General features: G+C 46.7%; 116 protein-coding genes, 1 rRNA gene, 2 pseudogenes and 2 riboswitches (1 of these 121 running past the window's edge). Of the genes and pseudogenes, 47 read left to right on the forward strand and 72 right to left on the reverse strand.

Features of this window, described 5'->3' with window-relative positions:
• Nucleotides 1-64 (reverse strand): 16S ribosomal RNA (locus EVJ20_RS12540); the annotation flags it as partial.
• Between the two features lie 332 nt (nt 65-396).
• Here EVJ20_RS12540 and EVJ20_RS12545 point away from each other — a divergent pair.
• On the forward strand, nt 397-1,230 hold the full coding sequence (locus EVJ20_RS12545) for a VanW family protein (RefSeq protein WP_131466588.1): 834 nt from the start codon (nt 397-399) through the stop codon (nt 1,228-1,230).
• A gap of 20 nt (nt 1,231-1,250) precedes the next feature.
• Here EVJ20_RS12545 and EVJ20_RS12550 read toward each other — a convergent pair whose 3' ends face one another.
• The 6 genes from EVJ20_RS12550 to EVJ20_RS12575 form a co-directional block, all read right to left on the reverse strand.
• Nucleotides 1,251-2,612 (reverse strand): NCS2 family permease, encoded by a 1,362-nt coding sequence (locus tag EVJ20_RS12550; RefSeq protein WP_131505318.1) that lies wholly within the window; start codon nt 2,610-2,612, stop codon nt 1,251-1,253.
• Nucleotides 2,613-2,700: 88 nt separating this feature from the next.
• Nucleotides 2,701-2,802, reverse strand: a riboswitch (purine riboswitch).
• Between the two features lie 133 nt (nt 2,803-2,935).
• A complete protein-coding gene (gene guaA, locus EVJ20_RS12555; RefSeq protein WP_070329119.1) occupies nt 2,936-4,459 on the reverse strand; it encodes a glutamine-hydrolyzing GMP synthase in 1,524 nt (507 codons plus the stop codon).
• A 111-nt stretch (nt 4,460-4,570) separates the two neighbouring features.
• Nucleotides 4,571-4,671, reverse strand: a riboswitch (purine riboswitch).
• Nucleotides 4,672-4,712: 41 nt separating this feature from the next.
• Complete coding sequence (locus tag EVJ20_RS12560; protein ID WP_131505317.1) at nt 4,713-6,809, reverse strand: transglutaminase domain-containing protein; 2,097 nt, start codon at nt 6,807-6,809, stop codon at nt 4,713-4,715.
• Nucleotides 6,806-7,873, reverse strand: coding sequence for a DUF58 domain-containing protein (locus EVJ20_RS12565; protein ID WP_131490742.1), 1,068 nt, complete (start codon nt 7,871-7,873; stop codon nt 6,806-6,808). Before EVJ20_RS12565 ends, EVJ20_RS12560 begins: the two co-directional genes overlap by 4 nt.
• Nucleotides 7,870-8,823 carry an AAA family ATPase gene (locus EVJ20_RS12570; RefSeq protein WP_070329107.1) on the reverse strand — a complete coding sequence of 318 codons (954 nt, stop codon included), beginning with the start codon at nt 8,821-8,823 and terminating at the stop codon, nt 7,870-7,872. Before EVJ20_RS12570 ends, EVJ20_RS12565 begins: the two co-directional genes overlap by 4 nt.
• A 172-nt stretch (nt 8,824-8,995) precedes the next feature.
• Entirely contained in the window at nt 8,996-9,601 is a 606-nt protein-coding gene (locus tag EVJ20_RS12575; protein WP_131466580.1) for a flavin reductase family protein, read from the reverse strand.
• Between the two features lie 264 nt (nt 9,602-9,865).
• Between EVJ20_RS12575 and EVJ20_RS12580 the strand changes: the two genes are divergently transcribed.
• Together EVJ20_RS12580 and EVJ20_RS12585 are read left to right on the forward strand one after the other, a co-directional pair.
• Nucleotides 9,866-11,704 carry an ATP-binding protein gene (locus EVJ20_RS12580; protein ID WP_236633572.1) on the forward strand — a complete coding sequence of 613 codons (1,839 nt, stop codon included), beginning with the start codon at nt 9,866-9,868 and terminating at the stop codon, nt 11,702-11,704.
• Nucleotides 11,705-11,909: 205 nt separating this feature from the next.
• Nucleotides 11,910-12,230 carry a hypothetical protein gene (locus EVJ20_RS12585; RefSeq protein WP_131466578.1) on the forward strand — a complete coding sequence of 107 codons (321 nt, stop codon included), beginning with the start codon at nt 11,910-11,912 and terminating at the stop codon, nt 12,228-12,230.
• Between the two features lie 59 nt (nt 12,231-12,289).
• Here the strand turns inward: EVJ20_RS12585 and EVJ20_RS12590 are convergent, their stop codons facing one another.
• The gene (locus EVJ20_RS12590; protein ID WP_131508365.1) at nt 12,290-13,549 is read right to left on the reverse strand and encodes a tetratricopeptide repeat protein; all 1,260 of its coding nucleotides are present in this window, start codon (nt 13,547-13,549) and stop codon (nt 12,290-12,292) included.
• A gap of 265 nt (nt 13,550-13,814) precedes the next feature.
• On the opposite strand from EVJ20_RS12590, the gene EVJ20_RS12595 reads away from it, so the two are divergent.
• From EVJ20_RS12595 to EVJ20_RS12605, 3 genes are all read left to right on the forward strand, one after another.
• Nucleotides 13,815-14,492, forward strand: a complete 678-nt coding sequence (locus tag EVJ20_RS12595; RefSeq protein ID WP_131508367.1) for a hypothetical protein — start codon at nt 13,815-13,817, stop codon at nt 14,490-14,492.
• 64 nt (nt 14,493-14,556) lie between these two features.
• A complete protein-coding gene (locus tag EVJ20_RS12600) occupies nt 14,557-14,808 on the forward strand; it encodes a hypothetical protein (protein WP_131508369.1) in 252 nt (83 codons plus the stop codon).
• Nucleotides 14,809-15,002: 194 nt separating this feature from the next.
• Nucleotides 15,003-16,331, forward strand: a complete 1,329-nt coding sequence (locus EVJ20_RS12605; protein ID WP_236636423.1) for an N-acetylmuramoyl-L-alanine amidase — start codon at nt 15,003-15,005, stop codon at nt 16,329-16,331.
• 35 nt (nt 16,332-16,366) lie between these two features.
• Here EVJ20_RS12605 and EVJ20_RS12610 read toward each other — a convergent pair whose 3' ends face one another.
• The gene (locus EVJ20_RS12610) at nt 16,367-16,888 is read right to left on the reverse strand and encodes a GNAT family N-acetyltransferase (RefSeq protein ID WP_131508373.1); all 522 of its coding nucleotides are present in this window, start codon (nt 16,886-16,888) and stop codon (nt 16,367-16,369) included.
• A 25-nt stretch (nt 16,889-16,913) separates the two neighbouring features.
• Nucleotides 16,914-17,765 (reverse strand): CPBP family intramembrane glutamic endopeptidase, encoded by an 852-nt coding sequence (locus tag EVJ20_RS12615; RefSeq protein ID WP_131508375.1) that lies wholly within the window; start codon nt 17,763-17,765, stop codon nt 16,914-16,916.
• 162 nt (nt 17,766-17,927) lie between these two features.
• Between EVJ20_RS12615 and EVJ20_RS12620 the strand changes: the two genes are divergently transcribed.
• On the forward strand, nt 17,928-20,282 hold the full coding sequence (locus EVJ20_RS12620; protein WP_236636426.1) for a bifunctional diguanylate cyclase/phosphodiesterase: 2,355 nt from the start codon (nt 17,928-17,930) through the stop codon (nt 20,280-20,282).
• Nucleotides 20,283-20,530: 248 nt separating this feature from the next.
• Here EVJ20_RS12620 and EVJ20_RS12625 read toward each other — a convergent pair whose 3' ends face one another.
• Complete coding sequence (locus EVJ20_RS12625) at nt 20,531-21,022, reverse strand: hypothetical protein (protein ID WP_070329097.1); 492 nt, start codon at nt 21,020-21,022, stop codon at nt 20,531-20,533.
• Between the two features lie 354 nt (nt 21,023-21,376).
• Here EVJ20_RS12625 and EVJ20_RS12630 point away from each other — a divergent pair, with 354 nt between their 5' ends.
• The gene (locus tag EVJ20_RS12630) at nt 21,377-21,712 is read left to right on the forward strand and encodes a hypothetical protein (protein ID WP_131508377.1); all 336 of its coding nucleotides are present in this window, start codon (nt 21,377-21,379) and stop codon (nt 21,710-21,712) included.
• A 36-nt stretch (nt 21,713-21,748) separates the two neighbouring features.
• Here the strand turns inward: EVJ20_RS12630 and EVJ20_RS12635 are convergent, their stop codons facing one another.
• From EVJ20_RS12635 to EVJ20_RS12665, 7 genes are read right to left on the reverse strand one after another with little or no spacing between them, the layout of a single operon-like run.
• Nucleotides 21,749-22,507, reverse strand: a complete 759-nt coding sequence (locus EVJ20_RS12635; protein WP_131508379.1) for an endonuclease/exonuclease/phosphatase family protein — start codon at nt 22,505-22,507, stop codon at nt 21,749-21,751.
• Complete coding sequence (locus EVJ20_RS12640; protein ID WP_161568114.1) at nt 22,504-23,049, reverse strand: AAA family ATPase; 546 nt, start codon at nt 23,047-23,049, stop codon at nt 22,504-22,506. The genes EVJ20_RS12635 and EVJ20_RS12640 overlap by 4 nt, the downstream gene beginning before the upstream one ends.
• Before the next feature lie 35 nt (nt 23,050-23,084).
• Nucleotides 23,085-23,555, reverse strand: a complete 471-nt coding sequence (locus tag EVJ20_RS12645; RefSeq protein ID WP_131490735.1) for a hypothetical protein — start codon at nt 23,553-23,555, stop codon at nt 23,085-23,087.
• Nucleotides 23,548-24,057: a hypothetical protein gene (locus EVJ20_RS12650; protein WP_131508383.1), complete on the reverse strand. Its 510-nt coding sequence runs from the start codon at nt 24,055-24,057 to the stop codon at nt 23,548-23,550. Before EVJ20_RS12650 ends, EVJ20_RS12645 begins: the two co-directional genes overlap by 8 nt.
• Nucleotides 24,057-24,503 carry a hypothetical protein gene (locus EVJ20_RS12655; RefSeq protein WP_131508385.1) on the reverse strand — a complete coding sequence of 149 codons (447 nt, stop codon included), beginning with the start codon at nt 24,501-24,503 and terminating at the stop codon, nt 24,057-24,059. Before EVJ20_RS12655 ends, EVJ20_RS12650 begins: the two co-directional genes overlap by 1 nt.
• A gap of 4 nt (nt 24,504-24,507) precedes the next feature.
• Entirely contained in the window at nt 24,508-24,936 is a 429-nt protein-coding gene (locus EVJ20_RS12660; RefSeq protein ID WP_131508387.1) for a hypothetical protein, read from the reverse strand.
• On the reverse strand, nt 24,933-25,364 hold the full coding sequence (locus EVJ20_RS12665) for a hypothetical protein (RefSeq protein ID WP_131508389.1): 432 nt from the start codon (nt 25,362-25,364) through the stop codon (nt 24,933-24,935). Before EVJ20_RS12665 ends, EVJ20_RS12660 begins: the two co-directional genes overlap by 4 nt.
• Before the next feature lie 194 nt (nt 25,365-25,558).
• On the opposite strand from EVJ20_RS12665, the gene EVJ20_RS12670 reads away from it, so the two are divergent.
• From EVJ20_RS12670 to EVJ20_RS12705, 8 genes are all read left to right on the forward strand, one after another.
• Nucleotides 25,559-26,269: a GntR family transcriptional regulator gene (locus EVJ20_RS12670; protein ID WP_070329090.1), complete on the forward strand. Its 711-nt coding sequence runs from the start codon at nt 25,559-25,561 to the stop codon at nt 26,267-26,269.
• 152 nt (nt 26,270-26,421) lie between these two features.
• Nucleotides 26,422-26,769, forward strand: a complete 348-nt coding sequence (locus EVJ20_RS12675) for a PTS lactose/cellobiose transporter subunit IIA (RefSeq protein ID WP_016510548.1) — start codon at nt 26,422-26,424, stop codon at nt 26,767-26,769.
• Nucleotides 26,766-27,074, forward strand: a complete 309-nt coding sequence (locus EVJ20_RS12680) for a PTS sugar transporter subunit IIB (protein WP_070329088.1) — start codon at nt 26,766-26,768, stop codon at nt 27,072-27,074. The genes EVJ20_RS12675 and EVJ20_RS12680 overlap by 4 nt, the downstream gene beginning before the upstream one ends.
• A 15-nt stretch (nt 27,075-27,089) precedes the next feature.
• Complete coding sequence (locus EVJ20_RS12685; protein WP_131508391.1) at nt 27,090-28,496, forward strand: GH1 family beta-glucosidase; 1,407 nt, start codon at nt 27,090-27,092, stop codon at nt 28,494-28,496.
• Between the two features lie 11 nt (nt 28,497-28,507).
• Nucleotides 28,508-29,836 (forward strand): PTS sugar transporter subunit IIC, encoded by a 1,329-nt coding sequence (locus tag EVJ20_RS12690; protein WP_131505162.1) that lies wholly within the window; start codon nt 28,508-28,510, stop codon nt 29,834-29,836.
• Nucleotides 29,837-30,451: 615 nt separating this feature from the next.
• Nucleotides 30,452-31,090, forward strand: a complete 639-nt coding sequence (locus tag EVJ20_RS12695) for a hypothetical protein (RefSeq protein WP_131466242.1) — start codon at nt 30,452-30,454, stop codon at nt 31,088-31,090.
• A gap of 253 nt (nt 31,091-31,343) precedes the next feature.
• Nucleotides 31,344-31,664, forward strand: a complete 321-nt coding sequence (locus EVJ20_RS12700) for a hypothetical protein (RefSeq protein ID WP_071398938.1) — start codon at nt 31,344-31,346, stop codon at nt 31,662-31,664.
• The gene (locus EVJ20_RS12705) at nt 31,661-32,209 is read left to right on the forward strand and encodes a hypothetical protein (protein WP_071398939.1); all 549 of its coding nucleotides are present in this window, start codon (nt 31,661-31,663) and stop codon (nt 32,207-32,209) included. Before EVJ20_RS12700 ends, EVJ20_RS12705 begins: the two co-directional genes overlap by 4 nt.
• A gap of 107 nt (nt 32,210-32,316) precedes the next feature.
• Here EVJ20_RS12705 and EVJ20_RS12710 read toward each other — a convergent pair whose 3' ends face one another.
• The 8 genes from EVJ20_RS12710 to EVJ20_RS12745 all read right to left on the reverse strand — a co-directional run bounded on the left by EVJ20_RS12710 (nt 32,317) and on the right by EVJ20_RS12745 (nt 39,931).
• Complete coding sequence (locus EVJ20_RS12710; protein ID WP_071398940.1) at nt 32,317-32,772, reverse strand: WapI family immunity protein; 456 nt, start codon at nt 32,770-32,772, stop codon at nt 32,317-32,319.
• A gap of 2 nt (nt 32,773-32,774) precedes the next feature.
• On the reverse strand, nt 32,775-33,035 hold the full coding sequence (locus EVJ20_RS12715; RefSeq protein ID WP_071398941.1) for a hypothetical protein: 261 nt from the start codon (nt 33,033-33,035) through the stop codon (nt 32,775-32,777).
• 83 nt (nt 33,036-33,118) lie between these two features.
• Nucleotides 33,119-34,471 (reverse strand): GH1 family beta-glucosidase, encoded by a 1,353-nt coding sequence (locus EVJ20_RS12720; RefSeq protein WP_131466244.1) that lies wholly within the window; start codon nt 34,469-34,471, stop codon nt 33,119-33,121.
• Nucleotides 34,472-34,495: 24 nt separating this feature from the next.
• The gene (locus EVJ20_RS12725; RefSeq protein WP_201739241.1) at nt 34,496-35,422 is read right to left on the reverse strand and encodes a carbohydrate ABC transporter permease; all 927 of its coding nucleotides are present in this window, start codon (nt 35,420-35,422) and stop codon (nt 34,496-34,498) included.
• 3 nt (nt 35,423-35,425) lie between these two features.
• The gene (locus EVJ20_RS12730) at nt 35,426-36,325 is read right to left on the reverse strand and encodes a carbohydrate ABC transporter permease (RefSeq protein ID WP_016510553.1); all 900 of its coding nucleotides are present in this window, start codon (nt 36,323-36,325) and stop codon (nt 35,426-35,428) included.
• Nucleotides 36,326-36,387: 62 nt separating this feature from the next.
• Nucleotides 36,388-37,701: an ABC transporter substrate-binding protein gene (locus EVJ20_RS12735; protein ID WP_236633539.1), complete on the reverse strand. Its 1,314-nt coding sequence runs from the start codon at nt 37,699-37,701 to the stop codon at nt 36,388-36,390.
• A 197-nt stretch (nt 37,702-37,898) separates the two neighbouring features.
• Nucleotides 37,899-38,912, reverse strand: a complete 1,014-nt coding sequence (locus EVJ20_RS12740) for a LacI family DNA-binding transcriptional regulator (protein WP_131505163.1) — start codon at nt 38,910-38,912, stop codon at nt 37,899-37,901.
• A gap of 146 nt (nt 38,913-39,058) precedes the next feature.
• Nucleotides 39,059-39,931: a TetR/AcrR family transcriptional regulator gene (locus EVJ20_RS12745; protein WP_131466250.1), complete on the reverse strand. Its 873-nt coding sequence runs from the start codon at nt 39,929-39,931 to the stop codon at nt 39,059-39,061.
• Between the two features lie 154 nt (nt 39,932-40,085).
• Between EVJ20_RS12745 and EVJ20_RS12750 the strand changes: the two genes are divergently transcribed.
• Nucleotides 40,086-41,579 (forward strand): DHA2 family efflux MFS transporter permease subunit, encoded by a 1,494-nt coding sequence (locus tag EVJ20_RS12750; protein ID WP_131508393.1) that lies wholly within the window; start codon nt 40,086-40,088, stop codon nt 41,577-41,579.
• A 48-nt stretch (nt 41,580-41,627) separates the two neighbouring features.
• On the opposite strand, the gene EVJ20_RS12755 is transcribed toward EVJ20_RS12750, so the two are convergent.
• On the reverse strand, nt 41,628-42,272 hold the full coding sequence (locus EVJ20_RS12755; protein ID WP_070329070.1) for a plasmid pRiA4b ORF-3 family protein: 645 nt from the start codon (nt 42,270-42,272) through the stop codon (nt 41,628-41,630).
• A 14-nt stretch (nt 42,273-42,286) separates the two neighbouring features.
• On the reverse strand, nt 42,287-42,736 hold the full coding sequence (locus EVJ20_RS12760) for a hypothetical protein (RefSeq protein ID WP_131508395.1): 450 nt from the start codon (nt 42,734-42,736) through the stop codon (nt 42,287-42,289).
• A 133-nt stretch (nt 42,737-42,869) separates the two neighbouring features.
• Between EVJ20_RS12760 and EVJ20_RS12765 the strand changes: the two genes are divergently transcribed.
• Nucleotides 42,870-43,487: a glucosaminidase domain-containing protein gene (locus tag EVJ20_RS12765; RefSeq protein WP_131508397.1), complete on the forward strand. Its 618-nt coding sequence runs from the start codon at nt 42,870-42,872 to the stop codon at nt 43,485-43,487.
• 212 nt (nt 43,488-43,699) lie between these two features.
• Nucleotides 43,700-44,320 (forward strand): SAM-dependent methyltransferase, encoded by a 621-nt coding sequence (locus EVJ20_RS12770; protein WP_131466258.1) that lies wholly within the window; start codon nt 43,700-43,702, stop codon nt 44,318-44,320.
• Nucleotides 44,321-44,348: 28 nt separating this feature from the next.
• Here the strand turns inward: EVJ20_RS12770 and EVJ20_RS12775 are convergent, their stop codons facing one another.
• Both EVJ20_RS12775 and EVJ20_RS12780 read right to left on the reverse strand, forming a co-directional pair.
• Entirely contained in the window at nt 44,349-45,422 is a 1,074-nt protein-coding gene (locus tag EVJ20_RS12775; protein ID WP_161567034.1) for a HAMP domain-containing sensor histidine kinase, read from the reverse strand.
• Nucleotides 45,419-46,111 carry a response regulator transcription factor gene (locus EVJ20_RS12780; RefSeq protein WP_071398959.1) on the reverse strand — a complete coding sequence of 231 codons (693 nt, stop codon included), beginning with the start codon at nt 46,109-46,111 and terminating at the stop codon, nt 45,419-45,421. The genes EVJ20_RS12775 and EVJ20_RS12780 overlap by 4 nt, the downstream gene beginning before the upstream one ends.
• Before the next feature lie 269 nt (nt 46,112-46,380).
• Between EVJ20_RS12780 and EVJ20_RS12785 the strand changes: the two genes are divergently transcribed.
• Nucleotides 46,381-46,860, forward strand: coding sequence for a DedA family protein (locus tag EVJ20_RS12785; protein ID WP_131466262.1), 480 nt, complete (start codon nt 46,381-46,383; stop codon nt 46,858-46,860).
• Between the two features lie 210 nt (nt 46,861-47,070).
• The gene (locus EVJ20_RS12790; protein ID WP_131508399.1) at nt 47,071-48,570 is read left to right on the forward strand and encodes a phytoene desaturase family protein; all 1,500 of its coding nucleotides are present in this window, start codon (nt 47,071-47,073) and stop codon (nt 48,568-48,570) included.
• A gap of 37 nt (nt 48,571-48,607) precedes the next feature.
• Here EVJ20_RS12790 and EVJ20_RS12795 read toward each other — a convergent pair whose 3' ends face one another.
• Together EVJ20_RS12795 and EVJ20_RS12800 are read right to left on the reverse strand one after the other, a co-directional pair.
• On the reverse strand, nt 48,608-49,621 hold the full coding sequence (locus EVJ20_RS12795) for an ABC transporter permease (RefSeq protein WP_131508401.1): 1,014 nt from the start codon (nt 49,619-49,621) through the stop codon (nt 48,608-48,610).
• On the reverse strand, nt 49,614-50,342 hold the full coding sequence (locus EVJ20_RS12800; RefSeq protein WP_131490724.1) for an ABC transporter ATP-binding protein: 729 nt from the start codon (nt 50,340-50,342) through the stop codon (nt 49,614-49,616). The genes EVJ20_RS12795 and EVJ20_RS12800 overlap by 8 nt, the downstream gene beginning before the upstream one ends.
• 169 nt (nt 50,343-50,511) lie before the next feature.
• Here EVJ20_RS12800 and EVJ20_RS12805 point away from each other — a divergent pair, with 169 nt between their 5' ends.
• Nucleotides 50,512-51,129: a TetR/AcrR family transcriptional regulator gene (locus EVJ20_RS12805; protein WP_131468174.1), complete on the forward strand. Its 618-nt coding sequence runs from the start codon at nt 50,512-50,514 to the stop codon at nt 51,127-51,129.
• Between the two features lie 3 nt (nt 51,130-51,132).
• On the opposite strand, the gene EVJ20_RS12810 is transcribed toward EVJ20_RS12805, so the two are convergent.
• Genes EVJ20_RS12810 through EVJ20_RS12830 form a run of 5 tightly spaced genes read right to left on the reverse strand, consistent with a single transcriptional unit; the run spans nt 51,133 to nt 55,599 of the window.
• A complete protein-coding gene (locus EVJ20_RS12810; protein ID WP_131490722.1) occupies nt 51,133-52,440 on the reverse strand; it encodes a HAMP domain-containing sensor histidine kinase in 1,308 nt (435 codons plus the stop codon).
• A complete protein-coding gene (locus EVJ20_RS12815) occupies nt 52,437-53,111 on the reverse strand; it encodes a response regulator transcription factor (RefSeq protein ID WP_131490721.1) in 675 nt (224 codons plus the stop codon). Before EVJ20_RS12815 ends, EVJ20_RS12810 begins: the two co-directional genes overlap by 4 nt.
• An 18-nt stretch (nt 53,112-53,129) precedes the next feature.
• A complete protein-coding gene (locus tag EVJ20_RS12820; RefSeq protein ID WP_236636429.1) occupies nt 53,130-54,281 on the reverse strand; it encodes an ABC transporter permease in 1,152 nt (383 codons plus the stop codon).
• Nucleotides 54,278-54,961, reverse strand: a complete 684-nt coding sequence (locus EVJ20_RS12825) for an ABC transporter ATP-binding protein (protein ID WP_131458961.1) — start codon at nt 54,959-54,961, stop codon at nt 54,278-54,280. The genes EVJ20_RS12820 and EVJ20_RS12825 overlap by 4 nt, the downstream gene beginning before the upstream one ends.
• Complete coding sequence (locus EVJ20_RS12830) at nt 54,958-55,599, reverse strand: efflux RND transporter periplasmic adaptor subunit (protein WP_071398966.1); 642 nt, start codon at nt 55,597-55,599, stop codon at nt 54,958-54,960. Before EVJ20_RS12830 ends, EVJ20_RS12825 begins: the two co-directional genes overlap by 4 nt.
• 144 nt (nt 55,600-55,743) lie before the next feature.
• On the opposite strand from EVJ20_RS12830, the gene EVJ20_RS12835 reads away from it, so the two are divergent.
• Entirely contained in the window at nt 55,744-56,469 is a 726-nt protein-coding gene (locus EVJ20_RS12835) for a hypothetical protein (RefSeq protein ID WP_070329057.1), read from the forward strand.
• A gap of 9 nt (nt 56,470-56,478) precedes the next feature.
• Complete coding sequence (locus EVJ20_RS12840; protein WP_131490719.1) at nt 56,479-57,207, forward strand: AAA family ATPase; 729 nt, start codon at nt 56,479-56,481, stop codon at nt 57,205-57,207.
• Nucleotides 57,208-57,444: 237 nt separating this feature from the next.
• Here the strand turns inward: EVJ20_RS12840 and EVJ20_RS12845 are convergent, their stop codons facing one another.
• The 3 genes from EVJ20_RS12845 to EVJ20_RS12855 form a co-directional block, all read right to left on the reverse strand.
• Nucleotides 57,445-57,930 carry a hypothetical protein gene (locus EVJ20_RS12845; RefSeq protein WP_131508403.1) on the reverse strand — a complete coding sequence of 162 codons (486 nt, stop codon included), beginning with the start codon at nt 57,928-57,930 and terminating at the stop codon, nt 57,445-57,447.
• 26 nt (nt 57,931-57,956) lie between these two features.
• Nucleotides 57,957-58,424 (reverse strand): hypothetical protein, encoded by a 468-nt coding sequence (locus EVJ20_RS12850; RefSeq protein ID WP_131508405.1) that lies wholly within the window; start codon nt 58,422-58,424, stop codon nt 57,957-57,959.
• 82 nt (nt 58,425-58,506) lie between these two features.
• Nucleotides 58,507-59,004 carry a hypothetical protein gene (locus EVJ20_RS12855; RefSeq protein ID WP_131466283.1) on the reverse strand — a complete coding sequence of 166 codons (498 nt, stop codon included), beginning with the start codon at nt 59,002-59,004 and terminating at the stop codon, nt 58,507-58,509.
• 78 nt (nt 59,005-59,082) lie between these two features.
• On the opposite strand from EVJ20_RS12855, the gene EVJ20_RS12860 reads away from it, so the two are divergent.
• The gene (locus EVJ20_RS12860) at nt 59,083-59,286 is read left to right on the forward strand and encodes a hypothetical protein (RefSeq protein ID WP_131466285.1); all 204 of its coding nucleotides are present in this window, start codon (nt 59,083-59,085) and stop codon (nt 59,284-59,286) included.
• A 3-nt stretch (nt 59,287-59,289) separates the two neighbouring features.
• On the opposite strand, the gene EVJ20_RS12865 is transcribed toward EVJ20_RS12860, so the two are convergent.
• From EVJ20_RS12865 to EVJ20_RS12915, 11 genes are all read right to left on the reverse strand, one after another.
• On the reverse strand, nt 59,290-59,763 hold the full coding sequence (locus tag EVJ20_RS12865; RefSeq protein WP_070329049.1) for a DMT family transporter: 474 nt from the start codon (nt 59,761-59,763) through the stop codon (nt 59,290-59,292).
• 12 nt (nt 59,764-59,775) lie between these two features.
• Nucleotides 59,776-60,435 carry a Crp/Fnr family transcriptional regulator gene (locus EVJ20_RS12870; protein WP_131466287.1) on the reverse strand — a complete coding sequence of 220 codons (660 nt, stop codon included), beginning with the start codon at nt 60,433-60,435 and terminating at the stop codon, nt 59,776-59,778.
• A gap of 11 nt (nt 60,436-60,446) precedes the next feature.
• Entirely contained in the window at nt 60,447-60,872 is a 426-nt protein-coding gene (locus EVJ20_RS12875) for a DMT family transporter (RefSeq protein ID WP_131466289.1), read from the reverse strand.
• An 18-nt stretch (nt 60,873-60,890) separates the two neighbouring features.
• Nucleotides 60,891-61,829 carry a DMT family transporter gene (locus EVJ20_RS12880; RefSeq protein WP_131466291.1) on the reverse strand — a complete coding sequence of 313 codons (939 nt, stop codon included), beginning with the start codon at nt 61,827-61,829 and terminating at the stop codon, nt 60,891-60,893.
• Between the two features lie 115 nt (nt 61,830-61,944).
• Nucleotides 61,945-62,427 (reverse strand): hypothetical protein, encoded by a 483-nt coding sequence (locus tag EVJ20_RS12885; protein ID WP_131508407.1) that lies wholly within the window; start codon nt 62,425-62,427, stop codon nt 61,945-61,947.
• Nucleotides 62,402-62,890, reverse strand: a complete 489-nt coding sequence (locus tag EVJ20_RS12890; RefSeq protein ID WP_131508409.1) for a hypothetical protein — start codon at nt 62,888-62,890, stop codon at nt 62,402-62,404. Before EVJ20_RS12890 ends, EVJ20_RS12885 begins: the two co-directional genes overlap by 26 nt.
• 6 nt (nt 62,891-62,896) lie before the next feature.
• Complete coding sequence (locus tag EVJ20_RS12895; protein ID WP_131508411.1) at nt 62,897-63,391, reverse strand: hypothetical protein; 495 nt, start codon at nt 63,389-63,391, stop codon at nt 62,897-62,899.
• Nucleotides 63,392-63,402: 11 nt separating this feature from the next.
• A complete protein-coding gene (locus EVJ20_RS12900; protein WP_131508413.1) occupies nt 63,403-63,864 on the reverse strand; it encodes a hypothetical protein in 462 nt (153 codons plus the stop codon).
• 11 nt (nt 63,865-63,875) lie between these two features.
• Nucleotides 63,876-64,331 carry a hypothetical protein gene (locus EVJ20_RS12905; RefSeq protein ID WP_131508415.1) on the reverse strand — a complete coding sequence of 152 codons (456 nt, stop codon included), beginning with the start codon at nt 64,329-64,331 and terminating at the stop codon, nt 63,876-63,878.
• Between the two features lie 11 nt (nt 64,332-64,342).
• On the reverse strand, nt 64,343-64,780 hold the full coding sequence (locus tag EVJ20_RS12910; RefSeq protein ID WP_131508417.1) for a hypothetical protein: 438 nt from the start codon (nt 64,778-64,780) through the stop codon (nt 64,343-64,345).
• A gap of 40 nt (nt 64,781-64,820) precedes the next feature.
• On the reverse strand, nt 64,821-65,288 hold the full coding sequence (locus tag EVJ20_RS12915) for a hypothetical protein (RefSeq protein WP_131508419.1): 468 nt from the start codon (nt 65,286-65,288) through the stop codon (nt 64,821-64,823).
• A 150-nt stretch (nt 65,289-65,438) separates the two neighbouring features.
• Between EVJ20_RS12915 and EVJ20_RS12920 the strand changes: the two genes are divergently transcribed.
• Nucleotides 65,439-66,644: an MFS transporter gene (locus EVJ20_RS12920; protein ID WP_131508421.1), complete on the forward strand. Its 1,206-nt coding sequence runs from the start codon at nt 65,439-65,441 to the stop codon at nt 66,642-66,644.
• Nucleotides 66,645-66,665: 21 nt separating this feature from the next.
• Nucleotides 66,666-67,097, forward strand: coding sequence for a MarR family winged helix-turn-helix transcriptional regulator (locus EVJ20_RS12925; protein ID WP_236633783.1), 432 nt, complete (start codon nt 66,666-66,668; stop codon nt 67,095-67,097).
• 41 nt (nt 67,098-67,138) lie between these two features.
• Here the strand turns inward: EVJ20_RS12925 and EVJ20_RS12930 are convergent, their stop codons facing one another.
• Together EVJ20_RS12930 and EVJ20_RS12935 are read right to left on the reverse strand one after the other, a co-directional pair.
• Nucleotides 67,139-68,173 (reverse strand): flavin monoamine oxidase family protein, encoded by a 1,035-nt coding sequence (locus tag EVJ20_RS12930; RefSeq protein ID WP_131508423.1) that lies wholly within the window; start codon nt 68,171-68,173, stop codon nt 67,139-67,141.
• Complete coding sequence (locus EVJ20_RS12935; RefSeq protein WP_131508425.1) at nt 68,170-68,709, reverse strand: DUF3841 domain-containing protein; 540 nt, start codon at nt 68,707-68,709, stop codon at nt 68,170-68,172. The genes EVJ20_RS12930 and EVJ20_RS12935 overlap by 4 nt, the downstream gene beginning before the upstream one ends.
• A 133-nt stretch (nt 68,710-68,842) precedes the next feature.
• Here EVJ20_RS12935 and EVJ20_RS12940 point away from each other — a divergent pair, with 133 nt between their 5' ends.
• The 3 genes from EVJ20_RS12940 to EVJ20_RS12950 are packed head-to-tail and all read left to right on the forward strand — an operon-like array spanning nt 68,843 to nt 69,582.
• The gene (locus EVJ20_RS12940) at nt 68,843-69,070 is read left to right on the forward strand and encodes a hypothetical protein (protein ID WP_131508427.1); all 228 of its coding nucleotides are present in this window, start codon (nt 68,843-68,845) and stop codon (nt 69,068-69,070) included.
• The gene (locus EVJ20_RS12945) at nt 69,070-69,285 is read left to right on the forward strand and encodes a hypothetical protein (protein ID WP_131508429.1); all 216 of its coding nucleotides are present in this window, start codon (nt 69,070-69,072) and stop codon (nt 69,283-69,285) included. Before EVJ20_RS12940 ends, EVJ20_RS12945 begins: the two co-directional genes overlap by 1 nt.
• An 18-nt stretch (nt 69,286-69,303) precedes the next feature.
• Entirely contained in the window at nt 69,304-69,582 is a 279-nt protein-coding gene (locus EVJ20_RS12950; RefSeq protein ID WP_131508431.1) for a hypothetical protein, read from the forward strand.
• 36 nt (nt 69,583-69,618) lie between these two features.
• Here EVJ20_RS12950 and EVJ20_RS12955 read toward each other — a convergent pair whose 3' ends face one another.
• The 4 genes from EVJ20_RS12955 to EVJ20_RS12970 form a co-directional block, all read right to left on the reverse strand.
• The gene (locus EVJ20_RS12955) at nt 69,619-70,089 is read right to left on the reverse strand and encodes a hypothetical protein (protein WP_131508433.1); all 471 of its coding nucleotides are present in this window, start codon (nt 70,087-70,089) and stop codon (nt 69,619-69,621) included.
• A 19-nt stretch (nt 70,090-70,108) separates the two neighbouring features.
• Nucleotides 70,109-70,774: a DUF3841 domain-containing protein gene (locus EVJ20_RS12960; RefSeq protein WP_131508435.1), complete on the reverse strand. Its 666-nt coding sequence runs from the start codon at nt 70,772-70,774 to the stop codon at nt 70,109-70,111.
• Nucleotides 70,775-70,868: 94 nt separating this feature from the next.
• Nucleotides 70,869-71,177, reverse strand: a complete 309-nt coding sequence (locus tag EVJ20_RS12965; protein WP_131508437.1) for a nucleotide pyrophosphohydrolase — start codon at nt 71,175-71,177, stop codon at nt 70,869-70,871.
• Nucleotides 71,178-71,793: 616 nt separating this feature from the next.
• Nucleotides 71,794-72,219, reverse strand: coding sequence for a hypothetical protein (locus tag EVJ20_RS12970; RefSeq protein ID WP_131508439.1), 426 nt, complete (start codon nt 72,217-72,219; stop codon nt 71,794-71,796).
• A 425-nt stretch (nt 72,220-72,644) separates the two neighbouring features.
• Between EVJ20_RS12970 and EVJ20_RS12975 the strand changes: the two genes are divergently transcribed.
• The 3 genes from EVJ20_RS12975 (at nt 72,645) to EVJ20_RS12985 (ending at nt 75,315) form a co-directional block, all read left to right on the forward strand.
• Nucleotides 72,645-73,631, forward strand: coding sequence for a LytTR family transcriptional regulator DNA-binding domain-containing protein (locus EVJ20_RS12975; RefSeq protein WP_131508441.1), 987 nt, complete (start codon nt 72,645-72,647; stop codon nt 73,629-73,631).
• Between the two features lie 131 nt (nt 73,632-73,762).
• A complete protein-coding gene (locus tag EVJ20_RS12980) occupies nt 73,763-74,611 on the forward strand; it encodes an ABC transporter ATP-binding protein (protein WP_131508443.1) in 849 nt (282 codons plus the stop codon).
• A complete protein-coding gene (locus EVJ20_RS12985) occupies nt 74,608-75,315 on the forward strand; it encodes an ABC transporter permease (RefSeq protein ID WP_131490696.1) in 708 nt (235 codons plus the stop codon). The genes EVJ20_RS12980 and EVJ20_RS12985 overlap by 4 nt, the downstream gene beginning before the upstream one ends.
• Nucleotides 75,316-75,514: 199 nt before the next feature.
• Here the strand turns inward: EVJ20_RS12985 and EVJ20_RS12990 are convergent, their stop codons facing one another.
• The gene (locus EVJ20_RS12990) at nt 75,515-76,096 is read right to left on the reverse strand and encodes a YdeI/OmpD-associated family protein (protein ID WP_131508445.1); all 582 of its coding nucleotides are present in this window, start codon (nt 76,094-76,096) and stop codon (nt 75,515-75,517) included.
• A gap of 147 nt (nt 76,097-76,243) precedes the next feature.
• Between EVJ20_RS12990 and EVJ20_RS12995 the strand changes: the two genes are divergently transcribed.
• The gene (locus tag EVJ20_RS12995) at nt 76,244-78,265 is read left to right on the forward strand and encodes a phospholipase D family protein (protein WP_131508447.1); all 2,022 of its coding nucleotides are present in this window, start codon (nt 76,244-76,246) and stop codon (nt 78,263-78,265) included.
• A 357-nt stretch (nt 78,266-78,622) separates the two neighbouring features.
• Here the strand turns inward: EVJ20_RS12995 and EVJ20_RS13005 are convergent, their stop codons facing one another.
• Nucleotides 78,623-80,794, reverse strand: a complete 2,172-nt coding sequence (locus EVJ20_RS13005) for a 3'-5' exonuclease (protein WP_131508449.1) — start codon at nt 80,792-80,794, stop codon at nt 78,623-78,625.
• A gap of 255 nt (nt 80,795-81,049) precedes the next feature.
• Between EVJ20_RS13005 and EVJ20_RS13010 the strand changes: the two genes are divergently transcribed.
• From EVJ20_RS13010 to EVJ20_RS13025, 4 genes are all read left to right on the forward strand, one after another.
• Nucleotides 81,050-85,228, forward strand: a complete 4,179-nt coding sequence (locus tag EVJ20_RS13010; RefSeq protein WP_131508451.1) for an AAA domain-containing protein — start codon at nt 81,050-81,052, stop codon at nt 85,226-85,228.
• A gap of 84 nt (nt 85,229-85,312) precedes the next feature.
• Entirely contained in the window at nt 85,313-85,912 is a 600-nt protein-coding gene (locus EVJ20_RS13015; protein WP_131508453.1) for a hypothetical protein, read from the forward strand.
• 141 nt (nt 85,913-86,053) lie between these two features.
• Nucleotides 86,054-89,113: a hypothetical protein gene (locus EVJ20_RS13020; RefSeq protein WP_131508455.1), complete on the forward strand. Its 3,060-nt coding sequence runs from the start codon at nt 86,054-86,056 to the stop codon at nt 89,111-89,113.
• Nucleotides 89,110-93,774: a DEAD/DEAH box helicase gene (locus EVJ20_RS13025; RefSeq protein WP_161568115.1), complete on the forward strand. Its 4,665-nt coding sequence runs from the start codon at nt 89,110-89,112 to the stop codon at nt 93,772-93,774. Before EVJ20_RS13020 ends, EVJ20_RS13025 begins: the two co-directional genes overlap by 4 nt.
• Before the next feature lie 39 nt (nt 93,775-93,813).
• Here the strand turns inward: EVJ20_RS13025 and EVJ20_RS13030 are convergent, their stop codons facing one another.
• The 6 genes and pseudogenes from EVJ20_RS13030 to EVJ20_RS15400 form a co-directional block, all read right to left on the reverse strand.
• Entirely contained in the window at nt 93,814-96,804 is a 2,991-nt protein-coding gene (locus tag EVJ20_RS13030) for a type I restriction endonuclease subunit R (protein ID WP_131508460.1), read from the reverse strand.
• Nucleotides 96,805-97,003: 199 nt separating this feature from the next.
• Entirely contained in the window at nt 97,004-98,140 is a 1,137-nt protein-coding gene (locus EVJ20_RS13035) for a restriction endonuclease subunit S (protein WP_236636432.1), read from the reverse strand.
• Nucleotides 98,137-100,149, reverse strand: coding sequence for a type I restriction-modification system subunit M (locus EVJ20_RS13040; RefSeq protein ID WP_131508462.1), 2,013 nt, complete (start codon nt 100,147-100,149; stop codon nt 98,137-98,139). Before EVJ20_RS13040 ends, EVJ20_RS13035 begins: the two co-directional genes overlap by 4 nt.
• A 215-nt stretch (nt 100,150-100,364) precedes the next feature.
• Nucleotides 100,365-100,709, reverse strand: a complete 345-nt coding sequence (locus tag EVJ20_RS13045; protein WP_131508464.1) for a hypothetical protein — start codon at nt 100,707-100,709, stop codon at nt 100,365-100,367.
• A 23-nt stretch (nt 100,710-100,732) separates the two neighbouring features.
• Entirely contained in the window at nt 100,733-101,758 is a 1,026-nt protein-coding gene (locus EVJ20_RS13050) for a restriction endonuclease (protein WP_236636433.1), read from the reverse strand.
• Nucleotides 101,755-102,272 (reverse strand): annotated as a pseudogene (locus EVJ20_RS15400) (DUF2399 domain-containing protein). The gene EVJ20_RS13050 and the pseudogene EVJ20_RS15400 overlap by 4 nt, the downstream one beginning before the upstream one ends.
• A 277-nt stretch (nt 102,273-102,549) precedes the next feature.
• Between EVJ20_RS15400 and EVJ20_RS13065 the strand changes: the two are divergent.
• Both EVJ20_RS13065 and EVJ20_RS13070 read left to right on the forward strand, forming a co-directional pair.
• Nucleotides 102,550-102,864 (forward strand): hypothetical protein, encoded by a 315-nt coding sequence (locus tag EVJ20_RS13065; RefSeq protein ID WP_131508470.1) that lies wholly within the window; start codon nt 102,550-102,552, stop codon nt 102,862-102,864.
• Between the two features lies 1 nt (nt 102,865).
• Nucleotides 102,866-103,213, forward strand: a complete 348-nt coding sequence (locus EVJ20_RS13070; protein WP_131508472.1) for a type II toxin-antitoxin system RelE family toxin — start codon at nt 102,866-102,868, stop codon at nt 103,211-103,213.
• Nucleotides 103,214-103,252: 39 nt separating this feature from the next.
• Here EVJ20_RS13070 and EVJ20_RS13075 read toward each other — a convergent pair.
• Together EVJ20_RS13075 and EVJ20_RS13080 are read right to left on the reverse strand one after the other, a co-directional pair.
• Nucleotides 103,253-104,197 (reverse strand): annotated as a pseudogene (locus tag EVJ20_RS13075) (DUF5692 family protein).
• Nucleotides 104,198-104,263: 66 nt separating this feature from the next.
• Nucleotides 104,264-105,082, reverse strand: a complete 819-nt coding sequence (locus EVJ20_RS13080) for a hypothetical protein (RefSeq protein WP_131508474.1) — start codon at nt 105,080-105,082, stop codon at nt 104,264-104,266.
• Nucleotides 105,083-105,238: 156 nt separating this feature from the next.
• Here EVJ20_RS13080 and EVJ20_RS13085 point away from each other — a divergent pair, with 156 nt between their 5' ends.
• The 4 genes from EVJ20_RS13085 (at nt 105,239) to EVJ20_RS13100 (ending at nt 109,926) form a co-directional block, all read left to right on the forward strand.
• Entirely contained in the window at nt 105,239-105,835 is a 597-nt protein-coding gene (locus tag EVJ20_RS13085; RefSeq protein ID WP_131508480.1) for a TetR/AcrR family transcriptional regulator, read from the forward strand.
• Between the two features lie 487 nt (nt 105,836-106,322).
• Complete coding sequence (locus EVJ20_RS13090; protein ID WP_131508483.1) at nt 106,323-106,607, forward strand: hypothetical protein; 285 nt, start codon at nt 106,323-106,325, stop codon at nt 106,605-106,607.
• Nucleotides 106,608-106,845: 238 nt separating this feature from the next.
• Nucleotides 106,846-108,657 (forward strand): DNA/RNA helicase domain-containing protein, encoded by a 1,812-nt coding sequence (locus EVJ20_RS13095; protein WP_131508485.1) that lies wholly within the window; start codon nt 106,846-106,848, stop codon nt 108,655-108,657.
• A 225-nt stretch (nt 108,658-108,882) separates the two neighbouring features.
• A complete protein-coding gene (locus EVJ20_RS13100; protein ID WP_131508487.1) occupies nt 108,883-109,926 on the forward strand; it encodes an HNH endonuclease in 1,044 nt (347 codons plus the stop codon).
• Between the two features lie 521 nt (nt 109,927-110,447).
• Here the strand turns inward: EVJ20_RS13100 and groL are convergent.
• Both groL and groES read right to left on the reverse strand, forming a co-directional pair.
• Nucleotides 110,448-112,088, reverse strand: a complete 1,641-nt coding sequence (groL, locus tag EVJ20_RS13105) for a chaperonin GroEL (RefSeq protein WP_070329019.1) — start codon at nt 112,086-112,088, stop codon at nt 110,448-110,450.
• A 42-nt stretch (nt 112,089-112,130) separates the two neighbouring features.
• Nucleotides 112,131-112,415, reverse strand: a complete 285-nt coding sequence (gene groES / locus EVJ20_RS13110) for a co-chaperone GroES (RefSeq protein WP_016510840.1) — start codon at nt 112,413-112,415, stop codon at nt 112,131-112,133.
• A gap of 213 nt (nt 112,416-112,628) precedes the next feature.
• Here groES and EVJ20_RS13115 point away from each other — a divergent pair, with 213 nt between their 5' ends.
• On the forward strand, nt 112,629-113,324 hold the full coding sequence (locus tag EVJ20_RS13115; RefSeq protein WP_236635546.1) for a CPBP family intramembrane glutamic endopeptidase: 696 nt from the start codon (nt 112,629-112,631) through the stop codon (nt 113,322-113,324).
• A 16-nt stretch (nt 113,325-113,340) separates the two neighbouring features.
• Nucleotides 113,341-113,550 (forward strand): YdiK family protein, encoded by a 210-nt coding sequence (locus EVJ20_RS13120; RefSeq protein WP_070329018.1) that lies wholly within the window; start codon nt 113,341-113,343, stop codon nt 113,548-113,550.
• A gap of 13 nt (nt 113,551-113,563) precedes the next feature.
• Here EVJ20_RS13120 and EVJ20_RS13125 read toward each other — a convergent pair whose 3' ends face one another.
• Nucleotides 113,564-113,965, reverse strand: coding sequence for a hypothetical protein (locus EVJ20_RS13125; RefSeq protein ID WP_131490688.1), 402 nt, complete (start codon nt 113,963-113,965; stop codon nt 113,564-113,566).
• A gap of 176 nt (nt 113,966-114,141) precedes the next feature.
• On the reverse strand, nt 114,142-114,519 hold the full coding sequence (locus EVJ20_RS13130) for a hypothetical protein (RefSeq protein ID WP_131508489.1): 378 nt from the start codon (nt 114,517-114,519) through the stop codon (nt 114,142-114,144).
• A 121-nt stretch (nt 114,520-114,640) separates the two neighbouring features.
• Here EVJ20_RS13130 and EVJ20_RS13135 point away from each other — a divergent pair, with 121 nt between their 5' ends.
• Nucleotides 114,641-114,919: a hypothetical protein gene (locus tag EVJ20_RS13135; RefSeq protein WP_131443965.1), complete on the forward strand. Its 279-nt coding sequence runs from the start codon at nt 114,641-114,643 to the stop codon at nt 114,917-114,919.
• A gap of 34 nt (nt 114,920-114,953) precedes the next feature.
• Here EVJ20_RS13135 and bsh read toward each other — a convergent pair whose 3' ends face one another.
• Nucleotides 114,954-115,343, reverse strand: partial view of a choloylglycine hydrolase gene (gene bsh, locus EVJ20_RS13140; protein WP_131508490.1) — the end only. The gene runs 585 nt beyond the window's last position; only the last 390 of its 975 coding nucleotides appear in the window; its start codon lies off the right edge, out of view; the stop codon is at nt 114,954-114,956.

Consider the following 115,343-nt stretch of genomic DNA (forward strand, 5'->3'; position numbering starts at 1 on the left):
CGACTTGCATGTATTAGGCACGCCGCCAGCGTTCGTCCTGAGCCAGGATCAAACTCTCCAAAGAATTTGATATAGCTCTTGAAAATGACGAAGCTTGCGCTTCAATCAAAACTTGTAAAACTTTTTTGCCTCATCGTTCAGTTTTCAAAGTTCGTCTGCCGCCCTTAGCGACTAAATGATAATAACATTTCATTTTAAATCATGTCAACAACTTTTTTTCTCGTTTCCGAAAGCGTTGTTGGCAACAGAGATAACTATATCATCCTCCAAACTGCCTGGCAAGCATTATTCTAAAAAAACTTTAGAAAATTTCCTTTCTTATTTTCTCTAAAGAAGGAATCACTCTCCGCTAATCGAATACGTCCCCTATACTCATTCACAGAAGGTGGCCACGGCATGCAGCAACTCCAACCAAAACATAGGTCTGCCCTACGTATCTGGGCAGGGACACAAGTATATACGCTCAAGCGAAGTCTTGAATGGATGACAGACGAGAAGCACTATGCGTCCACTAAAAGTAAAGCGCCGTTGCCTCATTTGATCCACACCCATCGCACACCTTTATATAGAAGACTCCGTGATGTCGATATGGAAATGCAACGAAACAAAGTGATCAACCTGCACATCGCAATCAAGCAACTTAACAACTTGATCGTCCACCCTGGTGAAGTATTATCTTACTGGAAATCAATCGGGCGGCCGACGAAACGGAAAGGATATGTCGACGGCATGATCCTTCACTACGGCAAAGTCACTACCGGTGTCGGGGGCGGCCTATGTCAACTTTCGAATTTGATTTACTGGATCACACTGCACAGCCCACTCACCGTCACCGAACGTTATCGGCACAGTTACGATGTATTCCCGGACTCTAGACGCGACCAACCGTTCGGCAGCGGGGCGACATGTTCATACAATTATCTCGATCTGCAAATTACGAATCAGACAACCCAAACGTATCAATTGCTTCTATATATAGAAGGAGATGAACTTGTCGGCGAATGGCGGTCCGACATCCCGCCGGCCGTCAGTTATAGAATATACGAACAAAACCACCATTTCACAAAGGAATGGTGGGGCGGTACAATCCGGCACAATCAAATTTTCCAAGAAGTCATTTCACAGGACGGGACACTGCTGCGTAACGAGTTCATCACCGAAAACCACGCCTTGACGATGTATGACCCGTTCCTGCCAGAGAATACCGTATACAAAAAGGCCGACTCTTGATCGAGTCGGCCTTAGTCACGTTATGCGTGCGGTAAGAACATGAAGTAAGCAAGGAAGATGACGAGCATCCCGTACATGATTGGATGAATTTCTTTCGTCTTCCCTTTCGCGATCATCATGAGCGGATAAAGGATAAACCCAAGTCCAATCCCAGTAGCAATCGATGAAGTGAGCGGCATCATGATAATCGTCAAGAATGCCGGAACTGCGATTTCTATTTTTTTCCAATCGATATCGAGGAGAGCTGAGGCCATCAACACACCAACGATGATGAGTGCCGGTGCCGTAACCGGTGCCGTGACGACTGCTAAGAGTGGTGAGAAGAACAACGCTAACCCGAAGAAGAGACCTGCGAACACAGCAGTCAACCCTGTACGACCACCCGCCGCTACACCCGCTGACGATTCGACGTAAGACGTCGCTGTCGACGTACCGAAGATCGCACCTGCAACCGTCGCAGTCGAATCCGCCATGAGCGCCTTACTCGCACGCGGCACTTTGTTTTCTTTCATGATTCCAGCTTGACGCGCAACAGCAACGAGCGTTCCTGCCGTATCAAAGAAGTCGATGAAGAAGAACGTCAAGATGACGATGAGCATTTGAAGCGTGAAAACATCACCGAAGTTGATGAATGCTTGGCCGAACGTCGAAGACATGCTTGGCGGCATCGATACAACATCTGAGATTGCAGTCGGTGTCGGCACGAGACCAAAAATCATTCCTGCGATGGCTGTCAACAACATCCCAATGAAAATTCCACCCTTGATGTCTCGAGCCATCAACAATGCACTGACGACGAGACCGAATACCGCGAGAAGCGTAGTTCCTGTCCCGAGCGATCCAAGGCCGACAAGTGTCGCTTCGTTCGCAACAACAATCCCTGCATTTTTCAAGCCGATGAAGGCGATGAAGAAACCAATCCCTGCCGCCACCGCCATTTTAAGCGGAGCCGGAATCGCGTTAACGACCGTCTCACGAATACCTGAGAGCGTCAAAGCGATAAAGAACAATCCTGAGACGAGAACACCCGAGAGCGCCGTCTGCCACGGGATGCCCATCCCGATGACGACACTGTAGGCGAAGAAGGCGTTAAGCCCCATACCAGGCGCGATGGCGATCGGGTAGTTGGCGAATAGCCCCATCGTGACCGATCCGATAAGTGCGACGAGACCAGTTGCCACGAAGACGGCACCCATGTCCATCCCAGCAGCCCCGAGCACGTTCGGGTTGACGAACAAGATGTACGCCATCGCGAGGAATGTAGTGAATCCTGCGACGAGTTCGGTTTTTACGTTCGTTCCAAGTTCATTCAACTGGAAGTGACGTTCGATCCGGCTTTCTGACGGTTGATGTTTCGGTTCTTGCTTGAGCTGTGTGCTCATTGGTTTTCCTCCTTGGCTCGCCGTAAAACGAGAAAGGTCCCCGATCAATGACCGAGGACCCCACGCGAAACATACAGGGACAGACGTCCCCTTATATATGTCTCGCCGTAGTGAAATCATTTAAGGTGATTTCGTAGAGACTCTCGGGCCATATTCCCGATATTATACGGCAAAATTTAATTTGATTGTTCGGATATGAATAAGAACGTTTTTATCTTATCAGCGTTAAAATTGAATGTCAACAAAATGACGGATTTTATTAATATTTTTTCGTTAAATGTTCGGAATTAGACAAAAGCAGAGGGATTCCCCTCTGCTCAAGTTTATTCCCACTCGATTGTCGCTGGTGGCTTCGATGTGATGTCGTACAGGACACGGTTGACGTGACTGACTTCATTGACGATTCGAACTGAAATCTTTTCAAGCACGTCCCACGGGATACGTGCCCAGTCCGACGTCATCCCATCAATCGACGTGACGGCACGAACGCCGACCGCATAGTCGTAAGTCCGCTCGTCGCCCATGACCCCGACCGAACGGATCGGTGTGAGGACGGTGAAGTACTGCCAGATATCGCGTTCGAGTCCAGCCTTCTTCACTTCTTCGCGAAGGATCGCATCCGACTCGCGGACGATTTCAAGCTTCTCTTCTGTGATCTCACCGAGGACGCGAATGCCAAGACCCGGTCCCGGGAACGGCTGACGCCAAACGATGTATTCAGGAAGGCCGAGTTCGGTCCCGAGTTCCCGTACTTCATCTTTAAATAGCGTGTTGAGCGGCTCGATCAACGTGAAGTTCATATCTTCAGGCAGGCCACCGACGTTATGGTGCGACTTGATCGTCTGCGCCGTGTCGGTACCGCTCTCGATGATATCCGTGTAAAGCGTCCCTTGGGCAAGGAAGTCCATATCGACGAGTTGAGACGCTTCTTCGTCAAACACGTAAATGAACTCATTGCCGATAATTTTCCGCTTCTGTTCCGGATCCGAGACGCCGGCTAGTTTCGCCATGAAGCGTTCTTGCGCGTCGATTTTGATGACTTTCATGTTGAATCCGTCCGCGAACGTCTTCATGACGCTATCCGCCTCATTCTTACGGAGCAAACCATGATCGACGAACATACATGTCAACTGGTCCCCGATCGCACGATGGACGAGCGCTGCGACGACAGATGAGTCGACACCGCCAGACAAGGCGCAGAGGACTTGTTTATCGCCGACGATCTCACGGATCTTCTCGACTTCGATGTCGATAAAGTTCTCCATCGACCACTCGCCTTTGGCACCACACACTTCATAGATGAAGTTTTTCAAGATGTCGTTGCCGTACTCCGAGTGACGTACTTCCGGATGGTACTGGACACCATACATTTTGAGGTCGTCGTTTTTGATCGAGGCGACCGGGCAAGACGGGTTCGTCCCATCGACGATGAACCCTTCCGGTGCTTCCATGACGAGGTCACCGTGGCTCATCCACACCGTGTGCTCAACCGGCAAGCCTGTGTAAAGGGCAGATGCTTCAGGTGTCGAGAACAGCGTCGCTTTCCCATACTCGCGATGGGCCGCACGTTCGACGCGTCCCCCGAAGTGATGCGTCATGAGCTGCATGCCGTAACAGATCCCAAAGATCGGGATACCGAGTTCAAAGATTTCTGGATCGCAGCGGTACGCACCTTCCGCGTAAACGCTGTTCGGTCCGCCCGAGAAGATAATACCGGCCGGGGCAAGTTCACGAATCTCGGCAGCGGTCATCTTATGGGAATGAAGCTCACTGTACACCCCAAGGTCACGCACTCGGCGTGTGATTAACTGATTGTATTGTCCTCCAAAGTCGAGCACCAAAATCATTTCTTGTTCTATCTTCACAAAACCTCCACCTTTCTGCCTTCATCTCAAAAAAAGAGCGAGCCTCTCCCACGGATTCACCAAACCGAAGAAGAAGCACGCCCTTTTTTCTGTATACGAAACGTGCTCCTTCATAGTCGGTCCATTTACGGTGGTCCGGTAGAGACTCTCGCGCCAATTCGCGAGTATATACGAAGGAATGCTTTGTTCAATTGTCTAACTAATGCGTCTATCTTACTGTATGCACCCGTTCACTTCAACTCATAATTCGGCGAATCATGATTTTCCAATATTCTTTATATTTTGAATTCGGAGTTTGATCGGCGTAAAGGCTCTGTTCGAACAAGCGCGTCAGGCGCGTCATTTCGTCCGATTCGTAGTACGCATCGACTTCGGCCGCGAGCTCGGACGGCGTCCGGCCCTCAACTTTAAATCCGGCGCCGCGAAGCCGTTTCACGAGATAACGATGCATCGCCACGAGCCGTGGTTCATTGAGCGGACGTCTCGTCCACCAGAGGACCATAATCAACCGTTCGAGTGACTTACGGTTCCAGACGAGCAAGGCAACTGCGAACACGATGAGCACCCAAGCCCAAACCGGTATATTCCACGACTCGGCCGCCGTCTCGCCTGTCGCGACGTCGTCGAGCGCCAAGTCTTCTTGCGGACGGTTCGTCTGTTGATCGTTTTGGTTCGCCTGAGGGTCGTTCGCCACCGGATCATCTGCTCGGATGTCCGATTCCGTCTCGACTTGCAACAAGCTAGCGTCAGAGAAACTGATCGTCGCCTCGAGCGGCACCCAACCAGCCCCTTCCACGAAATACTCGACCCACGAGTGGGCGTGGCGGTTTCGGACCGTATATTCTTCCTCACCTTGGATGACTCCGCGTGTATCCCCCATCGTAAAGCCTTTCACCCAACGCGTTGGCACGCCGTTCGCCCGCAGGAGCACGGCAGCTGACGTTGAGAAGTTATCACAGTACCCGACGAGCGTATCGAACAAGAACTGGTCGACATAGTCGGTCTCGCCTTCAGGGGTTGCCACATCTTCCGTGTCATATTGGAACTCGCCTGACTGGAAGAAGGCTTGGATCGCTTGCGCTTGTTCGTACGGGTTCTCACTGTCGGCCATAATCTCGACCGCTAAATCACGGACCCGGTCCGGTAGCGTATCCGGCAACTGCAAATAAGCTTGTTGCTCCTCGTCCGTCAACGTCGTCACCGGTTCGTTCAGCTCGAGTTGTTGTTCTGTAAATGAAGGGACGCTGTATCGCAACTGAATCGTCTCCGGCGTCACTTGTCCGTCATTATCGAATACGATTTTTCCGGAAGGGCGAATGTGGATCGTCTCATTCGGGAACGACTCTTCGATGTCTCCGACAAGGAATTCCGTCCCACTCTCCGTCTCTGCAGCCTGCGGGTATTCCCCGCCATAGGGGACGAACGACTGGCGACGGTCAAATCGGAGCAACGCCTGTTCCGGGGTCGTATCGACCTCATCGTCGACGAGCTGCCCCCGGTTATAGTCAGAATCGAGGACAGGGGATTCAACCCATCCTTTACCCGTATAAATCTCTTTTGCCTCGATGCGCCAATAGCGGGCCGGCACACCCCGTGCGATGAAGACGATGCCGTCATCTTGTTCGAACGGACCGCCGAGCTGTTCGTCGTTCACGCCATAACCGACGCGACCACTCCCCGAACCGCCCTCGTTCACCGCGTTTTGGAAACTCGTCGTCAACCGATCAGACCAGTCCCCTTCGATTGTCGGAGACACACTGCCAAGTACGATGACGACCGCAGCGAGCAGGCTGATGCTGACGTAACGGACGAGCGATTTGCTCGGACGCTTCGCCACATCGGTCACGAACAAGAGGAAGAGCGATGCCAAGATGGCGAATAGGATATTACTTTCACCATCATAGAGCGTCCACGTGTCAAAATACGCCATCAACCCAAGCGTCGAGACAATCATTCCGAGAACGAAGCCGTAGCTCGGATACGTCCGGCCGACCAAAATGGCAAACAAGACACCGATGAGCGCCATCGCCGAGAAGAAAATGGCTTCTTCAGGCAGCGCCCCGCTCAATACGCCCGTCAAGTCGTCGAGCCATAGTCCGAACCAGTCGAGCAAACTGCCGTGATAGATGTAGAGGACCGTAAAAAAGTTGAGGACGACGACAGTGATAAAGCCGTACCAAGGGAGCAGGCTCGCAAACATCGGCACCAGCAACAAAAATAAAAACGGCCAGTTCACATCAAACGTCGTGCTTCCGACAATCGGTTCAACCCAAAATGACAACAAATAAGCGGCCAGGGCCGTATAAACGATTCGCTTCACCCACTCGGTCATGTCGTCACCTCATTCGCCGTATAGAGATGATAGCTGCCTTGGGTCTCATGCATGAGTTCGCGCACCCATTTCGTCTCGAACGGGCTAATCAAAATTAAGTTGCCCGTCTCTTGCGGCATGTTGCGCTTGACCCGCTCGACGAGACGGCCTTCCGGTTCCGGCGTCGCCGTCAACAGGTAATGCCCAAGCTCGGCACTTTGGTCCGGCAAATGGAACAAGCGGACTTGCTCTTCAATGACGTACAGTTCAAACGGCAAGTTTTTGCGCTCGAGTTGCCGAATCGCCCCGACGAGCAGTGACAGCGAACGTTCGAACGCTTCCTCATGCCCGGCCGAAGCCGACGGCACGAATACGAGCGATAGTTTCTTTTCTTGTTCTTGGTCGAACGTCTTCGTCATCAAGTTGTCTCGACGGGCCGACGCTTTCCAATCGATCCGGCCGATACGGTCACCGGCCGCATACTCACGGACACCGCTCGTCGTATTGGCGACTTCGGTATATGTCCGGGTGCGCCGATATTGCTCGCCCCGTCCGCCGACATGTTCATCGCGCGGCAAATCGAAAGGAAGTTCAGCCGGGGAGACTTCGACGACCGTCTCAATCCGAAGCGTCCGTTTACGGTCGAATAACCCAAAGACGTCACGGACGTGAAGGAGTGTCCGGTCAAACACATGAATGCCTCGCTTAATGTGTTCAACCTCATAATGGACCGTCTCACTGCGTCGAAAGAAACGATCGACCGGGGTCACGATCGGATCCGTCACCTCGGCCAAGCGCGATGGCGGTGTCTCTTCAAGCGTAACGACACCGATGAGGAACGGGTACTTTCGTTCGATTCGAAGTGCCACGTCCATCGTCTGCCCAGAGACGAGTCGTTTTGTCGTGACGCGACGAGACACGTTCGCCGCCGTGACCGGATACACCATGAACAGCGTCCAGTACACGGTCAAGACGAAAAATGACCACCATAGCGTCGACGCGACGATACTCCCTTCGATGCGAGCGAACGCATAAAGTCCGAATGCCGCCGCCCAGACGAGGAACAGCTTCATCCAATTTTTCATACTTCCTTGACCTCGCGATCCATCGGGACGGGAAGTGTGTCGAGCCACCCTTTGACGAGTTGCTCTGACGTCTTCCCTTTATAGCGCGCTTCCGCCGTCAACAATACCCGGTGCCCGAGCACGCTTCCTGCGAGCGCCTTGACGTCATCCGGTAAGACGAAATCACGGTTATGGATGTATGCCCACGCCTGAGCCGTTTTCATTAGAGCGAGCGTCGCCCGCGGACTTCCGCCGAGGTATGTGAACGGGTCGTTCCGCGTCTCATGAATCAAGCGGACGATATACTGCTTGACCGCGCTCGAGACGTGAACGTCGCGTACTTCACGCTGCATCTGTTCCACTTCTTCTTTCGAGATGACACTTTGCAACGCTTCTAGCGGTTCTGCCTTCTCGAAGCGGGTCAACAAGGCAATCTCCTCATTAAATGACGGATAGCCCATCTCGATTTTGAGAAGGAAACGGTCGAGTTGGGCTTCCGGTAACGGGTACGTCCCTTCATGCTCGATCGGGTTTTGGGTCGCCATGACGAAGAACGGCGACGGAAGAATCTTCACTTCGCCGTCAACGGTCACACTGCGCTCCGCCATCGCCTCTAAGAGCGCCGACTGCGTCTTTGGTGACGTCCGGTTGATTTCGTCGGCTAGGACGATGTTGCCCATGAGCGGGCCAGGACGATATTCAAACTCTTTCGTCTTTTGGTTATACATCGAGATGCCCGTCAAATCGGACGGGAGCATGTCTGGAGTGAATTGAACGCGTTTAAAGTTAAGGTCGATGGCACGGCTGAAGGCACGAACGAGCATCGTCTTCCCGACACCTGGGACATCTTCTAACAGCACGTGACCTCCGGCAAGCAAAGCAGTCAAACTTTTCGCGATGACATCTTCTTTTCCGACGATCACCGTCTCAATGGCGGTGATGATCGATTGAATGGCTGGACGATAAGACATGGCCGACTCCCCTTTTTCTCTTGTTCCTGTCTCTTCCGAAATTCGAATGTTCTGATTTTATTGTGACATATTGAGCCGCTTGAATGAAAGAAATACATCGTACGAATCGGCTTTCCGTTCTTTACCCGAAAACAGGCGCCCTCTCTCCAAAACGAGCGGGCGCCTCCGATATTTATTTAGGTCGTTCAATCTCGAACTGTTCACCGAGTTTGGCATAAAAATCACCAGCCAGACGGCTGACCGGTGCCAATTGCGCTGCGTCGACGCGCCCGGCTTGATACAATTCGGGATCGACATGAAAACGGACGACACGGGCGATTAAAACATCGGCCGTCACTTTTCCGTCATGTTCGATGGGAACGTGATGATGAAGTTTACACTCCATCCGGATCTTCGCTTCTTTGACACCCGGCGTTTCAATGACGTCACTCGGTTCGAGCGTGAACGTCGTCCGGTCGAGCTCACTTTCCTCTGGCCCTAGGTTCGCCGCCGTCTCGTTTACGAGTGCGACGTTCGTCTCATCGACGATATGAATCACGAGTTCTTCCGTCGCAACTGCATTCCGGGCCGTATCTTTCATGACGCCATCTTTTCGTTGGATGGACACCGAGACGAGCGGAGGGTTTGACGCGATGATATTAAAGTAACTGAACGGGGCAGCATTGACGACATCACCGTTGCGCGTCGTCACAAAAGCAATCGGCCGCGGGACGATGCTCCCGATTAAAAACTTATACGTGTCTCGTTCAGTCAATGCAGTCGGATCGATTGATAACATAAGCCACCTCTTCTTTCATCATATTGTTACTTTCAAGCTAGCTGTTTCGAATGGACGATGTCAAACGTAAACGCATCGGAATGTGTAGGATTATTAAATTCGGGGTATATCCGTCTAGATGTGTTAATTAGAGAAAAAGAAAATCAGCCGATTTCACAGTACATGAGCAGTTCGGTTTTCAGACAATTTCTCTTTATGTATATTTCGATTATTTGATGAATGAAGTGGAGTGGTTTTCAAACAAGGAAGGAAGTAGAGCGTATTATGGGCAAGTGGATTGAACAATTGGATAGTCGCCAAATACTCCGTATCTTATACGGAGTATGTATCGCTAGCCTCGTTTTGACCGGGATCGGAGCTTGGGTCGTTCGAGACGGGACAGTCTCGTCAAGCGAACTGATGTCGCTACGTTGGATTTGGGTAGTCGGGTTAGTCATGTTTATCGGAGCTATTTTATTAATCGGGCGACCGCTCATCAAACGGATGGCTGCTCAAAACGAAAACATGCACGCGAAGCAACAAGAGACGCAACAAGTGCTCGAGGAATCAAAACAAAATGAGACCAAACTACAATCCCGAAACGAATTGATTGAAGTGCTCGCCTCGAAGGAATCGTTATTCGACTATTCTTCGGTCATCGAAAAAATCGTCTTGTTGACCGAAGCAGAATTCGGCGCGTTGATGCTCGTCAAGGACGGAGAAATCCATTCGGTCGTCCCAAATGGAATGACCGAGGAGCAACAAGAGAGCTTAATCGAAAAATCATACCTATTACAACGTACCATGACCTCACAAGCACTCGAGGCGACGTCGAAAAAAATTGCCGACGATGTTCACAACTATCCTTACTATATCCACGAGACGGCCATCCCGGTAAAGGATCCGTCTGATGGCAAGATGATCGGGTGCCTCTACCTCGCTTGTTATGACGAACAGTTCGATGCGAGTGAAAAGTCGGAATTGAACGCGTTCGCGAATCAATTGGCGATTTCCTTGCTACGGACACGCCTTTACAGTCAGATGCAACAAGACCGGAAAGAGACGGCCCAATTGATCAACTCGGTGCGCGAAGCGATCCTCTACTTGAACTACGAAGAACAGACCGTCGTCGGTAACCGGGCTTTCGTGCGCATGTTCGATGAGCTTCAGTTCGAATACAAAGGCTATGAGGAATTGGCCACCGTCTCGATCGATATCGAACAGTTGGCCGAACGCGTCGACCAACGTGAGTTGTTCATCGACTATGTTGAACGCGTCTTCAACCAAGACCCTCCGGTAGACGGACTTTCGATCTCGCTTGACCAGGGGGATTGCTACCTTCAAGTGTACGCGGAAAGTATTTACCGGGACGAGACGCTTCACGGAACGATGCTCGTCTTACGTGATGTGACGGCCGAAACAGAAATCGACCGAATGAAGTCCGAGCTCGTTTCGACCGTGTCTCATGAATTACGGACGCCGCTGTCATCGATTTACGGGTTCACAGAATTGATGCTCGAACGTAATTTGAAAGACAGCCGCCGTGAATTGTATTTGAAGACGATTCATGACGAGGCGAAACGCCTCTCCTACTTGGTCAGCGACTTCCTCGACCTTCAAAAGATGGAGGCTGGGAAACAGACCTTCGAGTGGGAACATGTCGATTTGTATACACTAGCACGCGACAGCATCACATTCTATCAAGAGACGACCGACCTGCACCACATTCACCTCGACGCCGACTCGGCCCAAGATTTTCATATCGAGGCAGATCTCGCCGGGATGCAACAACTACTCGGCAACTTGCTCAGCAACGCCATCAAATACTCACCAGAAGGCGGCAACGTCCTCGTCTCGCTCGAACGGATCGACGATCAAGTCGTCATAAAAGTACGCGATAACGGAATCGGCATCCCTTCGTCCGCTCTGCCGAACTTATTCGGAAAATTTTATCGTGTCGACAATTCGGATCGTCGTAAAATCGGCGGCACCGGGCTTGGCCTTGCCATCTGTAAAGAAATCACTAAAGCACACGAAGGCCACCTTCATGTCGAATCAGTTTACGGTGAAGGCAGCACGTTCATCTGTGAATTACCGACTTTAAAAGAAGCGATTCATCAATGAACACGATTGGCATTTCAGCCGATCGTGTTTTTTCACCGCTTTTTGCTTTTTAATAAAGGAATCTTTTGGCATAATATAGAAAAACAATAGCAACGGAACAGAACGAGTTCACTCGGTTATACCTACGCCAATATTCTTACACGTCTTTTATAGAAAAGAAGTTATACTAAGGAAGAAGAGAGACACACGATTGGAGGTCATGAAGTTGGATCACCAGGACCCACCCGCGTTTTCAGAATTAGGCGACTTTAAACAATGGGGACGTTTTGATTTAAACGTTCCACTTCAAGGTGGACAAACCGAACTCCAGATTGCCGTATCAATCGTGAGAAACCACATCCCGCTTCGCTTAGGTGGTTTCTACATCATCGCGAACGAGGATCATATCCTCCATAGCGGTTCCCACGATTCAAACTTGCAAAAGCACATCATCCACTTGATCCAACAAGTACAGGCAGGGCATGCGGAACAAGAGTCACTTCTCCATGAATCGTTTTGGACGGTCCACTATTTTACTACACCATGAAAGAGATGATTCGGGCGTCTCTTTTTTTGTGCGTGAAAAAACGCCTCCCGAGGGAAGCGTTAATCCCACCTCGACATGATCGCGATGGATTTTTCATAGTACTCGGTAGCTAGTTTGTACTTCCCGTTTTCACGAAGCTCACGCGCAAGCCAGAGTGCGTATTTGTTTGTATAAAACTCATCATAGGCTTCAAAATATTGAACTGCCTTTTTTAAACTGTTAACTAATTTAACTTGATCAAATTCCCGATAACAACTCACATAAATCTCAAAATGATAATCAAACTCTTGTAAATCTTCTCGTTCACCCATTAACTCATAACCCTTTGTTAACCACTCTATTACCCCTTCTACATTTTTCTTTTCTGAATTCACTTCGATTAAAGACATCACACTATATAATTTACTTTTTACATCTACTTTATATGCAAAACTTTCTAAAAAATATTCAAGAGCCTTTTCTTGATTACCTATGAGAAAATAAATATCTCCCATATTATTGTAGAGCATTCCGTTATAATTTTTAAGGTCTGTAGCACCAGCTACCTTCGTTGCTTTTTCATAATGGGCTAACGCATCGGTATATCGCTTACGTCGTTTAAAGGACAGACCAATTATCAACTGACATTCTATGATTCTCTCCACATAAAAATGTTCTTGAAAGTAATTAAGCGCAAATCTCACGTTTTCAATAGCTTGGAGATAGTCTGTAGACTTGTAGTAAAGCCCCCCCATAATATAGCGGATATCTGCCATTTCCCAATCAGGAATATGAGAACCTTGAAGGTTTTCATTTAACTGTTCTAGTAGCTCTAATGCTTCTTCTCTATCTGTGGATTGAAAAAGAATTATACTTCTCATCAAGATGTACCTTAATTTATCATCTGAGCCAAGCTGATCTTCAATCCATCCGATTTCAGTGAGGTATTTTGTGTTACCGCCCGGCATCATACCAAAACGAGCTAAAGTTATCATAAGTGTGATATACAATTCTTTAGATTGATTTACTACTGGGTTTGCGAGGTACTTCTCAATTTTTTTATATTTATCCTCATCTTTTCGTGTCAGAACAGCTTCTTTCAATATATTTCGAATCTCTTTCTTAACCTTTTCAACCTGTTCACTTAAATCAAAATACAGTGGTACGTCTAAACCTAGTCTTTCAAAGATGAGTTCCAGTACTTCTTCACTAGGCGAGGTTTGATTATTTTCAATCTTACTTAGGTAGGAAATCGAGCATATCCCTCTCGCTAAAACAGATTGTTTCATATTTTTCCGCATTCGCTCTACTTTAATTAGGTTTCCATAGTTATATTCCATTACAAGTAGTAGCTCCTTCGTCCCGATTTTAGATTTTTTTTTAGTTTTGTAGATCATTTTAACGGAAATCAGGAAACTTCTTTGAAATCCACGACAAAATATGCCCTTTATCGTCTTCATTTTCCCAACTAGTAACAGTCCAATAGTCTAATTATCCGTGATAAAATTTAACTATACAAAAAGAAGTCAAAACTCTTTATTAGGTAAATCGATTCAATTTTAAAATAATAAAAGGTAATTCAATTTAAGGAGGTGAATTCAACAAATGGGTAAATTAAACTTTTTACTTGCAGAAGATTACATTAAGCCTAGAATATACTTCCATCCGAAGCAAACGTCTTCTTTTAAGGTATCCTATTCCTATGCTGACACTAATCAGTTTGAGGGATTAGAGCATTTGACCCAATTGTTACGTTCATCTAAAGGCTTTATCCTCAACGCGTTTCAAATTGATTACTATCAGGCTTTACCAAAACTGATTGCTAGAACGCTTCAAGAAAATCGTTCTCATAAAAAGCTATACATTCTTGGGCCTGAACTGTCTCTCTCTATTCTAAAGCGCAGTTCAAAAACAGTCTATGAGAAACATTTTCAAGAGTTCGGCTATATCAACATTGAACAGGATCAACAAAGTGTTGTTAGCCAGTGTCTATCTTTATTGAAAGAAGGACACATCTTATATATTCTCCCAGAAGCATCAATCTGTTGGCGACCAGAACCACTCCAACAGTTTGAAAATCAATTTCCTCCTCTTTGCAGCACACTGCTCAGTCAAGAAGCCCATGTTCCAATTTTGTCATCTGCTACGACAGAAGAGTCTGACAAAGTTACGCTCTATGAACCGAACATGCCACAACAATTCATCGGAGATTTTGAATCACGGATTGAACAACAATCTGAAGCAATCTACACATTGCTAGAATCGCCACTCTCTGACTACTGAGCAACATCACACTAGGGATCATAGCTTATCCACATAAACCAACACACATCGGAGGAATTTATTCATGAAAAAAGTAACTGGTATCTTCTTTATCGCAGCAGCAGTATTACTTCTAGGCAGCTCATTTAAACCTTTAGTAGACGAAATGCCACGTCTAACTAAGATTGATGCTCCAATTCAAAAATTTGTAGATGAAATGCCGCGTTTAACTAAAATTGATGCTCCAATCCAAAAATTCGTTGATGAAATGCCACGTCTAACTAAAATTGAAGAGCCTGTTCAAAAATTCGTTGATGAACTCCCACGCTTAACTTAATACTTAATCGAGACGCCTCTGTGCGTCTCTTTTTTTATTCCGGGTGCGACTATCGTTCTATTTTTTAAAAAAAGATAAACAATTTACATATTAATCTCCATTTTTTTCTTGTTTACTTATATAATAGCGAAGACATGAAGACGATTTCATTTCATCGTTATTTCAAAGATTCAAGAAAAAGGAGCGAATCACGATTGAACATAGAAAAAACACCTTGGCATTTAAAACTCTTACTTAGCACATCCCTCGTCTTCACTGGCGCAGCAGTCATCCCGCTCGAGCTTTCACAGACCGGATTTGAATCAACTCGTGTCGAAGCGGCCACTACATATAAAACAACAGCTAATTTAAATCTTCGCCTTAGTGCAGCGACTTGGAGCAAAGTCCTTCTGACAATCCCAGCAGGCGCGACGATCAAATACATAAGCAAGTACGGCTCGTGGTATAAAGTCTCTTACGGTGGCAAGACGGGGTACGTCGCTTCACAGTATGTGAAGCAGACAACCGCTTCGACGATGACGACTAGTTCAACGAAAGCCTATACGACAACCGTCAACTTAAATTTACGGAAAAGCGCCTCGACGAAAGGTACGATTCTATTGACGATTCCAACAGGGAAACGAGTGACTTATGTCAGCACATACGGTTCATGGTACAAAGTGACGTATGGCGGACAGACCGGTTACGTCTCCTCACAATATTTAAAAGCTTCAAGTCCATCGACAACGACAAGCTCGACAAAAGCTTATACGACGACTGTCAACTTGAACTTGCGGAAGAGTGCCTCGACGACCGGAACGGTATTGCTTACCATCCCGTCTGGCCGCAATGTGACTTACCGGGGGACGTATGGCTCGTGGTATAAAGTTTCTTACGGTGGGAAGACCGGCTACGTCGCAGCGCGCTATTTGAAAGCGGGCACAACGACGACACCCACTACTTCAACCGGATCAGGACGCACCGTCGTCATCGATGCCGGTCATGGCGGGAACGATCCGGGTGCGGTTTACGGATCTGTCCAAGAGAAAGTCATTGCACTCGACATCGCTAAGCGCTTGGCGAACACACTATCGAGCACGTACAACTATAACGTCAAAATGACTCGTGCAAACGATGGCTACTTATCCCTCGCCCAGCGCGTCTCGTTGACAAAGTCATATAAAGGGAGCGCTTTTGTAAGCGTCCATGCCAACTCGGCACCGAGTACGGCCTACCACGGCCATGAAGTGCTCGTCCCGACGACGGAGAGCTACACGACAAACCCTTACGTCTCCGCGAGTCGTAACTTAGGAACGGCCATCAACCGTGAACTCGGTGTACGCATCCCAACGATTCGTAACCGTGGCGTGAAGTATCAAAACGTGTATGTCATCGGAAAGAATACCGTCCCGTCGACGCTCGTCGAATACGGATTTATTGGCAATGCGAACGATCGCGCTCATCTGACGAGTACGACATATCGTCAACGGATGGCTGATGCGACTGCTTCCGGCATTCATCAATTCATGCGTTCATCGAACTAATTCAAAGAGACCTGGCTGAACGTTCAGCCAGGTCTCTATTTGTATTGCGTCACATCGCAACGCCAGATTTTATGAGGGGCACCGAGTCCCCAGTAATGGTCGATCGTGAGTACAGGTGGACCCATCCGTTTTTCCCAGTACGTTTGCGCGGTCGGAAACCCCGCATCGAGATAAAAAATCGGCTGTCCCCTGATCAACAGCTCGTCCATCACGTTTTTAAGCAAGAAATGACCGACCCCTTGCCGCTGCTCGCTCGGCGTCACATAGATGCATCCGACTTCCGGTACGTCCGGCTCGACATCGAGATGTGCCGTGATAATCTCGTTCGGAGGAAGGATAGCCACTGTTCCAACAATGACGTCGTCTTTTAGCACGACAAACAATTGGACAGTCTCATCATCCAAACTATCTTGAACGGTCGTATTCAAGCGCGCCACTTCCTCGTCCAACAAATCAGCGTCTTCAAACTGTTCCCGGCGGATCAAATCGCTCAGACTCTCCATAAACAAACGCTGGAGCGGTTTGACATCATCTCGTTCAAGCGGACGAAAGTTCAATATTTCCACTTCCCTCTATCCATAATCATACGTTTCCTTCTTTACCCGTGTCTCTGCCTAACGTAACGTTCGGTTGATGCGACCCTTCCACCGCCTCGAGCTGTTCGAGATGGTCATACCCGAGATGCCCGTGCGTCTTCCAGACGAGCACGATTGCCGTCGTGAACAACAAGAGCGTTAAATAAAGAAAACCGATTGAGACCTGCCCCGGCTCGATCAAGGGGACGAGGGCATACGAGACGTTAAACGTCGTATGCAGTAAAAAGGCCGCCCATAAGTTCATCGTCGTGACGTTATATAACCACGAGATGATCAACGTAAACGATAGAATGGCGACGGCGTAAGCCCAAAACGGGAGGGATGCCTGTCCGGTGCCCGTCATCAAGAAGAGCGGAATATGCCAAACCGCCCACACCACGCCGACGAACAGGCTCGCCTGGAGCGGCGTCTTGTTGAGTTGCAGCGCGTCGAGTAAATACCCGCGCCAACCATACTCTTGTTGAACCGTTCCCCCGAGAAATAACATGTAGAGGAAGTACGGGATGACGAGCCAAGGTTCGTTCAGCAGTAACGCACCGCTCGCATCGGTCAGCCAGTACGCGAGGACAAATAAGAACGGGATGAGCAACAGCCCGAACGCATAGTACTTACCGGCCATCCGCCACTCGAAGCCTCGCTTCAACAGTGTCTGCACCCCGCTCCATCCGTTTTCTCGATACGCCATATAACTGCCGGCCACGCTCGGTCCGAACGAACCGATCAAGACGGTCGCTAAAATCGGCAAGCTTGTCCACGTATAGAGCCCCCACCAGCTTAACCATGAGAACGCGAACGCGATGACGATAAACGTTATGACTTCTTTTCGTGTCGGAATCATGCGCTCCGCCTCCTTTTATATGTAGTTTACCCACTCTAGAAGCGACTTGCCTACTTCACCGGCAAAATATTTTTACCATATGAAGCAAAATGATAGGTCGGCTACTATTTGCCGAGGTATAATCAGAGTTACAACAAAATCACATTTACTAGCGAGGTACACATGGAACCAGTAGTCGAACACTCGATGAGTCACAATTACTTTCTCGTGATTCTTTCTTATATTATCGCCGCTGTTTCCGCTTATGCTGCCATCGAACTGGCACGCCGCGTGAACGCGACGAATCGCTCCACTCAAAATATGTGGATTTTGGCGGGCGGCGCCACCCTCGGACTCGGGATTTGGTCGATGCATTTCATCGCCATGCTCGCTCACGAGGCGTTGCGCCCCGTCACGTATTCGATCCCGCTCGTTTTACTGTCCGTCATCATTGCGATGGCCGGCTGTATCTTCGGCTTCTTGATCGTCTCGCGCCGGACGACTCATCCCGCCTTGATCGGTGCGGGACTGTTGATGGGAACCAGTATCGCCAGCATGCATTACGTCGGCATGGACGCGATTCAAGGCGTCGCGATTTCGTATGATCCATGGTTGGCCATGTTGTCGATCATCATCGCCATCGCGGCCTCACTTATCGCCTTATGGATCGGCTTCTACTCGAAGTATGCCAAACAAAAAATCGACCTCGAGCTGAAAGTGTTCTTTTCACTGCTCATGGGCGTCGCCATCTTCGGGATGCATTTCGTCGGCATGGCCGCGTCATCGTTCGCGTTCATCGAAGCGAACGGCCCGTTCGCCAATGCCGTCGAACCGTCGCTTCTCGCCTGGCTCGTCACGGCGATTACGGTCATCTTGTTTGCCATCTTCTTCTTGTCGCTCACGCTCGACCGTCACCTCAAGAAACGTGAACTCATCCAAGCGACGATTCTCGATTCGACGACGGATGCGGTCGTCACGACGACGAAAGATGGTATGATCCAGTACGCCAACACCGCGTTTTATCGTTTGTTCGACAAAACGGACGATACTTTTTTCCAAGACTACCACTCGTCCTTGACGATCAATCAACAGTTCTATGACCCAAGACGGGTCGAGATCGACGATAAGACGATTGAAGTGACGAGCTACCCGCTCAAAGGTGAAGCGATGGACCAAGTGCTCTGGTTTTTACGGGACATCTCGGAGGCGATCGCCTCACAACGTCTCGTCGAACATATGGCGTATCACGATACGCTCACCGATTTGCCGAACCGCCACAAGCTCGAACGCATCCTTGCGGAACATATTCAAATCGAGGACCCGGTCGCTTGTCTTTACATCGACATCGACCGCTGGCGTTTCTTGAGTGATATGCTCGGACATCACGGCACGGACGAATTGACGATGCAAATCGCCGAACGTCTTCGCGTCACGATTCATCCAGATGACATTTTGACACGAGTCGGTGCTTCGGAATTCATTATCTTACTGTTCGATAAGCGCAGCACACTCGCCAAACAAAAAGCGGAGAAATGTATTAAAGCGATCTCACAACCGTTCAATATCGACGGGACGACCGTCGAACTCACGATGAGCGCCGGCGTCAGCCATTATCCGAAAGACACGACGTCCGCGGACGAACTCGTCCAATACGCGCGACTCACCGTCCACGAATCAAAACGGATCGGGAAAAACCAAATCAAAGAGTTCGAAGACGAATCGAAGCATCAAATTTTACGCACGGTTGAGATCGAGAAAGCGCTCATTCACGCACTGGATCGTCACGAGTTCACGCTCGTCTATCAACCGAAAGTATCGCTCACGAAAAATCGACTCGAAGGCGTCGAGGCGCTCTTGCGTTGGAATCATTTCGAACTCGGCGATGTCACACCGACCGAATTCATTCCGATCGCAGAAAACACCGGACTGATCCACCAGATCGGCAACTGGGTCATGCGCGAGTCGTGTCTCGCTTGGGTACGGTGGAACAAGTCCGGCGTCAAGCCGTTCACGCTCTCAGTCAACGTGTCACCGCTCCAGTTCGCGCGTGAAGACTTCGTCGAGACGCTCCAAACCATCTTACAAGAAACCGGCATGGACCCGATGTTCCTCGAACTTGAAGTGACGGAATCATCGATGCTGTCGTACGAGGCATCGACGCGCGATAAGCTCACCCAACTTCATCAGTACGGGATTTTGATCTCGCTCGATGATTTCGGGACTGGTTACTCGTCGTTCCGCCAACTACGCGAACTTCCGGTCCAAGTGCTCAAGATCGATCGCTCGTTCATCGTCAACTTGTTCACAGACCGCAACCAAGAAGCGATTGTCCGCTCGATGATCCAACTCGGCCATAACCTCGGCATGAAAGTGTTGATGGAAGGCGTCGAAACGTCTGACCAACTCGAATGGTTGCTCAATGAGCAGTGCGACTATGTCCAAGGCTTTTACTTCAGCCGTCCGCTTCGCGAGAAAGACGTCGTGAAGCACGTCAAATCGGTCACGACCTATATCGAGTTCGGGAAGACCCGGGCTTAAAACCAATAAGAGGTGACTCATCCGTATCGGATCAGAGTCACCTCTTTTGTTGGTGCTGAGTGATTGGTTACCCGTCGATTTCACCCTCAAACGATAAATTAAGTGGTTCATCCTGTAAGGCCGTTGCTTATCTTTATCTAACCATACGATTGGACCGCTTACTTCACCTACTATTTTGCTCTTTGTCAAAATCATCGGCAAACAGTAAGACGCACCTCTCCTCAATCGGAAAGATGCTGTGTCTAAAGTTAAGCGGTCTTCAGGCGTTTTCGTGTATGAATCGACTTCATGACGGCTCGAGCAATTGGCTGAGCGAACAACAACTCTATCCAAAACGCGATGCCGAAATTGCGGAACCACGTCGGGAAGAAGTGATGCAACGTTTCGAAGTTGATCTCGCCCATACCGATCCATGGTCCGATAATCGTCATGACAAACGAGATCATCGAGACGTTTAAGACGATGTTCAACAAGATACGGGCGTTGAAGCCGTCCGTCTGACCGGCAAGCCGGTTAAATAGTATACCGGCTAGCGGCTTCACGATGAAACGGATCAACACGATGAGCGCAATCCAAGCGAACGGGATGATTTTGAGCGTATCGACGTAATGGGCGACACTAAAGCCTCGCTCCATGCCGACGATGATCGGGGCAATCGTGTTCACGGATAAAATCGAGATAATCAACATGAACAAAACGCCTTCTTTTGGGTTTTGAGGTAACCGGTCTTCCAAGTGCATAATAAAGCCTCCGTACACATATGATTTCAGATGGTAGACGTATCTTGCGACATATATTTTCGGTACGAAACCGATATCTCTACAAACTGATTTTCATAGTGTAGCAAATTGGAGGCCTGCTTCGTAAGCATTATTTTTTTGTTTTTTATTCGACCGTTTTTTTTCAGATACAGTCTCATGCTAGTCCGTTTCGAATGGCAAAACTAGTCGCCTGAACAAACTTCGTGCTGTCGACTTTTTACCGTTCACGTAAAAGTCACCACTTTCACTAACAAGCCATTTTTTTGGAGGCTTGTCCGCCTGACGCGGTTCGTGCATGATAATAGTATATAGAGATGAAACGGAGGAACGGATATGAGCGGGCTCTTTCTCGTCATCGGCATCATCTTATCGATTCTCTCGAAATGGCTGCAGTTTAACGGACAGGATGCGCGCGGAGATGTGCTCGTATTTCCGGCTGCGTTCTTTCTCGGCTTGGCGCTGTTGTTCAGCTTGCCGTTCTTTAAAGAGTGGTGGGAGGAACCATCAAAGCGACCGAAAGCGCTCCGCTTCGCTGGGCTCGCGGCCGGTGGCATTCTATCGTTCCAGTTGTTCGCCTGGCTCGTCTTCGGACAAGATCAGTGGCTCGGTGCGCTGTTCTTAATCCCCTTCCTCGGCTGCCTTTACTTCATCATCCGTACGTTCAAATGAAAACGGGGGAAGCGCTCATCATGCGCCTCACCGTTTTTAGGGAATGTCGAGGTCGAGTAGAACCCCATAATGATCACTCGGCAGAATATTAGTTTTGCTAACGGGTGCATGTCCGAACACGTCTACGCTTTTAATAACTAGAGAGTTCACTTTAGCGTGACGCAATAAAATCCAATCATAGCGCGAGGATCGTTTCATTAAGGAATCCTGTTGCAGATATGGATTATGTGTATAGTCCAATGTCGGTTGCGCTTCTCCTTCATCATACTTGGCGACATCGACCCACCGGTGTTCGGTCAAATAGTGATGGTTCTCTGACTGCGGGTCATCATTGAAGTCCCCGCATAAAATCTCGTACCGTTCCCCCTCGCCGATCCATTCGTGAACCGCCTTCATTTGTGCTTCCCGTATGTCCGACGACCTCCAATTTAAATGGACGTTCGTCAATCCGAACACGTGGCCTCCTACTTGGAACGTTACCCTCATCGCACAGTAGTTTGCTTCTTCTACCTCGTAGTGCCAAATCGCATCATTCGTATCGAGCGGAACTTTACTTAAAACGGCGAGTCCTTCATCCGGTGAATCGGGATAAGGATGAAACACACAAAACGGATATCCCGTCTGATTCGCGATATATGTTGCGACATCGATTCCTGTTTCGCCGTCTATGTATGTTTTAACTTCCTGAAGCGCGAGCATGTCAGAGGCAACACGTTTTACTTCCTCACAGATGGCCTCGATTCGCTCGTGCCATAACGTTGGATTGTTCCAAATGTTAAAGCTTGCAACCCTCATATGCTGGCCCCACTTTGGTGCATGTCTGTTAGTACAAATCGCTCGGTTTCTTGAATCTGCTGAATCATCCGGCTCAACTCACCGACCGTGTTATCTAAGTAGTAACGGTCCGGTGCGCCCGAGCTTAGAAACTCGTTCCGTAATATGATGACCCGCTCCCCCATCTGTGAATCCGCCGGCCTGTGCTGATCGCGTTGGACATGAACGTCTTGCTCTGCCCATAAGATGACGTAATGCACTTCAATCCCTTGTTCAATCCAATGTGATGTATATGTCTGTACATCTTTCCAAAATACGATCCAATCTACGACGACGTCATAATCCGCTTCAAGAAAGTTATCGCTCAAGGCAACGATGTTTTTCCAAACAAGTTCATTCGCACGCTCAGACTCCCAAGGTTTTTCACGACCCGAGACTGCCATATGACTAATGTCATCGCCTGAAATGTATGCACTTTTCTTCATCTGTCGAGCGAGCTGTTTTGCGGTTGTCGATTTCCCGACACCGGCAGGTCCCGAGATAATCCATACCTTCTGCTTCATCAAACTGTTCCCCCTCAACATTTAAGAGGAAGCGCTCAAGCGCTCCCCCATTTTCGTTCTTCTCGCAGTTCATCTTCCGTGACGTAGTTGTTGTCGAGGTTGACCATGTGGCGCTCGTACCACTTTCCTCCTGGAAATGAAAAAAGAAAAGAGGCTGCCCCAATAAGGAAAAATGTCGAAATTGAAATCAAATCTGTAAGAACAGCGTATACCCACAGTAAAATGAATGGATACATAAGTAGACCACTTATCGAATTGAAATGAATAAGTCGTTTCGCTTCTCGAGAGATCAAGTACTTCTTTTTGATTGCTTCACGCTTCCTTGCTTTATAAAAGTCTGGCAGACTGACGATTGCACCGATAAAAAAGACCGTCACTGGTGATAACCATTTATACTCAACCATGAAAAACAGGACGAAAAAGAATACCCATGATAGTAGTAAAATCGATGGCTTCTTCGCATTATCAAACGCCATCAGTTCCCGCATTTGAGTGCGCTTATCCATATCGTTCTTCCTTTTCAATTTCCCGCGCTTCTTTAATTGCTTTGATATCTTGATCCGTCAAATAGTTCCCATCATGTTTTTGAATGATACGGTCGAGCCATTTCCCGAAGAACGTCGCGCCCCAGAAAAAGGCTTGTGATAAGAGAAACGCTTGGAACGATTGCGGCTGCGATGTTTGATTGAACACTACGATCCCGTAGTAGCCGAGAGCGACAAGTCCAAGTAAATAAGCGGTATACCGTAATGTCAGCAGCTTCCGTGCCTTCTCATTTTTCACGAAGCGGCGCCACATCCGGAAACGCATCATCTCCGTAGTGATGACGAGACTAAATATTGAGAATATGAATATTAGGAAAAACGAATCCGGCATCTCCCAATACGACGCATAAGTCAGCATGCCGATGATTGCTGCGACAACAAAGATCCCAACGCCCCAGCTTGTCCATTTATCCATGCGTAGCACCGTATCAATCTGTTGTTTTGTTTGCGGTGAAAGTTCCATTATGATTTCATCCTTTCAATCACTTGGTCGTATGTTGGCATGTCAGGGTCGTACGCTTTCAATTTCCGGACAATCAATCGTTTTCGATATGATTCGGTTAGTCCCCAGATGCCAAACACGCCGCCAATTAAGAAACCAAACGATTCAGTCGTCAGTAGCGTCGTCATAAAGGTTCCCATTAAGATTGCGCTAATCCACGTATCAGCATATTCGATTTTCAGCCACTGCAAACCCTTTGGTCGCGTTGAGAATTGGCGCAGGATGCGATATTGCTGATGTCCCATCACGACAAGAAACACCGCGACAGTCCACATCAAGGGAATTAACAACATCCGTTCAAAGAAAAGGGAAACAACCAATGAAGTCACATAAACAACGAGCAACGGAACACCGAAGCGTTGGATTCGCTTCACCCACAGAATTTCTTTCTGCAATTGTTCACCCATCCCCTCACCTCCCTATTTCTTTATATGTAGAACGCCATACATCTTCCTGCTTCATCCGCTTATCGATCTTCATCGTGATCCATCCAGCTAACACAATCACGAGCAAACCGACTGTATAGAAAACTTTCGTCTCCAACAATTCATTGCCGTTCAATGCGAGAAAGAAGGCAACCGTATTCAACATGTCACTCCCCAACTGTTGGCGATAGCGATGCGTCAATTTCGGATTCAACCGTTGTCGCATCTGATAGCGACGTACATACATCACATTGACGGGAACGAGCACGAGGGCCATGTAGACGATGCCCCAAAACAGACTGTCCGTCCACCACACGATTGGAAGAATGACGACTAGAAACACCCCTACAATCCCAAACATGAGTTGTTGAAACGAACGGACCCACGCCCGTTCCTGTTCGACTCGTTCCCTCATCGCGCTTCCTCCAGCTCGAGGGCGCATAATATCGGATCATGTTGATTTAAACGGCGTGACACCGTTTCTGTCAACGTCCCCCAAATGAACACCCCGAACGCCCAATACAGGTCGTCTTGATTGAAGACCAACAGGCCAATCACTAAAACGAGTAAACCGATCGAGCTCACGATATCGTACACGAGATGCCACCTTAGCACCTTCCGCGTAGCAAGATCGACTAAAAACGTACGTCTCATCTGATATTTTTGCACGTCTAACATGAGCATTCTGACCCCAACGAGAGTGAGAGGAATGATGAGCCACAGTTGCTTCCCAAAGAAGGATAAGACGATGGCCAATACCACGACGCTTAAAAAGATGTATCCGACCCGTGTCTGTTGCTTCTTCCAAGCCGTCTCTTGTTCAATTCGTGTCGGTTGATTCATGACTTCCCCTCCCTACTATTCTCTTATTGTATACGGAAATGAAACGGTGGTGTTTCAAGTTGTCCAAATATTCCCTCAATAATCATTCGACGTTTTTCAACAATTGGCGAATGATTTACGACCGTTGCAAATTATTTCTGCTATAATGATAGCGTATTCATTCCTACAAATTGATGTGAAAGGTGCAAACAGTCATGGCCCCAAAGTATAAGCAAGTCGCAGAACAGATTGAGACGGATATCGTCAATCACGTCTATCAGCATACGAACAAACTCCTCACGGAAGACGAATATGCGACGAAATACGCCGTCAGCCGCAACACGGTCCGGAAAGCGATCGAGATTCTCGTCAACAAAGGCTACGCCTATCAAGTCCAAGGGAGCGGCGTCTTCGTCCGTGACCATTACGACAGCGATTATGTGAACCTCGAAAAACTCCAAGGTCTCACGAGCGACTTCAGTGGACGAAAAGTCGAGACACACGTCCTCGCCTTTGAGGAGACGACGGCAAACGAAGAAGTGGCGGAACGGATGAAGTGTCCGGTCGGGACGCCTGTTTATTACGTCAAGCGGCTGCGTCTCGTCGACGACCACCCGTTCTCGGTCGAAGATTCGTACTTCCGCAAAAATCTCGTCGTCTATCTCGACCGAAACATCACCGAGAAGTCGATTTATAACTACTTCCGTAACGACCAAAAGCTCGCCATCGGTTTTGCCGACCGCGTCATTTACGCCGATTTCTTGAACGCCGATGATGCCGTTTTACTCGGGTTGAACGAGAACGATCCGGCCCTTCTCGTCGACAACACCGTTTATTTAACGAACGGTCAAATCTTCGACGTATCGCGCTCGACACATCATTTCCGCCATGTTAAGATGCTGAAAGTCTCTAACATCAAGTCTTAAACGCACTCGAGAAGTTGATCTCGCGTGCGTTTTTTTCGTTCACATTTTATTCAAAAAGAAAGGGTTTACATGTAAGCGGTGTCGTGCTAGTATCAAACTATAGAATTTGTACCTACGAATCTTAGTTATCCATACAAAAAAGGAGAGATATTATGGTTTCTGAAACAATCGAAATTACACCCGAAGACATCTTCGGTTTAATCGCCCTCTCAGGTGACGCGAAAGCAAGTTACCACCACGCAATGCTCCTCATGCAAGAAGGCAAACCAGAGGAAGCGGCTGAAGCGGTCAAGGCTGGAGACGCGACGTTGAAAGAAGCACACGCTATCCAAACGAAATTCGTCACGCTCGAAGCACAAGGGAAAACGGCGACAGTCGGCGTCCTCATGGTGCACGCGCAAGACCACTTGATGAACACGATCCTCGTAAAAGAGATGCTCGGCTACATGATGAACATGCAAAACGAAATCAACCAATTGAAAGGAATGGATCAAAAATGATGAAAATCGGACTCTTCTGCGCAGCAGGTATGTCAACAAGTATGTTAGTAGAAAAAATGAAAGCGGTTGCCGCTGAACGTGGCCTCGAGGCAGAAATTGCAGCCTACCCAGAATCAGAAATGGAAACGTACGTGAACGACCTCGACGTCGCTCTTCTCGGACCACAAGTGAAGTACTTGCTTTCAAAAGGCAAACAGATCTGTGAGCCAAAAGGCGTTCCAATCGACGTCATCAACACAGTCGACTACGGCATGATGAACGGAACGAAAGTATTAGACCACGCACTTAAGCTTGTAAATAAATAAACTGAGGTGACCACTTTGAAAATGCCAAAAGATTTCTTGTTCGGCGCTGCTTCGGCTTCTTACCAAGTCGAAGGCGCATGGAACGAGGACGGGAAAGGACTCTCAAACTGGGACGTCTTCTCGAAAATTCCTGGAAAAACATTTGAAGATACGAACGGCGACGTCGCAGTCGACCATTACCATCGTTATAAAGAAGACATCGCGCTCATGGCCGAAATGGGACTCGAATCATATCGCTTCTCAATCTCATGGCCGCGTATCTTCCCGAACGGCACAGGGGAAGTAAACGAAAAAGGACTTGAGTTTTACAACAACTTGATCGACGAGTGCTTGAAGCACAACATCGTCCCGTTCGTGACACTCTACCACTGGGACCTCCCGCAAGCGCTTGAAGAAACAGGCGGCTGGAAAAATCCAGCTACGGTTGACGCGTTCGTACGTTTCGCCGATACTTGTTTCCAATCGTTCGGTGACCGCGTCCGTCACTGGATCACGTTCAATGAAGCGGTCATCTTCTGCTCGCTCGGCTACTTGACTGGGGCACACCCACCAGGTATCGAAGGCGATGTCAAAGGTTACTTCCAAACGACACACCACGTTTTCGTCGCACACGCCCGTGCCGTCGAGTTGTTCAAACAAAACGGTTACGAAGGTGAAATCGGCATCACGCACGTATTCAACCCGGCCTTCAGCATCGATGAAGCCGAGGAGAACAAATTTGCGGAAATGCACGCGAACGCTTATGCGACGCACTGGTTCTATGACCCGATCTTGAAAGGCGAATATCCAGAATACGTCGTGAAAGGACTTGAAGAGCAAGGTCTTCTCCCTGAAATGACAGCTGAAGAGCTCGAGCTTCTCAAGCGTACAGCTCCGATGAACGACTTCATCGGTCTCAACTACTACAGCCCGCAACGCGTCATGAAAAATGACTCGGCGCTCGTTATGGCCGGTGGTCGTGAGAACTCGACAGGCCGTCCAGGTAACCCATCGTTCGACGGCGTCTACAAGACAGTCATGATGGATGACAAGGTATATACGAAATGGGCATGGGAAATCTCACCGGAAGCGTTCCTTGACGGCATGCACATGTTGAAGGAGCGTTACGGCAACGTGAAAATCTATATCACCGAGAACGGTCTCGGCGACGTCGATCCAATCGTTGACGGCGAAATCCTCGACGACCCACGTATCGAATACATCGAAGGCCACTTGCGCGCTGTGAAACACGCCGTTGAACAAGGCATCAACGTCGCAGGTTACTATGCTTGGTCGGCAATCGACCTTCTCAGCTGGCTCAACGGATATAAGAAGCAGTATGGCTTCATTTACGTTGACCACGCGAACGGACTCGCACGCAAGAAGAAAAAATCGTTCCACTGGTACAAAGACATCATCGCCACGCGCGCTGAAAACCTATAAGGAGGTTCCCCATGAGCCGCTTAGAAAGAGTATTTGAAAAGTTCACACCAGGTTTCGTTCGATTTGCGAACGCAAAGCCCGTCCTTGCAATTAAGGACGGGTTCATCCTGACAATGCCGATGACGATCATCGGTTCGCTGTTCCTACTGATCTTGGCGTTACCGATTCCAGGTTGGGCCGAGTTCATGTCAGGATTGTTCGGAGCCGATTGGACGCTCCCACTCACGCAAGTCGTCGGTGCGACGTTTGACATCCTAGCTTTGATCGGGGTATTCGGAATCGCCTACTCGTACGTCAAAAACGAAAAAATCGAAGGCGTACCAGCTGGTATCCTCGGAATCATCTCGTTCTTGATCATCACACAAGCATCTGTCCTCTCTGAATCAGGAGAAGCAGTCAACGGAGTCATCCCGAAAGTATGGACAGGTGGACAAGGTGTCCTCGCTGCCATCGTCGTCGGTTTAGTCGTCGGATTCATTTATTCGCAATTCATCAAACGCGGGATCAGCATTAAAATGCCTGACGGTGTCCCACCTGGTGTTTCGAACTCATTCTCGGCACTCGTTCCTGGTCTTGCGATCATCGCACTTGCTGCTGCGACGTTCGCTATCTTCCAAGCGGTTGCAGAGCGTACGTTCACAGAAGTCGTCTATGACGTGCTTCAATCACCACTTCAAAACCTGACAGACACGCTAGCAGGAGCAGTCATCATCATGGTTCTCATGTCAGTCATGTGGTGGTGTGGAATTCACGGTGCCGCAATCATCATGGGTATCATGGGGCCACTCCTTACAGCAAACGCACTTCAAAACCAAGCACTCATCGATGCGGGTGAAACACTCGTTGCCGGTGAGAACGCGAAAATCGTTACAATCCAGTTCCTCGACGTCTTCACGAAGCTCGGTGGTTCAGGAATCACGATCGGATTCATCATCGCCACACTTATCGTCGCCCGTTCGGCTCACTTGAAACAGCTCGGTAAGCTCTCGCTTGCACCAAGTTTGTTCAACATTAACGAGCCGGTCATCTTCGGGATGCCGATCGTGTTCAACCCGATCATGTTCGTACCGTTCGTCATCGTACCTGCAATCGCATCGTTCATGGTGTACTTCTCAATCCTTTGGGGCTGGGTCGATCCGTTCAACGCACTTCAGGTGCCGTGGACGACACCACCGATTATCTCTGGTTTCTTAATCGGCGGATGGCGTGCAGCGCTCTTGCAGATCGTCACGATCGCAATGGCCGTAGCCATCTACCTCCCGTTCGTCCGCATGCAAGATCGCGTCTCGTACGGTGAAGAGTTGAAAGCACAAGAAGAATCAGACCAAGCATCAGCCTAAGTAAAAAACGACAGCCCTTCTCAACGATGAGAAGGGCTGTTATATTTAGGAAAATGTCTATGAACGTTGAGCGTCCTTGCAACGTCTCGAACTCAAAATCAAGCTCCTCCGTTTCGTCAATGGTCATCTACGAATCGAATACCAATTTAGTAATTTCATTCTACACCAGGCTATCGCTATTAGCGTTTTGTATTCACTTCGGAGTGTTCTACTTAATTTATAGTTCATTAAAACAAAATCAGAATAGGTTATAAATCTCAATATAAGCCCATATTCTATTCTTATTGAAAGTCATTCGCAGTAAATATTCTTTTAACAAATTTGATTAATCCCATTTTTGGTGTTCAGATTGAGATTTTTTATAAGTATATAGCAACTGAGCCAAAAACATAATTAATAATAAAAGCGGTACTAATATTTTTTCAAGAGGCGAAGTTACTGTCAAAAAAATGAACAAAGTAAGAAAGATAAGAATAGGTAACCCTGCATACAATGTTCTCTTAAATTTTTGTGTATAAGTGAGTTTGTGGTACATTTTCACTTAAATCCCTCCTTTATTCCATTTAATATTTATTATATACTTAATTTAACACTAAAAGGGGGTAACGTAAACTTATGAAAAAGTTTTATAAGCAATTTACACTTGTAATGAGTACTCTATTACTTTTGTTTGGTTCTTTTTCACTTTCAGTTAATGCCGCTGAACATTCTGGGGCTACAAATCAGCATTTAAACTTGAATGACATCAAGAATCATGAACAAATTTTTGAGTTGATTCATCAAGATCCCAATGACATTATCTCTTCTTATTGGTTAGATGAAAGTGTCAAATCTGGTGTAATTAACATATTCAATTCATCAGAAAATAAATATTATAACTTGTACGTTGAAAAAGATCACATCACTTACTACAGTATTCAATATTATGTGAGTCATGATTCAAAAGATGCGAAATTCGAACTATATTCTATCGACTCATTTAATAATTCTCACCATGAATTCACTTCGCAAGTTGCAAACGAGACTGGCAAGGTCTCACATCAAATAAATGCAAAAAGTAATAGTAATACAGCTTACAAATGGGCCTGTATTTTCTCTAGCTATGTTGCTTGTGCAGCAGCGGCCGGTACAATAGGATTCGGAGTGGCTGGTCCATTTGGAGCAGGCGCAGCTGCTCTTGCCTGCAGATACGTTTTCCAAACGCTTGTCGAAAAATATGGTAGTAAAAAAGCAGCTTGTAAAATTTTTAGCTAACTTCCGTTGTAGGGAGGTAATCTTACTTTCCTACATCTTTTTTCCTTATTCTCCTTCTTTTTAACTCATGAGTATAAATTAAATACTTAATTTCTTTTCTACATAATACGTAAATTGAGAAACATAATTTCTTGCTTTAATAAGTCCGCTTTATATACTTAAACCAAGTATCGACCTGTAACAAAAACGACAGCCCTTCTCATCACAGAGAAGGGCTGTTATATTTAGGGAAAAAAGTAAAGGGGGTGGAAAAGTGGAAGTGTACTATCCTGCCCTATTTGCTGTTCTCGCTGGCGTGTCCGGATTAGTCGGGTTAGCACTACAGTCTGTCTATCCCATCTTGTTAGTACCTGTCTGTTTACTCGTCGCGGGATACTTTACAGTCTCTAAAAAGAAGCAAGCGGAAACACGCAATTATACGCCGAGCTTCATGATCTTATCGAGCGCCGCACTCGCATTCGGTCTCGGCTTTAAATCCATCGTCCCATACGCCATGCTCATCGGAATTGCGTTGCATATGGTCTGTATCGTATGCGCGTTCATTGCACTTGGCCGATATCAGTCGCAATCATGAAATCATTCTTACAGTCAGGAGGGATCGTCGGAGGACTTCTTGTCCTCCTCGTCCTTCCTTTGCTTTTACTTGATATCGGACTCATCTGGCTGCTCGAAAGGAGCTTGCCCGCACCGCTCTCCCTTTTGATCGCATTATGTTGCTTTTATAGCATATCTTTTGGCTTCGGACTCCTCATCGACGGTTTCGGCGCTGTCCTCGCGTCACTTCGTTACACTCGAGCATTGCCGTTCCTACGCGCCGTCGGTCATCTTGCGACAAGTGCCGGTAGTTTATATAGCGTGACCTGGTTATTCCCGAATGTCGCGTTGTCACCACTGACGATGAGCGTGATTGTTTTCGTGCATTGGCTTGGGGCACATCTTTGGCTTCGGAACGATTCACCGGGCAAAGCGGGAACTGCACCGAACGATTCCCTCGATCATCAAATTGTTCAGATGTTACGGACCGCGACCGTACCCGACTGTGTCGAGACCATCCAACAACAGTATCCAAACGTATCGAAACTCGAGATTTTGCGTCGGGTTCGTCGTATTAGCCGCTAAATCGAGCCATTTGTTGTTTACAAACTTTTTTAATCGTTTAAATTTTATTTTAACGATTAAAAAACGAACGCATAAAAATATCCATCTGTCGTCTAGACAGATGGATTTTACTTGATTGGCCCCCGTACTGGAAAATCAGTTGCGATGTCCCGTAATCCTTTTAAGAAGTTGTCCACATTCGTTATGGACGTCTCAAATTCAAAATCAATCTCCTCTGCCTCGTCCTCGAGCGGATGTTCCAAGATACCTCGTACGCTCACTTCATCCCCATCCGCGTCCCGTCTCGTCAACGTCACGCTGATGAACGGTTCTGTCGGCGCGAACACGACTTCCTGCACGTCGCCCGCTACAAACGACTCGAACACAGATATGTAGTGCGCCACGAGCAAACTGTCGAGCATAATGTCGTCGAATGTGATGCGATGGTCAGGCGTATGGAGCCCGACCCAATTCCGATGCCACGACGCGTCATGCATGTTGTCGGCGTCTGAATAGGCGTACGCGTAACTCTCGATTGTCACATCCATCGTCTCGTCACGCGACATCAATTTCGCAATCGGCATCGTTATCCGTCCTTTCGCAGTGAATAGCCGTCAATCTCCTGTAGACGCATCCGTTTCTGATCGACGGCCGCATGCACGATGACCGTCACCCCCGGATTGAGCTCCATCATCTTCTTGATTTTCGTCAAGTCGTCGCCTTTAATCTCGACCGGTAAGACGAACTCGCCTTCCTTCAAGTGAATGAACTTGATTTTCCCTTTATCGTCGTAACCTGTCACTTCGTATGTCGCATACTCGCGTTTCATCTGAACCGCCCCTTTCATTCGTTGTCCTCTTCTATACGTTCCCCGCTTGAATCGGTTCCACACAAAAAATCCATCCCTGTAGCGGCAGGGATGGATTCGTCTTACGCCTCGATGCTATCTGCGTGTTTGGCTTTATGGTCCGCGATGACGCCTGCGTACCATTTCGCGCTGTCTTTCCAGACGCGCTCTTGTGTGTCGAAGTCGATGTAGAGAATGCCGAAGCGTTTCTCGTAACCGAAGCTCCATTCGAAGTTGTCCATGAGCGACCAGAGGTAATATCCGGCGATGTTCATGCCTTCGTCGTTCAAGTCAGATACGGCCTCGAGGTGCTTTTGGACGTAGTCGATGCGATTATCGTCATGGACTTCGCCGTTCTCAAGCACGTCGTCATACGCTGCGCCGTTCTCTGTGATGATGATTGGAAGATCTGTGTACTCGTTACGTAAGCGACGGATCAGGTCTTTGAATTCGTTCGGGGCGATATCCCAGCCCATGCCCGTCTTGTCGTAATCGGAGTAAGCGGCGACTGTCATGAAGTCGTTCGCTGCGCTGAACTCGACGAGTCCACGACTGTAGAAGTTGATGCCAAAGAAATCGCACTCTGTCGAGATTGTCTCCATGTCACCTGGTTTGATGAAGTCGTACGAGTGAACGTATTTCGAGAACAAGTTCATCATGTCGACCGGATACTGGCCTTTGAAGACCGGATCGAGGAACCAGCGATTCGAGTAGCCGTCCGAGTTGCTCTGGGCGAGTTTGTCGTTCGCCGAGTCCGTCTTCGCGTAGACCGGTGCCAAGTTGAGCGTGATGCCGATCGGCGTCGTCGACTTCAACTCGTTCTTCAACAGTTCGACTGCTTTCCCGTGCGAGAGCAACATGTGATGCACGGCGCGGACCGCTTCGTTCATGTCACGATGTCCCGGTGCGTGAACACCGGCATGGTAGCCGAGGAAGCCGGCACACCATGGTTCGTTGTGCGTGATCCATGAGTCGACGATGCCGTCGAGCTCATCGAAACACACTTTCGCGTACTCGAGGAACCAGTCGACCGAGTCGCGGTTCACCCAGCCGCCTGCTTCATGGGCCCACATCGGGAGGTCCCAATGGTAGAGCGTGACAGCCGGCTTGATGCCTTCTTCACGGAGACGCGTCGCAAGCGTCTTGTAGAATTCCATACCGGCCGGATTGAACTCACCTTTGGCCGGGAAGATGCGTGGCCAGGCGATCGAGAAGCGATATGTGTCAACGCCGAGCTTTTTGATGTGCTGAATGTCTTCTTCATAACGATGGTAATGGTCGCAAGCGACGTCACCGTTATGCTTTTCGAACACACGTCCGTCGATGTCACAGAACATGTCCCAGATCGACGGCGTACGCCCGCCTTCGTTGTGGGCGCCTTCGATTTGATAAGACGAAGTTGCCGTTCCGAAGACAAAGTCTTTGTTAAACTGCATAGTCAATTCCTCTTTTCTGTCTAGTTATTCTTTGACCGCACCAGCCGAGATACTGCTGACGATGTATTTCGACAAGAACAAGAAGGCGATCATGATCGGCACGACTGAAATCGCGATACCGAGGTAAAGGGCGCCGAGGTTTTCGGCGACTTGCGAACCTTTCAAGAAGCCCATGAGTACCGGCAACGTGTACTTCTCTGGTGAGAACAAGAGCACGAGCGGCATCAAGTAGTTGTTCCACGAGCCGATGAACGTGAAGATCGACATCGTCGCAACAGCTGGCATCATCATCGGAAGCGCGATCGTATGGAAGATGCGAAGCTCGCTCGCTCCATCGATCCGCGCTGCTTCGATCATACTGACGTGCAGCGTCGCTTGCGTGTACTGGCGGATGAAGAAGACGACGAACGGACTCGCGATCGACGGGATGATGAGCGGGATGAACGAATCGAGAATCCCGAGCGTCTTGCTGATCTCGTAGAAACCGATAAGTCCGAGTTGTCCCGGGACCATCATCATGACGAGCATGAAGATGAACATCACATTTTTCCCTTTGAATTCATAGAACGAAAATCCGAACGCAGTCATGGCTGAGAAGTAACCCGAGAGTAACGTCACGAGCACTGCAACAATCAAACTGTTTTTAAATCCGGTCCAGATGTTGATGTAGTCGCTCAAGATCGCATAGTTATCGAGTAGTGATGTCCCTGGGATGAGCGAGAAACCGGTCATGATTTCTCCGTTCGTCCGTGTCGCGTTGACGAGCATCATGAGGAACGGGATGAAACAGATAATCGTCAAGATGACCAAGCCTGTATAGATCAAGCCACGGCTAAACCGTTTCTTTTTGACCTTGTTTTTTGGCGGCTCCACGCGGAGAGGTTTCTCCTCGCGCGGCGGCTGTACTTCGCTGTCGGCGAGCATACGCCGTGTTTCTGCATTTTGTTCCATTGGTTATGCTCCCTTCTGCGCAGCGCGCTCTTTACGGAACATGCCTTTGAAGACGACCGCCGAGAAGACGAGCGTGATCAAGAACAAGCCGTAAGCAACCGCTGATGCATAGCCGTAGTTGTTATACTTGAATGCTTGGTTGTACAAGTAAAGCACCATCGTGTTCAGTGATCCATCTGGCGCACCGACTCCGTCTGTCAAGAGAAGCGGAAGGTCGAACAATTGAAGGCCACCGATGAGCGATGTGATCATGATATACAAGAGAATCGGTTTAAGCAGTGGCACCGTGACGTTCGTGAACATCTGCCAACGGTTCGCGCCATCGATATGGGCAGCTTCGAAGAAGTCTTGCGAAATCCCCGACACACCGGCCATGACGATGATGAACGAGTGACCGAACCACATCCATGTCAAAATGAGTGAGACGGACAGTTGTGCCGTCACCGGTTGCGATAACCAATTGATTGGGTCTGAGATAATGCCGAGTTTCAAGAGCATCATGTTGAGTGATCCGTGCTGCCAGTCAAGCAAGATTCCAAACAAGAGTGCGACCGAACTGATCGTGATCAAGTTAGGAAGATAGAAGAATGAACGGAAGAACGCGAGGCCCTTCAATTTCAAACGAAGATCTGAGAACAAGAGCGCGAGAGCCAGTGCGAGACCGATTTGCAAGACAAAGTTTATTCCCCAAATCTTAATCGTATTGACGAACGCCTCGATGAAGTATGTGTCTGTCAACAAACGCGCGTAGTTCGCGAAACCGACGACCTCTTCACCCGGACTGCCGGTATAGTTGGTGAAACTGTAGTACAGGGTCAAGAAGACCGGGTAGATACTGAATGTCAAAAAGACGACCCAAAATGGGGCAATAAACGCATAGCCGTAACGGTCAAGTTTTTTCACGTCGTGTTACTCCTTCCATAGCAACCCTTAAGGGGGGAAATCCCCCCACGGGTTAGCTTGCTTCAGTCAACTGTAATGTCTGGGTAAGCGTTCTTCGCTTGTTTTTTGAACTCTGCGATTGCTTCGTCTTTCGACTTCTTGCCTTCAACGTATTGGAGGACAGACGCGCCGTAGAGTGTGTCGAGCTGTTGGTCGTATTTCGTTACGATCCCTGGTGTGATTTTATCAGCTTGGTCGAGGAAGAACTCGTAGTTGTTCTGTCCGCCGAGGAACTCGTCGCTGAAATCGTCTTTGATCTTATCTGTGACCGGTTTGTAAGAAAGAACGTCACCAGTCTCTTCAGCCCAACCTGTCAAGAACTCTTCGTCTTGCGTCATGAGTTTAACGAAGTCGTATGCTGCTTCTTTGTTTTTCGATCCTTCGTAAACTCCGAGCCATGTGCCGCCCCAGAAGTACGGACTTGGACCGTTCGTGACTGCCCAGTCACCGGCTGAATCTTTCGCGCTGTCTTTCAAGACGCTGTGGAGACCCCATGTTGGAAGGACGTATGAGAAGACTTGTGTTTCGACTTCTTTGCCGCCTTCTTTAACTTTGATTGGTTTAGACATACCTTCGAACCAAGATGGCGACCATTCTGGAGCGAGTGCCGTGTATTGTTTCTCACGAAGCTCTTTCGCGTAGTCCATGTAGTCAATCTTATCTTGTGTCAAGACGAGTTCGTTCTTGTCGTTTACCCATGCTTCAGGGTTTGCGCCTTGTGAGAACCAACGGATTGCGCCTTCATCTGGGAACATACGATAGCCTTTTTGCTTCATCTTCTCAGCAACTTCAAAGACGCCGTCCATCGAGCTCATCATGTTTCCGATTTCAGTCGGGTCATCTGTGCCGAGCACTTCTTTGGCTAGGCTACGTTTGTAGTAGACACCACCTGGAGTCGTCTGCCATGAGAGGGCACGCACATCGCCTTCTTTGTCTTTACCGAGGTCAAAGACGTACGGGATGTAGTCGTCCGCGATTTCATTGACGTTGTACGGCTCTTCCGAAAGGTTTTCCCAGTAGCCTGCGTCAACCCATTGCTTAAGGAACGCGATTTCCCCAGTGAATACGTCTGGTGCCCCAACGCCACTTTCAAGTGCTGGCTTGAGTTTTGTCGGATAGTCGGCGATTGGAACGATTGTCAATTCGACTTTGACGCCGTTGCGCTCTTCGTACGTTTTGATTGGTTCTTTGAGCTCATCTGTGAACGACCAAACTTTTAGAACGTCGTCTTTAGAACCTGATTCAGAACCTGAAGTTCCTTCGTCGTTTGAGCACGCGCCCAAGACGCCGACTGATAGTGCTCCGATTGAAAGTAAGCTGACTAATTTTTTACGCATGTGTGAACCCATCCTTTTAATGTTTTTTAGAAAGCGCTTGCAAGAAGAGGTAATAATTTGTCGAAAGCGCTTTCGAAAATGTCGAAATAAAATATCGAAAGCGATTTCGATTTTTTGGGAATGACTTTCGAAATCGCGCTCTTCCCTCTATCCGGTTAAAGGGGAGAGAGCGACTTCGAAATATCATCGGGACTACTTTACTTTTTGACCGGTGCGCATGACAAGCGTTCGATCAATTTGACCGGAATGACGCGACGTTCTGTGAGTCGTTCTTTAGCGGTCATCTGTTCAATCAACAACTCGGCCGCTGCTTCGCCGATCTCGTCTGTATCTTGACGAATCGTCGTCAGCTTCGGCGTGATGTACTTGATCATGTCGATGTCATCGTAACCGATGATCGAGATGTCTTCCGGTACCCGGAGACCGTGCTCATGGACGGCTTCAATCGCACCAATCGCCATCTGGTCACCCGCGACGAATACTGCGGTCGGAGGGGTTTCGAGCTGGAGAAGCTTCTCCATCGCTTGTTTACCTTCTTCGACTGAAAAGAATCCGGCGTTGATCAAATAACCTGGTTCAATTGGAAGATCGAGTGCCTGCATGGCGAGCTCGTACCCTTTGATTCGGGCCGCACCGGCGTCAATCGTTCTGTCACCGGCGATATGTGCGATCTTGCGATGACCGAGTTCGTACAAGTGGTTCACGGCTAAACGTGCACCCGCGATATTGTCTGAATAGACGACGCTACAATCCGCGCTGTCCATATCGACGACGACGATCGGGATGTCGCTTTGCATGAGTTCTTGAACTTGCTCATCCATCCGGTCCGAGCAGATGACGACGATACCGTCAACAGCGCGGTGTTTGAAGTGCTCGAGATAACTCATGTCACGCTGGCGGAGGTTCCTTGAGGCAAACATCAAATCATAGCCTTGTTCCTCTGTCGCGTGACGAAAACTTTCAATGATTCCGTTAAAAAATGGATGTTTCATTCCGACTTCGTTCGCTTCCGAGAACATGACTCCGATCGCCCACGATTTCTTCGTCGATAACGACTGGGCGTGTGCGTTTGGAAGATAATCCATCTCGGCGGCAGCTTTTAAAATTTTGGCTCTCGTCTTGTCGCTCACGTCCTTGTAGTTGTTCAACGCTTTAGAGACGGTCGTAATCGAAAAGCCGGTTTTCTTTGCTAAATCATAGATCGTACCCATGTCAGTCTCCTCTTCCCGAAAGCGCTTTCGGTAACTTGATTGTAGCGCATGAATTTGTAGGAATCAATTCTTTTTCGTGGAATATTTTGAGATTTATTTTTATGACGTCTTTCTTCTATATAACAGTAACAGGAAAGTTTTTGTCGTCAATGTGTCCGTGTGTACAACCAGACAAGATTCGTAAATTTTTGTACCTCGGTCTCGCCGGTCACGCCTTTAAATAGACGTTGAAATGGTTTAAGCAACTGTTCAAGAACAATCTTCCGAAGCCGATCTTGATCTAGTTCATACGTGATCGCCTCAAATAAATCCCCTTGTTCTTCCGTCATCACAACATGCTTTTGGATCCGCTCTGCCATCTCGACCAACTCTTCTTTCGTGACCAAGTTTTTATCCGTCGTCCCCCGCATTTGATCGACCGTAACCGGGTTCAAAATATGTTCACCGGTCTCGACCATCCGTGCTGCCATCAGCTCGACGTACTCGTACAAGTTACGGATAAGTTTCTGGATCGAGTAAGCCGTGTTCGTGATGCGCAGCGTGAACAGCACGTGTTGCAACATCCCGTTGAATAGAATCGTCAATTCGATCGAATACGGACGAATCGGTTCGCCGATGATTTCCGTCAGTCGCATCGCGAGCCACTCGATCTCGTAGACGCGATGCTGCAAGACGAGTTTTTTCAATTCAGGCTCGTTCGCCGACATGATCGACTCGAACAAGGCGTACAGATTACGTTCCTCATTTAACTGAATGAGAATCGAAATCTGCTCGATAAAGACATCTTTATCGCGCTTGTCCCGTCCCATCTGCATCTCGATACGACGCTGGCCGGCGTCATAACGCAAGTTTTCAAGGATGTTGGCGACGCAGTCCGTCTTCGAGGCGAAGTAGTTGTAGAACGTGCCTTTTGAGATATTGGCTCGCTCGATGATTTCTTGAACCGATGTCTGTTGTACCCCATTTTCGATGAACAACGTCATGGCAACATCGGCGACTTTTCGTTTCTTATCTTTCATATACTGATTACTCCGTTCTGTTTGGTTTGTACCCTAAGTATAGCATTTTGAACTACCGGTACAAAATTGTTGATTTATTTATACGATGGGTATAAAATCATCACATCGACACTTACTAGTATATAACTATTTAGAAAATAAAGGAGCAACTCGTATGAAACCAGAATTCCAAAAGAAACCGCCGTACCTCATGCTTGCGGTTTTGTTCGTCGGGGCGTTCATCGCCTTCTTGAACAACTCATTACTTAACGTCGCGCTTCCATCGATCATGGTCGATTTGGACATCGCCGACTATTCGACCGTCCAATGGCTCGCGACCGGCTTTATGCTTGTTACGGGCGTCCTCGTCCCAGCATCGGCCTACTTGATCACCCGCTTCTCAAACCGGGCGCTCTTCATCACCTCGATGGCGATTTTCGCCCTCGGGACGGCGATTGCCGCCTTCTCGCCAACGTTCGGCTGGTTGCTCTCAGGGCGGATGATTCAAGCGGTCGGTGCCTCGACGATGGGACCGCTCTTGATGAACGTCATGCTCGTCAGTTTCCCGCGTGAGAAGCGCGGAACGGCGATGGGAATCTTCGGGCTCGTCATGATCACGGCACCGGCGATCGGTCCGACACTGTCGGGCTATATCGTCGAGTATTATGACTGGCGTGTCTTGTTTGAGATGATTCTCCCGCTCGCCATCATCGGGCTTGGACTTGCCGTTTGGAAAGCCGAGAACGTCATGGTTCAAAACAAAGACCAATCGCTCGACTACTTGTCGCTCGTCTTGTCGACGCTCGGCTTTGGCGGAATTTTATACGGCGTCAGTTCGGCCAGTTCGGACGGTTGGGACAACCCGATCGTCTTGACGACGATGATCGTCGGTCTCGTCGCGTTGATCGCGTTCGTCGTCCGCCAGCTCAACATGGAAAAACCGCTCCTCGACTTACGGGCGTATAAATATCCGATGTTCGCACTCGCATCGATCATCGCGATGGTCAACGCGGTCGCCATGTTCTCCGGGATGATTTTGACACCGGCCTACGTCCAAAGCGTCCGCGGCATCTCGCCGCTCGATTCAGGACTGATGCTGTTGCCAGGTGCCATCATCATGGGGATCATGTCACCGATCACGGGGAAACTGTTCGATAAGTTCGGACCGAAGTTACTCTCCATCACAGGTCTCACCATCACCGCGATCTCGACGTATATGCTCGCGAACGTTCAACTCGATTCGACGTATGCGTATATCGTCACGACGTACACGCTTCGCATGTTCGGGATGTCGATGGTCATGATGCCCATCATGACTAACGGTCTCAACCAGTTGCCGACACACCTTAACCCGCACGGCACGGCCATCAACAACACGGCACAACAAGTGTCCGGTGCGATTGGAACGGCTATTTTGGTGACAATTATGAACTCAGTGACGCGGACTGAAGCCGAGTCACTCATGACCGGCGTCGACCCGTCGACACTCACTGAGAGCGGAATGGGCGCGTTAACGCAACAAGCGCTACTGTCAGGGATTCAAGTGTCGTTTTATGTTGCGCTCGCGATGAACTTACTTGCGCTTGTATTAGCATTTTTCGTGAAACGGGTCGATGTTCGAAAACTCGATTTCAAGGAAGAAGAGCAAGAGCTCAAAAAAGCGAATTAAGTTATACGAAAAGCCGCCCTGTTCTCACAGGACGGCTTTCTTTGCGTGCTATTTCACTCGCTTCACCGTCACATACTCTTTCAACAAAAAGTTGATGCGATCGACTTCATACGGCTCAACTTCTTTTCCTAACTCAATCATTTCTTCATGTTGCGGATGGTTCGGATCATTTAAAATCTCTTGCAGGTGTATGTTTCCAGCCATGCCACCGATATCCTCGAACGGCGTCTCGCCCTCCCACTCCGTCACCATCGGATGCGGGTGCGGATAATCGGCGATGACTTTCTCCAGAATCAGTTCATGTTGCCAATCGTCCCCATAGTCGTACGTGTAGTAGAGTGTTTGATGGGACTCGATGATACTCGGGAGCTTCACGTTTTTCATGTCCCGGACCGTTACTTGCTTGAACCGTTCCAATAGGTTCGTTTCAAATTCGCTCAGCTTTGACTGAGCCTTTAAATACGCGAGACGATCTTTGTGTTCATACACTTCTTCAGGATTTAACACGAAGCGGAACGTCGGGTTACGTAAATCGTCCTCGAATTTTGCCAAATGTGAATCTTCCCACCACATGACGAGTTGAATCGCGTCATGAAGCCGTTTGAAATTCGTCTCCGCCGGGATGATGAACCGGCGCCATACAGGGGTCGGACTCCCCAGCAATTTAATCTGGAATTGATATGCTGTAAACATGTGGTACCGCCTCTCTAAATCGATTGTTCTCGAACATCTGCCCGTCTCGGTTGCTCCGGGTCAAGCAACCGAATTTGTTGCTCATAATACCACTGCACCACATACTGACCTGCGACTGCAACTATAAAAAATAAGCCGAGGAGTGGGCGACCTAATAGAACCATGACAAATAAAATCAAACTTGGTAACATCATGAACAAAAATGTCCATATGTACTGCCGACTAATCAATCGCTTGACGTTCGCCTCAGGCGCCATACTCCGCGCGAACTGACTCTCCTTATAATGGAGCCATCCCGTCACAACGATAGACAAGATAACCCCAATTCCGAGCCCGATATAAAACTGTCCGATTTGATATGCGAGTATAAACGTCAAAACGAGTAATAGAGCGAGACTAATTTGAGAACGATTTCGTTTCTGTTGATGCCGTTTTAGCGCTATGGCACGTGCTTGTTTATCCATTCCCCTCACCTCAATTCTAATCTACGACGCAAATTTGGATTATGTTCCCTTTTTAGCTAAAATTAATGATTGTGACTCTGAATAATATGGTATTATCTGTATAGTTTATTCAATCGAATCGGAGGATGTCTTGATGAAAAAAGTGCTCGCTTTTGGCTTAGCTATGATCTTGATTTTAACTTCATGCTTCACCTTCGAAACATCGGCCGAAGCCGCGCCAAAGAAAGAGAATCGTGCTATTATGGGAGCATCGACTTTAACTCCTAAACAGATGGCAGACTACGTGAAAGCGAAAAATCCTAGAACCGTCCGCCTTCATGGCGTGACAGTCGAAGAGCTCGCCAAACTGTTCGTCATCATCGGCGCAAAAGAAGGCGTCCGCGGGGACGTCGCCTTTGCCCAAGCATTGAAAGAGACAGGTTACTTCCGCTACGGCGGGGATGTCCTTCCGAAGCAGCACAATTACTCAGGGATCGGTACAGTCGGCAAAGGTGTCAAAGGCCATTTCTTCCGCTCCCCGCACCAAGGCGTGACGGCACAGATTCAACATTTGAAAGCCTATGCTTCTAAAGAAGCGTTAAACTCGACCCGCGTCGACCCGCGCTTCCATTATGTGAAACGAGGCTCTGCGACGACATGGCCGGCCTTGCATCGCAAATGGGCGATGCAGCCAAAAGGCAACTACGGCACCGAGATTCTCTCTATCTATAAAGAGATGGGACGGACCCAAATCCGGGCCGCCAAAAAATGAACGAACGATCATGACTTATAGGGGTGAACGATAGTGACTTGCAATCAAGTACGGTTATTCAGCGGACTCACGCTTCTCGTAACGGGCGTCGTCTTGCTACTTAAACGCTAACAAGCATTCAGAGCATCTGCTCGGATGCTTTTTTTGTTCATCGAGTAAAATGAAGAGACGAGATCGCATGCCGGCTCGACGTCGATAAGGAGGAACATCACATGTCAACTTGGGATCAACGTTTTGATACAGATGAGTATGTCTATGGAGAAGAACCAAATGAGTTCGTGAAGCAACAAGCGCACTTGTTCAAAAAAGGAATGACCGTTCTCGCGATCGCCGAAGGAGAAGGCAGAAACGCCGTTTGGCTCGCGGAGCAAGGACTCCACGTCGAAATGTGGGACTATTCGCAAGTCGGGTTAGACAAAGCTACACGGTTGGCCGAACGTCGCGGCGTGACGCTGCAGACCCGTCTCGTCGATTTGGCTGAAGCGAACTGGCCTGAACAGGCTTACGATGCCGTTTTATGTATATACGGTCATTTCCCGAAAGAAGTGAAAACGGCCGTCTTTACCGGGATCACGCGGGCATTGAAGCCAGGAGGCTACTTCGTGACAGAAGTGTATAGTGAAGAGCAACTCGCTTATGGGACGGGCGGACCAAAAGAAAAGACTCTCTTATACACAGCGCATGATTTCTCTACCTTCACTGGCTCACTCAACACGTGCCGCTTGTTTGAAGGTGTTGTGGAACGACACGAAGGAATACTTCATCAAGGTACATCCGCAATCATTCAATACATCGGTCAAAAACGCACAAACACCGAATCTAGCGAAAGCTGATTCGGTGTTTGTGTCTATTGACAACTGTTTACATACGAAGCGCAAAGCACGCCCGAAAACAAATGCGTCCTGCTTCCGGTGAATGCACCGTGAGCGTCCCCTCATGAAGCAACATGATTTGACGTGCGATCGATAACCCGAGCCCGTCGCCTGGTGTCTCACCTCGTGATGCATCGACACGGTATGTCCGGTCGAACAATTGATCCATCGCATCGATCGTCTGTTGTGCCGTCCCGTTACAGAGTTGCCACTCAACCACTGCTTCCTGTTGGACGAGTGTCAGTTCAATCGGATTTTCAGCTGTCGCATATTTTAACGCATTCGACATCAAATTTTGAAAGACACGGATGAGCTGCTCTTGGTCAGCTTCCACGTAGACTTCCGGTTGGATGTTCACGATTAAACGGTATCCCTTTTCAGCAAACAACGGTTGTAGTTCGTGCACCAATTGGCTCGTCAACAAGCTGATATTCAAGCGACGTTTCGATAACGTCACTTGTGCGGAATACAACCGATTCACATCCATCAGTTGATCGAGAAGATGTTCGAGCTGTGCCGTTTTTTCATGTAATACGTTGAAGTGACTTTGCTCTTGATCTGTCCATTCCCGTTCAGTTTGGAGTAGCTGAACATAGCCGCGAACGCTCGTCAACGGGGTACGTAAATCATGGGACAAGTTAGAGAACAGTTGATTTCGTTCTTCCTCATGCGACCGTTCTTTCTCGAACAATTGATGCAACTGCCTCGACATTTGGTTGACGCTCTCTGCAAGTGTAGCGAGTTCATCTCGCCCCGTCACTTCAACGGTTCGTCCAAGATCTCCGTTTGCGATTTGTTCAATCTCGTTTGATAAATCCGTGATTTTTTGCAGCGTCTTTCGCGTCATCAATGAAAAGCCAATCACAAAAATGATAATTGTAATAAATGTCACGCTTAAGAAAGCAAGATTATAAATCAACGGATCAGGTGTGGTCTCGTTCTGAATATAATACAAGCTAATCAAATAGCCCATAATTAGAAACGCAATCGTGGCGATGAGGGCGTTGATTAGGATAATCCCGATTAATTTAACGAGTAACCGGTCCCACTGTCGCTTTTTCATAGGCGGTACCCCACGCCCCATACCGTTTTAATGTACGAAGGTTTCCGCGGCGTCTCTTCAATCTTCTCGCGAATTTTCGTGATATGGACCATGACCGTATTGTCGACTTCAAACGCGTCTTCTCCCCAAACCGCCTCATAAATCTGTTCGACCGTCAGCACTTGGTTCGGATGGCGCATGAAGTAGGCGAGGATATCAAACTCTTTCGGTGTCAGCCGAATCGAGGTGTCCCCTTTCGTGCATTGTCTTGTTTGAATATCGAGTGTGACGTCATCAAAAATGAGCACGCCGGACTGGGCCGACTGGTCAGCACCGTAGTCCCGGTAGCGTCGAAGTAGCGACTTCACGCGAAGTGTCACCTCAAGCGGATTGAATGGCTTCTTCATGTAATCGTCCGCACCAATCGAGATGCCTTGCATCAGATCCAAATCGCTTGTCTTTGCTGTCAGCATGAGGATTGGCATGAACTGCGTCTTGCGAATTTCAATACAGGCCTCGATGCCGTCCATGACGGGCATCATCCAATCAAGGATGAGTAAATCGATGGCTTCGTGTGCGACGACGTCAAGCACTTCTTGACCCGTCTTTGCAAATCGCAAGGCGTATCCTTCATTTTTTAAATAAATGGCGAGCAACTCGCGGATCGCCTCATCGTCATCGGCAATCAGAATTGTCGGTTGTGGACGCATTCTCTCCCCCCTCACTTCGTGCACTACGTGTTGACAGACGAACTTTGAATTCATCTTGTTCAACTAGCGTAGCATCTTTTACATTTCCCATACACTTTCGCCTGTGAAACGGCAAAAACATGCAGATTCACGTTTTAGTTATATACCTATATGAAGTGTACCGAGCGCATCACAACGCATTCTGTTGAACTTCTTAACATTTCTTAAGACTCTGCTAAACACTTCTTACGCTTATCGCTCCATACTAGACGTTAGAAGGAGTGACTCGATTGGAAACAATACTTACACAATACGTGGTGCTCGCAATCGGTATCATGTTTACACCGTTGTCCGATGACGTCTTGATGGTCACCCATTTGACGATTACAGCCGTGACGACAGTTCCCGAATGGATCGTGTTCATATCCACTTGGATGGTCTTCACGTTTGCCTTTAGTTGGTTTTATTTGATTGGCCGCGGATTGAATCGATTCATCCCAACTTCAAAACGTGATTCGCGTTATTTAAAACGAGCCGAGGCGCTGTATGCACGATACGGAGCACGCGTCATTCTTGTCTCCTACTTTATTCCTGGTTTGCGCCACCCGATCCACTATGTCGCCGGATTCACCTCGTTGTCGTTTCGAACGTATACGTTCTATAACGTCTTATCCGCGCTTGGTTATACCGGTGCGTGGTTCACCGTGATTCAGTTAGCTGAACGCGTCCCGATTTTCCATCAAACGAAAGATTGGATTCTTTCCCTTTAACGGCCGCCACTCACTTCATACATTCAGATTCCAAACGTATCCAAACGGGTATGTATACGGAGAAGAATCGAATGCCAACGGTTTATATGTTGAATGTGCAGAATTGCATCTTCCCCTCCTCGTCAAGGCAGGGAATCTGTCGACCGACGGCAAAGTACTTAAAAGCTGAATGTATGCAAAATAGATGTTGGAAGGAAGGCGACACGGTATATGAACAACGTGAACAAGTCTGTGATTGTGATCGGGGGAGGACTTGGCGGCTTGTCAGCGGCCATTTCTCTCGCTCAACAAGGGTATGAGGTTTCCTTATATGAAAAGAACGGCCATATCGGTGGGAAAGTGAATCGGCTCGAGCAAAACGGGTTCGGCTTCGACCTCGGTCCGTCGATTTTAACGATGCCGTACATCTTCGAAAAATTGTTCACGGGTAGCGGCAAGCGGATGGCGGACTACGTGCCGATCAAACGCCTCGATCTCGAGTGGCGCTCGTTCTTCCCGGACGGCACGGTATTAGATCTATATCACGACCTCGACGTGATGGAGCGTGCCAATCCGACGCTGTCACACAAAGACATGGAAGAGTATCGGGCACTATTGGACTATGCCGAGCGCATCTACCATACGACCGAGAAGAGTTACTTGAAGGAAGGGTTTGAATCACCGCTAGAAGCGGTGGCGAAGACCGGCCTGTTTTCGACGTTGTTCGGATTTGACTTGACGTCGACGATGTACGACGGGATCTCAAAACGGATCAGCAACCCGCATTTACGGACGATGCTCTCCTACTACGTCAAATACGTCGGTTCGTCTCCTTACAGTGCCCCGGCCGTGCTCAACATGATGATTTATATGCAGTACGCGCAAGGCTGCTGGTACGTCGAAGGCGGCACGCACAAATTGGCCGAAGGATTGACGAAACTCGCCGAGGAGATAGGCGTCCAAATCCATACGGGGCAAGGTGTCGTCCGTGCCCATACGATCAACGAGAAGATCACCGCCATCGAGCTCGAGGACGGCCGACTCCGGTCAGCCGATTACTTCGTCTCCAACATGGAAGTCATCCCGTTCTATCAAAAGATGGTCGATGCGGATGAAGACTATGTCGACAAGCTCGTGAAAAAGTATGAACCGGCGAGTTCTGGCTTCGTGATTCATCTCGGCGTCAAAAAAGAGTATCCGGCCTTAGGCCACCACAACTTCTTCTTCTCCGAGAACTTGCACGAACAGATGGATAAGATCTTCGAGAAACACGAGCTACCGGACGACCCGACCATCTATTTGGTGAACGTCAATAAGACCGACCCGACACAAGCGCCGGCAGGACACGAAAACATTAAAATCCTGCCGCACATCCCGTACATCCAAGACGAACCGTTCACACCAGAAGAGTATGCGGCGTTTGAAGAACGCGTCCTCGATAAGCTCGAACGCATGGGCTTGGCCGGGTTACGAGACAACACGGTGACGCGCGACGTCTGGACGCCTCATGACATCGAACGCACGTATGGATCGGACCGGGGCGCGATTTACGGCACCGTCGCAGATAAAAAACGGAACGGCGGCTTCAAGCATAAGAAGCAAAGCGAGCTGTACAACAACCTGTATTTCGTCGGCGGCACCGTGAACCCTGGCGGTGGCATGCCGATGGTGACACTGAGCGGTCAACAAGTGAGCGACAAGATCGCGAAGCGTGACGGCGTTAAAAACTGATCATAAAAAGGATTCGAGCCCACGCTCGAATCCTTTTTTAGTGCCCACGATACTTCCCGAGCGCCCGCATATTCAATAAATAAAGCACGCCTGCGTAAACGATTAAACCGAGCACATAACCCCAGATCCCGGTGAAACCGCTCCCGTACACCATCACTTCCTTGATTGCCGTCGCCCCATAGAAGATCGGCATGGCGTAGCTCAAATTGCCGAGCCCGTATGGAATCAAGTCGAGCGGGATCAATCCTGAGAAGAACACTTGCGGGATGATCGTGAACGGGATCATTTGGACGACTTGGAGCTCCGAACGGGCGAACACCGAAATCGTCGCCCCGAACAAAACGGCCGTCCCGGCCATTAAAATCATCACAAGAAATACCCAACCGATGCTCCCGAGCGACGTCAGCCCGAGCACGTAAATCGTATAGAGCACGATGAAGACAGACTGCACGACCGCGAAGACGCCATAGCCGAGCGTATACCCTAAAATGACTTGTCCGCGTTTGATCGGGGTCATGAGCAAGCGCTCGAGCGTACCCCCGCTCCGCTCTTTGACGAGCGCCATCGCCGACAGGATGAAGACGAAGAAGAACGAGAACAGCGACAAGAACACGTAGCCGAACGAATCAAACGTCGACTGTCCTTCTTCTCCGTATACGTAATTCATCTCGATATCGGCCGCCGGATTGAGCGCCGACAACGCCGCTTGGATCTCACGCACCGCTTTCGACGATTTCGTCGACGGTTCGCGCAACGTGATCATGGTACCCGCCTGTCCCGCTTCGAAGACGGCATCGACGTCTTTATTGTCTTCCAAATAAGCAACCGGCTCCTCGACCGTATCGAGTCGCACGTCGAGCGTCTCGGCTTCGAACGCATCGATAAGCTGCTGCTGGGCGGCCTCATCAAGCACGACGACCGGCACGTAATCCGAGTCGCCGAGCAAGAAGTAGACGAGCGTGAGGATGAGGAGCGGGGCGATCAAAATCAAGGCGACGCTCCGCTTGTCGTTCAACGTCTGAAAGATGACCCGTTTCGCCAAGTTACGCATCGTGCTTCGCCTCCTCTCGTCCGGCAATGAGGAACAGTTCCTCGACACGGCCGTTCTCGGTCTGCTCGAGCAAGTGCGTCACCGTGTCATAGGCGATCAAGCGCCCGTTGTAGATGAGCGCGGCCCGGTCACATTCGAGCACCTCGTCCATGACGTGGGTCGAGACGATGATCGTCGTCCCGCTGGCTCGAATCATTTGAAACTGATCCCAAATCTGGCGGCGCAAAATCGGGTCGATCCCGACCGTCGGCTCGTCTAAAAACAAGACGTCCGGTTGATGAAGGATGGCGATGGCGAGCGACAGCCGCTTCTTCATCCCGCCCGAATAATTACGGACGAGCTTTCTCCGGTCAGCCGACAAGTCGACGAGGGCGAGCACGTCGTCGATGCGCTGTTTGAGCGCCGCCTTGCCGAGTTTATAAATCGAGCCGAAAAACTCGAGGTTCGCCTCACCCGACAAATCGTCGTACAGTCCATCGTTTTGCGGCATGAACCCAATCTTATGAAGCATGTTCATGTTCGGCATCACCGTCTCACCGACTCGAATCGATCCTTTGTCTGCCGCCAATGCGCCGATCATCAAACGGATGAGCGTCGTCTTCCCCGACCCCGAAGGACCGAGCAGACAACAGATATCGCCCGAGTTGATCGTGAAGCCGATATGATCGATGGCCAGTTGGTCACCGAACGATTTACTGACGTCGTTCAGTTGAATATTCATATTGGACTCCCTCCCGATGTCTGCCTCGTGTACACTGAACTAAAAGACACCGTGTTGGTTTATACGTTCAGTATAGTCCGCGCTCGAACGGCCAACAATCATCAATCTCGGTCACAGTGTCGGTTTTCCGACAGACGGCGACAATGTGTTGGATAAAGGAGAAAAAAATATGGAACAGACAGACTTACGGGTCGTCCGGACGAAGCAGTTGATCAAACAGGCGTTGCTCGAATTGATCGAAGAACAAGGATTTGAAGCGGTCACGGTGAAGGCACTCACCGAACGCGCCGGCATCAACCGGGGGACGTTTTACAGCCACTATGTGGATAAGTACGATCTCATGGAGAAATCGATTGAAGCGATCTTTCATGAGGCCGAAACAAAGCTCATCAAAAATTTGCCGAACGTCTTTGGCAATCAGCAAGGCTCCGCTCCCCATCAGTTACTCGTCCCGTTCATCCGGTTCATCGAACAAAATAAGATTTTGATGAAACCGCTCCTCGGTCCGAACGGCGACCCGCAGTTTCAGGCGAGACTCCGCGCCTACATGTACACGGCGCTGTTCCACCGTTCCCCGACCGTTTTGTTTGACGAGACGCAGTCGCTCGTCCCGCCCGATTATTTAGTCTCCTATATCTCGTCGGCACATATGGGCGTCATTTATGAATGGCTCTATAATGACCGAACTGAAACGGTAGAAGATATCGCACGCATCATTTATACGATCACGTTTGAAGGACCGCTCGTCGCGGGCGGGTTGAAGCCGGACAGACAAAAAGACAGGTAGCAGCTACCTGTCTTTTTGATTGGGAAGCGTCACACGCACCGTCGTCCCTGACTTCAATTCGCTCGTGACGTCTACATGACCACCGTGCAACGTGACGATTTTTTGAACGATCGCCATACCGAGTCCTGACCCGCCTTGATGTCTCGAAGGGTCGGCCTGATAGAATCGCTCGTACATACGGCTCACTTGTTCCGGGGTCATGCCCTCCCCGTCATCCGTGATCTCGCAAACAATCGATTCCGCCGTTTGCATGAGCTTGATGCGGATCGTGCCGCCGTCATAAGAGTGGGTCATCGCATTTTGGATCAGGTTGATCCACACTTGGTGCAGCAGTCCGGCATCGCCGACCATCTCGACTTCATCAAGCTCAGCGATCAGGTTCAACCGTTTGCGACTCGACTCTCGTTCAAACGATAAGATACTTTCCCGCATCTGTTCACTGAGCGAGAAGCGGCTGACGTCTAATCCGACGACCGAGTGATCCAACTTGGCAAGGCGCAGCAAGTCACGTGACAACCGCGACAGCCGCTTGCCTTCCTGTTCGATCATTGTCGCATAGTTGACTCGTTTTTCCGTCGGTACGTCAGCCCGTTTCAATAGCGTCGCGTAGCCGAGGATCGAGGCGACCGGCGTCTTGAATTCATGCGCCATAATCGCCGTCAATTCCTCGTTTTTAGACTCATTCGTCGCCAACGTCTCGGTCATCTGATTGAACTGACTCGCCAGCTTGCCGATCTCATCGTCCCCGCCGTCATGTACCCGTACCGTCAAATCACCAGAAGCGACTTTACTTGCCGCCTCGGTCACCCGGTCGATCCGTCTCGTCATGAGCCGGACCGCGAACAAGACAAGCACGCTCGAGACGAGCGCCGTGAGCAACAACGTCTGAAACGATAGATCGCGGAAAATCGTGACCGGGTTCTCGTCCGCGTTCGGGGACAACGTCACGACAGTCCGATCGATTAAAAGCGTGACGGCAGGCAATCGCTCGTCGCTTACGGTCAGCACGTCGCCTCGTTCAAGACGCGCGCGCTCCGCGACCGACCAACTTGCGGCCGCGTAGCGGTCCGTCTCGACAATAAGCGTCCGTTCGGAAAACAAGTCGATGACCTCATCGGCTCCTAATTCATAACGCTCAGAAGCCGTCAGCATGCTCTCGGCCCGTTCAACGAGCATCGTCTCGACTTGCGACGTCAACGCATTCATTTGGAACGTCAAGAAGAGCGTCAGCGTCAGTAAGATCGGGATGAGCAACAGCCCGAAGAAGATGGTCAGGAAACGTCCGTAAATCGAACTGAAGAAGGACTTCATGACTTCAACTCCAAGCGGTACCCAAGTCCCCAGACGGTACTGATTTGAAATGCGTCGACATGCTTCAAGCGGCTCCGGAGACGGTTTACATGGACGTCAATCGTTCGGACGTCACTTTCCGTTTCATAGCCCCAAATGCGATCGAGCAACTGTTGTCGCGTGAACACTTGATTGAGATGCGTCGCCAAATGATACAGCAACTCAAACTCTTTCTTCGGCACCTCGATTGTCTCGACCGGGGTGATCACCGTCAGTGACGTTTCGTCTAACACGCAATCGTGCAGTTGAATCTGGTGGTCTCGATATATATTGGCTCGTCGTAGCATCGCCTCGATGCGGAGCTCGAGTTCTTCTAGATCGACCGGCTTGACGAGATAGTCGTCGGCCCCGGCCCGGAATCCTTTCTTCTTATCAAGCAACGTCTCGAGCGCGGTCAACATTAAGATTGGGAGCGTGTAACCGGCGTCCCGCAGTTGCTCGGTCAACGCTCGACCATCGAGACGCGGCATCATAATGTCGGTCACGATGACGTCGATCGGTTGCTGATCGAGCAGATCGAGCGCCTCCTCTCCGTCAACGGCCCACAGCACGCGGTAGCCCGCTGTCGTCAAATATTCAAACAGAAGACCTCCGAGTGCCGGATCATCTTCGACAAGCAATAGCGTGACCATACGAGATTCCTTCTTTCTTTATGCGTTTCGTAACGCTTCAATCGGCTGCAAGGCGGACGCCTTACGGGCCGGGATATATCCAAAGATGACACCGATCACGACTGAAAACCCTAGTGCCAAGCCGACGGTCGAACTAGCCAACGTGAACGGTACACCCATGACGACGGTCAAACCGAAGGCAAGGAGTGCGCCGACCACTACACCGACCAACCCACCGAGGACGGACAAGAGCACCGATTCAAACAAGAACTGCTGGCGAATTTTCGCCGGTGTCGCGCCTAATGCTTTTCGTAAGCCGATTTCACTCGTCCGCTCCGTCACCGAGACGAGCATCATGTTCATGATGCCGATACCGCCAACGAGTAGCGAGATGGACGCGATGCCGATGAGCAGCATGCTGAGCAAGGAGTTGATTTGGTCGATTGACGCGAGGGCGTCTTCAAAGCTCGTGACGGTAAACGCGTCCCGACCGTTAAATGCGGTCGTCAACTGCTGCGTCAATTCATCACTTACTGTCTCAGATTGTCCTGATTCCGTGTACAGGTCAAACGTCGAAATCGTATTCACATGAAACTGGTGAAGCGCGGTCGTCACCGGAATGACAATCGTCTCGTCCGTCGACATCGAAAACTCTGAAGACGGGGCGAGCGTGCCGACGACGATGTAACGGATCCCGCCAATAGTGATCGTCTCACCGATTGGCGACGTGGTCGGGAACGATTCCTTCACAATCGTATCGCCGATTACGGCGACGCGCGTCCGCTCCGAGATGTCCACTGGCGTGATGCCACGCCCGGAAGCGAGTGTCGAATCCGAGAAGAACGCGTCACTCTTCCCAAGGACGCTCTGTTCGGTCGTTTGACCGCCCAAATAGACGCCTGCTTGATGACTTGTCGTAGGCGATAACGACTCGACGCCGTCAATCGCTTCGAGACGTTCTACTTCGATTACGCTGATGCCATTCTTCGTCGCATCTTCGATTTGGACACTCATCCGGTCCGCCCCGAACGTCGCGACTTCTTCATTGATTGAGGACGTGACACCTGAGATGACCGTCATGAGTGTGATGATGGACGCCGTCCCGATGACAATTCCAAGAATCGTCAAGAAAGAGCGCATCTTATGACTGATCACCGTCAGCCAAGCCATACGTATATTTTCTCGAATCATCGTCGTTCCTCCTTCTCGATACGGCCATCCCGAACGTAGACGATGCGCGTCGCTTCTTTGGCGATGTCGAGGTCATGTGTGATCATGATGATCGTCTTCCCTTCCGCATGCAATTCATGAAATAAGTTCAGAATTTGACGTCCGTTCGTCTGATCGAGCGCCCCGGTCGGCTCATCGGCGAGCAGTAGAGACGGATTTGTCACGAGCGCCCGAGCGATGGCGACACGTTGTTGTTGCCCGCCCGACAGTTGGTTCGGGTAATGGTTCTGTTTATCGCCGAGCCCGACGCGCGTCAACATTTGGTGCGTCCGGTCTTTTCGTTCCGACTTCGACAGCCGTTGATAGATGAGCGGTAACTCGACGTTTTCGCTTGCCGTCAATCGCGGCAGTAAGTTGAACTGTTGAAAGATGAACCCGATCTGCTGATTGCGGAACGCCGACAATTCGGTCTCGGATAACCCGGTCACGTCACGGTCGCCAAAGCTGTAGCGACCGCTCGTGTATCCGTCCAGACAACCGAGAATGTTCATAAGCGTTGATTTTCCCGAACCAGACGGCCCGAGGATGGCGACGAACTCGCCGTCGTGAACCGTCAAATCGATCCCGTTCAACACGATTTGTTCGTTTCCACCCGCCCCGTACGCTTTCGTCAAATCGGTGACTTCAATGAGTGCGCTCATTGTCCTCCTCCGATCTGTGGTGGCATGATACCCCCAGCTGTCGCCTCATCCATTAAGAGGACGCTATCTTCGTCTAATCCGTCTTTAATCTCAACGCGGCTGCCGTCGCTGATGCCGAGCTCGACTTGCCGTTTCACCGGACCATCCGTGCCCTCGACGTACACGTAGGCGTCGCCTTCTTCAAACGTGATGCTGTCGAGTGATAGCGTCTCTGCTTCTTCGACACGTTCGACGACAATCGAGCCTTCGAGCGTCATCCCGTTTCGTAATCCGTCCGTTTCAGGCAACGTGACGTTCATCGCATAACGTGCTGACGAGCCCGGAGTCGTCAATGCTTCCGCTTCATCGGCAATCGATTCGACCGTTCCTTCGAGTTCAGTGTCCAATGCGTTCGCATAGATCGTCAGCGCATCACCTTCCTCGACTTTCCCTAAATCCCGCTCGTCGATCAACAGTCGTCCGGTCGCATCTTCTCCGACAGTCGTCACCTGACCGGCAAACGTATAGACGTTCTCAATCGTCTCCGTCGCCACTTGCTCTGACTTATATTCGACCGATTGCGGCATCAAGAAAATGCCAGCTCCTAACGCGATGGCCAGGGCACCGCCACCTAATCCCCACTTCAGTTTTTTGTTCATCTGTCAATTCCTCCTTTTGGTTGTACCTCAAGGATAAACAGAAGTTATAAACAAAGTATGAACGGATAAATTTACAAATAATTGAAACTATCATGCTAGTAAATGCGTATATCGAATTAATCCATATCAACCTCGGAGGTATATATGCATCAAATCACGAGTTATTTCTTTCTGTACGCAAAAATCGTCCTTACGGATAAAGTTCCATTTCTTTTAACGATGGGACTCCCGCTCGGTGTCGCCCTCCTGTACAGTCCACCAAATATCGGTACGATGACGTCTGCCGAATACGCCACGTATTTGTCGTACTTTTGGGTGTACATCATCTTGGCGACTTATTTGAACGGGATTGCGCTCGAACTCGCACGAATGCGCGAATACGGTCTCATGAAGACGTACGTCATGATCTCCGGCAACAAATATACATACATGTTGGCCATCTTATTGGCCCAGCTCTTGTTTGCCGCAATCAGTCTCCTACTGTTCACAGTTGTCGTCACGCTCGTCCACGGTCATTTCACTTTCGGTTTGCTCGCGAGCCCAATACTGCTATTACTCGCCAGCTTCCCGTTCGCGCTCGGGAGTGTCGTCTTGACGCTTCTGCCGGTGAAAGTATCGAGCTTGATGAAATTTGCGAACATTCTCACCTATCCGCTGTTCCTTTTAGCCGTCAAACAGCCAGATGTCTGGTTCGGTTATGCCAATCCGTTTTATGCCCTACTTCAACTGTCGCTTGCCGTCGTTCATGGTGTCACGCAAGTCGACGTCTCGTTTAACCTGATTACGACAATTCTCTCTCTTGTCGGTTACGTCATCGTCGGCCTGTTCGCGATGAATCGCTTCAACCTCGTCTCATCCGTCACACGCTAGGAGGAAATGATGAACATTCAAAACTTGACCTACTCTTATCCGAAAGCAACACGTCCCGTGCTCGACGACGTCTCATTCACGCTACATCCGAATAAACTGAACGTCTTGATTGGCCTGAACGGGGCCGGGAAGACGACGTTGTTTGATTGTATGACAAGGACGCTCCCAGTCGACCGGGCCTCGCTACAGCTCGTGCCATCGTCTGACATGCTGTATTTAACGCAACAGATTTTGTATCACAACGAATTAACAGGAAAAGATCTCACGTACTTCATCGGACGGCTCACAAAGCGGCCTGACTTCAAGCGACTAGCGACTTATGTCAACGGACTCACGACCGCCCGGGAACAAGAGCTGTTCGAGCATCTGTGGAAGATGAAGCTCGGCAAAATGTCGGTCGGAGAACGCAAGTGGCTATTCGTGACATTGCTCGCCTCGGTCAAACGATCGCTCTACTTGTTCGACGAACCGACGAGCGGCGTCGATCCGGCGTCACGCATCAACATCATGCGCCATTTACAGCGACTCGTAAAAGACGGTCGGACGTGCCTCATCTCGACGCACCAACTGCATGACTTATCCCAGCTGGAGTCCCATGTCATCTTCCTCCATGAAGGTCGTGTCCTGTATGAAGGAGATTTCCGAGACTGGTTGCGCGCGTCCGGGACGACCGACCCCGACGAGGCGTTCGTGAAGATGGTCGAAGGCATTCAAGATGATGTGGCGGTGACAACGTGAATGACTCGTTTTGGGAAAAACACCGCTTCAAGTTTTATACAGCTGGTATGGTCATCTGTGGCTGTTTAGTCGGTATGTTTTCATAAGAAAACCCAGCCTCTGACGAATCAGAAGCTGGGTTTTAGTCTTCCATCCAGCGATAGACAACCATAAAACCAATCCACGTTGCACAAAACGTCAGAACGATGTTAATCAGTTGCCACATTCCATCTGTGAGGTGCATTTATTTATCTCCTTCTAGTTAAACCGATTCTTCGACGCATCGCGATGCGCCGTCCGCAACTCATGGTTCGTCACATGCTCCGGGTCAATCAGTTCAAGCTTCCGGTTCACCCAGACCGATAAGAAAATGAACGGGATGAACAAGGCGAGAAGCATTCCCGCGAAGACGAGGAGTGAGCCTTCGATCGACCAGGCGATGGCGATAAAGATACCGAGCAAGATGACATTGGCGAGCACGATGCCGAATTCGAGACGGACGAACTTTTGATAGCGCGCCTCGTCGCTAAAGGTGAGTAGTAAGTTCATCCGGTGCCAGGCCCGATATAAACTCGGCAACTGGGTCGCCATGATGATGACGGCGAACGTCGCCACTTTAATGTCTTGCGTGAAGATGAAGTAAAAGGCGATCCCTAAAATCGCGAACGTGAGCAAAAGCGCCGTCCGGTTCACGTTGCGGTCGTTCTCGACCATTCGTTTCAGTCGTTCTTGTTTTTCCACCATAGTCACTGCCTCCATCAAACGTTCTTTCATTTTTTGCGTTCACGTTGCACCTTGCTGAGTTCAATTCCTGTCACATGTTGCGGGTCAATCGTTTTCAACTCGCGATCGATGCGGACACCTAACACCACGAACGTGATGAGTCCGACAATAATGACGATGATGAATGTAAGCAACGTGATCCACCCGAGCATCGAACTCATAATCAACATTAGGAGGAACACGAGATTCCCGACGGCCAAACCAAATTCGGACCGTACTTTTTGTTGATAACGGACAGCGTCGTTGAAAGTAAGCAACAACTTCATGCGGTGCCAGCTTTTATAGAGCATCGGGAACTGTCCGACCAAGATGATCGGTAACAGCAACAAAACCTCCGTTGTCATGAAATAAACGATGAACAGTGCAATGAACCCGAATGTCGGATACAGCGTCTGTTTCTGTCGCTTTCGGTCGTTCTCAATCATGCGTTCAAGTCTTACCGTATGGTCAACCATCAAATCCTCCTAGCCAAATCGTCTTTGTTTGCGTAACTCCCGATTCGTCACATATCCTGAATTAATTTCTTGTAATCAACCATCACTTCTCGTCCCATTTCCGTTTCATCTGCTCCCGCTTCGTCAGCCCGAACAGACTGTCGACGACGTGCTCGTCATCGATGCGGAGCAATCGTTTGTCGATCAACGTCGCAGTCAGTAAATGGACGACCAATATGCTGGCAAGTACGCTGCTGAGCGTCGATAGTTCAAAGAAGTTTAATTCATGTCCTATCATTAAACCGAACATGCCCCATAACATCGCGATGTCCCCAATCCCTTTTACTCGAATCAATCCTTGATACGCACGATTGTCATTGAACGACAGCTGCGTGCGCGTCTTTCTCCATGACATATAGCTAAACGGCACCGCAATAGTCGTGACAAACAGAAACATCGCACTATGAGTTAGCGAAAAATTCCCATAAAACCATAGTCCTGCGGCTAAACCAATCAGACCGATTCGAAGCGCCGTGCCCATGCTAGACTGCTTTTCAGTCAATCCATATAGTTCTTCAGTCCGTTCTTTCCGTGTAATCATCCAATCTCCCCCTTTGAAACCAAATCCATCCATGACGCGTATATACAACTAGCATACCAATTATTAGGAGGGATTTCGATGGATATCCTCATTTTAGCCGTCTTGCTCGGCGTCGTCGGTTTTATTGTGACCCGTTCCTATACTTTATATCCGTCATCGTTCGAGGAACGCTCACTCATTCAACCGAACGGCTCTCACACGACAAAATGCCCGCATTGCCAAACCGTCGTGAGACGGCAGGAACACGGGCAAACTTGTACAAATTGCCGTAAATCATTCTGAAGATCAACCTACTTGTTTTACCTGCTGGCGCGCGGTCATTTTCTTCCCACTCAACTGGAACAACAGCACCCCGCCGACGATCAAGACGATGCCAAGCGCCGTCTTCCACGTGAACGGGATCGCCTCAAGTCCGAACCAGCCGAGCGTATCCCACAGCAAGGCGAACAAGATTTGCGACACCATCACGATCGAGATGGCGTAACTCGGACCGAGCTGCTGGACGCTTTGCGTCACGCTCATGACGACACCGACACCGATGATGCCGCTGAACCAGTACCACGTCTCCATGTCACGTAAATCAAACAAACCGCCACCTTCACTGATCAATCCGATGAAGAGAGAGGCGAGAAAACCAAGTGCGAGGACGAGCGTCGTCGTCGCCCAGGCCCCGACCCGTTGTTTCACGTTGGCGTTGAACGTATTCTGTACACAGACGAGCATGCCGCCCATGACCGCGAGCATCATTCCAAGTGCCATTGTCGTTCCCCCTCACTCATAAATACTCTCCCCTGCGACAGCGATCAACCCGGCGCGATTGATGATTGCGATCGACCGACGATCCCGTTCAATCAATCCTTGTTCGACGAAGCGTTTGAGCGTCCGATTGACATGGCGATAACTCGTCCCGATCAAGTCGGCGATATCGGTCAACTCATCGACCGTCGACCCGAGCGCACGCTCGTCCGGCGTCATCGACAACAAGTAGCTCGCGAGCCGGACGTCGACCGGGTAAAACAAGTTGAAACTCATCGACTGCGACTTCAACTCGAACTTTCTCGTGATCTCTTCTAACAGATAATGGAGCCACGCCACATCGTCCGCCGCGTGTCGGGCCAAATCGTCAAACCGGATGACGAGCATCTCGACCAACGTGACCGCCTCGACCGTATTTAAGTACGGTGTCCGGCGCACGTACTCGATGTCACCGATCAAATCGAATGGACGTTTGAACGACAGTACGAGGCGTTTGCCAGTTGCCGACGTATGCGCCACGCGAATCTTGCCTTTGACGAGAAAATGAAGGTGGTGCGCGTCGTCACCTTGGGCGCAAATCGTCGCACCTGGCTCGTAACGGACGAGCGTGAAATGTTCGTGTGTCGCTTGTGGCAAGACCTGCAACTCCAGTTGCGTCAAATAGTGTTCTAGCATCCGGTCCCCTCCTACCATTTCAACAAGATGATGCCGGCGACCATCATGGCGACACCGAGCAATTGTGACACGTTCAACTCTCGGCGTATCATCCCGAACCAGCCGCGCCAATCGATGACGAGCGCGAGGGCGAGCTGCGCAATCAGAAACAAGGAGATTGTCAACGTGACACCGAGCTGATGGACGGCTGTCATGTTGCTGAACAAGATGAGGGCTGCGAACGCGCCACCCGACAAATAGAGCGGGTGCACGTGTCGCATCTGTTTATACGTCCGGTCACGCACAGCCAGCATGACGAGAAGCGCCACAATGAAGCCGGTCATCTGCGTCAATGTCGCGGCCTGCCACGTGCCGATCTGTGAACTGATTCGTGCGTTGGCGACGCTTTGCAACGTTAAAAAGAAACCGCCGCTGATGGCGAACAAGACTCCGCGCATCGTATCCCCTCCTTTATATTATGACAAGCGGATCATCATGATGCCGAGCACCATGGCGAGCAAACTGACGAGTTGAATCCCGGTCACCGGATTTTTGGCCGCACCGAACCAACCGAACCGGTCGATCAGCAAACTTCCGCATAGTAAACCGACAATGACGATGACGACGGCGATGCCGGTCCCGACCATCGGGACAATCAAGACGTTCCCGCCGATAAAGAGCGCGCCGATGATCCCGCCAAGCCAAATCCACCACGGTTGTCCCGATAGCCCGCGCCATTCAACGCTCGGCCGGAGGATGAGTAAGATGAGGAGAAGTGCGACGATTCCGACGACAAACGAGACGAGCGCGCCTTTTAGTGCAGACTCGAGCACAGTCCCTAAATAGCCGTTGATGGCGGTCTGCATCGCACTCATCATCCCGGTCCCGATTCCGAGTAAACGCCAGACGTTCAAGTTACCGGTCTCCACCCGGTTCGCGATGACAAATTTTCCACGCCGACGATTGATCCAGTCTGTGAGTGCGACCGTCCCGACGACCCCTAGTAAAACAAGCAAGGCCCCAAACACGCGCCACGGTGTGAGGACGCTCACGGTCGAATTGAACCAACCGAAGTGATCGATTAACAGCCCCATCACGATCTGTCCAAAGATTGGCATGATGACCGTCTGGACGCTGCCGAGCCGTGGGAACAAGAGAATGTTCCCCGTTAAAAAAATGACCCCTAACAAGCCACCCGACCACATCCAGATTGGCTGTTGCTGAAAGATTGACGAATCGAACCCGAATCCTTGTCCAGAGACAAGCAGGATGAGCGATAAAAAGGTCGTCCCGACCGCGAATGATAGGAACGAAGCGACAAACGGTGACCCGACGATCGAACGCAGACGCGAGTTCACGCTCGTCTGTATCGGTAGTAAGATGCCGATCACGAGTCCAATAACAATGGCTAACATATTTCGTTTCCTCGATTCTATGATGTAGTGCAAGTTATTATCTCAATGTACATCTCACTCATCCAAAGTATAAAGGACCGATGTCCTGAATCATAAAAAGACGAGTCCCGTTTGATTAGGAACTCGTCTTATGTTCGGTATTCCGTTGTTCTTTTGCTTTGCTCAACACTTTCGCGGTGACATGGTCGTCATCGAACATCAAGATGAATCGATCGAGCCAGCGTGGGGTGAGGATACTGAAAACAATCAAACTGACAATGAGTGCCAGCAGAACTTGAATCGAAACAACACCTGCATGATAGAAAGCGAACAGGCTCAAAATCGCGACGAATCCGATCCATTCGAACACGAAGCCCATGTAGACCCAGCGTGTGTAGCGACGACTTTCGTTGAACGTGAGCAGGAGCTTCGTCTTACGCCACTCCAGGCATAAATACGGGAAATAGGAGATGGCCAAGACAAACGGGAGCCACGTCGGTGCCATATAGCCGACGACGACCGTGGCGATGAGCCCGGCCATCCAAATCCACCACCGTACAAACCAATGGGTATCATCTTGTGCGAGCAGCTGGTTAATGCGTTCTTGTTTTGTCAGCATATGTACTCCTCTCATAAGATCGGTAGCCTTTTGTGATTTCATCTCGTGTCGGTTGATCCGGGTCTGCCTGTTTGAACTGCTTATGTATCGTGTAATGGCTCCAGCCCAAGATCACGAAACAGACACCATAGAGCACCCATCCGAACGTTGGAATGTGTATCCGACTGAGGAAAATCGTCCCCGTGACCAACACAATCCAGAGACTATACATCTGATACAAACGTTTCGTGAGCACCCTTCCTCGTCCGTTCGTAAAAGCCATCAACACCTCACCTTCACGAAGCATGAAACGAACGAGTCCGATGGCGGCAAAGATAGAACCGATGCCCCACATCCACCAGATATCGTCAAAGCCTAACGTGAAAGAGTTAAAAAAGATGAGGGCGACCGTCAGCCAAAAAATGATTTTTTGATGTGGTTCTCGATAAGCTCCGATTGCTTGAATTCGTTCTTGTTTCGTCATACCATTTCAGTCCTTTTCTAATTCATTGATTCCGTCAAGCCGACGCTTCAGCTGCTCACGACTGGCTTTTGCTAGCATACTGGAAGTAACATGTTCCGGGTCAAGTTGCAGCAGTTTCCGATCAATCCAAAACGGCAACAAGATGGCGGGCAGCCCGCCAATCACCATCGCCCACACAAATCCGTCACGGTTCATGTGGCCCGCCAAAAACGAGGCGATAACACTGAACAGTAAGAAGAAAGTGAAGCATAGTAAGAAAAAGTTCGTTTTAATCAGACGACGATACGTCCAGTCGTCATTAAACTGCAGGTAGACAACCGTCTTTTTCCATTCGAAAAACAGCGTCGGCACGAGGCCAACAACCGCGATCATGCTGGAGTAAGTCGTCTGCATCATAAAGTAGAGCGCACCCACGAAAAGGAGTACACTGCTCCCAATCATAAAACGTCGATACGTTTTGTCGACTTGTAACAGCGCTTGGAATCGAGTTTCCCGGTCCATCAGTCTCCTCCTTAGTCCCTAACATTATCGAGTCGAATCTCCCGAAACCTCGGATGCTCCGGGTCGATGTCCGTCAATCGCTCGTCTTGTTTTCGAATCAACCGGTATCCTCCATACAACACACCGATTGTCAGCACCACTATCCACGCATACATCCAACCGAGTTTAATTGTCAGTGCAAACGATAAAATGAATAAGACAAATAGCGCAAACATAGATCCGTTCCGACGGGCGATGATGGTTTTGGCATCCTCTTGCTCAGTCAATTCAACCTCGACCCGATTCGCCTTGAAAAAGATTCCGCCAAGCAGTAACAAGCAGACGAGTGTGCCGGCCACGTACCATCCGTTCCATGAATCCGATTCAATCAAACCTACGAGGCAAAATACCATTGGAAATGTGAGCAGACTTTGAATAACGGCCGTCTTCACATTCGTTTTATAAATCAGATTGATGCGTTGTTGTTTTGTCATCGAATCACTCCTTAAAAACTTTCCCGTTTTACGTCGCGACGCATCGGTTGTTCAGGGTCAATCAGTTTTACCTTCTCATCAAGCAGACGCTCGACAAGCACCAGGGCTAAAGCCGTAAGTGAGAAGACAAAATACGGTACCCAACTAATTGTTTCTAACTTCAAGAGCAACGGGAAAAAGAGACAAATAAAGACAACCATCATAAAATCAAATATATATTGGATGTGAATGATGCGCTTGGCCCGGACCCGCTCGGTAAAGCTGCTCATAAACCGACTTTCGCGAACAATCATCACTCCGTACGCAAACAATGACGCAATCATCAAACTGCCGTACAAGAGAGCGTGTGTCTCGGTTTGCAAAAAGAAGAAAAGAAGCACGCCAATCGGAATCGCAAAACCGAGCCTGACGAGAAGCCATTTGCGATTTCCTTTAATCATTTTCTTTAACCGTTCATGTTTGTTCATAAGAGGCTCCTTTAGTTGTTATCGTTCATGTCACGTGGAACATGTTGCACGTTCACTAGCATTCTCATTTTTCCTTCGAGCACCCATTGGATTACGGACAGACTGAACAGACCGCTAAACAACACGACAATTAGTGTAATCGATTGAAGATTGAGTTCCACCAAAAACAGAAAAACGAAGCCGAGCCACGCTAACATTACAAAATCAATGCCATATAATTGTCGAAAGATACGCTTCATCGTTACATCCCTTCCCGATGAAATCGTTCTGTTTTGAGCAGATAATACAAGCGCCGCAGCTACTAAAGCAAAAATAACTCCTAGACCGTATAGCATGTTATATTCAGCAGCTTCTAGATACAAAATGACAAGTCCACTGATCGGAATGGCCAATCCGAATCGAACCCACGATCGCTTACGTTTGAGTTGATTAAGTTCTTGTTCTGTCATCTCGATTCTCCTTTCATCACCAAGCACTGCACCTATCTAATCAAGCTCTCCAGCTAAATCGCGTGCGCTGAATTTCTCGACGGGTCGGTTGCTCAGCATCTATCCATTCTAGCTGTTGATCAAGTTTGAATTGAGTAAACAAAATTAAGATGGCGCTACCCATAAACAAAATGAATGGACTAAGTGTCAACATACTGAATCGCATCATAAGTGGGAAAATCACAGCCATGATGAAGGCGAACAAATAGTCGAGTTTATATTGGATGCTCACTACCTTTTTAGCTTGCTCATTCAGTGTAAGGCTTTTGACAAAGCTTGATTCTCGTGAGAATAAAACATATGCCGCAATCGTCAGTGCTAGGAGCACCCCTCCCATTAGCCAGGGATTCGCCTCTGTCTGTAAAAAGTAAAATACAAGTACACCAGTGGGAAGCGCAAAGAAAAGTCGTAATACTAACCATTGGGGATTCATCGTTTTTACTTTGCGTAATCGTTCTTGTTTACTCATATCGTTCACCTCTTCTGTAATTATACGTTCATCCGTCTCAAAAAGTTCCGTATTTTTACATTTTTCTCGTCGGTCCGGTTTGCTTGACCAGATTCAAATCTCGTCTTATAGTTTAGTTAACTTAACTTTATTTAAAAACGAGGTCTCCTTATGAACTTGCTACACAATTCCCGTTTCATTTTCACTTGGCTATCCGGCATGACACTAACACTCGGCTTCTCTATCTTCTTTTTGAGTATGTCGTGGCTCACGATCGATGTGTTGAAACAACCGGCCCTGCTCGGAATCATCATGACGGCCGTCTCGTTGCCGCGCGTGATCATGATGGTGTTCGGCGGCGTTTTCGCCGACCGTTATCAAAAGAGTCGTCTCTTATTTTTGACGAACCTCGGGCAAGGCGTCTTGATGCTCGTCGTCGTCGCGTTGCACTTGACCGACGCTTATTCCGTGATCGCCTTAATCCTTATCTCGATTGCGTTCGGACTATTGGACGGCATGTCGTATCCGGCGCTGTCTTCACTCATCCCGTCTCTCGTCAAAAAACACGAGCTCCAACGCGCTAACTCGTTATTCCAAGGGTCGCTCGAGCTCATGTTCGTGATCGGTCCATTTTTAGCCGGTCTTCTGTTGACGTGGGCCGGCTTCGGTCTTAGCTTTAGTACGGCGGCTGCGCTCATCTTTATCTCTGCTTTCTTGATGATGCCGCGGCTGATTCGAGACCATATTCCAGCGGCACAGACGATGTCGCTCAAGCAAGTCGTCTTTGATTTGAAAGAAGGAATCCGCTACGTCTCGAAGACACCGATTTTGCGAAGCGGTACGTTCTCGATTGCGATCGTCAACTTGTTCATCATGGGACCGCTCATCATGAGCATCCCGATCCTCGTCGGTGAACGCGGCGGAACGGCGTTCGACTTGAGTTTGATTGAAGGCGGGCTTGCTGTCGGGACGTTCGTCGCAAGTTTCCTCGTCTTATTGTTACGGTCGGTCCACCGCGGCCTCTTCGTTTTCCGCGCCTTGTTTTTGACGATTGTCGCATTTCTCTTCTACACGCAAGCCGAGTCCATCCCGATGCTCGCTTTCGCGGCGGCCATGAGCGGCTTCATGCTGATGCTCGTCTATTTGCCGGCCGTCACGCTCATGCAAGAGCATAGCGACCAAGATAAGATCGGTCGCGTCATGAGCATCATGGCACTCGCCGCGTCCGGCCTAGAGCCGATCGCGTTCGCCGTGCTATCAATCCTTGTCGCGTTGTCCGTTCCGATTCAAACGCTCCTCATCACGTTTGGTATAATCGGACTAGCATTTAGTATCGTTCTGTATGTGCGGAGCCAGACGTTCCGTGACACACGTTAAGGAATGAAAGGAGAACGGGTTTTGAAAGAGATACGCAAACAACAAGTCATTGAGATGTATCGTCAAGTCGACGAGCTCGACTTGTTGTTCACCAAATACTTTACCGACTTGAACGAGTTTGAACTCAGTTACCAGCAAGAACAGATGTTGCTGCTCTTCAAACGAAAAGACACATGGACGACGACCGAGATCGCGACGAAGATGAATATCTCAAAAAGTGCGGTCAGCCAAGTACTCAAGGTGCTCGAACAACGCCAGTTCGTCCAAAAAGAGAAAAATCCGGACAACTTGCGTGAGAGCTTCATCCGGCTCGGTCCGGTCGGCCTCGACTACTCGAAACAAGTCGATCGAATCGAAGAACAGCTCGCCGAAGAGATGTTCTCCGTGCTCGAGGATGACGAGATGAAGATGATCAATCGCGCGCTCGCGTTGATGATTCAGAAGTTCAAATAAAAATGCGTATCGTCCCGACTTGGGAGGATACGCATTTTTGGTTAGAGTTGCTCGACGACCCGGATTGCAGAACGAAGTGCCCCTTCGATATGACCGCCGAACATGGAATCCGTCTCGGTCCCAGCAAGTGAGAGACGTCCTGCCCAAGCGGTGTCGAGCGTAATCGGTCCGTAAACAGGGAAGTCGGTCAACGGTTGGGCATCTTGCGAACTTGCCGTGTCGCGGTCACTCGACCAATCCACGTACAAGACGTCACGCGGCTCGCGTGCCTCTTCCCCGAACAGTCGAACGAGTTGCTCGACGACGAGACGATTGAGCTCGTTCCGGTCTAGTGTGGCCCGCTCAGCAGGTGATAACCGGAAGAAACCGAACAGTGCCCCGTACCCTCCCGGCGCTGACGCGTCATGAATCTCCTGCAACACTCCGGACCAACTCATACCGAGCCCCGATAAGCCGGCGTCTCGCCAAAACGGTCGGTCATACACGGCGACCACTTTCGCTTGTCCGGCCATCCACGTTGGTGTAGCCGACAGCTTCGCCTTCGTCGCTTCAGACAGTTCCGGTTGAAACGAGATGCGTGAGACGAGCCGTGGCGGGATGGCTAACATGACATGTTGGAACGTTTTTGACGATCCTGCTTCGACCGTGACCGATACCCCGTCTTCTGTCTGTCGAATCGACGTGACGGTCGTCTCGAGTTCGATTGTCCCTTCTGGAAGTCTCCCAGCGAGCGCTGTGGTCAGTGTCGCCATACCGCCTTCAAGTCGCATCGATAGAACGGTCTGCTCGGGTGGCAACGTGTGGCGCTCGATCACGCCAACTTTCCGCTCGAGCATCAAGTCACCGGTCGTATGTTGTGGGAACACCGGAAGTCCGAGCCGATCGACGAGTTGCGTGATCGTCTTCTCGGTATCCGGCCAATACCATGTCGGACCGAGGTCGAAGCCGTTTTGGCTCAACACCCGTCCGCCGATGCGATCGCGTGCTTCAAATACGGTAACGTCATAGCCTTTTTCGATAAGGAGCGAGGCGGCGTAAAGGCCGCTGACACCAGCTCCGATAATGGCGATTTTCATAATGTTGCTCCTTCCTCGATAAACGTCGTCACGTCAAGCACTTGGCCGACCTCGATTCGATTGACGAGATAGTAGTATTTCGTGTTCGTTTCGGGATACTCCTCAACTACTGCCTCGCACCAATCCTGGTCGAACATCTTCTCCCATGACGTCTGCAATTCTTCTTCACTTGTCGCCTCCCTGTCCTCGAACGTCAAAAACCAACGATTCACAGCAAAGTTCCAATAGCCCGCCTCTATCGCGAGTACACTTAAATCCGGCAAATCGACGGTCAAGACGACCCCGGGCTCTCCCGGCTCAAGATAACCTCCTCGTCCGACGTCTGGAACCGTATCACTCAACCAAACGGGATACGCTCCCGCGAGCGACAGACCCGTCCGTTTTTCGTATTGTCCGGCCAGCCAGTTATAGGCAGGGCGATATAATGCCAACTCTTCATCTTGAAACACAGCATATTCTGGGTCGCCGAACAAGTAACCTCGTTTTTCTGCGGCTTCCCAAGCTGCTGCGTGTTGATATGTATAGTAAATTGCCATAATCGAACTCCTTTAATGTCTGTTATCTATAGCATAACGAACGTGAGGTCAATCCATCCACCCTCGAGCTCTTTGAGTTTGTATGAATTTGGAAGTATACTAGTCGTGTGGATTACGTAAAGGAGGAAAGAGGATGAATGTTTTAATCACATTACTATTTAGTTTATTGGCAATAATTGTCCCACTCGCGTTAATCATTACCGGCATCGTATTGATCGTTCGATTTATCGGTCGTTATGAAAAACGAGCTGACACGCGACTCGAGCTGGAGCGTCAAGCCGCAGCTCATCAGCAACAACAGTTCGACGTTTTAGTGGAACGTCTCGAACGAATCGAAGAAAAGATGGAGGCACGTCCTTAATGTCGACATCACTCACGATTTGGACGAAACGTCTCGTCATCACAGCCATCATCGGCGGTGTGGTGCTATTTTCGACGATTGCCTGCCAACGCGTATTTAACATGTCAGAAATTAATCTGTTGGTCGATACGGCGGACGAACAACAACTCAGTTACGAGTTAATTATTCATAACCCGCTGACGAACGCATATAGCTTCACCATCATGCCTGACTAAAGCGAAAGGAGTGTTTCCATGGAGTTGAACACCATGTTCTTAATCGCATCGCTCCTGCTAAACGCCTTTTTAATCAATGTAATTGCTGAGCAAGCAAAAGACGTACGTGCACTGCGGCGAAAGCAAATTCAGAGCGATCCTCTCATACTAGACGAGGCGTTGGCTGCAATAGTGAAAGAGAAAATTGATACGCATGGGGTCGTCACGGCCGTAAAGTTTTTACGGGAGACTCATGACATGTCACTACTTGAAGCAAAACGACTAGTCGACCGCATCACTGGTCGATCGACTTCATAAAAGGGAGTAGCGCGCGCTACTCCCTTTTGATTGATTTCATTTCGGAAAGAAACCGACTTTTCCTCGTTCGTAGACTTTATGTGTGACGTGCTCCGGGTCGATGTTAGCAAGCCTTTGATCAATCTTAGAAGAGGCAATCCATGCAAATAGATTGAACGCCACAACGAGAATCAAAATATTCGCTTGTTCTGGACGTAACAGCAACGTCACAATCAACATACAAAAAATTACGATGACCGCCATCCCGCTCCAATATTCATACCAGACGAGTCGCCGATAGTCGGGAGCATCGTTGAACGTGAGCAACGTCTTCGTTCGTGACCATATTTTGACGAACCCAATGGCTGGAATGAACAAGACGAACCAAATTAGTTCAGCGAGTCGACGCTCGCCGGTGAACCAAAATATAAGGCCGAGTAAGACGATGAACAATCCAAGAAGGAACGCTTGGCGGGTGGAACGTTTCCCCGCTTCGTATAAGTGATCAAACCGTTCGCGTTGGGTCATGAATCCTGTCTTCCCCTCTTCAACTGATTTCTTTAAAATGACAGTTTCCTTGCCAATGGAATGGAATCGACTTCTTCAAACCAAGTCGATAGCCGAGACGCCACCCAAATCCTCGGATCCGGTCCGACCAACTGTCATTCAAGTTTTGGAACGGCATGACGGCTCGGACTTGATGTAGCTCGATGCGATGAATCACGTATTGATAGTCAGGTGCCTCGATTGACCGATTGACCGCCATCTCTTCGCACCACTTTCGATCAAAGATTTTTTCCCAAGACTTTCGTGTATATGCCGGGTCAATGTCTTCCCGGTGGTCAAATGCTTCGGCTGTATCGCAAAAAGTAGAGTTATACGGAACGAAGTCCCAAAATGAAATTTCCGAAGCCAACACTTGATCGTCCGGTAATTCAACCGTCAACACAACACCTTTGTTTCCTTGTCCGATATGTCCGTCAGTGCTTAGGTCAGGAAACTCGTCCAAACACCAGACCGGATAGTTTCCATTCAGCGAAATCCCAATTCGTTGCTCATATTGTTCAACCATCCAGTCGTAAGCGGGTTCGAAAAATCCGAACCCTTCGTCATTGAACATGGCGAATTGAGGGTCACCTTGTAGATATCCTCTCTCCAATGCTACTTTCCAAGCGTCTTCATGCTGATACGTATAATAGATGCCCATATTCATTAACCCTTTCTCCACTTGTTCTTTCCTCACTTTATCCGATTTCACATCAACAAGTAGTGAAAAAAATGGTCAAGGTTGATTGATCGATTAAATCTTAGGCGTTCGGACTCGGATATTTCACCGCATTTTTCTCGAGCTTCTCTTCTATCGCTTGCGACACATCGATCCTTGCCGCATGGGCGAACGTCAGCGCATAAATGAGGACATCCGCAAGCTCTTCTTTCATCTCGACTTGTTTCGTCTCGAGCGCTTCTTCGCTCGACACCCATTGAAACAACTCCAACAGTTCGCTCGCCTCGAGTGATAACGATAGCGCTAAGTCTTTCGGGTTATGATGGAATGCCCAGTCACGCTCATCGCGGAATTCGATCACTTTGTCCATCAGTCGTTGTACTTCGTTCATATTCACACCGTCTTTCTTTGCACTAATTAAATTCCTCATTATTCATTCAAGGTTTTATACATATCCTACCATTCCTGATTTGGCCGATTAGGTTACGTATTCATTATCAAAAAATTAATCGTAACTATAAAACCAATACACAAATAAATGAAATTCAAGAATTTTATTGTTTAATTAATTAATTTTATTTTTTGATAGTGATTTATGTATTATAATAAGGTTTGGTTTTAAATAACATTAAAAGGAGAATTTTATGAAAATTAAAAAAAGAAAATACAAGCTGATTTGGAAAGGTGGATATTGCTATATTTGCGGAGACACATTCAATTATCTTTGTGATGATTGCGGGCACTGCAGATGGTGTTGTAGTTGTTAATCATGAAACGCACTTAAGACGTATGGACATATAGTCTCATACGTCTTAAGTATCGAGTAAATGTTTTTTAATTTAAATAATGCGCTTTGTCATTTTGCGGTGGGGCTTTTAGTCGGTCGCGGTTTGCCCGCATCACTTCTTTTTCCTCTCCATTTACCATCAGAATTTTTTGATCTTACATTTCCTGCAGTTGGACCTGTCTTTACAAGAGGACCTTTCGTATCTTTTGGGCTAGGCATATTAAATCTCTCCTTTATTAATTTGTTTTTGAATAACATATTTAAGTGCGATTTTTAATTCTCCATCCGCACTTTCGTACCGTTGATGCAAATCAGATACACTATAATATCCAGATTCGATTTTTTTCACATGCTCGTTGATCAATACATTTCTCTCTTTAATTTCTTTACCTAAAGCAAGTTTGTAGTATCCACCTGCACCTGGATATTTTTGTTTAAGCGTGTCATATGATAAATTTTGAGACTTAACTAACTTATGGATTTTTTCCAACTCTTCATCTCGTTTTTCAACCTTCTTCATATGCTGATCATGCTTTTTTTCAACATGTGACGCTGCTGAGTCTAATGTTTTGGAGACCTTGCCTCCTGATTTGTCATCTAAATACTCAAGAATTATTTCGCCAAAAAATTGCACTAGAAAATTCATCGAAATCACCCTATTCAATTTTTAATTATATATTACAATAAAATTCAATATAATTGATTTGAAATTGTATAATATGGTAAATGATTTATAGGTGTTTTTTTAACTATAATCTGATTAGAAAAACTTACCGATTACATACTCTTTAATGATTTTCATATTATATTAAAAATTACATAATCCCTATATTTGATTTCTGTCATAAAGAAGCTTTATTTGCTTTCCCTTATTGCTAATTATTCGTATTTTTTCTTTCAACATGGACTTTCTATTCTATAACTCTCTCCTTCAACCATTTCATGAATTCACTGCTGAGAAATTCTAACGTCAGTTTAATCTTTGTTTGGTATATATAGTGAACTTTTATTCGAGAACTGTAAAAAAAATATAGATAGATGATATAATCCCACTAAAAAGGGAGGGATTTGGTGCTTACTTTCGACAACGTCTCTGTTCGCCAACAGGATACGCTCATCCTTGAAAATATCTCGTTTACCATCAATCCCGGTGAAATCGCGGCCATTCACTGCGGCGTCACTTCCCGGGAAATACTGTTCGCGCTACTGACCGACAAGTATGCGACCTACTCTGGAACCATCGATACAGAAAATCGTACGCTTTCGCTCTTCTCTATCCGTGACGGTTTATATGATCGACTGACGGTCGAGGAATTCTTGCGTTTCACACACACGCTCTACGAATCGACGGAATCACTGGATGCCGTCCTTCAAACCGTTCAACTCACCCCTTACCGGAACAAACGATTGAACCAACTCAGTCTGTCGCTCGTCCGGCGCGTCCAATACGCCTCGCTCCTCTTACATAATCGGGACATCTACGTCCTCGAAGAACCGGATCAGAACGTCGACCAAGAGACACGGCATTTGTTCGCGACCGTCTTGATGCAACTGAAGCAACAACAAAAGACGATCCTGCTTCTGACGAGCAACATGGAGAGTGCCCTCTTCGTCACATCGACCGTCTATCGCATCGACCACCGGCACTTGCGCCTACTCGATGTCGAACCTGATGAACCGGATGCGAACGAAGATGTCACGCCTGACGTCATGCACGTCCGCTTCGAAAAGATTCCGACAAAAGTGAACGAGAAAATCGTCTTGCTCGACCCGCCAGAAATCGACTACATCGAAAGCCAGGACGGACAATCCATGTTGCATAGCCAATCCGAACAGTTCCCGAGCGTCTTCACGATGAACGAACTCGAGACGCGTCTGACTCCTTACGGCTTCTTCCGCTGCCACCGGTCGTACATCGTCAACCTCCAACGGGTACGAGAAGTCATCACGTATACGAAAAACAGTTTTAGTCTCGTCTTAGATGATGCCGAGAAGACGACCATTCCGCTCTCAAAGACGAAAATGGCCGAATTGAAGACGATGATCGGGCTGAAATAAGCTCCATTCACCGTCTCCTTCGCTCCACTCGCTCCTCAAAAAGCGCCGTTTATCGCCATTCTAATGCGTCCGCCTTTTCCTCTCGATATGATGTAAGCAAGCAAGACGACATCAACAAGGAGGAACGAGAGATGCAGGATATCATTACAGTGAATCAATTGAAAAAGTTGTTCGGCAATGAAGAGGCGCTACAGGACGTGACGTTTTCCGTTAAAAAAGGAGAGGTGTTCGGCTTTCTCGGACCGAGTGGATCCGGGAAGACGACGACCATTAAAATCTTAACGTCACAACTCGCCCAGACCTCAGGTGACGCGACCGTGTTCGGTGTCCCGGTCTCCGAGTTAAAACAAGAACAGTATCGGAAACGGATCGGCGTGTTGACCGATAACAGTGGCCTCTATACACGTCTCTCGATTGAAGAAAATCTGCAACTCTATTGCGACCTATACGACGAGCCAAGAACACGAATCGATGAAGTGCTCCAGATGGTGAACTTGGCTGGAGAACGCAAAAAACGCATCTCTGCTTTATCACGTGGGATGCTGCAGCGGGTGACACTGGCCCGGGCGTTGTTACATGAACCAGAATTACTATTTTTAGATGAGCCGACGTCCGCGCTCGATCCGGTCAACTCGCGACACATCTATAAAGGGATTGAGCGGTTGAAGGCAAAAGGGACGACCATCTTTTTGACGACGCACGATATGAACGAGGCCGAAGAACTGTGTGACCGCGTCGCTTTCTTGCATCAAGGGGAGATTCAATTGCTAGACGCTCCGAAAAAATTGCGCCGGAAATATGCGAATGGCTCGATGCGCGTCGAACTGCATGACGGGGAAACGATTGAATTAAAACAAGGAAAAGACGGGGCCGACTGGCTTCATGAACAGATGCGCGACCAAAACATCGCGGCCATCCATTCGAACGAGCCGACGCTCGGGGACATCTTTATCGAAGTGACGGGGAGGAAATTATCATGACATTTTCAATGAAACGGGCACTCGCTATTTTCCAGAAAGACTATAAAGATTTGTCGCGGAACTTATTCGTGTCGTCGACGCTGATTATGCCGATCTTTTTTGCCGTCTTCTATTCACAGCTCGGCGGAGAAGGCATCGACATCACGTACTTCGTCATCAACATCACGTTCAGTCTCGTCGCGACGTTCGTCCAGTGCGCCTTGATTGCCGAAGAGAAAGAGAAGAACACGCTCCGTGGGTTGATGTTGTCGCCAGCGAGCACGCTCGACATCTTGCTCGGGAAGAGCGCGCTCACGTTCGTGACGACGCTCATCCTTATCGCAGCGTGTGCCTTCATCATGGGCTACAGCCCTGCGAATCTATTCGTCATCTCACTCGCATTGATCGTCTCGACGTTCTTTTATATCGGGATTGGGACGATACTAGGCTTGATGACGAAGACGGTCATGGAAGCCTCGCTCATCGTCATGCCAGCGTTCTTCTTCTTCTCGTTTTCACCGATGTTGTCAGTGTACGAAGACCGGTTCGCGATCATCGGCCTTCTCGACTACTTACCGAACGTTGTCTTAATCGATCTTGCGTTTCAGATTGAGGCTGGCGCTGGACTCGGCTCTACATGGGTGGAGCTTCTGATTCTGTCCGCCTGGGCGCTCGTCACGTTCGTCGGAAGTATTGTCATGTATAACCGGAAACAGACGGACTAAAAAAAGCGACGATGTTACTCGTCGCTTTTTTTGAAGCGTTCTTTTAAATCAACTCCATAGAGAAACATGTAGGATAGGCACGCAGGTAACACGGTAAGCAATGGAACTTTTCTATGAATTCCTAACCCTTCATCGTGAATTCCATAATCAATGGCCCAGTAAGCGAGAATGATGGATAACAACAATCCTAGAAGTTTGATCATGTATTAAACCTGTCATCTAATAAACGTCCATTATCATTCCACTGTCCGTACATCTCGTTCGCTTTCGTTTTCTCAATGAACTTATCAAGCCGTTTCACATACAAATCGCGATCTTGACGAACACTTTGTATCGTATCGGTGCGGATGCGGCGATACAGTTCGGGAAAGCCGTTAAAGTGTCGATACAGCTGTGTATCTTCTTGCAATCGCGCTATGATTTCCTCATCAATGACAAACGACTCACGTCGCATATCAGGCAGAACACGCATCCCGCTCTCTGTCATTAACCCCAATCGTTGTAGTCTGCGTACGCGTTCTTTATTCAACTCGGTCCAGTTGCTTCGTTTTCGTCTTGGTGAAAAGCGCTGCGCTAATTCCCCAGCTGCCGTCTTTTTCGCAATCCCATCAATCCATCCGAAACATAACGCTTCTTCCACCGCGTCTAAATACAATAGTCCATCGCTGCTCCCCTTCCGACTGAGGATGACCCAGCAAAACGATTGTTCGTCTTGATGTGATTCTAGCCATTTTCGAAAGTCGTTCCGATGCTGGAATCGCAGGACCTGGTCAATTTCCATGTGTGTTCCCTCCCCTATCAATCTTTTTCTTTATTATCTTATGTACGAAGACGGGAGGTAAACAAAAAGCAGATCTTATACATTCCTCTTCATCCTAGGACTGTTATGAGTTAGAATCGGGAATATTTACATACGGAGGTGAAAACAATGATTCGTTACTATAATACAGACGAAGAACGATTTATTGAGACAACGTTTGAAGACGAAATTCGCGGATACGACTCATTTCGTGCCATCACTTATGTTACTTCATTCGAGATTATCAACGATTTAATGGCGTCCTTTAAAAAGGTTCAAATCATTCATGGATTCCCAGGAACATCTTTTCAACTTATCAACCACCTCCTCGATATTTTAAAACGTATTGAAGATATTCGCTTACTAACACCAGAGACGTTCAATGCGCTGTTTGATGAGCGTTTAGAAATATTTCTGGCTCACTCCATTCCAATTCATCATAAGACCTATATTTTAGAAAAAGACAGTCATTATAAAATTTTATCTAGCAGTGCCAATTTAACAATTTCTGCGCTTCAAGGGAGAAACCATGAGATGCTCTTTATTTGGACGGGTCATACAAGTGATCCGTTTTATCAACAAATGGATCAGATGTGGTCAGAAATCAAAAAAGACACGATTGATTACATCGATCCTTCTTCATTAGATTCAGTGTTAAACAATCCCGAAGAAGTAATCGAGTCGTTTATAACGGATGTCACAGTCCCACAGACACTCGTTCAAGAAGCAAAACCAGAAATTGAAAAACATCACTCTCAAAAAGTGGATACCATCTTTGAAGAAAAAGCAGCGCCATCCTTCTTACCGCTCGTTTTAACGAAAACAGGACGACGTAAAAAAATTAAAGTCGAAGAAATTCGAAAACAAGTTCATCTTGCAGTCGATGAACGATTATCAAGTTATGACGTATCGAAACAATCTCTGTGGCAATTCGATTTTGACGTGCATGATTTCATCATCGGTGAAGACTACTTGCAAGATTTAGTTCGAGACAAAGAACTCCCTTCCGCTGAAGGAATTATCGATATGATTGAAAGCTATGATCAAAATAAATTCAGTGATGAGCGTCATCAAGTTTTCACTGGAATCGTATATTTGTTGACCTCTCCGCTCATTTGGAAAATCCGTGAAATCTACACAGAACATCATCTCCCAAAAGAAGATGTTCCTGTCGTGATGAATATTGTCGGTGATGGACAAACAGGAAAAACGACGCTCGTGCGTGAGTACTTTTCGACCCTATATGACTATCCTTCTCTCCCCACCTTTTCCATGTTAAAGAATGCCCCAAAAGGAAAAAAAACGAGTTCTCGGATTGCTAACGACTACATTGACGGCTATCTCCACTCTGACTGGGTTAACCCACTCATCATTGATGAAGTACCGAACAATTTTTTTACAACTACGAGCGGTGAAAACAATGTAAAGTCTTGGTCGAACGATCGTACAGGAATCTTTCCGATTTTAATCACCACTTCAAATATTTCAGGCGCACTCGCCAAACCCCAACTCCTTCGTCGCATCTTAATGATCCCAATCGATTCTAAGTATCGCGAATCGAAAGACCAACCGTTTGACGTGTACCAACTTATGAACAACCTTGATCCGCTGTTCCCTCTATTTTTTCTAGATATGTTGGCAAAACGTCTCGACCGAATTTCACTAGAAGATATTGAGCGACTCAAAGCGGACTATTTGGCGCTATCAAAAGAAGTACTATTCACACTATCTCCTGAGCTGAAAACATATGCGACCGAAAATGGATTCCTTACAAATTACGATATCGTCAATCACAGAGGGAAGACACTGTGGGCAATGACACTTATGTCGAAGGCTGATCACATCTGCGTCAACCCGAAAAATGAAAATGAAATTATTGTATACGAATCTGCATTTAAAACACATCACGATCGGACAGAGGCTAAGACGTTTTTACCTGGTGGTGTACTCGTGCAAAGTGGTGGGAACAGCTTAACGTTAAACAGCGAGTTACTTGAACAGTTCGTTGGATTCTCGATTCAAACGGTTTGGGACAATCAATCTGCCTCCCGAACCGGTAAACAAATCGCCGATGCGATGGCAAAACAATTAGCTCCGTTATTGGAAAACAAGAAAAAGCCTTCACGATGGAAGGCTTGGTGGAAAAAATAATGATTCTAGATTGAGGTTGTTAAACTAGTTGCTTCACCGCATTCTTTACAAGCTTGTTCTCAATCGCCTATGATATTTCATTGCCCGCACATGTGCGAACGTCAACGTATAAATTATCGCATCTGCAAGTTCTTTTTCCATCTTTACTTTCTTCGTCTCAAGCGCTTCTTCGCTCGACACCTATTGGAACAACTCCAACAGTTCGCTCGTCTCAAGCAATAACAACAACGACAAGTCTTTCGGATTAGGGTGGAACGCCCACTCGCGCTCATCGCGGAATTCAATCACTTTCTCCATCAATCGTTGTATTTAGTTCATTTGGGTTTCCTCCTTCCTTTTGTTTTACAGACCACCTCATTAACGATTAATAACAAGACGTTGTCGTTGATCACTTAACAATGGTGAAAATTCATCCGTCGTATGAATAACCACTTCATGCAATGCCCGAGTTAACGAAACATATAATCTTCTAGCTTCTTTTGCTTCTTCCGGGTAGGTATTTTCATTCACATCTAGTAAAAGTACAGCATCAAATTCCATTCCACGAAGATAGTCAATCGTCGAAATAATGATTTTATCGTCGACCTTCGTCGTCTCTGAACGAATCAATTGAGTCTCAAGTTGTAGTTTAGAATGGAGGAATGTAGCTCGCTCCATCGTCGGTGTGATAATACAAATCGATAGACCCTCATTCTGCCAATTACGAAGTACGTTTTTTAATTCATTGCTCTTTTTCGTGCGCAAGTAAGTGATTGGTGTTCCTGCTCGTTCGAACGGATCAATCCACGACGTATCATGTCCTGCATCATGTAAAATATCTTTTGCCACTTTGACGATTGGCTTCGCAGTACGGAACGTTTTTGTTAAGTACTCAATCGTCCAATTCGATCGTCCATGCGTTTGAATCGCTTCCCATGATTCCAGCTCAAGCGACCGGTAGCTTTGAAGCGTATCGCCAAACACCGTCATTCCATAGCACAACTTCTCGAGCACGAAAATGTCGAGCGGTCGAAGCGTCTGTCCCTCATCGACAAAGAGATGACTCCATTTGTCTGGGTATCCGTTCGTCTCATAATGAAGATACATCCAGAAGGAGCGGTCGAGCTCAGTCGGACGTTTTAACTTATGCCACATTTCCAATAGTTCTTCTGGTTGCGTTTTTTTGAGATAAACGAGACGACCTGGTTGTTTCATGATTGACCAAATTGTGGCAGCCTCAAGCTTCGTCGTCTTCTTCCAGAAGTCGACGATTTGTAGATACTCTCGTTTTTCACGGGCCAATTGCCGCTTCATATTTTCTTGCATTAATTGTTCAAGCGTACGAGTTTTCGTCGAATCTAAATCCCCGCTCCATCTCTGCATATCCGTAATCAGTTCGTTCTTATACTTCTCTTTGTTCAAGATAGATGTTCGTTCCGATTCACTGCGGATCATTTGTAAAATCCGTTCCGTTTGTGCACGTCCAGGACGTTCTTGGCCGAACCAAATAGCCAGTGCCCGTTCATGTAATTCCTCTAAACCTTTAATTGGTTCGTATCGTCTAAGCAATACAGCGACGTCCTCGTACCATTCTTCGATCGCCGCTTCAGCCCATTCGAATAAATCTCGTCCTTGGTATAACGGAAGAAGTTCGTGAACGATACTCGCTGAAAAGTCTTTGGAGGACACCGTCTTTAACCATTCATCAAATGCCATCGTTGACACCGATTGAATTTGTAAGTGTTCCGCGTCCTTCAACAGTTGATGAATCGTCGCCTCATTAGGAGCTAAATAGAGCATCTTCCGACGTTCATCTTGATACTGTAAGTAAGACATCCGGTGCAACGCCGTCAACGATTTCCCGGTCCCGGCCGCCCCTTGGACAATCATATATGTATTGGCCGGTGCTTGGATGATATGGTTCTGTTCGGCTTGGCGCGTCGCGATGAACCCGTCGATCGAGCGATCTTTTTGTTTCTTTGTCAGTTCCCGCTCCATGAAGTTCTCTTGTGGCACATCTGTTACAGGCGAAGGCTTTTTAAACGTCGCCTTGATTTGATCCGTAAACCGTTTCGTCAGTGACGCAGGACGTCGTTTTGTGTCACGACGATGACTCGCCTGCACGACGCGTCGTTGTTTCCGGTCAAGTTCGAGCTGCGTCATCCCGATGATGTCACCGCCCGGCATCTCAATCGTCTCCCCATTGAACATAGAGGCACGCATCGCCATTTCACTCCGCCAATCAAGGACGAGTGGAATCTCAGGCGAGCGCGGATGGGCCACCCCGAATTTACCAACCGGATACGTCTCTTCTTCGCCTTCGTCCTCAACCACAAATGTGAAGGAATACAGCTCGTTCAATGCATCTTCGTATTGTTGCCTTTCCTGTGCATTCTCCGAACGACGTGAGTGCCCCCGCATATCAATCATTTCATAGTCGCTTGATTCAAGTCCTGGCTTGTCGCCATGTGGTTTGCCATGCAAATGCGATTCGATGACCAGACAAAACTCATCGAGTCGACGTTGTTCATTATCTAATACTGCCTTCATCCCTTGCACCCCTGGTAGTTTGATATCCTCATTTTACCAAATTTAAAAGTCATTAGGTGCTAGGATTTCGTGAAATTAGGTAAATCCTCACGTTTAAGTTAGAAGTAATTATCACCTAGCACAATTTTCATCTCCCGTTATGTATATATGGGCGTTATAATGTTAGTTGATTCCTAAAAACACGGGAAACATTCCCTATGTTTGGAATGAGACGACCATCACACCATTGTTTTTGAAAGAAAGAAGGATCTCACCATGATGCAATCAACCCAAAAAAAGACAGCTGATTTGTTTAAATTTTTAGCAGCCGTCAAACGAATGGATATACGAACAGAAACCACCACCAAAAATTACGATTTACTCTTGTCTCCCGCAGCGCTCACCTATCCAAACGTGCACGTGCAACAGGAAGACGAGTTATCGATCGAAGTTCATTTTCTTGCGCCGTTTGCCAAAAAGCGTCCGAGCTTGCCACGAGAACTTTTCGCCTACGTCCTTCAAGACGATGATACGTACAAACGTACTGATCTTTTCCCGGAGAAGCTCGATTCCGTCTTCAACGACTTTTTAGAATCGCTTGACGTTTGGGCGAAGGAAAAGGCGGAGCATGAATCTGCCCGTCAACTATATGACACGATGTATCGGACCTTGCAACTTCTCTCGACTGAGAGTGATACATACGAGCTCATCTATTCGTTCGGGATGTTGCACTGGCCAAAAGATAGCGTAGAGCGCCCATTGTTCACACGGGCGGCCGTATTGGAATTCGATCAACAAAAAAGCATCTTCCGCATCGAGGCGTCGGCGTTACCAACGAAGCTCGAGCTCGATATGCTCGACCGCGATCACGTCTGGATGTCAGCCGAATTGTCACGTTACGAGGTCGACTTCAAAGAAGAGTTGGCATTCGATTTTAAACCGTGGACCGAAACTGATCTTGAACAACAGTCGCAGCGCGTTTTGAAGCTATTAAGCGATGATCATGCTTACGGTGACATCGCTACCGTTTATGCGATGTCAGGCATGCGATTATTCGTTCGGAAGAAATCAGCCCACGCGTGGGTCGAGGAGCACGAGAACTTGGCGACACTCATCGAAGATGGGATGTCCCCTTCGCCTGCTCTGCAACAGTTTTTGACGTCAAATGACGAAGAGATTCATGCGCTTGACGAATTAGACCGAGAAGTATGGAAACCTGTCGGTGAAGAGATCCTCTTCCCACTCCCATATAACGAAGAGCAGAAACGGATTTTGAGTCAGTTGAGCAACCATGCGGGTGTCGTCGTCCAAGGGCCTCCGGGAACCGGGAAAAGTCACACCATCTCCAACTTGATTTCGCACTTGCTCGCCCACGGGAAGCGCGTCCTCGTCACGAGTGAGAAAGAACACGCGCTTCACGTCTTGCGAGACAAGTTGCCAGAACAAATCCGTCAACTCGCCGTCTCCGTACTCGGATCCGATTCGAAGACGACGAAGCAGACAGAGAGCTCGCTCCAAGAAATCGCGTCTTACTTGAACCGTACGACCGCTACTGAACTTGATACACAAGGTAAGCAAAAACAACAAAAGCTCTATGACACGCGCGAGGAAATCGCCCGATTACGCCGTAAAATGATTGAACAAGCCGCAAGTGAACATACGAATTTGAGCTATATGACCGAATCACGGACGCCAACCGATTGGGCAAAATGGACGAGTGAGCAGAAAGTCACGATGCAACTCCCACTCCCTGTTCTTGAAGATACATGTCCACTGACTTCAGAAGAATTATCCGACTTGTATCAACTTATGGCAGAGCGAGACGTATTAGATCATGGGGCAGACGTCACGACTTATCCAACCACTAATACGTTGCCATCTGTCGAAACGTTTATCACTGAAAGTAAGCAATACGAAGAGCTCTCTACTCTCGAAAAAGCGAATGCCGCCGCCGCATGGCTACAGGAAAAGCCTTCGGAACTTCGCCGAGAGACACAGAATCACGTTCAGTCACTGCTTGAATCTTTTGACCATCAACCCGATTGGATGAAACAACGTTACAGCTATTGGTCGACGCACCAGAGCGACAAAATCCAGTGTGAAGAAGACTGCCAAACGTTCGAACAGGATGTCAAAGCGCTTGAGACACTGGAACGTACACTCTCCGTCCACGACATCGAACTTCCGGCTACCTTACCGAATGACCTGTGGACACTTGCTGACGAACTCGGTCCGCTTCTAGATGAAGGGAAGATCGACGGCTTTTTCTTCAAACTGACGAAACGTAAAAAGTATTCCGCCTTACTCGATGAAACAAAAATTGACGGAAAGGCTCCACAATCGAGTGCCGACCTTCAACTTTTGAAGCAATTCGATGAATTGAAGACATCTTTGACAACGTTATCGCGTCGCTTCAAATATGCATGTGAGCATTTTGAGCTCGAACTCGAAACACCTGAATTTTCATCATATCGAACAGCACTTCATGCGCTGCGTGAATGGAAAGCTGTATTCGTCACGTATAACGAATCATTGTCCCCAGTGCTTCACGTATATAATGAACGCTTCCGCTATGAGAAGAACTGGTTGTCGCAAGCGAAACAAGAACTCGATGCTTCGCTCACACTCGATGCGTTGAAAACATTACAGACGACACAAACATCGTATCTTTCACTAATCCGTACAACGCATATTCATCCGGTGGCACTACGCCTAAAGAAAGCGATACAGTCATGGGATGCTTCACGCTATGTACAATTACGTGAAGAGCTAGTATCGCTCGAACAGCAAAACGCGAAAGCGACTCGGTTGAAAGGATTAATTGAGCGACTAAAACAAGTCGCGCCAGGTTGGTTGAACGCTTTTTACGACGGGACGGCCCCGACGCTTCAACTCCAGACGTTCGAACTCGACTGGAAAGTCGCCCGCGTCTTGACGCTACTCGAAGCACTCAGTGACGATGATTATCGGGAGAAAATGAAGCAGCTGGAGAAAGAGGAAGGAAAAGCGACGGCGGACTTGTGTGCGACGTATGCGTGGAAAGAACAGCTCACACGGATGACACCGTCGAAACAAGAGCGCTTGAACAGTTGGGCGAAGTTGATTCGCCAGATCGGGAAAGGCACCGGGAAACACGCGGCACGTCATAAACGCGACGCAGCTCGACAAATGGCCGCGGCCCAAGACGCCATCCCGGTATGGATCATGCCGGTGAACCGAGTCCTCGAATCATTCAAAGAGATCGATGAGTTGTTTGACGTCATCATCTTTGATGAGAGCTCACAAAGCACGATGGACGCGATCTCGCTCCTATCTCGGGCTCGAAAAGCCATCATCGTCGGAGATGACCGCCAAATCAGTCCGACGACGTTCCAAGACCAAAATGCAATCCAAGAGAAGAAAAAGACATACTTCGGAAACGACACGACGATGACACTGTTTGATGGCTCATCAAGCCTGTATGACCTCGCCTCGGTCAAGTTCAGCGCGACGGTCGGGCTTCGTGAACACTTCCGCTGTGTACCGGAAATCATTGGCTTCAGTAACGCCCATGTGTATGAAGGACGCATCGTTCCACTCCGTCTGCCACAACGGGCCGAACGATTGACACCGGCGGTACAGAGCGTCTTTGTCGAAAATGGTAACGTCGCCGAAACGACGAAAGACAAGTTCAACGTCCCGGAAGCGAAAGCGCTCGTCGACCACTTGAAACAATTGATTGACGATCCACGTTATGCGAAGCGTACGTTCGGGGTGATCTCGCTTCTTGGGAAAGTGCAGACTGAACAGATTGAGCGGATGGCGACTGATTTGATCGGCATCGATCAGTTGATTGAACATAACGTCCGTTTTGGTGACGCCTATACGTTCCAAGGCGATGAGCGCGACGTCATGTTGCTGTCACTCGTCGTTGCACCGAACCGTCGTTTTGCGGCACTCACAAAAGAGACCGACAGCCAGCGCTTCAACGTCGCGGCGAGTCGGGCTCGGGATCAGATGATTTTGTTCCATTCCGTGACACTGCAAGACATTGGCAACCAGAACTGCATGCGCTATAAACTCGTCAACTATTGTCAAAACCCGCTCGGCGATCAAGAATCGCTCGAAGCGGTCCAGCACTTGTTCGACTCTCCATTTGAAGAGGAAGTGTATAAGCGTTTGACGAACCGCGGCTATCTCGTCCGTCCGCAGGTACAAGTGAACGGCTATCGCATCGACCTCGTCGTCGAAGGCGAATCGAACCGTCTGGCGATCGAATGTGACGGCGAACGCTGGCATGGACCTGATGTGTATGAACAAGACATGTTCCGCCAGAAAGTACTCGAACGGGCCGGTTGGACATTCTGGCGCGTCCGTGGTCGCCATTTCTACCGCGATGCCGATCAAGCGATGGAACCGTTATGGACGTTGCTTGATGAGATGGGGATTGAGCCAATACGGTTGAACAATCAGTAAGTTGACTTATGACCGTTCGAAAGAGCGGTCATCCTTTTACATAAACACGATTCATTCCATGTCTGACATGCAAAGAGGGAAACTATGAAGAAAAATTATGCACAAGTGTTAGCTGTGTTAGTAATTGTTGTCGGGATTAGTGTAATCGTTGTTCTAAACCTAACTAAATCCGTCGAACTAATCTTTGAATCTGAATCTGAAGTCATTGCTAACGAAGAACAGTCTTATGTTCAGACACCTCCCACTGAAACTTCTGAAGAACGAAGTGATGTGACTGCTATTCCAGAAGAAGCCTTACTCGCATTTGCACAAGATTTAGGAGTCTCACTAAAAGATATTGTTTCGGTGGATTTCGCCTCAGGAGAATACAGTTGGGTGAATGGATACGATGAATCAATGCTGGGGTATTATCAAACAATTCTTGATTTAAATCTTCGTCCCAAAGATGAATTAGCAGACTATATTAATGCTGTGGCCCGGGGAAACTATCGAATGGAGATCTTCCGAATTAAAGTATTAGAAAAAGAAGGACTTTCGATTGTAAATTGGGATGAGAACCAAAAAACATTCGAATATTTACCAGGTTATTCTCGCTATTCAATTGCAGAATTGTACTACAAAAAGTACCCTGAAAAAAGAAATGTCGACAGCGACTCTTACTACTTAGAAAATGCTTTAAATTAGTAAATCAAACACCATTCAAACTTATTTTCTGCTTAAGAGAATAAGTCTTTTTTCATTTACAATAAAGGGAATATTCATACAAATATAGAATATAAAATAAAAATTCGTTTAATACTTTTCTGGTGAGAGGAGGATGAAATCATGGTTGAATTCAATGTATCTTTTAAAGAAAAAGAATGGTCAACTTATTGGAAAGAACATGATTTGCATTTTGTCCATGAACTTCCGCTCAAAAACGAAGAGATTACAGCGGTCCAAGATTGGTTAAAAGATCAAATGACTCATCAGCGTCATTCCTCTGCCGCTCTTGTTACAGAGCGCCTTTGGCGGCTCTATCCACTCACCTGCTTGATTGGAACGTCGATGATTGCTCTGCATCAAGAAGACAGAGGATTTTGGACACTGTTCAGTGACTTTTACTCAATCAGCGACAGCTTCGTAATCTACTGGAAAAACACAATGTATCAAACTTTAATGCATCAAAAAATATTCCGAGCAGTGGAAGGCAATTCTAAATATTATCTAACCGCTTTGATTCATTCAGGTATCACTTCTGTGTACGCGCTTGAGAATATCTATAACCATTTTATAAGCCATGTGATTGAAGATCGAAGACAGCTTCCAAGTGCAATCAAACAAGTCACACAAAATGAATGGCCCTGGAACGAACAGCTAAATAAGCCCGTAAAACTATACATTGAACAGAGCATCAATAACCCAGAACCCTTATTGCGTCTTAAAGAGTTCTTTATGGAACAACGAAAAATTCAATCGTTCCCACCTTTTATGCGTAACAATCTGCAAATCATACAAGCAATTGTGAAGAAAGACCAACAGCGGCGCTCCCGTCGGCAATTCATTTTTTGGGACGAGCTCGCATCCCGTCCTCGCATTAAGCTTCCTAAGATTTATCGAGAAGATGCCAAGTCAGCTTATTGGCGAATTGGTGATACCACGGTCCAGTGTAGTCGTGAAGTGTTACCACACGCCATTCGATTCCATCCGCATGATTCAATCGTGGATTTTCCTCCAAACATCACTACGGCTTGCATCACGATTGACGGAGAAGATGAGGTTTATGAATTACCCTCTACTTACCCTATGGTCTTTAAACAGAAAGATCAAAGTGAACAATGGGAGCTGCTCCGAGGAAAATATGTGACTCCAGGGACAGAAATAATTATCGTTAAACCAAGCAGTTACTCTACAAACGACTCCTATCATCCTATCTCAAATCCGAAATGGCATGAATATGAGTACAAAAAATTACAACTAAATGAAGACGTTGAACTTTATTTCCATACTCCGGATCAAACGATTTATCGGCAACTCGTCACATCACCACGCGCCGAAGTTACAATTGACACCCGACCGCTCTTTTATTCCGATCGAAGCCATTATACCGATTTTCCGTCTCTAAGATTTCACGATCTAGATATTCATGACTTGCTTCATTGGAAAGTAGAAGTAAAAGACAATGTTTTCGGGTTAGAAGATTTCAATGGTGCATTTCGTCAAGATGAAGATGATTTATTGCTCGATATCCGAGCTCTTAAACTCCATCGAAATTTACTCGAAGACGTCACGCTGAAACTTCGAAACACTGAACGAAATGACACCTACAAATTTCATTTCACTCTATTACCACAAGACTTCTTTTACAAGATGAGTCAAGGTTCAATCCAATTCGAGTCAAGACATTTGCAACGTGTACGCGTTGATCAGAAATCATATGCACCTCATCAACAAAAAGTAACAATTCCACTCCACGAGGTGAATGACTCCTTCCCGTTAACGTTAACAATTGTGGGTCACCCATTGTACACAACGTCTTTTAGCAAGACTTTTTACGAATATGAAATCATCTCTTCCGAAGGCCGACATCAAACCTTTACACAAGAAGAAATACAATCAATTCTGATTCGGGTAACGACTCGCTTTCAATCCAATGAATCAATCCATGCACATTTGATTGTTAGAAATCAAATGCAGGAGGAACATGTTCCTATCCCATTAAAACGTAATCGAAAATCAAATTTGGTCTCTCTTTCAATTTGTCAGCATGTCATCAGTCGTTTTCAATCTGGACAGATTACGTTAAGTATAAATGGCCAGACAGAATTGATTGGCCAATTTACCGATGAGCTCCACTCACTCTTATCTATGGACGAATCGTATACGGTTCATTTATCACATGCGCTACCATATGAGATTAGCTTTAAAATCTTTCATCCCTACTCCTTAGAAAACGAACCTCATATTTTTACATTCGAACAAGGCAAAACCTATAAACTGCTTCATCCATTTCCTGATTCTCGAGTCATTGTAAATGGGATGAAACAAGAGGAGACAAGCTGGTTCGATGATGACACAGAAATCCTATTTCCGAAGCTAAGTCAAAAACTAGATCATATCGAAGTTTATCTGTTTATCGATTCATTGGATAAGACGACTTGGGGAACGTTTATCGATAAGTTAAACCAATATGGGGCTGCTTATTTACGAGCGCTTGAATCGGTCGCTAATCCATTACTCATTGAAAAGGTACTTCGCTCTCCTGATTTGATTGAAATCTTACTCACTCGGTTTGACGCAGAGAGAGTCTCTTGGGAACGCTGGGTGACATTGTTTGGAGTGTATTTATGGAAATATGAATATCAGAAGTATTTTTACGAAAAGACTGGACTTCACCCACTAATTCATTCGGAGTTTGGTCACCTTCAAACATTTGCATCTTTAAATCCTGCGAATCGTCAACAGTTGCGACAGCAATTTAGAATAGCCTATTCACAAAATGATCATCCTTTGGGATATAACGTCATTGATAGTTGCAAAAGATATTTAGCAGACGAATTTTACCAAAATCCAACTCAATTAATGGCCTACAAACAGGATGCCCAAACACAGTTAAGTTGGATTGAGTCTAAACTGACTGAACGACAAAAGGATATTCCACTTCGTGTCCAAGAGTTGTTGTCAAAACGAACGTTCCCACCAAAAATTGAATTAAATCAATATCCTACTTTCTTATATGTTTCGGCACAGACGAAACTCCTGGCACTAGGCACAAAGCCAAATTTAAGTGTTAAAGGAAAGTTGAAAATCTATAAAAGGCTCAATCAAATTCCCGCATTGTCGATTAAAGATGTATGTCATAACAGTTATCATTTCGTCACAGCATGGGAGGACAAGCAGCTATGAGTATTCACCCGATTCAAGCAACCGCTCGTCTGCAAGACAGATACATGGACTACCTGACTTCTTATTTTAAGATCAACGATGGCGACCTCAATCAGCAATTTATTGACGGTTTAAGACACGACAAACAGTTTTTAAAAGGACCTTATCTTGAAGCAACACTCCCTTACAAACCAGGTCGGCAAATTGCTGACTTAGTAGATGACGGGACCGTCCACCCCGACATTACCCGCTTTCTGCCAGGTGAGGACAACTTTCGTCTATATCTCCATCAGGAACGAGCGATTCGAACCGCAAAAAACGGGCAATCTTTTGTAGTTGCGACCGGAACGGGTTCGGGTAAAACAGAAAGTTTTATTCTTCCGATTTTCAACCACCTTCTAACACAACGTGACAACGGACAGTTAAACGATGGCGTGAGAGCCTTATTACTCTATCCAATGAACGCCCTCGCCAATGATCAGCTCGACCGCCTGCGTGAATTGTTAAAGGATACTCCGGACATTACATTCGGTCGATTTACTGGGGAGACGATCGAGAAGACACAAGATGCTCGGAAATCATTCTATAACCAACATCGTAAAAATCCGTTGCCGAACGAACGATTATCTCGAGAAGAAATCCGTCGCAATCCACCACATATCTTGTTAACGAACTATGCCATGCTTGAATATTTGATGATGCGCCCTGAAGATAATGCTTTGTTTTCTGGGCACTACCGAGACCATTGGCGCTTTGTTGTACTCGATGAAGCCCATACGTATGACGGCGCGACCGGGGCGGAAGTCGCTATGTTGCTTCGACGTCTCCGGACCGAAGTCGAACAACAAACACCCCTTCAATTCATCGCTACGTCGGCTACACTAGGCTCTTCTGAACAAGCCAAACGAGATGTGATGTCGTTTGCTGAAAAATTGTTTGGCCAGCCGTTCAGTCTAGAATCAGGCCAGCTTATTACATCAGAACGCATTGATTATGATGAATTATACGCAGCAATTGAACTACCTGACCCGACCGTTTATAGCTACTTGAAACGTTGTTATGAACAGGACGAATCTCCTGACATCACCGAGTACAACTACCTTAAATCATATGAAGGTTTTCCGAAATCTCTAATTTACGAGTTATTGGCACACGATCGGCGCTTGCATCGTTTACGCAGAAGCTTGAGCGACGTACACTTACTATCTGATTTGGCCAATGACATCTTTCCTGATGAGGCCCACGAGCAGGCGCTTGAGTATTTGATTCAATTGATTGACGTCGCTACGTTAGTGAAAGATGATACTCGTCCGAAGTTACTTCCAGCTAAGTATCATACGTTCTTCCGCGCGTTAGAGGGTGCATATTTAGAATTCTATCCGACAAAAAAATTGCATCTGTTCCCAAAACAACAGTCTGAAGACGGTCATCCGATTTATGAAATTGGCGTTTGTCGACGGTGCGGAGAAATACATGGTTACGGTCACTCGCCTCACGCCGGTCACATTCATTCGAAGAGTAGTGATGGTGAGGCTCCAAATATTTTATTCCGTCTTTCTACAGACGAAAAAATGATTACTTCTGATTTAGAGGACGAAGAAGAGACGAAAGTGTCTGTTAAAGAGTGGTGCCCTAGTTGTGGAGCTACTAAATTCCCGGGGGAGCAACATGAACCTTGTGACTGCCGTCTACCCTTACAAAAGATTCAAACCATTAATCTACAAGAAGAAAAACCAATCTGTTTATCCTGCGGTCTTACCTCTCTTCGTACCGATGCAATTCGACCATTTTATACCGGGGCAGATGGTGTGACTTCCGCTCTGGCTGCACAGCTATATCAAGAATTGGTCATTGGCAATCCGAAGCGTCAGGAAAATCAAAAACAGATAAAAGATAGTTGGTTTGATGACGAAGAAGCAACAGAGACTGCAGAAGAACAACTCACGTATGAAAAACAAAACTTAATTGTCTTTTCGGACTCCAGGCAAGATGCCGCTTTCTTTGCGCCGTTCTTAGATCGTACGTATCGAAATTACTTGTGGCGTTCTTACTTTTGGCGTGCCATCGAAAATCGTGAAGGGCTAATCTCGATTGAAGAGTGGAAAAATATCGTCATCAATCTTCCAGGTTCTCGTTCAATTCATCGATTTGATGAATTAGATGTCGAGCAAGAAGTGAAGTTACGTCTATTCCGAGAGTTCATTTTAAGTGACGACGATTTTTCACTCGAGAATCTTGGAATGATTGGGTTTGAATTATCTCTTCCACCTGACAAAAAAGCCAGACTAGAACAGTTAATCAGTAAAAACTTTGAAATCAAACACGAACACGCCTGGGCCTTTTTAATGACAGTCTTCTATTATTTGCGCTTGCAGGCCATCGTGAGCATCTCTGAAGATTTGAATCGCAAACATCTCATTCTCGCCCCTAAACAATATGAGTATGGGATTGTAGCAACGGGTGGCTATCCTACGAACTATGTAAAAAACTTTGTCCCCGAACGGACAAACGTCTTTTTACAATTGTTTGAACGTTATTACTCGAAACATGGAGTTCCGTATATTACCGAGGACGTAAAGCGCAAACTAAATGACTTATTCACAAAACTACTCACACACCCGTCATCTCCGCTTAATGATCTGTTTGATCACTCACCGCCTGAACACAATCGGTCAGAGCTTTGGTCGCTACAAGCCTCACATTTCAAAGCGTATCGACCTCAAACGGTATATGAATGCTCGCTTTGCAAGACGGTTCATACGCATGATGCTGGCATCTGTAAGACCCGTAACTGCGATGGTCAACTAAAAGAAGTACGTGTGGAAGAGCTAGAACGCGGACAACATTATCGGGAGATGTATCGCGACTTGCTTCCAATCGATATGGTGGTAAAAGAGCATACCGCCCAACTCTCCAATCGACTCGGCCAACAATATCAAAATGAGTTTATTCGTCGTGAAATCAATGTACTGTCCTGTTCAACGACGTTCGAGATGGGCATCGACGTCGGAAGTTTAGAGTCCGTGTTTATGCGAAACGTTCCGCCGAAAACAAGTAACTACATCCAACGGGCCGGGCGGGCCGGACGAAGTTCTTCCGCTGCTGCTTTTGCGTTAACGTTCGCACAGAAAAAATCACATGACCTCACTTACTTCGAAAATCCAAAAGACATGATTGCGGGTAACGTCAAAGCACCAATCTTCTCATTAGAAAACGAAAAAATTATTCGCCGCCATATTCACGCCACAGCTTTGGCTCTGTTCTTTAAAGAGCGTCGTGAATTTTACGGGAACTGTCAGACGTTTTATCGCTTTAACGAGTCTACTGAGAAAGGACCTGAACAGTTCATTCAATGGTTAGGCTCGCACCCGGCTTACTTAAAACAACAGCTCTTTTCGATCGTCCCGAGTACGCTCTATTCCGTATTTGGGTTAGAGGATTGGCGATGGATTGAAGTTGTAAAAAATGAAGATGAAGCGTTTTATACTGCGGCACTCCAATATGAAACTGACTTAAAGAGTTTGATGGAGATCCATGCTGAAAAAACGAAAGACTTAGGCTTAGGCGATACGTATGCCAAAATGATCAAGACGCTTAAAGATGATTCTCTAATTGGCTATCTATCCAGTAAAGGATTCTTACCAAAATACGGCTTCCCAGTCGATACGGTCGAAATGAAGCTAATGGACAAATCAAATCGCTCTAACTTGAAACTTCAACGAGATTTGAAATTAGCCGTATCGGAATATGCGCCAGGAAGTAAATTGGTCGCGAACGGCATGTTGATCGAATCAACCGGTTTAAAATTGATTGAAGGAAAACAATTGCCGATTCACCACTACACTTACTGCAAGAGCTGCAACAAGTACACGTATGTCGGAAAGTATGGCGTTAATGATGAAACCGAAATCCCTTGTGACAAATGCAAGGACCCTTTAAGAGTCAAATATTATGCGATTCCGAAGTTCGGCTTCTATGGAAAAGCGAAAGAATTGAGCACGGAACGCCGGCCAGACAAAGCGTATGGCTCACGTGTCTTTTTCGCAGACCACGCTGAGGATTCAATCCAGCCTTTACACGTCGAAGGCAATGGCTACGAACTAGATTACCTATATTCTCACTATGGGAACCTATCCATCGTCAACGACAACAAAGGACAGCAATACTTTGTGTGCGAATCATGCGGAGCACATGTGGACCATAAACGCACTCACACGTCTCCACTTGGACATAAGTGCTCCTCTAAAAAGCGACTTACTGTTCGAAATGCCCCAATCTCATTAGGGCATCAATTTACGACGGACATTTTACGGGTGAGCTTCAACTTCAATAACGGTAGCTTTCTGTACGAATCAAACCAAGCCCATTCTCTCTTGTACGCATTGATTCGATCTGCGAGTTATGTGCTTCAAATCAGTGAAGATAGCTTAGGTGGCGTCATTCATTACGTGTCTGCCACGGGTACGTATGATTTGATTCTATACGATGACGTTCCGGGTGGTGCCGGCTTCGTCCGTGCTGTCAGTGAACGACTGCCTGAAATTATGGACCACGTTAAAGACAGTATTCAACATTGTACGTGTGATGCGGATACAAGTTGTTATACTTGCTTGCGTTCATATCGCAATCAGTACTTGCACGATCAGTTGAAACGACATTACGTCATGGATTTGTTCGTATGAGAAAATGGTGTGTCTGCATTTACGCGGACACACCATTTATTAACTATTCACTTCACCATATACTTCATTCATCATGTCTTCCATAATCACGGTTTTAAATTCATCGTTTTCTAGGATTTTCAGGAAAAACTCTTCATTGCTACTCATTCGATCAATAACGAAGTTAATGAACGTCTTCTCGAATGCGAATTTAAAGTTCTCTTTTGTATTGTTCTTTGCTTTTTCACGAAGATCTTCACTGTTTAACATGTCTTCCTTTACTTGCTCACGTGAAAGAAAGTCAGTTTCAGTGAATTGTGTGCCGAAGCGTTCGTTTAACTTGTCTAATATACTTGATAAGCGGACTTTCTCATCATCTCCTGAGCCACCTATCCCGTGCTTTTGAGGATTTAAGTCGTATCCGCCTGTTTTCTCGAGCTCGATGCCACCTTCAAACACTTTTTGGTTGCGATAGTATTCAAGCGTCACATCATCGGCCAAGTAAACATCTTTGTCATCTCGACCTCGAGGTAACTTACGCAGTAAATACGTCAGATAAATATACAACTTGTGTAAGTCTAAATCGATGAAGGTGATGACTTGTAAAATGAATCCGTAAGTTCGTGCAAACTTCGTAGCTACTTGTTTAAACGCATACTGTTCTTCATCTGAAAGGTTTTTGAATCGGTCTACACCTTTATCAAGAATCGCATTCAACTCAATCTGAGCTTTTGCGGACTTGTTCGCACCACCTGTCACTTCAAGTTCATTGACCCTTTGCACTTCTTCGGCCGTGAATAATTGATATTGTTCTATTTCAGCCTGCATGTCATACAGGATGTTTGGGTCAGTCACTTCGGATAAACTAGTCGATTCATAATAAGGTTGGAACGATGCTTGAATGTCTTCTGGATCATTCACAAAATCTAGTACGAATGTATCGTCTTTACCGGGGCAAGTCCGATTCAAACGAGACAGAGTTTGAACCGCTTTAATACCGCTTAACGGTTTATCCACATACATCGTGTGGAGGAGTGGTTCATCAAATCCTGTTTGGTATTTTTCCGCCACTAGCAAGACCTTATATTCATCGGAGTTAAACTTTTCAGGTAGCTCTCTTTCTGAGAACTGGTTCATATCCGGCTCCGTATAATTGATTCCGCCGTCTTGAACAGTTCCAGAAAACGCTACTACCGTTTTCAAGTCGTTGTAACCCATCTCGTTAATATAACGATCAAAGGCGACTTTGTAGCGTACGGCATGCAAACGGCTCGCCGTTACTACCATCGCTTTGGCTCTGCCTCCGATTTTACGCTGTACGAAATTTCGATAGTGCTCGACGATAATTTCTATCTTCTGCGCAATACTGTGTGGGTGCAGGGAGACGTATTGAGCCAATTTCTTCGTCGCCTGTTTTTGTGAAACTTCTGGATCATCGTCTACAGTCTTTGCAATCTTCCAAAATGTCTTGTACGTCGTGTAATTTTCGAGGACATCTAAAATAAATCCTTCCTCGATTGCTTGGCGCATCGTGTACTGATGGAAAGCTACTGGTTTACCATCTGGACCAACTGTCCCAAACTTTTCTAACGTTTTTGGTTTTGGGGTAGCGGTAAACGCGAAGAATGATACGTTATCTTGTTTCCCACTCTTCATGATTGCTTCTACGATTTTCTCATCGACATCATCCAAGTTATCTTCAGCAATTCGATCTTCTTCGTATGCTGCTTCTAATGTCTTATCGGATAAGACGTTCGTCAGAGCGGTCGATGCTTTGCCCCCTTGTGAGGAGTGCGCTTCATCAATGATTACTGCATACTTTTTACGTTCTAAACCTGCCACTTTCTCTAAAACGAACGGGAACTTTTGAAGCGTCGTAATGATGATGCGTGTCTCGTTGTTAATCGCACGTGCGAGTTGATCAGAGTTTTTATCAATCGGCTCAACCATTCCAGCTTTATGCTCCAACTGATAAACCGCATCTTGCAACTGTTTATCCAAGACGCGACGATCGGTAATGACGATGACGCTACTAAAAATCGATTCGTTGTTCTCGTTATGTAATTTCGCCAATCGATGGGCAAGCCATGAAATCGAGTTCGTTTTCCCTGACCCAGCAGAGTGTTGGATTAAATAGTTATGACCAACGAGATGACGAGATACATCTGTCTCAATTTTACGGACTGCATCCAATTGATGAAAACGAGGGAAGATGAGCATTTGGCGTTCTCCAATGGTCTCACCGTTTGAATCTTTGATTTCATCTTTCTTCACGAAAATGAAACGATAAAGAATATCAAGGAGGCTATCAGGTGCTAAAATCTCATCCCACAAATAATGTGTCCGATAATTGCTGTCCTGAGGTAAAGGGTTTCCTTTGCCCCCTAGATTTCCTTTGTTGAATGGTAGGAAATAGGTTTTCCCTTTATCGAGCTTTGTGGTCATGAACACTTCATCTGAATCAACAGCAAAATAAACTGCCACTCGTTCATTAAACTTAAACAGTTGCTCCCGAGGATCTCGATCATTCTTTAACTGTTTCATCGCATGTTCAACCGTTTGATTCGTTAGCGGATTCTTTAGCTCCATCACGACAAGTGGTAGACCGTTTAAGAACAACACCATATCCAAACTATTGTTATGCTTGTCGCTGTAATAGACTTGGCGAGACACATTGAAACGGTTCAATTGATATTGCTCGTTCAACGTCTTGTTCATATCTGTTGGTGGCTTATTATAGGCAAGGTTTAACGTTACACCACGATCTTTAATACCTTTCCGTAAACATTCGACTAACCCTTGCTTATGCAATTGATCTTTGATACGTTTTAGCACTTCTTTTTTGTAAGAAGGACCATACGACTTCTCAAGCGTACGCATGCGTTTTTCCTGCGTATCCTCTAAGAATGCAAATAGTTCCTCTACGTCGATAGCATGCTGCTTAAAAGCGGCACTTGCGTCACCTTCCAGCACACGCTTTTTATAACCGTGAGTAATTAACTCTGCTTCAATATTCATTTCAAAACCTTTTTCCGAAGTGTCCATTGCCATATTTATCACCTCACTTAATCAAGTTCTATATCACGTACATCAATCTTCCCTGTAACTGCTTCGTAAATTAGGGATTGGCGGTATTCTTTCAGTTTTTCGATTTGCTCTTTTACCTTTTCAGTCATATCACGAATTTCTTTATTAACAGCATAAAGTTTTTCGGCAATTTGTAACTGCTCATTATAAGGCGGTACTGCAATTAATCCATTTTTATGGCCTCTTTAGAAAGTCCGTATCGTGTAACACCATTAGCTCTTGTATAGAATTGTTCTCTTATTTGAACGGATTCTAAATTATAGTACAAATAATGTCCTAATACACTTTCGGCACAACGAATCAATGAAAGATGATAACCACATACTACACCATCTAAATCTTGAGAAACCCAGGTTGGTATAGCAATATCTGTAGGTGACTCAGAATCTTTAGTGATGATTACATCATGCTTTTTCAATGTAAAGGTTTTAATTTGATCAACTTTAGCAGTTGCTTTCATGAAATCTAAATTAGCAGTTATAGAATCGTTATAATAAACGTCTACGTAATTACAAAGTAAAACTTCCTTTTCACCTTCAACACTCTTTTTATCTATATTGCTAGAATACACATTGGCAACATCTTTTATCTTTCGAACTTCCCAATGTTCAGGAATCTCACCAATCCACTCAACACCTGAATCTTTCATTTCCACATTCGGATTTAAACCTTTTGTAATAGCTTCTGTGATAATTGATTGGCATTGTTGTTCTAATAATTTAAGTAAATTATTCTTATTTTGAATAAGTTTATCTAAATTCTCTAGTTTTTTATTTAAAAAGTCTTTAATCGTTTTTTGATTTTCAATAGAAGGTAATGGTACTTTCAAGTGTTCAAAATCGTGCCTAGACAAATATTGCTGTATAGCCCCTTGAGAAAACATTTGAAGTCTATCTGCACTAGCTTGCATTAAATAATATAAATACTCACTATTCAATTTTTCACCTGGAACTATTCCAATAAATGTCTGATTTGATACTAAGGGCTGCTCTACAATAGCAGTAGCTCCCATAGTGCAACTACATGTACACATAACTGTCCCTTTTGGAAAAACTTTCAAATTCATTGATTTAATGAATTCCTCACTAACATATTGCTTTGACTTTGAGTCTGAAATATATTTACCGTCAAAATCCTCAATTCTTACCCAAGGAATAGTACCATCAAATGAAGTAGGCTTATCTCGCATAGGAACTATCATTTTTGAAACATGACCTAAATTTTTAATTTCCCATTCATTAGGAGTATATTGAAACCATAATCTATTCATTTCATTAATATAATCGAATGCTGACTTCATCCCATCACCTTATTCAACTTCTCGGCAATTTCCGTTTCCAAAACACGAATTTCATCCATAATTTCCGCTGAGCTACGGAGTGCTGTATATTTGTAGAACTGGCGAGTAAATGGAATTTCGTAACCGATTTTTGTTTTAGATTCGTCAACCCATGCATCAGGTACATGTGGCAATACCTCACGTACAAAATAGTCTTCAATATTTTCTTTTAACGGTACATTCTCTGTATCACGTAAATCTGAATCGGGCTCGATATCTGTTTTGTTTTTCATACATATATCAGCTGTTTCATCTTTTTCAGCAAGTCCTGCTAAAATCGCTTTTAATACAGGTGCACCGATTGTAATGTTAGCTTGTTTTAAAGCATCTTTTACTACTTTCATAAACTCCTCACGATTTTTATAAACTGTATCGCTTGCTAATGTGCGTAACACATATAAAATTTGCGTTTGTAGCTTCTTACCTTCTTCGATTTCAAAGTGACCTGCATCGCCTTTTTTCTTCGACGTTGCCAAGTTCGCAAATCCTTTTTCTTCAACAACACGTGCTAAACGCTCTTCATTCACATGGAAATTTAGGCGTAATGGACGTTCTACTGTAATTTTCGCATAGCCAAAGTCTTCATTATCAAAAATCTTTACATTTTCATGTGGCTGCGCATCCCCGTATAAACGTACAATTTCATTGATTTGCTCTTCCGTAATTTCATTACGCTTGCTACCCATAGACTTTTTCATCTTTTTCGAGAAGTCTACCGCATTAACTAAACGTACCTTTCCTTTATGAAGAGGTGCTTTTTTGTTCGTTAAAATCCAAATATATGTTGCAATACCTGTGTTGTAGAATAAATCATTTGGTAATGCTACGATTCCCTCTACTAAATCATTTCCCAGTACATATTTACGAATTTCACTTTCACCAGAACCAGCATCTCCTGTAAATAATGGTGATCCGTTCATAATAATGGCCAAACGTGAACCTTGTGGATTTTCAGGTGTTACAGGCTTCATTTTTGATAATAAATGCATTAAAAATAGTAATTGACCATCACTCGTGCGAGGTGTCCCAGGACCAAATCGTCCATTGAAACCTTGTTGCGCATGCTCTTCTTTGATTGGTTTCTCATATGATTTCCAATCTACCCCGTATGGAGGATTTGAAATGAGGTAATCAAATTTTTCACGGGAGAACTGGTCGTTTGACAATGTGTTTCCTAAACGAATATTTCGTGCATCTTCACCTTTAATGAGTAAGTCTGCTTTACAGATAGCGTACGACTCAGGGTTGATTTCTTGTCCGAAAAATTCCAAGTGCGCCGTAGGGTTTTGACTTAAGAGATAATCTTGAGCTACAGAACCCATTCCGCCAGTCCCAGCTGCACAATCGTACAACGTTTGTGTTAAACCTGGCTTTGTTAGAACATTAGAATCGTCATGTAAAAACAACAGATGGGTCATTAAAGTAATCACTTCCCGAGGCGTATAATGATCCCCTGCTTCTGCATTTTCATTAAAACGACGGATTAATTCCTCAAATACATAACCCATCTCAATGTTCGAAACTGTTTCAGGATGTAGATCGATTTCGCTGAAGCGTTTAATGGTTAAGTATAATAAGTTATTTTGATCCAACTTATCGATTTGACGATCAAAATCAAAATGATCCATGATATCTCGCGCCACTTTTGAAAAACCATTTATGTAATCGCGTAAGTTTTCAGCAATATTATCCGAATCCGTTAATAGCTTATTAAAGTCATATTTACTTGTATTATGAAAATTTTGCTTAGAGACGCGATTCAAAATTGGTTCGCGAGCCTCTTCACTCATTGATGAAAATTTATCAGCTTTCGCTAATACTTCTTCTTTTGTACTTTCTAACACACAGTCAAATCGACGTAGTACGGCTAATGGTAGTACAATTTTCCCGTAGTCTTCTGGTTTGTATGGCCCACGTAAAACCTCTGCGATTGACCAAATAAAACTTACTTTGTCTTGAAAATTAATCATTTTAAATACCTCATTCTATATTTATTAAGAATCTGTCGTTTATAAATCTATTGTTTTCTATTTTTCTGGAAGATTACTCATATTAATTATAGATCAGAAGCTTTTTTTTGTAGACCCCATATCATCATCTTTTGCATTATTCTGTAAAAATCTTTGTGTAACGCCAAAAAAGAAATGAGCATCGCGTCCTAATTGGACGATGCTCATTTAGATAATCAATATTGGCATAATTCATTATACGTTGCTTCACTAATTTCATCGTATCCATACTCGCAAAAGTAATCATATGCATCTTCACGACTATCTTGATATTCTGTTAAGTTAAATATTTCTTCCTCCAACTCCTCGTTTCTCTCTCGGAGATGCTCTAATTCTTCAACCATTTCTAGATACTCTTGATATTGCTCTTCCTCATATTCATACGCTGCCGCTCGTCCTTCCGTTCCACGCTCTGCTTCTTCAGCAACGTGATCCGCATTGGCTCCAAATTTATCAATTCCATCGCAACCACTTAACAAGAAGACACTTGCTATCATAATTACAGCTATTCTTCGTCTCATATTCTGCTACTCCTTTTAGTACATCATTCCGCCGGGACCGTGACCCACGCTCGTTTCAGAGGCAAGGAAGCCTGCATGTCTTCATCAAGTTCATCATATACTCGTAGCAACGCCTCAATCAGGTCATCCGAATCCCATAAACGCACTTTAAAGAATTGTTCTTTCGCTTTATTGCGTGCATCTTTTGTGAAGCCTCCTAGTGAGACAACCAATCCATACGTCGCGCCATAGCTTGAGACGACACCTAACAAACTGTTGATGACATCTATCCCCGCTGGTGAAGACGTTGCTTTTACTTGGACACAAATCCGAGGTTCTTCCAAGCCAAGAACACCTTTTCCCGCCAAAATGTCGACACCTCCGTCTTTCCCGGGTGGAGACACGACCGGTTGGAATCCTTCTACTTTTAAGATGGCTGCGACCAAGTCTTGCAATCGATGTCCAGCAAACTCTCGTTCAATGAGAATCCGGATTTGATCACGTCCGATTGCTTCTAAATCGACTATTTCTTCTTCATCGACATCAGTAATCTGCGGAGTAGACAGTGAATCTACGCCGTTTATGTAACGCTGCAACGCTTGTGGGATTCTTGTCTCTGCATCGTTTCGTTGAATCCGACATACCGTCATAAATGCACCAAGAGAATACAGTAAATCTTGATCTAGACGAGTTCGTGACATGTCTGTCGTTAACCACTTTACTCTTCGAATATGTCTAACCTCTTCAGCAATCGTTGTATTAAATTCGTATTCTCCTGTTACTTGTCCGATCGCTATGACCGGTTCTGTCTTCAAAGGAAGCACCACATAATCACCGATTTCCATTTCCGTCGCAAAACGCCAAATTTGATTAGTCTTGTGACTGATAGCTCGTGCTTTATCTTCCAAATATGTCTCTTCGTATAATTCAATCAAATCTTCTCTGTCTTCAATCGCAGAAAGATCACCCAGGTCCTCCCATCCAATCGCTACTAAATTGTGTTCAAGTGCCGCATTTTCTTGATGCCCTGTTCTCCCAGCTCGTACTAACCAAATTGGTTTGTTCATCATGCATTTGTCCCTTCTATTTTTAGTTGAACTACCATTTTCTCTATCAACGCCTCCTGATATCCCGCTCTCCCTCTCCGCTTCATCTCTTCCATCACGTCTTGCAACTGAATATCCGTCACCCGTTCCAGCTTCACCAATCGCTCCCCAGCCAACTCAACACTCGGATCAGACACGACATAACTTTCCAAATCCATGCACCAATAATCGAGCTTGTCGTCATAGCGTTCTTTCAACCGTACTGCCATCTGCAAGCCTTCCGGATCAAACCTCCGGCATACTTCAACTGACAACCCGATGCGACGAGCGCGTCTAGTAAGCGATACGCCGCGAGTTTGAACGGTCCGTGGGTACAAACGAGCGGTGCATTCGGCACGTCATCGAGTAAACTCGAAAACACTCCTGAGTTCTCAACAATCCACACCGTTTTCCCATGACTCTGATAAATCCGGTCAACGTTCAACAACTCCCGCATCGGCACGTTCAAGACACTGTGTGTCGCTGCCGCCCCCGCCATATCGGATACTCCGTCCCATCACCTTCCGCCGTCAAATACGTGGCTTCTTTAATCTTCTTTTGTAGACCTGATTGCATGCGGTTGCTCCTCTCAGCTAATCTCCATGATTAAGCATAATACAGATCTGTTAGAGCGGAAATAGGAAGTTCCTATTTTTGGAAGAGGATGAACAATTTCGTGGCAGGTGTATTATTAATCATTTAATTAAACGATTAATAATACGCATTTTATGGTATAGTATATGTAACGTAAAACGTTGTGAAGGAGGCGCATGAAGATGGGAACACTAAAAGAAAAATCAGCTGTCACATTGACGGCTGACCAAATCATTCCAACGACAACTGTTGCCCGGTCTTTTAAAAAAGTTCGTGAAAAAGCACAAGCTGTCCCTTTGTTCGTGACAAATGCACAAGGGGAAATTGATACTGTGCTCGTTGGATTTAATCAATTTGAAGAAATGACTGAATTGATTCAGCGACAAGCTGCTCTTCTTGAAGAACTAGAACTACTCTCTCGTTTGAACGACGCCACTCAACATCCAGATGAGTTTGTGGATGCAGACGACGTATTTAAGGAATTAGGCATCGAGTAATATGTTCAAAGTCGAATTTCACAGAAAAGCCGTCAAAGAACTTAAAAAACTGGATGCGCAGATTATCCGGATCATTAAACAAGACATCGATCAAAAATTGAAAATCGACCCTATTGGTTATGGGGAACCGCTCCGTGGTAAATTAACGGGATGCTACAAATTAAAGTACAAATCTATGAACCTCCGTCTCGTTTATACCGTCAAACAAGATCAGTTGACGATTATGCAAATTACAGAAGAGGATGAACTTGAAGGTGTTGTTCGTATCTTGTCCATCGGAGAACGCACACGAAAAAAAGTATATAAAGAAGCAGAACTACGAAAAGCCCAAGAAGAATCCGACGTGTGATTCTTCCTGGGCTTTTTTTAATCAATGGATACGAATCACTTAAGCACTCAATCCATTATCTTCCATGATTTCTTTATACGCTTTTGTATCCACGTATATCTCATCCTTAAGCGGATTGAGCTTCAACTTGCGAATACGGTAAAACTGATAAGCGACTAATGCAATATTAGCTAACAAGGACACTAAACTGACGATGAAAAACGCTCTTGGGTCATGTGTCGAGGCTACAGGTGCAAGTCGATCTGCAAATGAAGGAACGGTCATAATAAACATAATCCATAAAGCTAGCGTATGAGCCCGATGTTGTAGCCACGCGCCTTTTTTGATGAAGAAGGAAGGAATCGTACAAGCTAGTAACAGCGCAAATCCAGCGTAAAACGAATGATCTGAAATGCAGTTATACACGTACGCGAAGTTTCATAAATCATATGCGATAATCCAAGGCCAAATCATATCTGGCCAAATCATGTCTTTTGATTTATCTTTAGAAATTTTAATGCCGACCCATCCACAGATTGCAACGATATTTAGTAACCCCGCTATGCCATTCATAATATTCCATGGTCCTGACATGACCCAAAGGTTGTCGATATACGCTCCGTCCCAGGCACCATACATATACACTTGAAAGTCACGAATACATGCCTCTAAAATATTGAGCGCTAGAATTCCCGGCGGAAACCATAGGACCCACTTCTTCTTCGCGATCGACGGATAATAACGAATGGCCATGAAGCCAAGACATCCCGCCAAAGCAGAATACGTTTTGACCCAGTTAAACCAAGTACCTGTTCCATACTCATTGCCTGGGGCGGCTGTTGTTGGCCAAACAAAAATCGTCAATATGATAGGGAGAATAAGAAATAAGGAAATGCCACCCCATTTTGTCGTGCGACTGAACTCATTAAAAGCCATTAGTGCAAATAGGACAAAGATCCATATTCCCCATCCCATAACGTCTGTTGATTCGTATAACAAACCCATGACGGCGCCTCCTGAAACTCTTTTAGTTTGCTCACTATTGAACAAGTATGTGTAACAAAAAATGACTTATGCTGACTTCAACCGTTTAAAACTATACTGTGCTTTGTTATTGTGCAACTGCCACATATGCCAGAACACGTAAGGAACGATAATCACAAAGTTAATGACTCCCCATACGCTCATCACTTGTGGATTGAACCATGAAGTGGAATCCATGACTTTTGGGAAGATATCAAAACAAGCTCTTAACAATAAATGTGCTGCTAGCGTATATATACGAGCCGTAATGTATAATTCAGGACGTTTTTTCATAACCGGGTACAACTCGGCTGCCAACAAAATACATAACGAACTAGCGAAGTACATTGGAGATTCGGCATAAACAAAACAAGCATTCCAAGATGTATAAATGAAGTTCCAAGATCCTGTTGTATAGGCAACCAAATCCGCTGAAGAATTTTTTAGGATTTTCCAGTATTTTGGTGCGAACGGAATTGTCACACATAGTAGGAATCCACAAGCGGCATTAAAATAGTTTCCCAGCGTTATATCTTTAATCGTCGCTTCTGCAATGTTGAGGAACAGAATTGCGTAAAAGAACCACAAGAAATCATCTTTTTTCAGAAAGTCCCAGATAGGACCTTTCTTATCTTCCTGCACTGCAATTCTAGAAAATCCAACGATGATTGTCGGAATGATTACACTTAATATTTTTACCCAACGAAACCAACCGTCTACGTTCCCCATTAACCACAACGGAAATGTTAAAAGAGAAGCGAGCCAAAAGTATGCAGAAAGCTTGTAGTGCTTACGAAAGAAGACAATTACACCTAACAGAAGCGCGAAATAGATTGGCATAGATATTACATGCGGCCAAATAACCATGTTTTCACCTCATTCTTGGATTTAACAAACCGAACGTTCGTTATGTTTTTAGTGTATACCCGGCAAATCGAATAGTCAATGTGAAATAATTCACAATAATGAATTTAAGTTATTTCTCTTGCTATGTTATTCTTAATTTTGTAAGGAGGATTCATTATGAAGGTAGATGGCAAATCAAGAATACTGGTTGCAGCAAGAACAGTAATCAGTCGGCACGGATCTAATCGGGCGACAGTAAGAGCGATTGCAGAGGAAGCTGGCATGAGCACAGGGGCAATTTATCATTATTATAAAAATAAAGATGACATTTTATATGATCTTCTAGATGAAAGTCTTTCCGATTCTACACGGATTGCAAAAGGAATTGCTAAGCAAGAGTTAGGAAAAGACAAGGTGAAGAAAGAAATTTTGCAAAAGACGGAAGAACGCTTAAAAAAAGATGCGGAAAATCGTCTACAATACCATTTCGCACACGAAATACTATTAGGAAATAAGGAATTACAGCTAAAATTCAAACAAAAATATAAAGAATGGACTTTCCGGATTGAAGAAATATTAATAAATGTGTACGGACTTGAAGATACACGATTGAATCAAGCATTAACCTCATGGTTATTAGGTGCAATTGATGGCGTGATACTCCAGTATCTTCTAGACGTTAACGATAACGATGTTGAAGATATGATGGAGGTTTTCGAATTGTTATTAGAAAAAGGACTACCACCATTTATTCAACTTCTTAACGATAAGTAAATGAAATGAGTTCGGTACGATACCGGGCTCATTTTTAATTTGCTCATAAAAAATTCAACGAATTTATAATACACCTATGGTCAGAGATCTTTCAGGAAGAAGGAATAATCACGAATGACGGGACACACTGGATATTAGAAATTTATCGAAAGGGCGAATCCTCTTATCCATAATGGAAGCAACGCCTATCCACCAAAGTGGCGTGCTCTTAAAAAGTTGTTGGGTCTGCATTGATTGATCAATGTAGTTAAGCTCTTTCCTAAACATATATCAGCCTTATCAATATTTAACCACGTTAGTTTTTTTACACACTCCCTTTGTTTATTTCTCTTATTATCACTTTGAAGGAACAAACCTAAATTGGTTTTGACTCCCTTCATCAATTGTTCTGAGATATGATTTTAATCTTCATTCATCGATAAAAGGATAATGGATTGCAAAGAAAAATCTATCTTGAATTGATTTTAAATCGAAAGGATGAAGAATAATGAACAACGAAGGAGACATCACGGTGTGGTCTTATTGGAGAGCCGTTATACGTTATGGGCATGTAGGAAAACGAAAAGAAATCAGCGTTGCACGATACTTAGTGATGCCTGAAGATTCGACGATGGTCGACGCGATGACCCTTATCGATGAGATGCCAGGAACGAAGAATCGTGCCGTAGTTTCCCTTCGGAAAATCGATGCTCTCGAATACCTTGAAGGACGTCGTTCCGAGAAAGAGAATTTTTTCCTGCAAAGACTTTTCGAAGGAAAATTAGCGCAATAAGTGATAATAACCACCCTATAAAGTTTCATAACTAAATTTTATAGGGTGGTTTATTTTCTAAACACAAATCGCGGATTAATGTGAGGTTAGATTAACAGAACGTATTCTATTAAACATTATTTAACTATATTATCAGTTTATCAATTGTTGAATAGAAATGATTTCATTTTATAAAGAGGAGAATCGATTCTTCGTACGCTATACTTTCATTGAAAAGTTGAATTATGGAGGAAAACATATGGATGTAGGTTGGAGTGGAAGTATACAGGAATTTATGAAAATGGAACAAATCCAGTTTTTAAACGCACTGCAACACTCTATACCAGATGCATCTGATAGCCAAGTGCGCGCTTGGATCGATACCTATCAAAAAATAAAAATAGCATTTCAGACAACACCAAAATTGAATGCTTATATCTTGTTTGAATATCAGCTGTTGCGAGGCGGTGGCCGACGTCCGGATGTACTACTTCTTGTAAATAATCAATTACTCGTCATTGAGTGTAAGAGTTATAACGAAGTTTCAAATTCTGAGTACATTCAAACTTCTTTATATGTAAGAGATCTTGAACATTACCACTCTGAAGTACAAGAAAAAGATTTGGATGTTCATGGTCTCTTACTCCTTACAAATGCACCTGGATCTGAGCTCAAGTTCGTTAATCAATTTAAGATTTTCATTTCTTCCCTTACTGGATTCGAGCGGATTATCAAAAAAGCCGAGACACGGAATGAACGCCCTTCTCTTAACGTTCAAGAATTTTTGAGCGGAACATACCAACCCTCTCCTTCTGTAATTGAAGCAGCTCAAACTATTATAAAACGTGAACCGCTTCCCCGAGTTCGGGCACTCGATAGTAGTAATTTTGAATATGTGTACGATACGGGAGAAGCTATCATTCAACAAGCAAAGTCTAATGATGAGCACCATCTTGTGCTGATCACGGGAGAACCGGGTGCAGGTAAAACATACTTAGGTTTACTAATTGCTCACGATCATCCTGAAGCCATCTATCTATCTGGAAATGGACCACTAGTAGATGTTCTTCAACATGCGCTTCAAAATCGTACGTTTGTTCAAAGACTATATAATTACAAAATGGATTATTTAAGACGTCAGTCCGCTCCAAGCGAACATATTATTATTTTTGATGAAGCTCAACGTGCGTGGGATAAAAATAAAGTAAATCAGTCTTTAAAAAAATCGAATATCCCAGCGTCTAATCTCAGTGAACCAGACATTGTCATGAATATTGCGACTGAAGATAAAGAATGGAGTGTCACGATTGGCTTAGTAGGTGAAGGGCAAGAAATTTATTCCGGTGAAGAGGAAGGACTCCCTCTATGGAATGAGGCACTAATAAATAAGCAGGTGACAGTACATGGTAAACAAGGGGCAACTTTGTTTACACACGCAACTCGCGTCAATACATCTGAAGCGCTTCATTTAGACACTTCACTACGTTCGCATGCCGCATTAGAATACGGCCGCTTCGTGACAAGTGTCATTGATGCAGACTTCAAAACTGCAGCAGAAATCGCGAGAGACTTAGATACTTCACGATTTCATCTACGGATTACACGAGATCTTGAAACCGCAAAGTCGATTGCTCGACGACTGTACACAGATGATACAAAAACAATTGGTGTTGTTTGTGCAGGAGGAGCGGATCACCAAAAAGAAATTGATGTGCTACCTTTTAATGAGCGGAGTGATCGCCCATCGAAGATCGCGCAATATTTTAACGTCCCAACTTCTTCGTTTTATTGCAAAACATTAAATTATTCGATTACAGAGTTCCAGTCACAAGGACTGGAACTCGATTTCGCCATTTTACAATGGGACAATGATTTCTACTTAGAAGAGGGACAATGGAAGGGTAAATACTTTCAACGAAACGTCGAGAACCCGCTCCAAATTAAACGTAATGCCTATCGAGTTAATTTAACAAGAGGGCGTGACGGCCTAATCATATATGTCCCGAAGAAGCCAGAGCTTACAGAAACATGGCAGATGTTTAAAAATGTTTTAAACATACCGGAATTATAAAAAGAATAGCTACATTTTAACTGCCCTATAAAATTTGGATATGAAAATCCAACTTTTATAGGGTTTTTTTATGACCAAATATTATAAAGATATTCAAAGTTCAGATTGACGATCGCCACCTCACATAGTGAGACGGATAGTGATATTAATCTGACACGGAAAGTGATAATTTATTGACACGGAAAGTGAGACTTTGTATAATTATAAAAAAAAGGAGGTCATCTTATGGATAAAGATTCATATTTAACAACTCCTGAACTTATAGAGGAGTTAAAACTTTCAAGGTCAACAATTTACAGAATGGTTCGAGAAGGAATGCCTTATATTCAGTTTGGAAGAGACAAACACTTCAACCTTGAAGAAGTAAAAGCATGGGTAGAAACCCGACAGCGCGGAGTAGGTGCTTTATCGCCCGGAACAGTAATGAATAACGACACGTTAGCAATGACTTTCAAATGTTCAACTCAAGGCGGGATGAGACGGTCAAATACAACTCATACTCTTGTTGTGATTTCAGATCACTCGAATCTAAAAAATGTTTACGAGGATAAATGGATGAATGATATCCTCTATTACACCGGTATGGGCTTAACCGGCGATCAAGTTTTAGAAGGAAATCAAAACAAGACACTTTATGAGTCAAACGAAAATGGTATTAAAGTTTATTTGTTTGAAGTATATTCTCCTGGAGAATATACCTTTATTGGACAAGTAGCTTTAGCTGAAGAACCATTTCAAACTGATGAGGAAGATCAGGATGGGAACTTACGAAAGGCATGGAAATTCCCATTAAAAATCGTTGGAGCTTCCTATCCAATCCCAGAGGAGACTTTGGTAGAAACATATAATAGAAAAGAGAAACAAGCAAAGAAGCTTGATAGTAATGAACTAAAGAAACGTGCTAAATTAACTTCTAAAAGCACAAAACACCTCAAAAAACGAGCAGAAGAAGCGAATAAGGATAAGCAAAGAAATGTTAGAACAATAACATCGACCGCATATGATCGTAATCCGTATATCTCGGAATATGTGAAAAGGTTAGCCAATGGAGTATGCCAGTTATGTGAAAAAGAAGCTCCTTTTAAAGATGCTACTGGTGAACCATTTCTTGAAACCCACCATGTAAAATGGCTATCTAATGGCGGTGAAGATACGATTGAAAATTGTGCGGCACTTTGTCCAAATTGCCATCGTAAAATGCATTATTTAATTTTATCGGAGGATGTGGAGAAGCTAAAAGCTGTTGCTCAAAAAAATTCTGAAATATAATAAGGCCCAGGTCGGCTGGTCATTCCATCGCGTTTGTGGTTGCCATTTCCACCATGATGCAAATTAAAAATTGGAACAATTATAGATATTGCTTGATGAAGGGGAATGGAGTCAATCTAGTTGAAGAACTTGTTAAGTAAAAAGCTATGCAGTTCCAACTGAATTCAAACAAAAGTCGTCTTCAATGAACATGAAAAATCATTGAAGACGACTTTATTTTTTCACTTTTACTCATTCCTAGTTGCTAAGGCGACTACCGCTGTGTAGTGGCAGGAGCATTTTTAATCGAGGTTAATCCGTCTAGCTAATAGTTATTGTCTTTCAACTTCTCTAGAGCTTGGACAAGCTCTACTTCTTTATCCATCACCACACCTTCGTACTTCTATTTTATGTCTTTGTATCATAAGAAAATTTCATAGGATGTATTTCCCATTCGACACCTACGATTTATTTCATTTCCCTATATAAAAAAACCACCCACCAGCTTTCGCTGATGAATGGTTTTCGTTAAAGCGTATGACTTACATCATTCCGCCCATTCCACCCATGCCGCCCATGTCAGGCATGCCACCGCCAGCGCCTGCTGGTTCTGGCTTGTCTGCGATGACTGCTTCTGTTGTGAGGAACATAGCTGATACTGATGCCGCGTTTTGAAGCGCTGAGCGCGTCACTTTCGCCGGATCGACGATACCGTATGCGATCATATCGACATATTCGCCAGTCGCGGCGTTGTAGCCGATGCCGACCGACTCGTTTTTGAGCTTCTCGACGATGACCGAACCTTCTTCACCCGCGTTTTCCGCGATTTGACGGACCGGTGACTCAAGCGCACGGAGGACGAGTTTGACACCTGTCGCCTCATCCGCTGTCACTTCAGAAAGAAGTGCGCGAACCGCTGGGATGACGTTGATGTAGGCTGTACCGCCACCTGCGACGATGCCTTCTTCGACCGCTGCACGTGTCGCGTTGAGCGCGTCTTCGATGCGGAGCTTGCGCTCTTTAAGTTCTGTCTCAGTCGCTGCGCCAACTTTGACGACGGCTACGCCGCCTGCGAGTTTCGCGAGACGCTCTTGAAGTTTCTCACGGTCGAAGTCAGACGATGTCTCTTCAATCTGGTTACGGATCGTTTGAACGCGCGATTTGATCGTTGCTTCGTCTCCAGCACCTTCAACGATCGTTGTCGTGTCTTTCGTGACGACGACTTTCGATGCGCGTCCGAGCTGTTGGAGTGACGCCGACTTGAGCTCAAGACCGAGGTCTTCTGTGATGACTTGGCCGCCTGTGAGCGTCGCAAGGTCTTCGAGCATCGCTTTACGACGGTCGCCGAATCCTGGTGCTTTGACCGCGACCGCGTTGAACGTACCACGGAGCTTGTTCAAGACGAGTGTCGCGAGCGCATCGCCTTCGATGTCTTCAGCGACGATAAGGATCGGTTTCCCTTGTTGCACGACTTGCTCGAGCACTGGGATGATCTCTTGGATGTTCGAGATCTTCTTATCTGTGATCAAGATGAACGGGTTGTCGAGCACCGCTTCCATCTTGTCTGAGTCTGAGATCATGTATGGTGATAAGTATCCGCGGTCGAACTGCATACCTTCGACGACGTCGAGTTCCGTCGTGAAGCCGCGTGATTCTTCGATCGTGATGACGCCGTCGTTTCCGACACGTTCCATCGCTTCAGCGATCAATTCGCCGACTTCTTCGTCAGCAGCCGAGATGGCCGCGACTTGCGCGATCGCTTCTTTCGACGCGATCGGTTTCGAGATGGCTTTGAGTTCTTCGAGCGCACGGCGGACCGCTTTGTCGATGCCTTTACGAAGGATCATCGGGTTCGCGCCCGCTGTGACGTTCTTCAACCCTTCACGGATCATCGCTTGAGCGAGGACTGTCGCTGTCGTCGTACCGTCCCCTGCGACTTCGTTCGTCTTCGACGCGACTTCCGCGACGAGCTTCGCGCCCATGTTTTCAAAGTGGTCTTCAAGTTCGATTTCTTTTGCGATCGTCACACCGTCATTCGTGATGAGTGGTGAGCCGAACTTCTTCTCGAGGACGACGTTACGTCCTTTCGGTCCGATCGTTACTTTTACCGCGTCAGCGAGTGCGTCGACGCCGCGAAGCATCGCGTGACGTGCGTCTTCTGAGAATTTGATTTCTTTTGCCATTGTTCATTTCCCCCTAAAAAAAGTTTTGAAGAATGGTGAGTCTTAGCCTACGATTGCTAGAATGTCGCTCTCACGAACGATTAAGTATTCTTTTCCATCATGTTTCACTTCGGTACCCGCGTATTTCGAGTAGATGACCAAATCATTTTCTTTGACGTCGAGAGCGATCCGCTCGCCTTGGTCTGTCACACGGCCTGTGCCGACTGCGAGGACCTTCCCTTGTTGCGGCTTTTCTTTCGCCGTGTCAGGAAGCACGATGCCTCCGATCGTCTTTTCTTCTTTCTCCACGACTTCGATGATAACGCGATCTCCTAGTGGTTTTAACATTGAAAAAACCTCCTCCGAATATGAATGATGTATCGTTGTATCGTAAGTTTTAGCACTCATCAAAATGGAGTGCTAACACTGTTTAGTGTAGTATGAGACGATGAAAAATGCAAGCGAGAACATCGAAAAACGCTTCCACTCGCGGTCAAGAGACCTTATTTGCTACAATGGTGAAAAGGAACGCTTAACTCTTGTGAATAAGGAAGTGTTGAATTGGCCACATTAAACTCAAACCAATCGATAAATACCCGGTTTTCGATGGCGCCTAACATTCGGATCCGGCACATCATCCCAATTCTCCTCTACGCGTTCGTGCAGTTCTTCCCGCTGCTCATTAGTGGAGTCCGTCCCGAGTGGATCACCCCGCTGTCGACCGGCCTTTGGTTCGCAATCGGCTTCAGTTTAACGATCGTCATCTCGTTCTTCTTGCTTTGGCCGGACTTGAAGCTGTATAAGCAACAAGGCATCCAGTCGAACTTAAACGACACGGTCAAATGGATCGGGCTCGGGATTTTGATGCAGTACGGGCTCGTCATCGTCGCCAACCTGATTGAGACCGCGATATCAGGTGATCTCGTAGGGTCACAAAACACCGAGCAAATCGCTGATATCGTCCGTCTCGTCCCAGTCATGACGCTCTCAGTCGTCTTGCTCGGACCGATTATGGAAGAGATTTTGTTCCGCCACATCCTGTTCGGGAACTTGAGCGCCCGGTTCGGGTTTTGGATCGCGTTTGCGGTCAGTTCACTCTTGTTCGCACTCATCCACGGCGACAACAAGATCCTTGTCTATGTGGCGATGAGCTTCGCCTTCACGGTCGCTTACGCCAAGACGCGTCGCTTGATCGTCCCGATCGCGATTCACGCGTTCAACAATGCGCTCGTCATGGTCGTACTATTTTTAATGTAGAAATGAGGTGGCACATATGCCGCGACACTTAAAAGTCATGTTTTTGTTCAGTCTCTCATTCGGGATTCTGTTTACGGTCCTCGCCTACTACTCGGTGCAGGAGTATGGCTTCAGCTTCTGGACGTACTTCATCATCGCCGTAGCCGCTTACGACTTCTTCAAGGTGTACCAAATCTTGACGCTCGCTCGGAAAGAGAAAAAAGACGGGTCAGACAAATCTGCATAACGAAAGCCCGGGCTTAGGAGCTCGGGCTTTTCTTCATGTAAACAATATTTGTCGTATCAATCATTTCATCGAGTATGGCGCGTCGAAGCAAAAGACCCCGTCGTACCATCACCAATCCAACGATGACGTACAGCGTATCAAGTAACGGAACGGTCATCTCATCAAAGAACCAGATGACAACACAAAATACGAAAATCGTTGTGAAGGAGAGCGACGATACCAACTTCGAATCGACAGTCCGTTTCAGCGATATGACTGTCTCGGCGTCGAGCCGTTCAAGTTGCTCATGATAATACGTGTGCACGACAACACCGAACGCTACCCACGTGATCATGATGAACTCCCCATTCCACCATCCCAATACAAACACGATTGGGTTAAAGAGCAGAAACGCAAACAATAATTTTTTCCTCATTAAGTCCCTCCTCACGATACAGACGTCCTTCCGTTCTTCATTATAAAGTGAAATGAAATAAAGGCCTTCGTTCAACTCACGCTCGATTTGCCAATGGAGCAACTACGCGTCGAATGTCCGCTTCAGCCTATTGTCGTACTCGTTCTGTCATCTCGTCTTTGTCAAAGCCAGATGCCTTACCTCTCATCCTGTTCCTGTTCAACCGTTTGCTCATACATATGTATCTCATTCATCAAGAACAGTCCTTTTGTCGCAAACAAATACGTCAACGCGGTCAGTGCGAACTGTTGTGTCGATTGCGTCACACGCGTCGCACCAAACCCGATTAAGAAGATCACAATGAACACGATGATTGCGACAAGCCATGTCTTCTCACTCGAGCGCCAAAACAAGCGTTCTCTGATCGAGGTCGGATACTGTCCGGCTTTTCGTCGGTGCCACCGATAAAACAGCACACTCGCGATGAGAAACAATAGATGCGAAGACACACCGAAGATGGTTCCCCCGACCACCAATCCGATTCCGGCGCCAATGGCCATCTTACGTCCGTCCATTTCGCTCACCTCCTCTCTCCCCTCTATACGAAGAAGTCATCTAGAAGTTTCATTCGCTTTTGAAAAAGACGTCAATCTACGTTATATTTGATAGACAGACTATCAAATAAGGAGAGATATGATGAAGAAAGTACTTCTCGCGACGGTTGCTTCCCTGTTTCTCGTCGCCTGTTCAAACGCAGACGACCTGTCAACATACGAAGAATATGACGTGCTCGAAGAGACGATTGATGTCGCACAATATGAACCGAAAGTCGAGACGGACAACGACGGCAACCGCGTCATCCTATTCTATGAAGATGAACGTGTGGCGTATAAAAGCGTCTATGTGAAAAACGAGCGTCATTTGAAAGTCATCAGCACGGACGCTGAAACCCCGCTCTATAACGATACACTCTAAGACACAGCCCGCTTCTCAGGAAGCCGGCTGTGTCTTAATTCGCATAATGAATCTGTTGCCCGGTGACGAGCGGGTAAGCGATCAGCCGCGTCCCGTCTAAATCTTCATTGAACAGCGACACGGCCGTGATCTGGCTGTTCTCATACGTTTGATAATAATAGATGCCTCGGTCCATATTGCAGCAAGACGAATAAATCGTATATTCGAACGTCCCGTCCGCTGCCTCATTCAGCCCCCGCGTCTGCATCACGGTGTCTAATAGCTTGAAGAACTGACTGACGCTCTCGGACTCAGTCTGCCCGGAGACCGAGTTGAATTTGGCGAACGTCGCTCGTACGAATCGCGACGTCGACGATAAGTCCCCGGGTAAGCCATGACCGCCTAAGCCGAGACAATACGGTTCGAGCTCGAGTGCTTTCGCAAA

Origin of the sequence: Exiguobacterium sp. SH0S1, assembly GCF_004337165.1 — a bacterium.
GTDB classification, from domain to species: Bacteria; Bacillota; Bacilli; order Exiguobacteriales; family Exiguobacteriaceae; genus Exiguobacterium; species Exiguobacterium aurantiacum_A.

Bases quoted from the DNA above. Each gene is read 5' to 3' on its own strand.
- EVJ20_RS12950 (WP_131508431.1), top strand. From the start codon at position 69,304: ATGGAGTTGAACACCATGTTCTTAATCGCATCGCTCCTGCTAAACGCC.
- EVJ20_RS13015 (WP_131508453.1), top strand. From the start codon at position 85,313: ATGAAGAAAAATTATGCACAAGTGTTAGCTGTGTTAGTAATTGTTGTC.
- EVJ20_RS12760 (WP_131508395.1), bottom strand. From the start codon at position 42,736: ATGGATAAACAAGCACGTGCCATAGCGCTAAAACGGCATCAACAGAAA.
- EVJ20_RS12990 (WP_131508445.1), bottom strand. From the start codon at position 76,096: ATGGAAATTGACCAGGTCCTGCGATTCCAGCATCGGAACGACTTTCGA.
- EVJ20_RS12580 (WP_236633572.1), top strand. From the start codon at position 9,866: ATGGGCAAGTGGATTGAACAATTGGATAGTCGCCAAATACTCCGTATC.
- EVJ20_RS12680 (WP_070329088.1), top strand. From the start codon at position 26,766: ATGATGAAAATCGGACTCTTCTGCGCAGCAGGTATGTCAACAAGTATG.
- EVJ20_RS12630 (WP_131508377.1), top strand. From the start codon at position 21,377: ATGAGCGGGCTCTTTCTCGTCATCGGCATCATCTTATCGATTCTCTCG.
- guaA (WP_070329119.1), bottom strand. From the start codon at position 4,459: ATGATTTTGGTGCTCGACTTTGGAGGACAATACAATCAGTTAATCACA.
- EVJ20_RS13005 (WP_131508449.1), bottom strand. From the start codon at position 80,794: ATGAAGGCAGTATTAGATAATGAACAACGTCGACTCGATGAGTTTTGT.
- EVJ20_RS12780 (WP_071398959.1), bottom strand. From the start codon at position 46,111: ATGCGTCCACAACCGACAATTCTGATTGCCGATGACGATGAGGCGATC.
- EVJ20_RS12970 (WP_131508439.1), bottom strand. From the start codon at position 72,219: ATGAATTTTCTAGTGCAATTTTTTGGCGAAATAATTCTTGAGTATTTA.
- EVJ20_RS13070 (WP_131508472.1), top strand. From the start codon at position 102,866: ATGTTCAAAGTCGAATTTCACAGAAAAGCCGTCAAAGAACTTAAAAAA.
- EVJ20_RS12715 (WP_071398941.1), bottom strand. From the start codon at position 33,035: ATGAAAGGGGCGGTTCAGATGAAACGCGAGTATGCGACATACGAAGTG.
- EVJ20_RS12845 (WP_131508403.1), bottom strand. From the start codon at position 57,930: ATGGTGGAAAAACAAGAACGACTGAAACGAATGGTCGAGAACGACCGC.
- EVJ20_RS12885 (WP_131508407.1), bottom strand. From the start codon at position 62,427: ATGCTGACAAAACAAGAACGCATTAACCAGCTGCTCGCACAAGATGAT.
- EVJ20_RS12830 (WP_071398966.1), bottom strand. From the start codon at position 55,599: ATGAACAAAAAACTGAAGTGGGGATTAGGTGGCGGTGCCCTGGCCATC.
- EVJ20_RS12720 (WP_131466244.1), bottom strand. From the start codon at position 34,471: ATGCAGTTTAACAAAGACTTTGTCTTCGGAACGGCAACTTCGTCTTAT.
- EVJ20_RS12740 (WP_131505163.1), bottom strand. From the start codon at position 38,912: ATGGGTACGATCTATGATTTAGCAAAGAAAACCGGCTTTTCGATTACG.
- EVJ20_RS12665 (WP_131508389.1), bottom strand. From the start codon at position 25,364: ATGAATCAACCGACACGAATTGAACAAGAGACGGCTTGGAAGAAGCAA.
- EVJ20_RS12960 (WP_131508435.1), bottom strand. From the start codon at position 70,774: ATGAATATGGGCATCTATTATACGTATCAGCATGAAGACGCTTGGAAA.
- EVJ20_RS12775 (WP_161567034.1), bottom strand. From the start codon at position 45,422: ATGAAAAAGCGACAGTGGGACCGGTTACTCGTTAAATTAATCGGGATT.
- EVJ20_RS13095 (WP_131508485.1), top strand. From the start codon at position 106,846: ATGGATGTAGGTTGGAGTGGAAGTATACAGGAATTTATGAAAATGGAA.
- groES (WP_016510840.1), bottom strand. From the start codon at position 112,415: ATGTTAAAACCACTAGGAGATCGCGTTATCATCGAAGTCGTGGAGAAA.
- EVJ20_RS12755 (WP_070329070.1), bottom strand. From the start codon at position 42,272: ATGTTTACAGCATATCAATTCCAGATTAAATTGCTGGGGAGTCCGACC.
- EVJ20_RS13035 (WP_236636432.1), bottom strand. From the start codon at position 98,140: ATGAAGTCAGCATTCGATTATATTAATGAAATGAATAGATTATGGTTT.
- EVJ20_RS13010 (WP_131508451.1), top strand. From the start codon at position 81,050: ATGATGCAATCAACCCAAAAAAAGACAGCTGATTTGTTTAAATTTTTA.
- EVJ20_RS12840 (WP_131490719.1), top strand. From the start codon at position 56,479: ATGAACATTCAAAACTTGACCTACTCTTATCCGAAAGCAACACGTCCC.
- EVJ20_RS12570 (WP_070329107.1), bottom strand. From the start codon at position 8,823: ATGTCTTATCGTCCAGCCATTCAATCGATCATCACCGCCATTGAGACG.
- EVJ20_RS12705 (WP_071398939.1), top strand. From the start codon at position 31,661: ATGAAATCATTCTTACAGTCAGGAGGGATCGTCGGAGGACTTCTTGTC.
- EVJ20_RS13025 (WP_161568115.1), top strand. From the start codon at position 89,110: ATGAGTATTCACCCGATTCAAGCAACCGCTCGTCTGCAAGACAGATAC.
- EVJ20_RS12595 (WP_131508367.1), top strand. From the start codon at position 13,815: ATGGGTAAATTAAACTTTTTACTTGCAGAAGATTACATTAAGCCTAGA.
- EVJ20_RS12765 (WP_131508397.1), top strand. From the start codon at position 42,870: ATGAAAAAAGTGCTCGCTTTTGGCTTAGCTATGATCTTGATTTTAACT.
- EVJ20_RS12710 (WP_071398940.1), bottom strand. From the start codon at position 32,772: ATGCCGATTGCGAAATTGATGTCGCGTGACGAGACGATGGATGTGACA.
- EVJ20_RS13065 (WP_131508470.1), top strand. From the start codon at position 102,550: ATGGGAACACTAAAAGAAAAATCAGCTGTCACATTGACGGCTGACCAA.
- EVJ20_RS12640 (WP_161568114.1), bottom strand. From the start codon at position 23,049: ATGAAGCAGAAGGTATGGATTATCTCGGGACCTGCCGGTGTCGGGAAA.
- EVJ20_RS12870 (WP_131466287.1), bottom strand. From the start codon at position 60,435: ATGCTAGAACACTATTTGACGCAACTGGAGTTGCAGGTCTTGCCACAA.
- EVJ20_RS12725 (WP_201739241.1), bottom strand. From the start codon at position 35,422: ATGGAACAAAATGCAGAAACACGGCGTATGCTCGCCGACAGCGAAGTA.
- EVJ20_RS13130 (WP_131508489.1), bottom strand. From the start codon at position 114,519: ATGGACGGACGTAAGATGGCCATTGGCGCCGGAATCGGATTGGTGGTC.
- EVJ20_RS13045 (WP_131508464.1), bottom strand. From the start codon at position 100,709: ATGAGACGAAGAATAGCTGTAATTATGATAGCAAGTGTCTTCTTGTTA.
- EVJ20_RS12825 (WP_131458961.1), bottom strand. From the start codon at position 54,961: ATGAGCGCACTCATTGAAGTCACCGATTTGACGAAAGCGTACGGGGCG.
- EVJ20_RS12980 (WP_131508443.1), top strand. From the start codon at position 73,763: ATGCAGGATATCATTACAGTGAATCAATTGAAAAAGTTGTTCGGCAAT.
- EVJ20_RS12545 (WP_131466588.1), top strand. From the start codon at position 397: ATGCAGCAACTCCAACCAAAACATAGGTCTGCCCTACGTATCTGGGCA.
- EVJ20_RS12770 (WP_131466258.1), top strand. From the start codon at position 43,700: ATGTCAACTTGGGATCAACGTTTTGATACAGATGAGTATGTCTATGGA.
- EVJ20_RS12575 (WP_131466580.1), bottom strand. From the start codon at position 9,601: ATGTTATCAATCGATCCGACTGCATTGACTGAACGAGACACGTATAAG.
- EVJ20_RS12565 (WP_131490742.1), bottom strand. From the start codon at position 7,873: ATGAAAAATTGGATGAAGCTGTTCCTCGTCTGGGCGGCGGCATTCGGA.
- EVJ20_RS12625 (WP_070329097.1), bottom strand. From the start codon at position 21,022: ATGCACTTGGAAGACCGGTTACCTCAAAACCCAAAAGAAGGCGTTTTG.
- EVJ20_RS13135 (WP_131443965.1), top strand. From the start codon at position 114,641: ATGAAGAAAGTACTTCTCGCGACGGTTGCTTCCCTGTTTCTCGTCGCC.
- EVJ20_RS12790 (WP_131508399.1), top strand. From the start codon at position 47,071: ATGAACAACGTGAACAAGTCTGTGATTGTGATCGGGGGAGGACTTGGC.
- EVJ20_RS13120 (WP_070329018.1), top strand. From the start codon at position 113,341: ATGCCGCGACACTTAAAAGTCATGTTTTTGTTCAGTCTCTCATTCGGG.
- EVJ20_RS12875 (WP_131466289.1), bottom strand. From the start codon at position 60,872: ATGCGCGGAGTCTTGTTCGCCATCAGCGGCGGTTTCTTTTTAACGTTG.
- EVJ20_RS12920 (WP_131508421.1), top strand. From the start codon at position 65,439: ATGAACTTGCTACACAATTCCCGTTTCATTTTCACTTGGCTATCCGGC.
- EVJ20_RS12660 (WP_131508387.1), bottom strand. From the start codon at position 24,936: ATGAGGGAACGAGTCGAACAGGAACGGGCGTGGGTCCGTTCGTTTCAA.
- EVJ20_RS12955 (WP_131508433.1), bottom strand. From the start codon at position 70,089: ATGACCCAACGCGAACGGTTTGATCACTTATACGAAGCGGGGAAACGT.
- EVJ20_RS13020 (WP_131508455.1), top strand. From the start codon at position 86,054: ATGGTTGAATTCAATGTATCTTTTAAAGAAAAAGAATGGTCAACTTAT.
- EVJ20_RS12935 (WP_131508425.1), bottom strand. From the start codon at position 68,709: ATGGCAATTTACTATACATATCAACACGCAGCAGCTTGGGAAGCCGCA.
- EVJ20_RS13090 (WP_131508483.1), top strand. From the start codon at position 106,323: ATGAACAACGAAGGAGACATCACGGTGTGGTCTTATTGGAGAGCCGTT.
- EVJ20_RS12735 (WP_236633539.1), bottom strand. From the start codon at position 37,701: ATGCGTAAAAAATTAGTCAGCTTACTTTCAATCGGAGCACTATCAGTC.
- EVJ20_RS13085 (WP_131508480.1), top strand. From the start codon at position 105,239: ATGAAGGTAGATGGCAAATCAAGAATACTGGTTGCAGCAAGAACAGTA.
- EVJ20_RS12635 (WP_131508379.1), bottom strand. From the start codon at position 22,507: ATGAGGGTTGCAAGCTTTAACATTTGGAACAATCCAACGTTATGGCAC.
- EVJ20_RS12560 (WP_131505317.1), bottom strand. From the start codon at position 6,809: ATGACCGAGTGGGTGAAGCGAATCGTTTATACGGCCCTGGCCGCTTAT.
- EVJ20_RS12805 (WP_131468174.1), top strand. From the start codon at position 50,512: ATGGAACAGACAGACTTACGGGTCGTCCGGACGAAGCAGTTGATCAAA.
- EVJ20_RS12965 (WP_131508437.1), bottom strand. From the start codon at position 71,177: ATGAACGAAGTACAACGACTGATGGACAAAGTGATCGAATTCCGCGAT.
- EVJ20_RS12945 (WP_131508429.1), top strand. From the start codon at position 69,070: ATGTCGACATCACTCACGATTTGGACGAAACGTCTCGTCATCACAGCC.
- EVJ20_RS12850 (WP_131508405.1), bottom strand. From the start codon at position 58,424: ATGGTTGACCATACGGTAAGACTTGAACGCATGATTGAGAACGACCGA.
- EVJ20_RS12900 (WP_131508413.1), bottom strand. From the start codon at position 63,864: ATGACAAAACAACAACGCATCAATCTGATTTATAAAACGAATGTGAAG.
- EVJ20_RS12650 (WP_131508383.1), bottom strand. From the start codon at position 24,057: ATGGAACTTTCACCGCAAACAAAACAACAGATTGATACGGTGCTACGC.
- EVJ20_RS12795 (WP_131508401.1), bottom strand. From the start codon at position 49,621: ATGCGTAACTTGGCGAAACGGGTCATCTTTCAGACGTTGAACGACAAG.
- EVJ20_RS12940 (WP_131508427.1), top strand. From the start codon at position 68,843: ATGAATGTTTTAATCACATTACTATTTAGTTTATTGGCAATAATTGTC.
- EVJ20_RS12750 (WP_131508393.1), top strand. From the start codon at position 40,086: ATGAAACCAGAATTCCAAAAGAAACCGCCGTACCTCATGCTTGCGGTT.
- EVJ20_RS12645 (WP_131490735.1), bottom strand. From the start codon at position 23,555: ATGGATAAGCGCACTCAAATGCGGGAACTGATGGCGTTTGATAATGCG.
- EVJ20_RS12745 (WP_131466250.1), bottom strand. From the start codon at position 39,931: ATGAAAGATAAGAAACGAAAAGTCGCCGATGTTGCCATGACGTTGTTC.
- EVJ20_RS12550 (WP_131505318.1), bottom strand. From the start codon at position 2,612: ATGAGCACACAGCTCAAGCAAGAACCGAAACATCAACCGTCAGAAAGC.
- EVJ20_RS12670 (WP_070329090.1), top strand. From the start codon at position 25,559: ATGGCCCCAAAGTATAAGCAAGTCGCAGAACAGATTGAGACGGATATC.
- EVJ20_RS12905 (WP_131508415.1), bottom strand. From the start codon at position 64,331: ATGAACAAACATGAACGGTTAAAGAAAATGATTAAAGGAAATCGCAAA.
- EVJ20_RS12620 (WP_236636426.1), top strand. From the start codon at position 17,928: ATGGAACCAGTAGTCGAACACTCGATGAGTCACAATTACTTTCTCGTG.
- EVJ20_RS13030 (WP_131508460.1), bottom strand. From the start codon at position 96,804: ATGGCAATGGACACTTCGGAAAAAGGTTTTGAAATGAATATTGAAGCA.
- EVJ20_RS12690 (WP_131505162.1), top strand. From the start codon at position 28,508: ATGAGCCGCTTAGAAAGAGTATTTGAAAAGTTCACACCAGGTTTCGTT.
- EVJ20_RS12815 (WP_131490721.1), bottom strand. From the start codon at position 53,111: ATGGTCACGCTATTGCTTGTCGAAGATGATCCGGCACTCGGAGGTCTT.
- EVJ20_RS13050 (WP_236636433.1), bottom strand. From the start codon at position 101,758: ATGATGAACAAACCAATTTGGTTAGTACGAGCTGGGAGAACAGGGCAT.
- EVJ20_RS12865 (WP_070329049.1), bottom strand. From the start codon at position 59,763: ATGGCACTTGGAATGATGCTCGCGGTCATGGGCGGCATGCTCGTCTGT.
- EVJ20_RS12600 (WP_131508369.1), top strand. From the start codon at position 14,557: ATGAAAAAAGTAACTGGTATCTTCTTTATCGCAGCAGCAGTATTACTT.
- EVJ20_RS13125 (WP_131490688.1), bottom strand. From the start codon at position 113,965: ATGAGGAAAAAATTATTGTTTGCGTTTCTGCTCTTTAACCCAATCGTG.
- EVJ20_RS12880 (WP_131466291.1), bottom strand. From the start codon at position 61,829: ATGTTAGCCATTGTTATTGGACTCGTGATCGGCATCTTACTACCGATA.
- EVJ20_RS12860 (WP_131466285.1), top strand. From the start codon at position 59,083: ATGGATATCCTCATTTTAGCCGTCTTGCTCGGCGTCGTCGGTTTTATT.
- EVJ20_RS12655 (WP_131508385.1), bottom strand. From the start codon at position 24,503: ATGGGTGAACAATTGCAGAAAGAAATTCTGTGGGTGAAGCGAATCCAA.
- EVJ20_RS12895 (WP_131508411.1), bottom strand. From the start codon at position 63,391: ATGGACCGGGAAACTCGATTCCAAGCGCTGTTACAAGTCGACAAAACG.
- EVJ20_RS12995 (WP_131508447.1), top strand. From the start codon at position 76,244: ATGATTCGTTACTATAATACAGACGAAGAACGATTTATTGAGACAACG.
- EVJ20_RS12810 (WP_131490722.1), bottom strand. From the start codon at position 52,440: ATGAAGTCCTTCTTCAGTTCGATTTACGGACGTTTCCTGACCATCTTC.
- groL (WP_070329019.1), bottom strand. From the start codon at position 112,088: ATGGCAAAAGAAATCAAATTCTCAGAAGACGCACGTCACGCGATGCTT.
- EVJ20_RS12675 (WP_016510548.1), top strand. From the start codon at position 26,422: ATGGTTTCTGAAACAATCGAAATTACACCCGAAGACATCTTCGGTTTA.
- EVJ20_RS12590 (WP_131508365.1), bottom strand. From the start codon at position 13,549: ATGGAATATAACTATGGAAACCTAATTAAAGTAGAGCGAATGCGGAAA.
- EVJ20_RS12985 (WP_131490696.1), top strand. From the start codon at position 74,608: ATGACATTTTCAATGAAACGGGCACTCGCTATTTTCCAGAAAGACTAT.
- EVJ20_RS12835 (WP_070329057.1), top strand. From the start codon at position 55,744: ATGCATCAAATCACGAGTTATTTCTTTCTGTACGCAAAAATCGTCCTT.
- EVJ20_RS12930 (WP_131508423.1), bottom strand. From the start codon at position 68,173: ATGAAAATCGCCATTATCGGAGCTGGTGTCAGCGGCCTTTACGCCGCC.
- EVJ20_RS12910 (WP_131508417.1), bottom strand. From the start codon at position 64,780: ATGACAGAACAAGAACTTAATCAACTCAAACGTAAGCGATCGTGGGTT.
- EVJ20_RS12820 (WP_236636429.1), bottom strand. From the start codon at position 54,281: ATGATTCGAGAAAATATACGTATGGCTTGGCTGACGGTGATCAGTCAT.
- EVJ20_RS12890 (WP_131508409.1), bottom strand. From the start codon at position 62,890: ATGACGAAACAAGAACGAATTCAAGCAATCGGAGCTTATCGAGAACCA.
- EVJ20_RS12915 (WP_131508419.1), bottom strand. From the start codon at position 65,288: ATGAGTAAACAAGAACGATTACGCAAAGTAAAAACGATGAATCCCCAA.
- EVJ20_RS13080 (WP_131508474.1), bottom strand. From the start codon at position 105,082: ATGGTTATTTGGCCGCATGTAATATCTATGCCAATCTATTTCGCGCTT.
- EVJ20_RS12855 (WP_131466283.1), bottom strand. From the start codon at position 59,004: ATGATTACACGGAAAGAACGGACTGAAGAACTATATGGATTGACTGAA.
- EVJ20_RS12615 (WP_131508375.1), bottom strand. From the start codon at position 17,765: ATGATTCCGACACGAAAAGAAGTCATAACGTTTATCGTCATCGCGTTC.
- EVJ20_RS13100 (WP_131508487.1), top strand. From the start codon at position 108,883: ATGGATAAAGATTCATATTTAACAACTCCTGAACTTATAGAGGAGTTA.
- EVJ20_RS12800 (WP_131490724.1), bottom strand. From the start codon at position 50,342: ATGAATATTCAACTGAACGACGTCAGTAAATCGTTCGGTGACCAACTG.
- EVJ20_RS13040 (WP_131508462.1), bottom strand. From the start codon at position 100,149: ATGATTAATTTTCAAGACAAAGTAAGTTTTATTTGGTCAATCGCAGAG.
- EVJ20_RS12695 (WP_131466242.1), top strand. From the start codon at position 30,452: ATGAAAAAGTTTTATAAGCAATTTACACTTGTAATGAGTACTCTATTA.